Source organism: Cupriavidus sp. 01L415 (assembly GCF_056400065.1).
In genome coordinates this window covers 173015-286863 of sequence record NZ_JBFTSP010000002.1, presented here as the reverse complement: position 1 = coordinate 286863, position 113849 = coordinate 173015, and the positions used below count along the sequence as shown (strand labels likewise).

The 113849-nt window shown below is 65.1% G+C and carries 105 protein-coding genes and 1 tRNA gene (2 of these 106 running past the window's edge); 20 read left to right on the top strand and 86 right to left on the bottom strand.

Going from position 1 to position 113849, the window contains the following annotated elements; all coding sequences use genetic code 11:
* The 7 genes from AC1DOX_RS06595 to AC1DOX_RS06565 all read right to left on the bottom strand — a co-directional run.
* Positions 1-919, bottom strand: partial view of a DmpA family aminopeptidase gene (locus tag AC1DOX_RS06595; RefSeq protein WP_441614913.1) — the 5' portion only. 137 nt of this gene lie to the left of the window's left edge; 919 of the gene's 1056 nt are visible here — the first part of the coding sequence; the start codon lies at positions 917-919; its stop codon lies beyond the left edge, outside the window.
* Between the two features lie 7 nt (positions 920-926).
* The gene (gene gsiD / locus AC1DOX_RS06590) at positions 927-1835 is read right to left on the bottom strand and encodes a glutathione ABC transporter permease GsiD (protein ID WP_092134038.1); all 909 of its coding nucleotides are present in this window, start codon (positions 1833-1835) and stop codon (positions 927-929) included.
* A gap of 9 nt (positions 1836-1844) precedes the next feature.
* Positions 1845-2765, bottom strand: a complete 921-nt coding sequence (gene gsiC, locus AC1DOX_RS06585) for a glutathione ABC transporter permease GsiC (RefSeq protein WP_092134040.1) — start codon at positions 2763-2765, stop codon at positions 1845-1847.
* 270 nt (positions 2766-3035) lie between these two features.
* Positions 3036-4586 carry a glutathione ABC transporter substrate-binding protein GsiB gene (gene gsiB / locus AC1DOX_RS06580; protein WP_441614916.1) on the bottom strand — a complete coding sequence of 517 codons (1551 nt, stop codon included), beginning with the start codon at positions 4584-4586 and terminating at the stop codon, positions 3036-3038.
* A gap of 46 nt (positions 4587-4632) precedes the next feature.
* A complete protein-coding gene (locus AC1DOX_RS06575; RefSeq protein WP_441614918.1) occupies positions 4633-6525 on the bottom strand; it encodes a dipeptide ABC transporter ATP-binding protein in 1893 nt (630 codons plus the stop codon).
* Positions 6526-6602: 77 nt separating this feature from the next.
* On the bottom strand, positions 6603-7571 hold the full coding sequence (locus AC1DOX_RS06570; RefSeq protein WP_441614920.1) for an isoaspartyl peptidase/L-asparaginase family protein: 969 nt from the start codon (positions 7569-7571) through the stop codon (positions 6603-6605).
* Between the two features lie 14 nt (positions 7572-7585).
* Positions 7586-8554: a MurR/RpiR family transcriptional regulator gene (locus AC1DOX_RS06565; protein ID WP_441614922.1), complete on the bottom strand. Its 969-nt coding sequence runs from the start codon at positions 8552-8554 to the stop codon at positions 7586-7588.
* 266 nt (positions 8555-8820) lie between these two features.
* Here AC1DOX_RS06565 and AC1DOX_RS06560 point away from each other — a divergent pair, with 266 nt between their 5' ends.
* The gene (locus tag AC1DOX_RS06560; protein WP_441614924.1) at positions 8821-10764 is read left to right on the top strand and encodes an ATP-binding cassette domain-containing protein; all 1944 of its coding nucleotides are present in this window, start codon (positions 8821-8823) and stop codon (positions 10762-10764) included.
* Positions 10765-10856: 92 nt separating this feature from the next.
* On the opposite strand, the gene AC1DOX_RS06555 is transcribed toward AC1DOX_RS06560, so the two are convergent.
* From AC1DOX_RS06555 to alr, 6 genes are all read right to left on the bottom strand, one after another.
* Positions 10857-11342, bottom strand: coding sequence for a disulfide bond formation protein B (locus AC1DOX_RS06555; protein ID WP_092134050.1), 486 nt, complete (start codon positions 11340-11342; stop codon positions 10857-10859).
* A gap of 211 nt (positions 11343-11553) precedes the next feature.
* The gene (gene oxlT / locus AC1DOX_RS06550) at positions 11554-12840 is read right to left on the bottom strand and encodes an oxalate/formate MFS antiporter (RefSeq protein ID WP_441614926.1); all 1287 of its coding nucleotides are present in this window, start codon (positions 12838-12840) and stop codon (positions 11554-11556) included.
* An 87-nt stretch (positions 12841-12927) separates the two neighbouring features.
* Positions 12928-14496: a gamma-glutamyltransferase family protein gene (locus tag AC1DOX_RS06545; RefSeq protein WP_441615059.1), complete on the bottom strand. Its 1569-nt coding sequence runs from the start codon at positions 14494-14496 to the stop codon at positions 12928-12930.
* Between the two features lie 287 nt (positions 14497-14783).
* A complete protein-coding gene (locus tag AC1DOX_RS06540) occupies positions 14784-15593 on the bottom strand; it encodes a GntR family transcriptional regulator (protein ID WP_441614928.1) in 810 nt (269 codons plus the stop codon).
* A gap of 36 nt (positions 15594-15629) precedes the next feature.
* On the bottom strand, positions 15630-16997 hold the full coding sequence (radA, locus tag AC1DOX_RS06535; protein WP_441614930.1) for a DNA repair protein RadA: 1368 nt from the start codon (positions 16995-16997) through the stop codon (positions 15630-15632).
* A gap of 39 nt (positions 16998-17036) precedes the next feature.
* Positions 17037-18146 carry an alanine racemase gene (alr, locus tag AC1DOX_RS06530; protein WP_441614932.1) on the bottom strand — a complete coding sequence of 370 codons (1110 nt, stop codon included), beginning with the start codon at positions 18144-18146 and terminating at the stop codon, positions 17037-17039.
* A gap of 464 nt (positions 18147-18610) precedes the next feature.
* Here alr and lplT point away from each other — a divergent pair, with 464 nt between their 5' ends.
* On the top strand, positions 18611-19930 hold the full coding sequence (gene lplT, locus AC1DOX_RS06525) for a lysophospholipid transporter LplT (RefSeq protein ID WP_092135364.1): 1320 nt from the start codon (positions 18611-18613) through the stop codon (positions 19928-19930).
* A gap of 163 nt (positions 19931-20093) precedes the next feature.
* Here the strand turns inward: lplT and AC1DOX_RS06520 are convergent, their stop codons facing one another.
* From AC1DOX_RS06520 to tsaB, 4 genes are read right to left on the bottom strand one after another with little or no spacing between them, the layout of a single operon-like run.
* Positions 20094-21206, bottom strand: a complete 1113-nt coding sequence (locus AC1DOX_RS06520; RefSeq protein WP_477101233.1) for a DUF1853 family protein — start codon at positions 21204-21206, stop codon at positions 20094-20096.
* Entirely contained in the window at positions 21187-22152 is a 966-nt protein-coding gene (locus tag AC1DOX_RS06515; RefSeq protein WP_477101234.1) for a uracil-DNA glycosylase, read from the bottom strand. Before AC1DOX_RS06515 ends, AC1DOX_RS06520 begins: the two co-directional genes overlap by 20 nt.
* Positions 22149-22634: a ribosomal protein S18-alanine N-acetyltransferase gene (gene rimI / locus AC1DOX_RS06510; protein ID WP_092135365.1), complete on the bottom strand. Its 486-nt coding sequence runs from the start codon at positions 22632-22634 to the stop codon at positions 22149-22151. The genes AC1DOX_RS06515 and rimI overlap by 4 nt, the downstream gene beginning before the upstream one ends.
* A gap of 53 nt (positions 22635-22687) precedes the next feature.
* On the bottom strand, positions 22688-23452 hold the full coding sequence (tsaB, locus tag AC1DOX_RS06505; RefSeq protein ID WP_092134064.1) for a tRNA (adenosine(37)-N6)-threonylcarbamoyltransferase complex dimerization subunit type 1 TsaB: 765 nt from the start codon (positions 23450-23452) through the stop codon (positions 22688-22690).
* Positions 23453-23620: 168 nt separating this feature from the next.
* Here tsaB and AC1DOX_RS06500 point away from each other — a divergent pair, with 168 nt between their 5' ends.
* Positions 23621-23890 (top strand): acyl-CoA-binding protein, encoded by a 270-nt coding sequence (locus AC1DOX_RS06500; RefSeq protein WP_092134066.1) that lies wholly within the window; start codon positions 23621-23623, stop codon positions 23888-23890.
* Positions 23891-23959: 69 nt separating this feature from the next.
* Here the strand turns inward: AC1DOX_RS06500 and AC1DOX_RS06495 are convergent, their stop codons facing one another.
* Positions 23960-25429, bottom strand: a complete 1470-nt coding sequence (locus tag AC1DOX_RS06495) for a DHA2 family efflux MFS transporter permease subunit (protein WP_441615064.1) — start codon at positions 25427-25429, stop codon at positions 23960-23962.
* A gap of 113 nt (positions 25430-25542) precedes the next feature.
* Positions 25543-26013, bottom strand: coding sequence for an SRPBCC family protein (locus AC1DOX_RS06490; protein ID WP_441614937.1), 471 nt, complete (start codon positions 26011-26013; stop codon positions 25543-25545).
* 97 nt (positions 26014-26110) lie between these two features.
* Here AC1DOX_RS06490 and AC1DOX_RS06485 point away from each other — a divergent pair, with 97 nt between their 5' ends.
* Complete coding sequence (locus AC1DOX_RS06485) at positions 26111-26839, top strand: SGNH/GDSL hydrolase family protein (RefSeq protein WP_441614939.1); 729 nt, start codon at positions 26111-26113, stop codon at positions 26837-26839.
* 116 nt (positions 26840-26955) lie between these two features.
* Entirely contained in the window at positions 26956-27366 is a 411-nt protein-coding gene (locus tag AC1DOX_RS06480) for a VOC family protein (RefSeq protein ID WP_441614941.1), read from the top strand.
* A 102-nt stretch (positions 27367-27468) separates the two neighbouring features.
* Here the strand turns inward: AC1DOX_RS06480 and aceB are convergent, their stop codons facing one another.
* Both aceB and AC1DOX_RS06470 read right to left on the bottom strand, forming a co-directional pair.
* Positions 27469-29055 (bottom strand): malate synthase A, encoded by a 1587-nt coding sequence (aceB, locus tag AC1DOX_RS06475; protein ID WP_092134076.1) that lies wholly within the window; start codon positions 29053-29055, stop codon positions 27469-27471.
* A 49-nt stretch (positions 29056-29104) separates the two neighbouring features.
* The gene (locus AC1DOX_RS06470) at positions 29105-29806 is read right to left on the bottom strand and encodes a haloacid dehalogenase type II (RefSeq protein ID WP_441614944.1); all 702 of its coding nucleotides are present in this window, start codon (positions 29804-29806) and stop codon (positions 29105-29107) included.
* 156 nt (positions 29807-29962) lie between these two features.
* Between AC1DOX_RS06470 and AC1DOX_RS06465 the strand changes: the two genes are divergently transcribed.
* Both AC1DOX_RS06465 and AC1DOX_RS06460 read left to right on the top strand, forming a co-directional pair.
* Complete coding sequence (locus AC1DOX_RS06465; protein WP_441614946.1) at positions 29963-30919, top strand: LysR family transcriptional regulator; 957 nt, start codon at positions 29963-29965, stop codon at positions 30917-30919.
* 136 nt (positions 30920-31055) lie between these two features.
* Positions 31056-31490 carry a universal stress protein gene (locus AC1DOX_RS06460; RefSeq protein ID WP_092134082.1) on the top strand — a complete coding sequence of 145 codons (435 nt, stop codon included), beginning with the start codon at positions 31056-31058 and terminating at the stop codon, positions 31488-31490.
* Between the two features lie 132 nt (positions 31491-31622).
* Here the strand turns inward: AC1DOX_RS06460 and aceA are convergent, their stop codons facing one another.
* The 34 genes from aceA to AC1DOX_RS06290 form a co-directional block, all read right to left on the bottom strand.
* Entirely contained in the window at positions 31623-32918 is a 1296-nt protein-coding gene (gene aceA / locus AC1DOX_RS06455; RefSeq protein WP_092134084.1) for an isocitrate lyase, read from the bottom strand.
* A gap of 604 nt (positions 32919-33522) precedes the next feature.
* Positions 33523-33948, bottom strand: a complete 426-nt coding sequence (locus AC1DOX_RS06450; RefSeq protein WP_441614949.1) for a gamma-glutamylcyclotransferase family protein — start codon at positions 33946-33948, stop codon at positions 33523-33525.
* A 3-nt stretch (positions 33949-33951) separates the two neighbouring features.
* Positions 33952-34452 carry a ribonuclease E activity regulator RraA gene (gene rraA / locus AC1DOX_RS06445; RefSeq protein ID WP_441614951.1) on the bottom strand — a complete coding sequence of 167 codons (501 nt, stop codon included), beginning with the start codon at positions 34450-34452 and terminating at the stop codon, positions 33952-33954.
* An 88-nt stretch (positions 34453-34540) separates the two neighbouring features.
* Positions 34541-35365 carry a LytR/AlgR family response regulator transcription factor gene (locus AC1DOX_RS06440; RefSeq protein WP_092134090.1) on the bottom strand — a complete coding sequence of 275 codons (825 nt, stop codon included), beginning with the start codon at positions 35363-35365 and terminating at the stop codon, positions 34541-34543.
* A gap of 184 nt (positions 35366-35549) precedes the next feature.
* Positions 35550-36713 carry a sensor histidine kinase gene (locus AC1DOX_RS06435; RefSeq protein WP_441614953.1) on the bottom strand — a complete coding sequence of 388 codons (1164 nt, stop codon included), beginning with the start codon at positions 36711-36713 and terminating at the stop codon, positions 35550-35552.
* A gap of 407 nt (positions 36714-37120) precedes the next feature.
* Positions 37121-38068: a CysB family HTH-type transcriptional regulator gene (locus tag AC1DOX_RS06430; RefSeq protein ID WP_092134094.1), complete on the bottom strand. Its 948-nt coding sequence runs from the start codon at positions 38066-38068 to the stop codon at positions 37121-37123.
* On the bottom strand, positions 38065-39183 hold the full coding sequence (locus AC1DOX_RS06425; protein ID WP_441614956.1) for a sulfate/molybdate ABC transporter ATP-binding protein: 1119 nt from the start codon (positions 39181-39183) through the stop codon (positions 38065-38067). Before AC1DOX_RS06425 ends, AC1DOX_RS06430 begins: the two co-directional genes overlap by 4 nt.
* Positions 39180-40100: a sulfate ABC transporter permease subunit CysW gene (gene cysW, locus AC1DOX_RS06420; protein WP_441614958.1), complete on the bottom strand. Its 921-nt coding sequence runs from the start codon at positions 40098-40100 to the stop codon at positions 39180-39182. The genes AC1DOX_RS06425 and cysW overlap by 4 nt, the downstream gene beginning before the upstream one ends.
* A 1-nt stretch (position 40101) precedes the next feature.
* The gene (gene cysT, locus AC1DOX_RS06415) at positions 40102-41052 is read right to left on the bottom strand and encodes a sulfate ABC transporter permease subunit CysT (RefSeq protein ID WP_092134101.1); all 951 of its coding nucleotides are present in this window, start codon (positions 41050-41052) and stop codon (positions 40102-40104) included.
* Between the two features lie 152 nt (positions 41053-41204).
* Positions 41205-41885, bottom strand: coding sequence for an RBBP9/YdeN family alpha/beta hydrolase (locus AC1DOX_RS06410; protein WP_441614960.1), 681 nt, complete (start codon positions 41883-41885; stop codon positions 41205-41207).
* Entirely contained in the window at positions 41882-42754 is an 873-nt protein-coding gene (locus AC1DOX_RS06405) for an EAL domain-containing protein (protein WP_441614962.1), read from the bottom strand. The genes AC1DOX_RS06410 and AC1DOX_RS06405 overlap by 4 nt, the downstream gene beginning before the upstream one ends.
* Positions 42755-42806: 52 nt before the next feature.
* Complete coding sequence (locus tag AC1DOX_RS06400) at positions 42807-43022, bottom strand: TOBE domain-containing protein (RefSeq protein ID WP_092134105.1); 216 nt, start codon at positions 43020-43022, stop codon at positions 42807-42809.
* A gap of 90 nt (positions 43023-43112) precedes the next feature.
* Positions 43113-44087, bottom strand: a complete 975-nt coding sequence (locus AC1DOX_RS06395; protein WP_441614964.1) for an ATP-binding cassette domain-containing protein — start codon at positions 44085-44087, stop codon at positions 43113-43115.
* 17 nt (positions 44088-44104) lie between these two features.
* Positions 44105-44932: an aliphatic sulfonate ABC transporter permease SsuC gene (ssuC, locus tag AC1DOX_RS06390; protein WP_441614966.1), complete on the bottom strand. Its 828-nt coding sequence runs from the start codon at positions 44930-44932 to the stop codon at positions 44105-44107.
* Between the two features lie 15 nt (positions 44933-44947).
* A complete protein-coding gene (ssuD, locus tag AC1DOX_RS06385; protein WP_441615066.1) occupies positions 44948-46111 on the bottom strand; it encodes an FMNH2-dependent alkanesulfonate monooxygenase in 1164 nt (387 codons plus the stop codon).
* A 32-nt stretch (positions 46112-46143) separates the two neighbouring features.
* Entirely contained in the window at positions 46144-47274 is a 1131-nt protein-coding gene (locus AC1DOX_RS06380) for a sulfonate ABC transporter substrate-binding protein (protein ID WP_441614968.1), read from the bottom strand.
* A gap of 274 nt (positions 47275-47548) precedes the next feature.
* Complete coding sequence (locus AC1DOX_RS06375) at positions 47549-48556, bottom strand: sulfate ABC transporter substrate-binding protein (protein ID WP_092134113.1); 1008 nt, start codon at positions 48554-48556, stop codon at positions 47549-47551.
* 655 nt (positions 48557-49211) lie between these two features.
* On the bottom strand, positions 49212-51800 hold the full coding sequence (gene clpB, locus AC1DOX_RS06370) for an ATP-dependent chaperone ClpB (protein WP_441614971.1): 2589 nt from the start codon (positions 51798-51800) through the stop codon (positions 49212-49214).
* A 235-nt stretch (positions 51801-52035) separates the two neighbouring features.
* Entirely contained in the window at positions 52036-52947 is a 912-nt protein-coding gene (locus AC1DOX_RS06365; protein ID WP_441614973.1) for a MaoC/PaaZ C-terminal domain-containing protein, read from the bottom strand.
* Positions 52947-55091 carry a 3-hydroxybutyrate oligomer hydrolase family protein gene (locus AC1DOX_RS06360; RefSeq protein ID WP_441614975.1) on the bottom strand — a complete coding sequence of 715 codons (2145 nt, stop codon included), beginning with the start codon at positions 55089-55091 and terminating at the stop codon, positions 52947-52949. Before AC1DOX_RS06360 ends, AC1DOX_RS06365 begins: the two co-directional genes overlap by 1 nt.
* Positions 55092-55198: 107 nt before the next feature.
* On the bottom strand, positions 55199-56752 hold the full coding sequence (locus AC1DOX_RS06355) for an acyl-CoA synthetase (RefSeq protein ID WP_441614977.1): 1554 nt from the start codon (positions 56750-56752) through the stop codon (positions 55199-55201).
* A gap of 19 nt (positions 56753-56771) precedes the next feature.
* Positions 56772-57830 carry a branched-chain amino acid ABC transporter permease gene (locus AC1DOX_RS06350; protein ID WP_441614979.1) on the bottom strand — a complete coding sequence of 353 codons (1059 nt, stop codon included), beginning with the start codon at positions 57828-57830 and terminating at the stop codon, positions 56772-56774.
* A 19-nt stretch (positions 57831-57849) separates the two neighbouring features.
* The gene (locus tag AC1DOX_RS06345) at positions 57850-58911 is read right to left on the bottom strand and encodes a branched-chain amino acid ABC transporter permease (protein WP_441614981.1); all 1062 of its coding nucleotides are present in this window, start codon (positions 58909-58911) and stop codon (positions 57850-57852) included.
* A 9-nt stretch (positions 58912-58920) separates the two neighbouring features.
* Entirely contained in the window at positions 58921-59691 is a 771-nt protein-coding gene (locus AC1DOX_RS06340) for an ABC transporter ATP-binding protein (protein ID WP_477101237.1), read from the bottom strand.
* A complete protein-coding gene (locus AC1DOX_RS06335; protein WP_441614985.1) occupies positions 59684-60463 on the bottom strand; it encodes an ABC transporter ATP-binding protein in 780 nt (259 codons plus the stop codon). Before AC1DOX_RS06335 ends, AC1DOX_RS06340 begins: the two co-directional genes overlap by 8 nt.
* A gap of 13 nt (positions 60464-60476) precedes the next feature.
* Positions 60477-61664, bottom strand: a complete 1188-nt coding sequence (locus AC1DOX_RS06330) for a substrate-binding domain-containing protein (RefSeq protein ID WP_441614987.1) — start codon at positions 61662-61664, stop codon at positions 60477-60479.
* Positions 61665-61733: 69 nt separating this feature from the next.
* Positions 61734-62348, bottom strand: coding sequence for a TetR/AcrR family transcriptional regulator (locus AC1DOX_RS06325; protein WP_441614989.1), 615 nt, complete (start codon positions 62346-62348; stop codon positions 61734-61736).
* A gap of 112 nt (positions 62349-62460) precedes the next feature.
* Entirely contained in the window at positions 62461-62841 is a 381-nt protein-coding gene (crcB, locus tag AC1DOX_RS06320) for a fluoride efflux transporter CrcB (protein ID WP_441614991.1), read from the bottom strand.
* A gap of 16 nt (positions 62842-62857) precedes the next feature.
* Complete coding sequence (moaE, locus tag AC1DOX_RS06315; protein ID WP_441614993.1) at positions 62858-63334, bottom strand: molybdopterin synthase catalytic subunit MoaE; 477 nt, start codon at positions 63332-63334, stop codon at positions 62858-62860.
* 1 nt (position 63335) lies between these two features.
* Entirely contained in the window at positions 63336-63593 is a 258-nt protein-coding gene (moaD, locus tag AC1DOX_RS06310) for a molybdopterin converting factor subunit 1 (protein WP_441614995.1), read from the bottom strand.
* Positions 63594-63619: 26 nt separating this feature from the next.
* Positions 63620-64861 (bottom strand): molybdopterin molybdotransferase MoeA, encoded by a 1242-nt coding sequence (locus AC1DOX_RS06305; RefSeq protein WP_441614997.1) that lies wholly within the window; start codon positions 64859-64861, stop codon positions 63620-63622.
* Between the two features lie 160 nt (positions 64862-65021).
* Entirely contained in the window at positions 65022-66467 is a 1446-nt protein-coding gene (thrC, locus tag AC1DOX_RS06300; RefSeq protein WP_441614999.1) for a threonine synthase, read from the bottom strand.
* Positions 66468-66479: 12 nt separating this feature from the next.
* The gene (locus AC1DOX_RS06295; protein WP_441615001.1) at positions 66480-67790 is read right to left on the bottom strand and encodes a homoserine dehydrogenase; all 1311 of its coding nucleotides are present in this window, start codon (positions 67788-67790) and stop codon (positions 66480-66482) included.
* Between the two features lie 52 nt (positions 67791-67842).
* Positions 67843-69072, bottom strand: a complete 1230-nt coding sequence (locus tag AC1DOX_RS06290) for a pyridoxal phosphate-dependent aminotransferase (RefSeq protein ID WP_441615003.1) — start codon at positions 69070-69072, stop codon at positions 67843-67845.
* A 302-nt stretch (positions 69073-69374) separates the two neighbouring features.
* Between AC1DOX_RS06290 and AC1DOX_RS06285 the strand changes: the two genes are divergently transcribed.
* The 5 genes from AC1DOX_RS06285 (at position 69375) to AC1DOX_RS06265 (ending at position 73917) form a co-directional block, all read left to right on the top strand.
* On the top strand, positions 69375-69758 hold the full coding sequence (locus AC1DOX_RS06285; protein WP_441615005.1) for an Mth938-like domain-containing protein: 384 nt from the start codon (positions 69375-69377) through the stop codon (positions 69756-69758).
* Positions 69759-69920: 162 nt separating this feature from the next.
* Entirely contained in the window at positions 69921-70382 is a 462-nt protein-coding gene (locus tag AC1DOX_RS06280) for a peroxiredoxin (protein ID WP_092134145.1), read from the top strand.
* A gap of 418 nt (positions 70383-70800) precedes the next feature.
* Positions 70801-72498 (top strand): PhoH family protein, encoded by a 1698-nt coding sequence (locus tag AC1DOX_RS06275; RefSeq protein WP_441615008.1) that lies wholly within the window; start codon positions 70801-70803, stop codon positions 72496-72498.
* 175 nt (positions 72499-72673) lie between these two features.
* Complete coding sequence (locus AC1DOX_RS06270) at positions 72674-73153, top strand: hypothetical protein (protein WP_441615010.1); 480 nt, start codon at positions 72674-72676, stop codon at positions 73151-73153.
* A 56-nt stretch (positions 73154-73209) separates the two neighbouring features.
* The gene (locus tag AC1DOX_RS06265; RefSeq protein ID WP_441615012.1) at positions 73210-73917 is read left to right on the top strand and encodes a C40 family peptidase; all 708 of its coding nucleotides are present in this window, start codon (positions 73210-73212) and stop codon (positions 73915-73917) included.
* Between the two features lie 44 nt (positions 73918-73961).
* On the opposite strand, the gene AC1DOX_RS06260 is transcribed toward AC1DOX_RS06265, so the two are convergent.
* The 8 genes from AC1DOX_RS06260 to AC1DOX_RS06225 all read right to left on the bottom strand — a co-directional run bounded on the left by AC1DOX_RS06260 (position 73962) and on the right by AC1DOX_RS06225 (position 80009).
* Positions 73962-74969, bottom strand: coding sequence for an inorganic phosphate transporter (locus AC1DOX_RS06260; RefSeq protein ID WP_441615014.1), 1008 nt, complete (start codon positions 74967-74969; stop codon positions 73962-73964).
* A 12-nt stretch (positions 74970-74981) separates the two neighbouring features.
* Positions 74982-75608 (bottom strand): DUF47 domain-containing protein, encoded by a 627-nt coding sequence (locus tag AC1DOX_RS06255; RefSeq protein WP_092134153.1) that lies wholly within the window; start codon positions 75606-75608, stop codon positions 74982-74984.
* A 216-nt stretch (positions 75609-75824) separates the two neighbouring features.
* On the bottom strand, positions 75825-77216 hold the full coding sequence (locus AC1DOX_RS06250; protein ID WP_092134155.1) for a replicative DNA helicase: 1392 nt from the start codon (positions 77214-77216) through the stop codon (positions 75825-75827).
* Between the two features lie 121 nt (positions 77217-77337).
* Entirely contained in the window at positions 77338-77790 is a 453-nt protein-coding gene (rplI, locus tag AC1DOX_RS06245) for a 50S ribosomal protein L9 (protein ID WP_092134157.1), read from the bottom strand.
* Positions 77791-77820: 30 nt separating this feature from the next.
* A complete protein-coding gene (gene rpsR, locus AC1DOX_RS06240; protein WP_006163606.1) occupies positions 77821-78099 on the bottom strand; it encodes a 30S ribosomal protein S18 in 279 nt (92 codons plus the stop codon).
* Positions 78100-78102: 3 nt separating this feature from the next.
* Positions 78103-78402: a primosomal replication protein N gene (priB, locus tag AC1DOX_RS06235; RefSeq protein WP_092134158.1), complete on the bottom strand. Its 300-nt coding sequence runs from the start codon at positions 78400-78402 to the stop codon at positions 78103-78105.
* Positions 78403-78491: 89 nt separating this feature from the next.
* Positions 78492-78866: a 30S ribosomal protein S6 gene (gene rpsF, locus AC1DOX_RS06230; RefSeq protein WP_019448365.1), complete on the bottom strand. Its 375-nt coding sequence runs from the start codon at positions 78864-78866 to the stop codon at positions 78492-78494.
* 141 nt (positions 78867-79007) lie between these two features.
* The gene (locus AC1DOX_RS06225; protein WP_441615017.1) at positions 79008-80009 is read right to left on the bottom strand and encodes an asparaginase; all 1002 of its coding nucleotides are present in this window, start codon (positions 80007-80009) and stop codon (positions 79008-79010) included.
* 216 nt (positions 80010-80225) lie between these two features.
* Here AC1DOX_RS06225 and lexA point away from each other — a divergent pair, with 216 nt between their 5' ends.
* Entirely contained in the window at positions 80226-80882 is a 657-nt protein-coding gene (lexA, locus tag AC1DOX_RS06220; RefSeq protein WP_092134162.1) for a transcriptional repressor LexA, read from the top strand.
* A 694-nt stretch (positions 80883-81576) separates the two neighbouring features.
* On the opposite strand, the gene AC1DOX_RS06215 is transcribed toward lexA, so the two are convergent.
* The 4 genes from AC1DOX_RS06215 to AC1DOX_RS06200 all read right to left on the bottom strand — a co-directional run bounded on the left by AC1DOX_RS06215 (position 81577) and on the right by AC1DOX_RS06200 (position 84734).
* Positions 81577-81652: transfer RNA gene (locus AC1DOX_RS06215), tRNA-His, on the bottom strand.
* Between the two features lie 109 nt (positions 81653-81761).
* Positions 81762-82022, bottom strand: coding sequence for a hypothetical protein (locus AC1DOX_RS06210; protein ID WP_092134163.1), 261 nt, complete (start codon positions 82020-82022; stop codon positions 81762-81764).
* Positions 82023-82960: 938 nt separating this feature from the next.
* On the bottom strand, positions 82961-83989 hold the full coding sequence (dusA, locus tag AC1DOX_RS06205; RefSeq protein ID WP_441615022.1) for a tRNA dihydrouridine(20/20a) synthase DusA: 1029 nt from the start codon (positions 83987-83989) through the stop codon (positions 82961-82963).
* 397 nt (positions 83990-84386) lie between these two features.
* Positions 84387-84734, bottom strand: coding sequence for a hypothetical protein (locus AC1DOX_RS06200; RefSeq protein ID WP_441615024.1), 348 nt, complete (start codon positions 84732-84734; stop codon positions 84387-84389).
* 81 nt (positions 84735-84815) lie between these two features.
* Here AC1DOX_RS06200 and AC1DOX_RS06195 point away from each other — a divergent pair, with 81 nt between their 5' ends.
* Positions 84816-85106 carry a hypothetical protein gene (locus tag AC1DOX_RS06195; protein ID WP_441615026.1) on the top strand — a complete coding sequence of 97 codons (291 nt, stop codon included), beginning with the start codon at positions 84816-84818 and terminating at the stop codon, positions 85104-85106.
* 92 nt (positions 85107-85198) lie between these two features.
* On the opposite strand, the gene AC1DOX_RS06190 is transcribed toward AC1DOX_RS06195, so the two are convergent.
* From AC1DOX_RS06190 to AC1DOX_RS06180, 3 genes are all read right to left on the bottom strand, one after another.
* Complete coding sequence (locus AC1DOX_RS06190; RefSeq protein WP_441615028.1) at positions 85199-85759, bottom strand: NADPH-dependent FMN reductase; 561 nt, start codon at positions 85757-85759, stop codon at positions 85199-85201.
* A 181-nt stretch (positions 85760-85940) separates the two neighbouring features.
* On the bottom strand, positions 85941-87023 hold the full coding sequence (locus tag AC1DOX_RS06185; protein WP_441615030.1) for an enoyl-CoA hydratase/isomerase family protein: 1083 nt from the start codon (positions 87021-87023) through the stop codon (positions 85941-85943).
* Positions 87024-87137: 114 nt separating this feature from the next.
* On the bottom strand, positions 87138-88706 hold the full coding sequence (locus AC1DOX_RS06180) for a methyl-accepting chemotaxis protein (RefSeq protein ID WP_441615032.1): 1569 nt from the start codon (positions 88704-88706) through the stop codon (positions 87138-87140).
* A gap of 229 nt (positions 88707-88935) precedes the next feature.
* Between AC1DOX_RS06180 and AC1DOX_RS06175 the strand changes: the two genes are divergently transcribed.
* Positions 88936-89856 (top strand): sterol desaturase family protein, encoded by a 921-nt coding sequence (locus AC1DOX_RS06175; RefSeq protein WP_441615034.1) that lies wholly within the window; start codon positions 88936-88938, stop codon positions 89854-89856.
* Positions 89857-89940: 84 nt separating this feature from the next.
* Here the strand turns inward: AC1DOX_RS06175 and typA are convergent, their stop codons facing one another.
* Positions 89941-91761 carry a translational GTPase TypA gene (typA, locus tag AC1DOX_RS06170; RefSeq protein ID WP_092134174.1) on the bottom strand — a complete coding sequence of 607 codons (1821 nt, stop codon included), beginning with the start codon at positions 91759-91761 and terminating at the stop codon, positions 89941-89943.
* A gap of 192 nt (positions 91762-91953) precedes the next feature.
* On the opposite strand from typA, the gene AC1DOX_RS06165 reads away from it, so the two are divergent.
* The 4 genes from AC1DOX_RS06165 (at position 91954) to AC1DOX_RS06150 (ending at position 97013) form a co-directional block, all read left to right on the top strand.
* A complete protein-coding gene (locus AC1DOX_RS06165; protein WP_441615068.1) occupies positions 91954-92460 on the top strand; it encodes a MarR family winged helix-turn-helix transcriptional regulator in 507 nt (168 codons plus the stop codon).
* A gap of 93 nt (positions 92461-92553) precedes the next feature.
* Positions 92554-94053 carry an AdeC/AdeK/OprM family multidrug efflux complex outer membrane factor gene (locus AC1DOX_RS06160; protein ID WP_441615037.1) on the top strand — a complete coding sequence of 500 codons (1500 nt, stop codon included), beginning with the start codon at positions 92554-92556 and terminating at the stop codon, positions 94051-94053.
* A 71-nt stretch (positions 94054-94124) separates the two neighbouring features.
* Positions 94125-95387, top strand: a complete 1263-nt coding sequence (locus AC1DOX_RS06155; protein ID WP_441615039.1) for an HlyD family secretion protein — start codon at positions 94125-94127, stop codon at positions 95385-95387.
* Positions 95388-95405: 18 nt separating this feature from the next.
* Positions 95406-97013 carry a DHA2 family efflux MFS transporter permease subunit gene (locus AC1DOX_RS06150; RefSeq protein ID WP_441615041.1) on the top strand — a complete coding sequence of 536 codons (1608 nt, stop codon included), beginning with the start codon at positions 95406-95408 and terminating at the stop codon, positions 97011-97013.
* A 175-nt stretch (positions 97014-97188) separates the two neighbouring features.
* On the opposite strand, the gene truB is transcribed toward AC1DOX_RS06150, so the two are convergent.
* From truB to AC1DOX_RS06110, 8 genes are all read right to left on the bottom strand, one after another.
* On the bottom strand, positions 97189-98139 hold the full coding sequence (gene truB, locus AC1DOX_RS06145; RefSeq protein ID WP_441615043.1) for a tRNA pseudouridine(55) synthase TruB: 951 nt from the start codon (positions 98137-98139) through the stop codon (positions 97189-97191).
* 62 nt (positions 98140-98201) lie between these two features.
* Entirely contained in the window at positions 98202-98573 is a 372-nt protein-coding gene (rbfA, locus tag AC1DOX_RS06140) for a 30S ribosome-binding factor RbfA (protein ID WP_092134183.1), read from the bottom strand.
* Positions 98574-98635: 62 nt separating this feature from the next.
* Complete coding sequence (infB, locus tag AC1DOX_RS06135; RefSeq protein ID WP_477101239.1) at positions 98636-101530, bottom strand: translation initiation factor IF-2; 2895 nt, start codon at positions 101528-101530, stop codon at positions 98636-98638.
* An 82-nt stretch (positions 101531-101612) separates the two neighbouring features.
* A complete protein-coding gene (gene nusA / locus AC1DOX_RS06130; protein WP_092134187.1) occupies positions 101613-103088 on the bottom strand; it encodes a transcription termination factor NusA in 1476 nt (491 codons plus the stop codon).
* Complete coding sequence (rimP, locus tag AC1DOX_RS06125; protein WP_092134189.1) at positions 103085-103573, bottom strand: ribosome maturation factor RimP; 489 nt, start codon at positions 103571-103573, stop codon at positions 103085-103087. Before rimP ends, nusA begins: the two co-directional genes overlap by 4 nt.
* 307 nt (positions 103574-103880) lie before the next feature.
* On the bottom strand, positions 103881-105833 hold the full coding sequence (rluB, locus tag AC1DOX_RS06120; protein WP_477101240.1) for a 23S rRNA pseudouridine(2605) synthase RluB: 1953 nt from the start codon (positions 105831-105833) through the stop codon (positions 103881-103883).
* A gap of 28 nt (positions 105834-105861) precedes the next feature.
* Positions 105862-106872: an SMC-Scp complex subunit ScpB gene (gene scpB, locus AC1DOX_RS06115; RefSeq protein ID WP_441621704.1), complete on the bottom strand. Its 1011-nt coding sequence runs from the start codon at positions 106870-106872 to the stop codon at positions 105862-105864.
* Between the two features lie 601 nt (positions 106873-107473).
* Positions 107474-108235: a sulfite exporter TauE/SafE family protein gene (locus AC1DOX_RS06110; RefSeq protein WP_441621702.1), complete on the bottom strand. Its 762-nt coding sequence runs from the start codon at positions 108233-108235 to the stop codon at positions 107474-107476.
* 82 nt (positions 108236-108317) lie between these two features.
* Between AC1DOX_RS06110 and fnr the strand changes: the two genes are divergently transcribed.
* Complete coding sequence (gene fnr, locus AC1DOX_RS06105; protein ID WP_441621700.1) at positions 108318-109043, top strand: fumarate/nitrate reduction transcriptional regulator Fnr; 726 nt, start codon at positions 108318-108320, stop codon at positions 109041-109043.
* A 69-nt stretch (positions 109044-109112) separates the two neighbouring features.
* Here the strand turns inward: fnr and AC1DOX_RS06100 are convergent, their stop codons facing one another.
* The 7 genes in view from AC1DOX_RS06100 to ccoN are tightly spaced (at most 55 nt apart) and all read right to left on the bottom strand, a layout consistent with a single transcriptional unit that may run on beyond the window.
* Positions 109113-109358 carry a hypothetical protein gene (locus AC1DOX_RS06100; RefSeq protein ID WP_092134197.1) on the bottom strand — a complete coding sequence of 82 codons (246 nt, stop codon included), beginning with the start codon at positions 109356-109358 and terminating at the stop codon, positions 109113-109115.
* Entirely contained in the window at positions 109355-109585 is a 231-nt protein-coding gene (locus tag AC1DOX_RS06095; protein WP_092134199.1) for a hypothetical protein, read from the bottom strand. Before AC1DOX_RS06095 ends, AC1DOX_RS06100 begins: the two co-directional genes overlap by 4 nt.
* A 28-nt stretch (positions 109586-109613) precedes the next feature.
* On the bottom strand, positions 109614-111140 hold the full coding sequence (gene ccoG, locus AC1DOX_RS06090; RefSeq protein ID WP_441621697.1) for a cytochrome c oxidase accessory protein CcoG: 1527 nt from the start codon (positions 111138-111140) through the stop codon (positions 109614-109616).
* Between the two features lie 55 nt (positions 111141-111195).
* On the bottom strand, positions 111196-112110 hold the full coding sequence (gene ccoP, locus AC1DOX_RS06085; protein WP_441621695.1) for a cytochrome-c oxidase, cbb3-type subunit III: 915 nt from the start codon (positions 112108-112110) through the stop codon (positions 111196-111198).
* Complete coding sequence (locus AC1DOX_RS06080; RefSeq protein ID WP_441621693.1) at positions 112107-112277, bottom strand: cbb3-type cytochrome oxidase subunit 3; 171 nt, start codon at positions 112275-112277, stop codon at positions 112107-112109. Before AC1DOX_RS06080 ends, ccoP begins: the two co-directional genes overlap by 4 nt.
* Before the next feature lie 4 nt (positions 112278-112281).
* Entirely contained in the window at positions 112282-112986 is a 705-nt protein-coding gene (gene ccoO, locus AC1DOX_RS06075) for a cytochrome-c oxidase, cbb3-type subunit II (RefSeq protein WP_441621691.1), read from the bottom strand.
* Positions 112987-113004: 18 nt separating this feature from the next.
* Positions 113005-113849, bottom strand: partial view of a cytochrome-c oxidase, cbb3-type subunit I gene (ccoN, locus tag AC1DOX_RS06070; RefSeq protein ID WP_441621689.1) — the 3' portion only. It continues 604 nt past the right edge of the window; 845 of the gene's 1449 nt are visible here — the last part of the coding sequence; its start codon lies off the right edge, out of view — the gene reads right to left on this strand; it ends in the stop codon at positions 113005-113007.

Below are 113849 nucleotides of genomic sequence, written 5' to 3'. Positions count from 1 at the left end.
CGAGGCGGGATTCATGGACCATCGGGATGGCAGGCATGGGCACATCGGCCAGGTGCGGCACCGTATACGCCGTGGAAAATGCCAGCGCGATGTCGCCGGAGCCATGGCCGAACACGGAACCGGTACGCGCCAGCCCGGCCCCGGCGCGGAGCGAGAGCCGGCGCAGTTGACGGCTATCGAGCGGAGCGTCGGTGGCGACGATCATGATGATCGAGCCCTTCTCCGGCGTGGCGTCCTGTTTCAGCCGCGCCGCCAGCTTCGCGCCGAGCTGCTGGCCCGCAAGGATCAGCGACTCCGGCGTGCCGAAATTCGACAACACCAGCGCGCCGACCGTATAGCCGCCGGCCACGCGCGATGCCGTGCCGATGCCACCTTTCAGTCCGAACGACGACATGCCGCGCCCGGCACCGACCGCGCCTCGCGCCACGTCGACGCCACTGGCGGCCAGCGCGGCGGCATAGTGCGCCTCCTGCACCGCCATGGCCTGGATGTCATTCAGGAAGCCATCGTTGCACTCGAACACCAGCGGATTGACGGTCGGCCAGCGCCTGCCGATCTCCGGGTTGGCGGCGATCGCCTCGCGAATCTGCGCCTGGGCGACGGCGCCGACCGAGAACGTATTGGTCAGCGCGATGGGCGTTTCCATCACGCCGAGTTCGTCGACCTGCACCAGCCCGATGCTCTTGCCAAAACCATTCAGCACCGTGGCGGCGGCCGGCACCTTGTCCGTGTAGACGTTGCCGGCATGGGGCCGGATCACGGTCACGCCGGTCTGGCACGCGCCGTCGGCCAGCGTGCAGTGGCCGACGGTCACACCCGGCACGTCGGTGATGGCGTTGCGCGGGCCGGCCGGCAGGTCGCCGACATGCGGCGCGGGCGGGATACGAGCGCCAGACACAGCGGGATCGATGGAGGTCATGCGTGTATCAGCGGCGATCGATCTTGGGGTCCAGCGCGTCGCGCAGCCCGTCGCCGAGCAGATTGAACGCCAGCACTGTCAGGAAGATCGCCAGGCTCGGGAAGATGGCCACGTGCGGCGCAGTGACCATGTCGGCGCGGGCCTCGTTGAGCATCGCGCCCCATTCCGGCGTGGGCGGCTGGGCGCCAAGGCCCAGGAAGGACAGGCCGGCGGCCGTGATGATCGAGGTGCCAATCCGCATCGAGAAATACACGACGATCGACGACACGGTGCCCGGCAGGATGTGCCGCATCAGGATGGTCCAGTCCGACGCACCGATGCTCTTGGCGGCCTCCACGTAGGTCAGGCGCTTGAGCATCAGCGTATTGCCGCGCACCAGCCGCGCGAACGCCGGAATGCTGAAGATGGCCACGGCGAAGATCACGTTGGTCATGCCGTTGCCCAGGATCGCCACGATGCCGATGGCCAGCAGGATGCCGGGGAACGCGAACAGCACGTCGGAGAGACGGGTCACGACGCGGTCCCACCAGCCTTCGTAGTAGCCGGCCAGCAGGCCCAGCACCGTGCCGATGATGGCGCCGATGATCACCGAGAAGAAGCCCGCGGCCAGCGAGATCCGCGTGCCGGCCAGGATGCGGCTGAAGATGTCGCGGCCCAGCGAATCCACGCCCATCCAGTGGGCGGCGGACGGACCCGCGTTCAGCGCGTCGTAGTCGAAGAAGTTCTCGGGGTCGTACGGCACGATATGCGGTGCCAGGATGGCGATCACCACGAGCAGCAGCACAAAGGCGCCGGCGGCCAGCGCCAGATGCTGCTTGCGGAACTTGCGCCAGAACTCGCTCCAGGGCGTGCGGACGGCCTCGGGGGCGGCGGCGGTTGCGGCCTCGGGGGCGGCGGGCGTGGAAAGCTCAGTCATGCCGGCCTCTTATTTGTAGCGGATGGTGGGATTGATCACGGTGTAGAGCATGTCCACGACCAGGTTGATCAGGATGAATTCGAGCGAGAACAGCAGCACCTCGGCCTGGATCACGGGGTAGTCGCGCATTTCCACGGCGTCCACCAGCAGGCGGCCCAGGCCGGGCCAGTTGAACACCTTTTCCACGAGGATCGAGCCGCCCAGCAGGAAGCCGAACTGCAGGCCCATCATCGTCACCACGGGAATCATGGCGTTGCGCAGCGTGTGCTTGGCCACGACGACCGTCTCACGCACGCCTTTGGCGCGGGCCGTGCGGACAAAATCCTCCTGCAGCACCTCGATGAACGATGCGCGTGTGAAACGCGCCATGACGGCGGCCACGGCGGCGCCCAGCGTCAGCGAGGGCAGGATGTAGTGCTTCCAGCTATCGGCGCCAATCGACGGCAGCCAGCCCAGCTGGACCGAGAAGACTTCCATCAGCAGCATGCCGAGCGCAAAGGCCGGGAACGAGATACCGGACACGGCCAGCGTCATGCCCACGCGATCCGGCCACTTGTTGCGCCACACGGCCGAACAGATGCCGATGGTCATGCCAAAGATCACGGCCCAGACCATCGACGCCAGGGTCAGGTACAGCGTCGGATAGAACCGCTCGCCGATTTCCTCGGCAACCGGCCGCTTGGTGCGTAGCGACGTGCCGAATTCGCCGCGAACGGCATTGGTGAAGAAGCGCACGAACTGCTCGTGCATCGGCCGATCCAGGCCCAGGTCCTTGCGGACCAGTTCCACCGTGGCCGTGTCGGCCTCCGGGCCGGCAGCCAGCCGTGCGGGATCGCCAGGCAGCATATGGACGAACAGGAACACCAGCACCGCCACGAGCAGCAGTGTGGGGATCACGCCCAGAAATCGTTTGATGAAGTAATTCAGCATCTGGCACCAGAAATTAAGACCGTTGGCCACCCGCCCATGCCCCCGCATACCGAGCGGGCGGCCATCACGGTTTACCGCGTACAGCTTTTTATAGGACTACTAACCGCGACTTCAGAACATCCACTTCAACTGCAACTGCAACTGCAACTACACCTGCACCCGCAGGTACCGCTACCACTTCACTGAAACACCCCGTCTCAGTTCGGTGCCGGCGACATCGGGTATCGGGGCTGCCTCGATATCCATGGCAGCCCCGACGTCCCGCATGCCTTATTGCTTGATGTCGATCTCGTCGAAGTTGAACGAGCCGTCAGGCATCACGTAGGCACCGGTCAGGCGCTTGGCGCGCGCATACAGCACCTTTTCCGTGACCAGGAAGGCCCACGGTGCGTCCTTCCAGATACGTTCCTGGGCATCCTTGTACAGCTTGGCCTTCTCGGCGCGGTCCGTCGTGCGCAGGGCCCCGGCGATGTCCGCGTCCACCTGGTCGTTCTTGTAGTAGGCCGTGTTCAGCAGCTTCGGCGGCATCGATTCCGACGCCAGCAGCGGACGCAGCGCCCAGTCCGATTCACCGGTCGACGACGACCAGCCCACGTAGTACAGGCGCACGCCGGCGTCTTCCGGCTTCTGCACGGACTCCACGCGCTCCACGCGCTGGCCGGCTTCCAGCGCCTGCACCTGGGCCTTGATGCCCACTTGCTGCAGCTGTTGCTGGACGAACTGGATCACCTTCTGCGCGGTGGTGTGGTTGTAGGCCGACCACAGCGTGGTCTCGAAACCGTTCGGATAGCCGGCTTCCTTCAGCAGCTCGCGTGCCTTGGCCGGGTCATACGGCCACGGGCCCAGCTTCTCGGCAAAGTCCACGCCCGGCGGCACCACGCCCTGCGCCGGCACGGCGTAGCCGGCAAACGCCACCTTGGCCAGCGCGTCCTTGTTGATCGCGTAGTTGATGGCCTGGCGTACCTTCGGGTCGTTGAACGGCTTGACCATCGTGTTGAACGACACGTAGCGCTGGATGATCGACGGCGAGTCGATCAGGTCCACCTTCGGGCTGGCCTTCAGGACCGCGGCCTGCTCGAACGGAATGCTGAACGCGAAGTCCGCCTCGCCCGTCTGCATCACGGCCGAACGGGTGTTGTTGTCCACCACGGGCTTCCAGGTGATCGTGTCGATCTTCGGATAGCCGGTCTTCCAGTAGCCCGCAAACTTCTTGCCCTTCAGGTAGTCGGTCTGCTTCCACTCGACGAATTCGAACGGGCCCGTGCCCACCGGGTGGAACGCGATCTCCTTGCCGTACTTCTTCAGCGCGGTCGGGCTGATCATCACAGCCGACGGGTGGGCCAGCACGTTGATGAACGGCGAGAACTGTTCCTTCAGCGTGATCTTCACCGTGTTCGGGTCCACCACGTCGGTCTTGGCCACGCGGTTGAACAGCGTGTAGCGCTTGAGCTTGTTGGCCGGATCGATCACGCGGTCGAGGTTGGCCTTGACGGCCGACGCGTCGAACGTGGTGCCGTCGTGGAACTTGACACCCTTCTTCAGCTTGATGGTGTAGACCAGGCCATCCTTGCTGACGTCATAGCTTTCGGCCAGCACGTTGACCAGCTTCAGGTCCTTGTCGAAGCCGAACAGGCCCTGGTAGAACGACTTGGTGGCTGCCTGGGACAGCGTGTCGTTCGCATCGTACGGGTCCAGCGTGGTGAACGTGGAATACACGGCCATCACCGCATCCTTGGCGGCAAAGGCGGGCGTGGCAGCCAGCGTACCAATGGCGCCCACTGCGGCGGCACCGGCCAACAGGCGGAAGGAAACCTTAGACATCTCTTCTTCTCCTCTGAGGGAAATACAAGACTTCAGTACAACAGGATCAATAGGCGCCGCCGACGGCGTGCCGGGCTACAAAATGACCGTGCGCGCCGCTGCCGGCCACGGCGACCAGCGGCTGCACCACCGGTTCGTCGCCAACCGCGCGGATCGGGCTGGGAATCTCGTCGGACAACGGTTCGCGCTTCATGTGACGGCGCGCCGGGTCGGCGATGGGCACCGCGGACATCAGCTTCTTCGTGTACGGGTGCTGCGGGTTTTCAAAGATGGCGCGGCGCGGGCCGATCTCGACGATCTGGCCCAGGTACATCACCGCCACGCGGTGGCTCACGCGCTCCACCACGGCCATGTCGTGCGAGATGAACAGGAACGCCACGCCCAGTTCGCGCTGCAGGTCCAGCATCAGGTTGACGATCTGGGCCTGGATGGAAACGTCTAGCGCGGACACCGACTCGTCGGCCACCACCACCTTGGGGTTCAGGGCCAGGGCGCGCGCGATGCAGACGCGCTGGCGCTGGCCACCCGAGAATTCATGCGGGTAGCGCGCGGCGTGGGCGGGCGTCAGGCCCACCTTCTCCAGCAGCCACGCCACACGGGCTTCCGCTTCCTTGCCGCTGGCCACCTTGTGCACCAGCAGCGGTTCCATGATCGAGTAACCGACCGGCACGCGCGGGTCCAGCGACGCGAACGGGTCCTGGAAGATGAACTGGATATTGCGGCGCAGGGCCTGCAGCGCCGGGCCGTGCATCTGGCTGATGTTCTGGCCGGCGAATTCGATCGTGCCGCTCTGGGCATCGACCAGCCGCAGCAGCGACCGGCCCGTGGTGGATTTTCCGCAGCCCGATTCGCCGACCAGCGCCAGCGTCTCGCCCGGGTAGAGGTCGAAGCTGACCTGCTCCACGGCGTGCACGCGGCGCGTGACGCGACCGAACAGCCCGCCGGGAACGTCGAAGCGCGTGACCAGGTCGCGCACGCGCAGGATCGGCTCGACGCCTGCCGCGACGGTGTCCTGCGGCGTCTCGGCGACGGGCGCCGCCAGGTCGCTGACCTGCACCAGCGGGAACTTGGCCGGCAGGTCCGTGCCCGACATCGCGCCCAGCTTTGGCACGGCGGAAAGCAGCGCGCGCGTGTAAGGGTGGGCCGGCGCGTGGAACACCTCGTCGGAGGTGCCCTCCTCCACTTTCTCGCCGCGGTACATCACCAGCACGCGGTCGGCCACCTCGGCCACCACACCCATGTCATGGGTGATGAAGACCACGCCCATGTCCATCTCGGACTGCAGGTTGCGGATCAGTTGCAGGATTTCGGCCTGGATGGTGACATCCAGCGCCGTGGTCGGTTCGTCGGCGATCAGCAGCGCCGGCTTGCACGACAGCGCCATGGCGATCATCACGCGCTGGCGCATGCCGCCGGACAACTGGTGCGGAAAACGGTCCAGCACGCGGCGCGCCTCGGGAATGCGCACGAGTTCCAGCATGCGCAAGGCCTCGGCACGCGCGGCGGCATTGCTCTTGCCCTGGTGCAGGCGGATCGACTCCGCGATCTGCTCGCCCACCGGGAACACCGGATTCAGCGAGGTCATCGGCTCCTGGAAGATCATCGCCACGTCCGCGCCGCGCACCGTGCGCAGCGTCGAGTCGGGGGATCGCGCCAGGTCCAGCACCTCGCCGCTGCGCCGGCGCAGCAGCATGCTGCCGCTGGCGATCTTGCCGCCGCCGTGTTCCACCAGGCGCATCAGCGCCAGCGATGTCACGGACTTGCCCGACCCCGATTCGCCGACGACGGCGAGCGTTTCGCCGCGATCCACGTGGAAGGACAGGTTGCGCACGGCCTCGACGGTGCGCTCCGACGTAGCAAAGCGGACGGTCAGGTTGTTGACCGCGACCACGCGTTCTGGCGGCAATACGATGCCTTGTTGAGTTGAGCTAGTTGCCATGCGGCCCCCGGTTTCCTGCTGAATACGGTTTGATGCTGTGGTGTCTCGTGTCTCTTCGACTGATGTCGCGCTCGCGCTCAGCCGTAGATCAGGACGCTGACGGGTTCGCCGACCCGTGCCACGCCGCGGTACATCCCTTCTGTGTTGAACGGCAGCGTGACGTTGCCGTCGCGGTCCACGGCGATCAGGCCGCCCCGGCCGCCGATGGCGGGCAGCTTTTCCATGACCACGCGGCGCGCGGCCTCCTCCAGCGACAGGCCGGCGTAGCGAATCTGCGCCGCCACGTCGTGCGCGGCCACGGTGCGGATAAACATCTCGCCGGTGCCGGTGGCGGAGACGGCGGCCACATCGTCGGCATAGCACCCGGCGCCCACCACGGGCGTGTCGCCCACACGGCCGACCTGCTTGTTGGTCACGCCACCCGTCGACGTGGCAGCCGCCAGGTTGCCGTTGGCATCGCACGCCACGGCGCCCACGGTGCCGAACTTGCGATCCGGATCGATCGGCTCCTCCTGCCTGGCCTTTGCGGCCAGCGCGGCGGCATCGTGATCGAGCAGCGCCATGCCGGCCGATGCGCGGGCCCGCTCCCACTGCTCGTGGCGCGCCTGCGTGAAGTAGTAGTCGGGCGTGACCAGTTCCAGCCCCTGCGCTTCGGCAAAGGCCTCGGCGCCTTCGGCGGCAAACAGCACATGCTCGCTGCGCTCCAGCACGGCGCGTGCGGCCAGCACCGGATTGCGCAGGCGCTTGACGCACGCCACGGCGCCCGCGTTCAGCGTGGCGCCATCCATCACGGCGGCGTCCAGTTCATAGGTGCCGGCGTGCGTCAGCACGGCGCCCTTGCCCGCGTTGAACAGCGGGCAGTCTTCCAGCAGGCGCACGGCCTCGGTCACGGCATCCAGCGCACTGCCGCCTTCGGCCAGCACGCGTTGGCCGGCCAGCAGCACATGTTCCAGGGCGGCGATGTATTCGCGCTCGCGGTTGGCATCCATGGCCGCACGGGTAATCGTGCCGGCGCCGCCGTGGATCGCAATGACAGCTTGGGTCATATCGGACTTCAACTTCACTCGGAGGATTTGGGGGCGGCCTGGCGCTGCGCGCGCGGCCGGGATCGGGTACTGGCCGCGCCATTTTTTGCGGGCAGCGGCGCCGCCTGGCTGTCACGCGCACCGGGCGCGCCGTACAGCCATGGCAGCAGGAATTCGGTCATCTCGGCCGCCGCCTTCACGGAACGGGCCGAGCGGTAGGCCACGGCCCCGCACAGCGCTTCGATCAGCGCCAGCACGGTGGCATCGGAATTGGCGGACAGCCGGTTGCGCGCGTTGGCATACAGCGCGATATCGGCCAGCGGCGCCAGCGGCGAGGTCGGGCCATCGGTCAGCGCCAGCAGGCGTCCGCCGTGCGCCTTGACGCGCTGGGCCAGCAGCATGGTGTCCGTCACGTAACGCGGGAACGCGATGGCAATCACCAGGTCTTGCGGCTGCAGCTTGAACAGCTGGCGCGCCGAGTGGGAGGCACCGCCGGCATTGGACACCGACGTCACCATGCGGCAATGCATTTCCAGCCCGTGTTGCAACAGGCCGGCCAGGAAACCGCTGGCGCCGAAGCCCATCACGTAGACGCGCTCGGCTTCCAGGATCGCCGCCACGGCGCGTTCGCAGGCGTCGGCATCCAGCGCGCGGCGCGTGGCTTCCAGGTTGCGGGCGCCGTCTTCCAGCGCGGCGGCAAACACCTCGGACACGGTCGTCGGCCGCGCCAGTTCGTCGCGCAGGCGCTCCACCGGGGCCAGCGTGGCCTCGAAGCCGCGCACCAGCTCGGCACGGAATTGCGGATAGCCCTCGAAGCCGAGCGCGCGCGCAAACCGGTTGGCGGTGGCGACCGATACGTCCACGGCGGCGGCGAACTCGTCGATGCGCATCGTGGCCGCGCGAAACAGGTTGTCCAGCACGTACTGCGCCATGCGCTGGTGCGCGGGCGTCAGCGTGGGCAGGCTGCGGGCGATGCGTTCGGAAATCGACTGGCCGTCGGGCATGTCAGAGGTTTGGGTTCGATTTGGGGACCCCCGCACCACACTGGAATTCAGCGCCTGATGAAAAGGCACTTTCCCGGTGCGCGGGTCGATGTAAATAAATTTACACGCAAATCATGTACCAGGAGAACTTGGAAGTGCTCGATTACGGGTAATCCCTCAATACATGGGGCCGGACATAGGCGCGGAGTCGGGGTCCCGGGCCAGCCGCGCTACAATGCCGGCCTGCCCGCCTCCGGGCGCGTCCCAGCCTTCTCCGCACTTCCCTCGTGATCCGAATCGACCAGCTTGTCCTCCAGCGCGGCACCAAGGTGCTGTTCGACCACACCAGCGTGACGCTCAACCCGGGCGAGCGCGTGGGCCTTGTCGGCGCCAACGGCAGCGGCAAGTCCACGCTGTTTTCCATGCTGCGCGGCGATCTGCACCCGGACGGCGGCGATGTCTTCGTGCCCGCGCAATGGCGCATCGCGCACGTCGCGCAGGAAACGCCCGCGGTCGACCGCACGGCCGTGGACTACGTGATCGACGGCGACGCGCGCCTGCGCGAGATCGAGGCGCGCATCGCCGCGACCCAGGCCAGCGGCGACGGCACCGCCGAGGGCGAGGCCCATGCGGCCTTTGCCGATGCCGACGGCTACACCGCGCCGGCCCGGGCCGAGGCGCTGCTGCTGGGCCTGGGCTTCACGCTGCCGCAGGTGTCGCAGCCGGTGGCGTCGTTTTCGGGCGGCTGGCGCATGCGCCTGAACCTGGCGCAGGCGCTGATGTGCCCGTCCGACCTGCTGCTGCTCGACGAACCGACCAACCACCTGGACCTGGACGCCATCGTCTGGCTGGAAGACTGGCTGGCCCGCTACCCGGGCACGCTGGTGATGATTTCCCACGACCGCGAATTCCTGGACGCGATCTGCAACGTCACGGTGCATATCGAGAACCAGCAGTTGCGCCGCTACGGCGGCAACTACACGCAGTTCGAGACGCTGCGGCTCCAGCAGATGGCCCTGCAGGCATCGGCCTATGTCCGCCAGCAGAAGGAAATCGCCCATCTGGAATCGTTCATCAACCGCTTCAAGGCCAAGGCGACCAAGGCGCGCCAGGCGCAGAGCCGCGTCAAGGCGCTGGAGAAAATGGAGCGGCTGGCCCCGGTGCACGTGGCGGCCGGCTTCGCGTTCGAGTTCCGCGAGCCCGATTCCGCGCCGAACCCGATGATGGTGCTCGATGGCGTGGACTGCGGCTACGCCGAGGCCGATCCGCCCGTCACGATCCTGCACAACCTGACGCTGTCGATCCAGAACGGCCAGCGCATCGGCCTGCTGGGCGCCAACGGTCAGGGCAAGTCGACGCTGGTCAAGACGCTGGCCGGCACGCAGGCGCCCATGACGGGCACGCTGCGGCTGGGCAAGGGTCTGGTCATCGGCTACTTTGCCCAGCACCAGCTGGAAACGCTGCGCGACCACGACTCCCCGCTCCAGCATCTGGCGCGGCTGGCGCCGGATACGCGCGAGCAGGAACTGCGCGACTTCCTCGGCAGCTTCAATTTCCGTGGCGACATGGCCACCGCATCCATCGAGCCGTTCTCGGGCGGCGAAAAAGCCCGGCTGGCCCTTGCACTGATCGTCTGGCAGAAGCCCAACTTCCTGCTGCTCGACGAACCGACCAACCACCTGGACCTGGACACGCGCGAGGCGCTGACGATGGCGCTGGCCCAGTTCGAAGGCACGCTGATCCTGGTGTCCCACGACCGGCACCTGCTGCGTGCCACGTCGGACCAGTTCATGCTGGTGGCCGACGGCACGATCTGCCCGTTCGATGGCGACCTCGACGACTACCGCGACTGGCTGCTGCAACAGGCGGCCGCCAAGCGCAACGCGGCCACGGCGGCGCATGCCTCGGAGGCGGCCGGCATCGCGGGCGACGCGAGCGCGGCGGTCAACCGCAAGGACCAGCGCCGCGCCGAGGCGGACGAACGCCAGCGGCTGTCCGTCCTGCGCAAGCCGTTGACAAAGGAAATCGAGAAGATCGAAAAGCGCATGGCGGCGCTGCAGGCCGACAAGGAGGCGATCGACGCCTTCATGGCCGATGAGTCGAGCTATGCCGAAGCCAACAAGGCAAAGCTGATGGAGATGCTCAAGCGCCAGGGCGAGGTGACCGGGGAGCTGGGTCAGCTGGAAGAACGCTGGCTGGAGCTTCAGGAACAGATCGAACAGATTGCCTGAGGTAGTGCCGACCGCCGGTCGTCATGACCGGCCACGCCCCGCAAGCATGAAAAAGCCGACGCATGCGTCGGCTTTTTCGTGGGCAACTGTTCTTAGCGGTAGTGCTTTTCGCGGCGGATCAGCCCGACCGCCAGCGTCAGCGTCAGGATCACCAGCCAGATCAGCGACCACGCCGGGATCGACAGGCCCAACAGCGGCGGCAGCGGCGCCGTGCACAGGCCATCCGAATAGAACACCTGCGGCAGCAGCTTGGCCGTGGGCAGCGCGTTGACCCAGTTCTCGAGCGGGTCGATGCCGCACGATGCCTTGGGGTTCAACAGCAGCGACACATGGTAGCCAGCCACGGCGATGCCGGCCACGCCGGACAGCATGCCCAGTCCCTGCCACAGCGTGCGGGTGTTCTGGGCGATGGCCGCCAGCAGCGAGAAGATGCCGATGCCGACGAAGGCAAAGCGCTGCATGATGCAGAGCGGGCATGGCTGGTAGCCCTCCACATACTGCATGTAGAGCGCGGCGCCAAGCATCGCGAACGACACAATGGCGATCAGCAGGAAGTAAGCACGGGAATTGGCTTGCATAGGCGTCGATGACAAATATAGGTCACGGCGAACCATGACGGTGTGGCAGCGCCGCCCGCCCTGTCGGGCCGGCGTGCTGCCTTCGACGCGAATTATTACCGATTTTCCCTCTGCGCATGATCGCGCCCGCGCAAACCGTCACGGTGCCGGCTGTGGCCGATTGCCGCAGGCGCCGCCATCAGGAAATCAGGCGCTCCGGAGGCCGGGGTTTTCAGGCCGCGGCCGGCGTCGCCAGATAGCGGCGGCGCCACGGCTTGAGCACCGCGATGGCCAGCAGCGCGGTCAGGATATCGAGCGTGATCGCCACGCCGAACACCGGCATCCAGCTACCCAGTCGCTCGTGCATCAGCGCCGCCAGCGGGCCGCCGAAGATCGAGCCGATGCCCTGCGAGATATAGAGCCAGCCGTAGTTGGTGGTGGCGAACTTCGTCCCGAACGTGTCGGTCAGCGTCGACGGGAACAGCGAGAAGATTTCCCCCCAGCCCAGGAACACCACGCCGGACAACAGCACGAACAGCACCGCGTTCTCGCGCGTCAGCAGCCACAGCGTCATCGCCAAGGCCTCCAGCGCGAAGGCGAAGCACATCGTGTTCTCGCGACCCCAGCGATCCGAGACCCAGCCGAACAGCGGGCGCGTCAGGCCGTTGGTCAGCCGATCGATGGTCAGCGCCAGCGGCAGCGCGGCCATGCCGAACACGACGGCGTTGGACACGCCGAAATCCTTGGCGAAGGCCGCCATCTGCGACGTCACCATCAGGCCGGAGGTCGACATCATCGTCATCATCGCGAACAGCAGCCAGAACAGCGGGGTCCGGAGCATCTTGCGCGTCGGCACGTCGACGACCGTGGAGGGGGTAAAGGACGGCCGCAGCGGCAGTTGCTCGCCGGCAGCCGGCGCGCGCAGGCCCTGCGACGCCAGGAAGCCAATCACCGCGAACACCAGGCCGAACTGCCACAGCGTGGTTTCCAGCCCCTTGCCGGCCAGTGCGGCCGCGATCGGGAACGTGGTGACGATGGCGCCCATGCCGTAGCCGGCCGCCACCATGCCGACGGCAAACCCGCGGCGATCCGGGAACCATCGCACCATCTGGCCGACCACCCCGACGTAGACGATCCCGGTGCCCAGCCCGCCGATGACGCCGTAGGTCAGGTACAGCATGCCCACGCTCTGGACCGATGCGGCCAGCACCCACGACAGGCCCGCCATCACCGTGCCCGCCGCGATCAGCCGGCGCGGGCCAAAGCGCTCGATCAGCGCGCCCTGGAACGGCGAGAAGAACGTCTGCAACACGATCAGCAGCGAGAACGTGATCTGCAATTCCGACAGTGGCACGCCCAGCTTGGCCGACAGCGGTTTCGTGAACAGCGTCCACACATACTGCGGACTGGAAATCGCCATCATGCACACGATGCCCAGCAACAGCTGCAGCCAGCGCGTGCGCGCCAGCGGCATGGCCTGCGGCACGCCAAGGGCCGCATTATCAGCAACGGTACGCATCGAACCACTCCTTGAGACACACTTCGAGAGAGACACGCGGCCGGTGGCGGCCACGCGTTGTTGGAATACCTCGCTACTACGTCGCCACTACCAGGCCGCCACCGCGCCGTCGCTGCGCGGGTCGCTGCCGCCCTGGTAGAGCCCGTTCGTCTGCAGCACGATGGCGCCCGCGTGGCCCATCGTTTCGTCGTAGGGGCGCAGGATCTCCACCTCGTGGCCCAGCGTGCACAACGCGTCCTGCGTGGCGCCGGGAAAGCGCGATTCGAGCTTGAGCGTGTCGCTGGTCTGGCCCCAGGTGCGGCCCAGCAGCCAGCGCGGCGCGTCGATGGCGGCCTGCGGGTTCATGCCGAAATGGACGATCCGCGAGAACACCGCGCTCTGCGACTGCGGCTGGCCATCGCCGCCCATGTTTCCGTAGACCAGCGTGCGGCCGTCGGCCAGGCGCGCCATGGCCGGATTGAGCGTGTGGAACGGCTTGCGGCCCGGCATCAGCGGGTTGCGCGCGCCCGCATCCAGCGAAAAACTGCAGCCACGGTTTTGCCAGTTGACGCCCGAGCCGGGCAGCACGATGCCGCTGCCAAACTCGTGATAGATGCTCTGGATGAAGCTCACCGCCACGCCGTTGCCGTCCACCGCGCCCATCCAGACGGTATCGGCCGGGCCCATGCCCTCTCCCCACGGCAGCACGCCATTGGGCCGGATACGCGCGGCCGCCGCATCGAGCCACGGCGGCGCGAGCAGGTCCTGCGGATCGATCTCCATATGGGCCGGGTCCGTGATATGGCGGTCGCGCACGCGGAACGCCTGCTTGGTGGCTTCCACGCAGGCGTGGACGAAGTCCGGCCCCAGCGGGTCCATGCCACGTTCGAGGAGGCGGTCGAGCTGGCCGAGGATCAGCAGCGACACCAGTCCCTGCGTGGGCGGCGGCATGTTGTAGACCGTGCCGCGTGAATGGGCCAGCGTCAGGGGTGGCTTCCATGGGGCGCGATGCGACTGGAGGTCCGCCAGCGCAATCGGACTGCCGGCGTTGCCCAGTTCGCGCGCGAGGATGCGGGCCAGATCGCCCTCGTAGAAATCGCCGAGTCCCGCGCGAGCCATCTGCTCGAGCGTCGCCGCCAGACGCGGATGACGGAAGCGGCTGCCCGGCGCCGGTGCCTTGCCGTCGACCAGGAAGGTCTCGGCAAACCCGGCGATGCCGGCAAGTTCATCGGCCTTGGCGGCCACGCAGGCGGACTGGCTGTCCGTGACCGGCACGCCGATACGCGCGTAGTCGATGGCATCGGCCAGCAGGCGCGACAGCGGCATGCGCCCGCCGAGCGCGTCGCGGGACCAGTCCAGCGCGGCCTTCCATCCCGATACCGTGCCGGCCACGGTATTGGCCGCCATGCCACCGCGTGTGGGGATCGCCGACAAGCCGGCCTCCCGGTAGCGCGCGATGGTCGCCGCGCCGGCGGCAGCCCCGCAGGCATCCAGCGCACGCGGCGCCTCGCCCGGGCGGGCAATCAGCCAGAAGCTGTCGCCGCCCAGGCTGTTCATATGGGGGTAGACCACCGCGATGGTGGCGGCCGCCGCAACCATCGCCTCGACGGCATTGCCGCCCTCGCGCAAGACGGCCAGTGCGCTCTGCGATGCCAGCGCGTGCGGTGCCACGGCCATGCCCCGGCTGCCACGAATCGGATTCAGATGAAGGCTCACACGACCTCTGTGATTTATGTATACATAAAATTTCCTGGAGAACCTTCGCAATAGGCGTGCCACGACGCCGCCCCACGGAGGGATGGCATGGGGCGATACGGAGGAAAAGTAGGAGCAACCCGCCGGCAAACCCGCGTCGGTGCGCGGCTGGCGGGAAATCGAAGAGGAACGATCAGGAGTGCCGGATCATGGGCGCCGGCTGCGCCGGGGGAGACGCGACCCGCGGCGACCCGTGGCTGAACCCGTGTTCAGCCGAAGCGCCTGCGCCGCCGGGGTGCGCTGGTCACGGCCGGTCGCACAAGGCTGGTGCGGGCCTGCTCCAGGCGTTCCATCGTCAGCCGGCTGACTTCGGCGCGGCCATCCTCGATGTGGGTCGAGAGCAAGGCCACCGCGCGGGGGCCGTCGCACGCGTCCAGCGCATCGAGAATCGCGGCATGCTCGTCATAGGTGAGCGAGATCCGCTCGCCATAGGCAAAGTCGAGCCGGCGGATGATGCGGATGCGGTCCGTCACCTGCTGGTGAACCGCTGCCGACTCCGGGTTGCCGGCGGCATGCACGATGGCAAGGTGGAACGCCTCGTCGAGGCGCGCCACGTGATGGCCATCGGTCAGTCGTTCCGCGACGGGCACGCGCCAGATCGCGTCGAGCCGGGCCACCAGTCCCGCGCGGTCAAGATGCGGCGCGGCCGGCTGCTGGCACAGCCGCGTCACCGCATGGGTTTCCAGCAGCGTACGGAGTTCGTAGAGGGCTTCGAAGCGCGCCAGGTCCAGCGGCACGACTTCCCAGCCGTTGCGGTAGTAGCCGCGCACGAGACCATCGGCCTGCAGGCGCAGCAGCGCCTCGCGCACGGGCGTGCGGGAAATGCCGAGCCGCTCGGCCACGTCGTTTTCGGTAAAGCGGTCACCGGGCAACAGGCGGAACGCGAAGATGTCGTCGCGCAACGTCCGGTAGGCCGCCTGCGAGCGCGAAGCCCGCGAGGATGTGCCTTCACCCGTGCCCTCACCCGAGCCCTCGCCCGCGCCATCTTCGGGCTCCGTGGTTGCCGTGGCCGCCGTCATTGCCGTTATTTGCCTGTGTTGGCCCGTTGTACGGGGTCAGTCCAGATGCCGCACGCGGTCGATAGCGTGCTCGAGGCGGTCCACCGCGATGACTTCCAGCCCGTCGATCCGCTGCTTGGGCGCGTTGGCTTTCGGGATCACCGCCACCGTGAAGCCGAGCTTGGCGGCCTCCTTCAGACGCTCCTGACCGCGCGGGCTCGGCCGGATCTCGCCAGCCAGCCCCACTTCGCCAAAAACCACCAGCCCGCGAGGCAGCGGCTTGTTGCGCATCGACGAATGAATCGACAGCAGCACGGCAAGGTCGGCCGCAGGCTCCGTGATCTTGACCCCGCCCACGGCGTTCAGGAATACGTCCTGGTCGAAGCACGCGATGCCCGCATGCCGGTGCAGCACGGCCAGCAGCATCGCCAGCCGGTTCTGCTCCAGGCCCACGGCCAACCGGCGCGGGTTGGGCACGTTGGCGGTATCGACCAGCGCCTGCACCTCCACCAGCAGCGGCCGCGTGCCTTCCTGCGTCACCAGCACGCAGGAGCCGGCCACCATCTCGTCGTGCTGGGACAGGAACAACGCCGACGGATTGCTGATGCCGCGCAGGCCGCGCTCGGTCATCGCAAACACGCCCAACTCGTTGACCGCGCCAAAACGGTTCTTGAACGCGCGGATCAGCCGGTGCGACGAATGGGTGTCGCCCTCGAAGTACAGCACCGTATCGACGATATGCTCCAGCACGCGCGGGCCGGCCAGGCTGCCTTCCTTGGTGACGTGGCCGACCAGGATGATCGTGATGCCGGTGCTCTTGGCCACGCGGGTCAGCTGCGCCGCGCATTCGCGCACCTGCGCCACCGATCCCGGCGCGGAGGTCAGCGCTTCCGAGTACAGCGTCTGGATCGAGTCGATCACCGCGACCTCGGGTTTTTCCGCCTCCAACGTGGCCTGGATCTTCTCCAGCTGAATCTCGGGCAGCAGGCCCAGCGACGGGCTTTCCACGCCCAGCCGCTGTGCGCGCAGCGCGATCTGCGCCGCCGACTCCTCGCCGCTGACATAGAGCACGCGGCGCGTGCCGGCCAGGTTGGCCAGCGTCTGCAACAGCAGCGTGGACTTGCCGATGCCGGGATCGCCCCCGATCAGCACCACCCCGCCGGCCACCAGGCCGCCGCCCAACACGCGGTCGAATTCGTCGATCTCCGTGGAAAAGCGCGGCACGTCGGCGGCATCGATCTCGGACAGCTTGCGCACCACGGCGGAGGACGCCAGTGGCTGGAATCGCCGCGCGGCCGATGACCCGGAATCCGCCACGGTTTCCACCAGCGTGTTCCAGGCATTGCATTGCGGGCACTGGCCCGCCCAGCGCGGTGCCGTGCCGCCGCATTCGGTGCACGTATAGACAGTCTTGGTCTTGGCCAAACCCAGTTCCTTTTTCTTGTGAGGGCGCCGGGTCCGGCGTCAGGCCGCGTCGTCGGCCGTGGTCAGCGTGGCCACCGAGGTCGGCACACGGGGCGCCAGCGCGCACATCAGCTCGTAGCCCACCGTGCCGCTGGCCTCTGCGACGTCGTCGATCGGCAGGCCGTGGCCCCACAGCGTGACCGGCGTGCCGACCTTCGCCTTCGGGCAGGGAGTCAGGTCCACGCAGATCATGTCCATCGACACCCGGCCGACAAGCGACGTGCGCACGCCGTCGACCAGCACCGGGGCGCGCTTGTCGCCCCAGCCCGCCGCATGGCGCGGGTAACCGTCGGCGTAGCCGCAGGCCACGACGCCGATGCGCATGGCGCGGTCCGCCGTGAACATCGAGCCATAGCCGACGGTATCGCCAGGCTGCAGGTCCTGGACGGCGATCAGTTCACTGTGCAGGGACATGGCCGGTTGCAGGCCGGTTTCGGCGATATCCGCCGACAGGCCCGTCGGCGAGCCGCCATAGAGGATCACGCCCGGACGCACCCAGGCGCGATGGGCCTGCGGGTGCCAGAGCACGGCAGCCGAATTGGACAGGCTGGCCTCCCCCGGCAGGTTGGCGGTGGCGGCGTCGAAGGCCTCGATCTGGTGGGCGATGCCGCGCGGGCTGTCGGCATCGGAGAAATGCGTCATATGGACAATGCTGCCCACGCAGGACATCGTGCGGGCGCGCTCCCAGGCGGTGCGGTAGTTGTCCGGCCGGAAGCCCAGCCGATTCATGCCGGTGTTCAGCTTGAGCTGGATCGCCAGCGGCCCCCTGGGGCGGGCCTGCTCCAGCATGCGAAGCTGCTCCTCGCAATGAATCGCCGTGGTGAGTCGATATTGTTCCAGCAGGGGAATATCCTGTGCCTGGAAGAATCCTTCCAGAAGCAGGATGGGGCCCTGCCAGCCCAGGTCGCGCAGCAGCACGGCCTCGTTGAGGTCCAGCAGGCCGAAGCCATCGGCGGCACGCAGGCCGGCAAAGGCGCGGCGGATGCCGTGCCCGTAGGCGTTGGCCTTGACCACCGCCCAGACGCGGGCGTCCGGCGCGTGGCGGCGCACCACATCGAGGTTGTTGGCCAGCGCGGGCTGGTGGATAACGGCGTGAATCGGTCTGGGCATGGTGTGGCTTCTTGGGGGACTGCCGATCCGGTCTTGCACCGGATCAGGGAAAGCCCGGTCGGCAGCCCGCGAAAATTGGGCGTTGATGCTGCAAACACTGTGCCGGGGCCGGCACGTGAGCGGTGGCCGGCAGCCCGCGCGCAGCAGCATCGCGCAGATGATATTTGAACACATCCGGGTACGGGTTCCGGGAATCCCCCGGGACGCAGACTGTCGAACAGCCCGTCCGCCGGTGTGCTGAAATGTCGCTGTTTCGTGATATAAAGCCGGACGCTCCGGCCATGTTTTAAAAGTGAAGCAATATGTCAATGACGGTCAGGCAAGCCGAAAGGCGCGCGAAAGTCGCGCAACCGCCCCACTTTGACAAGGCCGTCGCGCCAGGTTCCCTGCAAGCCGCGATGCTGCCGGCCGGCGCGCCCCTGCCCGCCGTGTCGGGCGTCCGCGATGGAGACAAAGTCGACAGTATGAAGAAGGGTTTCTATACCATCATGGCCGCGCAGTTTTTTTCGTCGCTGGCCGACAATGCGCTGCTCATCGCAGCCATCGCCCTTCTTACCGAGTTGCATTCCCCGCAGTGGATGACGCCGCTGCTCAAGCTGTTCTTCGTGCTGTCCTACGTGGTGCTGGCGGCCTTCGTGGGCGCCTTTGCGGACTCGATGCCCAAGGGCAAGGTCATGCTGATCACCAACGCCATCAAGATCGTTGGCTGCGCCATCATGATGTTCGGGCTGCACCCGCTGCTGGCCTACGGCGTGGTGGGATTTGGCGCGGCGGCCTATTCGCCGGCCAAGTACGGCATCCTGACCGAACTGCTGCCACCCGAGAAACTGGTGATGGCCAACGGGTGGATCGAAGGCCTCACCGTCGGCTCGATCATCCTGGGCACGGTGGTCGGCGGCGCACTGATCTCCGTGCACATCTCCGAGATCCTGCTGCGCTTCGACATCCCCTACGTCGACACCGGCATCAACACCCCGGCCGAGGCCGCGATGGTCGTGATCATGATTTGCTACGTGATCGCTTCCGTCTTCAACCTGTTCATCCCGGACACCGGCGCACGCTATCCCCAGCAGGAAAAGAACCCCATCAAGCTGATTGCCGAATTCGGCGACTGCTTCATTGCCCTGTGGCGCGACAAGCTGGGCCAGATCTCGCTGGCCGTGACCACCCTCTTCTGGGGCGTCGGCGCCACCCTGCAGTTCATCGTGCTGAAGTGGGCGGAAAAATCACTTGGCCTGAACCTCTCCCAGGGCGCGCTGTTGCAAGCCGTGGTGGCCGTGGGCGTGGCCGTCGGGGCGATCATGGCCGCCGCCCGGATTCCGCTGCGCCGCTCGTTGTCCGTGCTGCCGTTCGGGGTGGCGATGGGCGTGACCGTGATGCTCATGGCGTTCTATACCAAGGACGCCATGCCTGCCGTGACGCTGGATCTGCTGGGCATGCACATGCCGCTGTACATGGCCATCGCCTATGTGTTCCTGATGATCGTGGGCGCCATGTCAGGCTACTTCGTGGTGCCGATGAACGCCCTGCTCCAGCACCGTGGGCATGTGCTGCTTTCCGCCGGCCATTCGATCGCCGTGCAGAACTTCAACGAGAACGTGTCGGTGTTGCTGATGCTGTGCCTGTACGCCCTGCTGATCAAGCTGAATGCGCCGATCGGTTTCGTGATTGTCGCGCTGGGGCTGTTCATCGCCGTCACGATGCTGCTGGTGATGCGCCTGCACAAGCACAATGTGAAGATGTACAACTCGCTGGCCATGATCGGCGAGGACAAGCACCACTGAGGGATGCCGGCGGCGGCCGGCCACGGGCCACGCTGCCTTCTGGAGCACCTTCTGGAGCAAATCGGATTGCAGCGGACCACACCGGACCGCACCGTCCAAGGCAAAGGCCACCCTCGGGTGGCCTTTCTGCTTTCTATCTTTCCGTATTCGGAATCCGGGACGTTCAGGGCACCCGCGCCCGCTCTCTCGCGCGGTCTTCCCACCCCTGCGGCACCACGAAGCCGCGTGAGCGTTCCTGCCAGATGCCGGGATATGCGGGCCCGGCCGGCTCGAGTTCGCACAGCATAACCGGGGCCTCGCGGCGCCAGCTATGGGCCTGGTGCGGATCGGCAAAACGCTGCGCCAGGGTGGCCTGCAGCGATTCCGCGGTCTCGGTGTCGGCCTCCGCAACGCGCGCCCCGGACAGCCAGTTGGCGCGCGGCAGGCGGCACCAGCGCACGGCACCCGGATCGGCCAGATGCGCGCTGCGCGCCGCCCAGTCATCGAGCGTCGACCACCAGCCATGCAGGTGGTCGGGGGCGATGCCCAGCGTGTCCAGGCCTGCCGGCAACCGGCCATCGCGATAGAACAGCCAGCCCAGCAGGTAGACCTCGCTGCGATCGATCACGTGGCCCAGCACGGCGCGCGCCTCGTCCGTGCGGCCAAGCGGAAGCTGCCGGCGCACGATGTGCTCGAGCTTGTCGCCCAGCCGGTCCACGAGGTTCGGTCCGACGAAGGCGCGCCGGTCGGGGGCGCCAGACTGCTCGCTTTGGGGATCGACCATCAGGTAGAACTTGGCGGCCATCTCCCAGTGGACAATCTGTCCCTTGGCCGGGTCGCGCCAAATCACGTCGAGTTCGCCCAGGGTCTGGATGCCGTGGCCGTTCGCCCGCCGGATCGGGACATTGGCGGCCAGCAGCTCGATCCCCTCCGCCCGTTGCAGGGCAAAGTGCAGCAGCCGCTCGGCATGGCGGCCCAGCCGCAGGCTGCGGCTGCCGGTGGGGTCGGGGTGGCCGCTCAGTTCGGCGATGGTTTCGGGCAGCGAGGCGGGATCGGCCGTCTCCAGCCAACGCTGCCATGCCGCGCGCGTGCCGGCCGGCCACTGCGCCAGCCCGGCGGCGGTGCCATATTCATCGGGAAGGCGGGACAACAGCGGCGGGGACAGCGAGCACCACGCGAGGTCGCGCGCGCGTTGCGAGGCGGCGCGGCACCACGGCGCCGCCTGCCCGTCGGCGCCGGTCAGGACCGGCCCGCCCGGACGGATGGCTTGCGCGGGGTCAGGCTTGAGCTCCCGCACGGTCGTGTACCTCGCGCGCCAGGCAAAGGTCTTCCCAGGCGCGTGCCTTGTCGGTCAGCGTTCGCAGCAGGTAGGCCGGGTGGTAGGTCACCACCACCGGGATACCCTCGTACGCATGGACGGTCCCGCGCAGCTTGCCGATCGGCGTGGTCGACCGCAGTAGCGACTGCGCGGCGAAACGCCCGAGCACCACGATCACCTTCGGTTTGATCAGCGCGATCTGCTGGCGCAGGTAGGGTTCGCACTGCGCCACCTCGTCCGGCTCGGGATTGCGATTGCCAGGTGGCCGGCACTTGAGAACATTGGCGATGAAGACGTTGCGCCCGCGCGCCAGCCCCAGCGCGCCGAGCATGTTGTCCAGCAGCTTGCCAGCCTGGCCGACGAACGGCTCGCCCTGCAGGTCTTCGTTCTCGCCCGGCGCCTCGCCGACGAGCATCCACTCGGCTTGCGCATCGCCAACGCCAAAGACCGTTTGGGTGCGCGTCGTGCAGAGGCCGCAGGCCGTGCATCCGGCGACGCTCGATTCCAGCGCCGGCCAGTCCATCGCGGCAATGGCGGCGTGGCGGGCGTCCTGATCCGGATGCGGCGCCTTGCGTAGCGGCGATGTTACGGATGGCGAATCGGATGGCGGTTGGGAAACCTCGCGTGACGCCGGCCGGGCTTCCTGCTCCACAGGCGCAAATGCCTCGACCATGGCGACCGCATCCGCTGCCTCCGCTGCCTCCGCCAGAGAGTCAGCATCGAAGGTTTCAGCCGTCTCGACCAACCCGGCCACCTTGACCGCCCCGACGGGCGCGTGGAGAGTCGCCTGCGCCATCGCCCCCAACTGCGCTTCGGCAGCGGCAACGTCGACCGCTTCCGGCACCCCGGCTGGGTCCGGCATGCGGCGCGGCACCCATTCGGTCGGGATCCCGAGCACTTCCAGGAACTGGCTGCGGCGGTTCATGCGGACTCCTTGTCAGCTGGCCATGCGCGGCGCAGCACCAGCGCATCCTCTCGCCCGTTGGCGGGCCCCGGATAGTAACCCTTGCGGCGGCCGATCTCGATGAAACCCGCCTGCTGATACAGCACCAGCGCGCCGATATTGGACGGACGGACTTCCAGCAGCATCGTGTTCAGGTTGTGGTCATGCGCGGTGGCCAGCGCGATGGCCAGCAACAGCCGGCCGTGGCCCTGCCGTTGCCGGCGCGGATCCACGGTGATATTGAGCAGGTGCATTTCGTCGACCACCGGCATCAGGACGGCGTAGCCGACCAGATCGTTCGCGGGGTCGCGCAGCGTCAGCCCAAAGTGGCCGGCCTTGAGCGAATTCTCAAAATTGCCGCGCGTCCACGGATGGCTGTAGGCACGATGTTCGATCTCGGCCACGGCGTGCAGGTCCAGCGCGCTCATGCGGCCAAGCGTCCAGCGGTCCGGGAGCGCAGGCATCGCCGGCACCTCTGGCCAGGGGCGATCGTCCGGAAAGATCTCCGGTGCGGCGCTCACGCCGGGCCTCCTCCGCTAGCCAGCGCGGCAGCCTTTGCCGCGGCGATGGCTTCGCGTTCGACGATGGTCTGCGCAACCTTGTCGCGCACGTAGATCGGCATGGCGTGTGCGGCATCGATGGCCTCGCCACGCGACAGCGCGCGCAGGCCGATCGCGACGAGCGCACGCGCGTCCGGCATGGCATCGGGCATCACGCGGCTGGCTTGCGCCGCGACGGACAGGCGGTCGCCGAACACCGTGGCCGCGTTGCCGGCCAGCCAGAAATCCCCCTCGGGACGCGCCACGGATTCGGGCGCGCTCACCTGCATCGGGCCTTCCATCACCCATTCGCCGGCCGCCGGGTCCCGACGGAACGTGGCGACGTAGGCCTCGTCCATGCGCGCGTCGAGCGCGACCAGCACGCGTGTGCCCGCGGGCAGCGGCGGCTCGCCGGAGGCGGCGCTTTCGGCACAGGCCATCAGCACATTGACGGGAATCACGGGCAGGCTGGCGCCGAAGGCCAGCCCCTGCGCCACGCCACACGCGGTGCGCAGGCCGGTAAACGACCCCGGGCCCGCACCGAATGCGATGGCGGCACAATCCGCCAGGCGGATGCCGGCCTCGGCCAGCACTTCGGCGACGGCCGGCAGCACGCGCGCCGACGAGCGCGCGCCAGTATGTTCATGACGGGAGAAACACTCGACGGCGCCGTGATCGGCGGCGCGCCCGAGTGCGACGGAACACCACTCTGTGGAGGTCTCGACAGCAAGAATCCAGGACATGGCGCGATTGTATCCGGTGGCGGGGCAAAGCTGAATTGGTGGCGCTGCCCGGAGCGACCCCGTCTGGCGGCTTCGACCGAAGGCTTCTTCGGTTTTTTCCGGCGCAAACGGGCAATGCCGGCGGCTATCATCGCCACCTGACTTGCCCTTTGCCACACTGGAGACACCATGAGCGACCTGCAGGCCCGTTTCGACCAGGCCCAACTCGACGTCAAGACTTTGTCCGAGCGCCCCAACAACATGACCCTGCTGCGTCTGTACGCGCTGTACAAGCAGGGTGCCGAGGGCGATGCCCACGGCGACAAGCCGGGCATGACCGATTTTGTCGGCCGCTACAAGTTCGAGGCCTGGGAAGCACTCAAGGGCACCAGCCAGGACGAGGCCAAACAGAAGTACATCGAGCTCGTCGGCGAGCTGCTTGCGGGCACCGCCAGCTAGGCAGCACCCGTCACGAAGCCCCATCCGCCCCGCCCGCCCAATCCACCCGGCCGCCGGCCAGCCGCGAGGTCAAGCCTCCGGCGCCGGCTTCGGGCGGATCCGCCAGGCCGCGAGGATCGCGGTGGCAATCACCACACCCACCGCCAGGAACGTCTCGTCGAACGCGTGAATCCGCGCCGCCTGCGCGGCGGCGTCGCCACCCTGCCCCAACACCGTGCCGTGCTCCGCCAGCCGCCATTGCAGCCCGACGCCGGCGAGGCTGACACCAATCGCCCCGCCCAGCTGACGCAGGAAATTGATGCAGCTTGAGCCCTGCGCGATCAGCGAGAAATCCACGCCACGCATCGACCCAAGCGTCAGCGATGGCAGGATGCACCCCAACCCGATCCGCCCAATCACCGCGTACAGCACCAGCAGCAGATACGGCGTGCCCGCCGATCCCGTCGCCATCAGCAGGAACGAGGCGGCCAGCAAGGCCAGTCCGAACGAGACCTGGCGGTGCGGCAGGATGCGATCGGTCAGGCGGCCCGCCACGGCGATCGTCAGCGCCAGCACGATCCCGGCCGGCATCAGCACGATGCCGGCGCGCGACGGCGTATAGGCCAGCGCCATCTGCATGTAGACCGGCAGCAGGTACGTGGAGCCAAACAATCCCGCGCCATAGATGAAGGCAACGATCGCCCCGGCGGAGAACTGCCGGTAGCTGTATAGCCGCATGTTCATCAGCGGGTGCGGCGCGCGCAGTTGCCAGACAACGAATCCCGCCAGCACCGCCACGCCAAACCCGGCCAGCGCCAGCCCGGCCGGCACGCTGTTGCGCATCTCGACGAGTCCGTTGAGCAGGCTGACCGTTGCCACGCCGGCCAGCATCAGGCCGCGCCAGTCCAGCGGCTTGCGCTCGCCCATCATCGCCGAATCCACGGCCATGAAACGGCGCGCCATCCACAGGCCGATCAGCGTCAGCGGCACCACCACGAAGAAGATCGACCGCCAGCCGAAGGTCTCCACCAGGAAGCCGCCGAGGCTGGGCCCGATGGCCGGCGCCAACACCACCCCGAACCCGAACAGCGACAGCGCCTTGCCCTGCTCGTGCTCCTCGAACACGCGCAGGATGAAGATACTGGGCAGGGGCTGCATGATGCCCGCGGCCACGCCCTCGGCCACGCGCATCGCCAGCATCACGCCGAAGGTCGGCGAGAACCCGCCGAACAGCCCGCCGCCGCCCAGCAGCACCAGCGCGCCGACAAAGGTCCGGCGCAGTCCGTAGCGGTTGAGCAGCCACGGCGTCAGCAGCATCGACAACGTCATGGCGATCATGAAGCTGGCCGCGACCCATTGCGCGCGCTCCTGGCCCAGGCTGAAATGCCGGCTGAGGTCCGGAATCGCCACGTTGACGATGGTGGACGACACGATGGACGACATCGTGCCAAGCATCAGCGCGACTAGGATCAGCCAGCGCAGGCGGTCGCCGTAACGCGCGCGCAGCTCGGCGCGGGTGGGACCTCGCGGTGTCGCGGGAGTCCCGGGCCCCGCCGCCACCGCGTTCACAGGTGCCGCCGCGGCGTCAGGCGCATCCCCGGCCGCGTGGCTGGCGCTGTCTCCTCCGTTGGCATCCCCGCCGCCGATACGTGCCGGCGCAGTGGATTCGCGGCTCACCCCAGCCGTCCGGTATGTGCGATTTCCCGGATCTTCCGCACCGTATCGAGGTCGGCCTCGTGATAGGCGGACTTGACGATCTCCGCGTAGCGGTCGTCCCCGCTGTCATCCACGGACGGCATCGTGGTCTCGTAGATAAAACGCACCAGCAGCGCCACGGGCGTGGGCGTCTCGATGATCATCGACAGCGTGCCGCCAGCATGTTCGTGCGTGGCGGCCGTTTCATAGCGCACCGCGCGGCGCGGCTCGAAGACCACGCGATCCCGCACGTTGGCCGGCCCGAAATGGAGCACACGCTCGACCCAGCCATCGCCCCGGTTGACGATCTCCGCGCTGTCCAGCCCCAAAACGAACAGCTCGGGCGATTCGGCGCGCAGCACCAGCCCCTGCCAGAGTTGCTCCGGCGTGAGGGGCTCCAGTGCGGGGTTGCCTGGGTCATTGATTTCCACCAGGTGTTCGAAACGCAACTTGAATCTCCAGTCTCGTAAATATCCGTATTATGGGGGCTCGCACGCGCGACGCGCTGGCCCCGCCGGGCTTTTTCAGATAGCTCTCATACTCGCCATGCAGCCGATCGATGACCCTGTGCAGGTGCTGGTCTACGCCGATTCCTTGTCGTGGGGCATCGTCCCCGGGACACGCCGGCGACTCCCCTTCCCCACACGCTGGCCGGGCCGCCTCGAGCACCGCCTGAATGCCGCCCGCGGCGCCCCTGCCAATGCTGGCCGGCCGCCGGTACGGATCCTGGAGGACTGCCTGAACGGCCGCCGCACGGTCTGGGACGATCCCTTCAAACCCGGCCGGCGCGGGCTGGATGGACTGGCGCAGCGTATCGAGATGCATTCGCCGCTGGCACTGGTGATCCTGATGCTGGGCAGCAACGATTTCCAGTCGATGCATCCGCATAACGCCTGGCATGCGGCGCAGGGCATCGCCACGCTGGTGCAGGCGATCCGCGCCGCGCCCATCGAGCCCGGGATGCCGGTGCCGCAGGTGCTCGTGGTGACGCCGCCCCCGATCCGCGTGGTCAGCGGCCCGGATGTCGATCCGCGCATGGCGCCGAAGTTTGCGGGTGGCGCGGACAAGTGCGTGGGACTGGAAGCCGCCTATGCCGAGGTCTGCAACACCCTGGGCTGCGCGCGGTTCGATGCCGGCACGGTGATCCGCTCGAGCGACGTCGACGGCGTGCACCTCGACGCCAAGGCCCATCTGGCACTGGGCGACGCGCTGGCGCCGGTGGTCGCCAGCCTGCTGGCAGAGGCAGGCACAACAGGCGCATCGCATCACTCCTGACAGCTCTTGTCAGGAGCCCCGGCGCACAATGCCTGCCCGGTGTTTCAGTTGCGTCAGGAGCCGTCAGGAGCGGCGGCCTCGCCTGTCCCTCACCGGACAACGCTCAGGAGGCTCGCATGGAGTTGCTGATCAATATCGACGTCGATGATCTCGAACACGGCATCGGCTTCTACGAAGCAGGACTTGGACTACAGCTGGGCCGCCGGCTGTTTGACGGCACGGTGGCGGAAATGCATGGCGCCTGCGCGCCGATCTACCTGCTGGCCAAGGCGCCCGGCACGGTGGCCACGGCCCGGGCTGACGCGCGGCGTGACTATGCCCGGCACTGGACGCCGGTGCACCTGGATTTCGTCGTCGAGAACCTGGAAGCGGCGATCGACCGGGCGATGCGGGCCGGCGCCGAGATCGAGGACTGGCCGCAGGACTTCGACTGGGGGCGCCAGGCCAGGCTGTCCGATCCCTTTGGCCACGGGCTTTGCTTTATCGAATGGAAGGGAGAAGGCTACGGCGCGGCAATGCGACCCTAGGACCCGCGCCCCATTCCGGCAGCTTGCACAAACAAAAACCCCATGGCGCAAACCATGGGGTTTTCTCGTTGGCGACGGGCACCGGAAGGTGCCCGGTCAGCCTCAGACTTCCTCGTACAGCGGCAGCGTCAGGAATTCGGCGAAATCTTCCGACGTCGACATCTGCTCGAAGATCTGCGCGGCGCGGTCGTAGGTGCTGGTGTCGCCACCGACCTCTGCCTTCACCTTGGCCAGCTCTTCCGGAATCAGCGCGCGCACCAGCTCGGCGGTCACCTTGCGGCCGTCTTCCAGCTTGCCCTTCGGCGAGCGGATCCACTGCCACACCTGCGAGCGCGAGATTTCGGCGGTCGCGGCATCTTCCATCAGGTTGTGGATCGGCACGCAACCGTTACCGGCCAGCCAGGCGCCCAGGTAATGGATGCCCACGTTGATGTTCATGCGCAGGCCGTGCTCGGTGATCGGTGCTTCCGGCTTGAAGTCCAGCAGATCGGCACCCTTCACGCTGACGTCCGGACGTTGCTTCTCGAACTGGTTGGGCTTGTCGCCCAGCACCGCCACGAATTCCTTCATGGCCGGCTCGACCAGACCCGGGTGGGCCACCCAGCCGCCGTCGTAGCCGTCGGTGGCGTCGCGACGCTTGTCGCTGATGATGCCTTCCATGGCGATGGCGTTCTTCTCCGGATCGTTCTTGATCGGGATCAGCGCGCTCATGCCGCCAATCGCGGGCGCGCCGCGCTTGTGGCAGGTCTTCAGCAGCAGCAGCGCGTACGAGCGCATGAACGGCGCCGTCATGGTGACCTTGGCGCGGTCGGCCAGGCAGAAATTCTTGTCGACCTTGAACTTCTTGATGCACGAGAAGATGTAGTCCCAGCGGCCGGCGTTCAGGCCCGCGCTGTGGTCACGCAGTTCGTACAGGATTTCTTCCATTTCGAACGCGGCCAGGATCGTCTCGATCAGCACCGTGGCCTTGATCGTGCCTTGCGGCAGGCCCACTTCCTTCTGCGCCATCACGAAGACGTCGTTCCACAGGCGCGCTTCCAGATGGCTTTCCATCTTCGGCAGGTAGAAGAACGGGCCAGCGCCACGGGCGATCTGTTCCTTGGCGTTATGGATCAGGAACAGCGCGAAGTCGAAGATGCCGCCCGAGATGCGCTTGCCGTCGATCGTGACGTGCTTCTCGTCCAGGTGCCAGCCGCGCGGACGCACCTGCAGCGTGGCGATCTTGTCGTTGAGCTTGTAGACCTTGCCCTTGGATTCCAGCGTCAGCGTGCGGCGCACGGCGGCCTTCAGGTTCACCTGACCCTGCATCTGGTTGTGCCAGTTCGGGGTGTTGGAGTCCTCGAAGTCCGTCATGTAGCTGTCAGCGCCCGAGTTGAAGGCGTTGATCACCATCTTGGCCTCGACCGGGCCGGTGATTTCCACGCGACGGCATTCCAGCGCCTTGGGCACCGGGGCCACCTTCCAGTCGCCTTCGCGGACGGATTTGGTTTCCGGCAGGAAATCGGGGATTTCGCCGGCATCCAGACGCTTGGCGCGTTCCACGCGCGCGGCCAGCAGTTCCTGGCGGCGCGGCTCGAAGGCGCGGTGCAGCTTGTCGACCAGGGCCAGGGCTTCCGGCGTGAGGATGTCTTCGTAAGCCGGCAGGATTTCGCCGGTAATCTTCATGCCCGCGGGCAGCGTGATAGCCATCAGTCTTCTCCTGTGTATGCGATGGTGTGTTGAGGGATGGCCTGGCTCGTCAGACGGCTACGCCGGAGGCGGCAACGAAAGCAAGCAGGTCGTTCATGTCGTGCCCGGTGCCGGTGGGCGCCACGTCCAGGCGCTCCGCCGGATGGCCGGCACGGTTGATCCAGAAAGTGGTGTAGCCATACCAGGTGGCGCCGCACGCGTCCCAGCCGTTGGAGGACACGAACAGGATGTCGCCCGCGGGCAGGTCGAAGGCCTGCGGCCCCAGCGCATAGGCGGCCGGCGCGGTCTTGTACTGGCGCACCGCATCGACGGACAGCACGTGGTCGAACAACCCGTGCATGCCGGCGCTCTTGACCGAGATATCCAGCATCTCCGGGTTGCCGTTCGACAGGATGCCCAACGGCAGCCCCGCGCGGCGCAGGCGCTTGATCGCCCCGAGGTTCTCCGGAAACGCGGACAGGCACGCGTACTCCTTGAGCAGCTGCGCTTCCGTGGTGTCGTCCAGGCTGAGCGCCAGCCGGTCCGCCGCGTAGCGCAGCGCGTCCACGGTCAGCGCCCAGAACGGCTTGTAGCGCGAGCCGTCCGGCGCGGCCATCGTGCGCAACCGCGTGTAGTCGATCTGGCGTTCGCGCCACAGCAGCGCGAGCGCTTCGCCCTTGCCCGGGAATAGCTGTTCCGCGCGCGCCGTCACTGAATAGACGTCGAACAGCGTGCCATAGGCATCGAAGACGACTGCGCGAATCTTGTTCATGGAAGGACTGAATGGGCTTGTACACCGTTGAATGCATCGGATTGTAGTCAGTCGTTGCAGTGCGGCAAAGCCGCGGTCAGTCACTTGATCTTTTACTTTTGCCCCACTAATCTTGCCCAACCAGACTAGGACTCATGTACCAACCGGCGAACATTCGTGGATCATTTCAAGCAATTGGAGACATTTGTATCGGTTGCATCACGTGGCAGCCTGTCTGCCGCGGCGGCCGCCGAAGGTGTGGCGCCTGCGATCATCGGGCGCCGCATTGATGCGCTGGAAGAACGACTCGGCGTGAAACTGCTGGTGCGCACCACGCGCAAGATCAGTCTCACGTTCGAGGGTTCCGCCTTCCTCGAAGATTGCCAGCGCATCCTCAACGACCTCCACAACGCCGAGGCCAGTGTGTCCGCCGGCGGCGTCAAGGCCAGCGGGCACCTTCGCATCACCGCGCCAGCCGGCTTTGGCCGCAAGCACGTGGCACCCGTGGTGCCGCTGTTCATCGAGTCCCATCCCGACGTCACCCTTACCCTCGATCTCTCCGACCGCGTCGTCGACCTCGTCAACGAGGGCTTCGACTGCGCGATCCGCCTGGGCGACCTGCCCGATTCCAGCCTGGTCTCCATCCGCCTGGCGGAAAACCGCCGCGTGGTAGTGGCGTCACCGGAATACCTCGCACGGGCCGGCACGCCGAAGCTGCCGGAAGACCTAGCGCGCCACAACTGCCTGGCCTTCGGCGCCAGCGCCAACGTCCAGCGCGGCTGGGTGTTCCAGCAGGACGGCCGCCCCGTCACCGTCAAGGTCGGTGGCACCATGGAATGCACCGACGGCGCCGTGCTCCATGCCTGGTGCCTGCAAGGCCACGGCCTGGCGTGGCGATCCTGGTGGGAGGTCGGCCAGGAAATCGCGAGCGGCCGACTGGTGACCGTGCTCGATGACTTCCAGGCGCCGCCCATCGGCATCCACGCCGTGTTTCCGCAACGCAAGCACCTGCCACTGCGCGTGCGACTGTTCATCGATCACCTGAAGAACACCTACGGCAACCCCGCCTACTGGCGCCGCGCCGAACAGGCCCCGACGAGCGCGGCGGCCGAGGCTTCCGCCGCCGTGGCGTAATCCCACCCGACAAAGTTCCGTGGTCCACCGCACGCGTTGATATTTCGCAATGACGGACACTGCACCCTGACTACAATCAATTCAGACAGGCGCTCTCTCCGGCCTGCCCCCGTCCACTCGTGAAAGGAGGTCCGGTATGTTCAAACACATCCTGCTGCCCACTGACGGTTCGGAGCTGTCCAAGAAAGCCATCGACGGTGGACTGGAACTGGCAAAGGTGATCAACGCACGCGTTACCGCCTACGTCTGTCTGGAGGAATATCCGTACACGCCCTTCAGCGAGATCGTCGTGGAGGCCCCGCAGGCCTTCAAGGACCGCATCGAGAACCAGGCGCGGCTCTATCTGAAGGAGATCGAGAACGCCGCCGTGGCGGCCGGACTGCCGTTCGATGCCGACATGACCACGTTCGCCGTGCCCTACCTCGGCATCATCGACGCCGCCGAGCGGCATGGATGCGACGTCATCTTCATGGCGTCCCACGGCCGGCGCGGCCTGTCCGGCCTGCTGCTTGGCAGCGAGACCCAGAAGGTGCTCACGCATACGGATATTCCCGTCATCGTCTATCGCTAGACATTCCTCGTTTCACGCCCCCGGCAGCATCTCTCCCAGTAAAAAACCGCGCCGTGTTCTGAAGAGAATACGGCGCGGCGCCTAAGGGGCAGCGCGTCATGGTCACGCGCTGCCAGATATGTACCCGGAGAGTCAGGCCACTTTCTTGTCGAAGAACTGCTCGTCTTCGGTCGAGCCCTTCAGCGCGGTCGTCGACGACTGGCCACCTTCGATGGTCTGCGTCACGGCGTCGAAGTAACCCGTGCCGACTTCGCGCTGGTGCTTGACGGCGGTGAAGCCCTTTTCGGCAGCGGCGAACTCGTTTTCCTGCAGTTCCACGAATGCGCTCATCTGGTTGCGGGCGTAGCCATAGGCCAGGTTGAACATCGAGTAGTTCAGCGAGTGGAAGCCGGCCAGCGTGATGAACTGGAACTTGTAGCCCATCGCGCCCAGTTCCTTCTGGAACTTGGCGATCGTGGCGTCGTCCAGGTTCTTCTTCCAGTTGAACGACGGCGAGCAGTTATAGGCCAGCATCTTGCCCGGGAACTTGGCGTGCACGGCTTCGGCGAACTTCTTCGCGAATTCCAGATCCGGCTTGCCGGTTTCGCACCACACCAGGTCTGCCACTTCCGCGTAGGCCAGCGCGCGGGCGATCGACTGCTCGATACCCGGCTTGGTGCGGTAGAAGCCTTCCACCGTGCGCTCGCCGGTCAGGAACGGCTGGTCGCGCTCATCCACGTCCGAGGTCAGCAGGTCGGCGGCTTCGGCGTCCGTACGGGCGATCACCAGGGTCGGCACGCCCGACACGTCGGCAGCCAGGCGGGCGGCGGTCAGCTTGGCCACCGCTTCACGCGTCGGCACCAGCACCTTGCCACCCATGTGGCCGCACTTCTTCACGGAGGCCAGCTGGTCTTCGAAGTGAACGCCGGCGGCGCCCGCATCGATCATGGACTTCATCAGCTCGAACGCGTTCAGCACGCCGCCGAAACCGGCTTCGGCATCGGCCACGATCGGTGCGAAGAAATCGGTGTCGCCCTTGCCTTCGCTCCACTGGATCTGGTCAGCGCGCTGGAACGTGTTGTTGATGCGCTTGACCACCATCGGCACCGAGTTGGCCGGGTACAGCGACTGGTCCGGGTACATTTCGCCGGCCAGGTTGGCATCGCCGGCGACTTGCCAGCCCGACAGGTAGATGGCCTTCAGGCCGGCCTTGACCTGTTGCATGGCCTGGTTGCCGGTCAGGGCGCCCAGCGTGTTGACGAACGGCTCGGTGTTCAACAGATGCCACAGCTTTTCAGCACCGCGGCGAGCAATCGTATGCTCGATCTGGATGGAACCGCGCAGGCGCACCACGTCTTCGGCGGTGTAGTGACGGTCGACACCCTTCCAGCGCGGGTTGGTATCCCAGTCCTTTTGGAGGGCATCGATTTGTTGTTGGCGCGAAGTCATGTTCACTCTCCTGGTAGCAATTGGCGATTGGCTTTGAAATTTGTGACACCGCCCTTTCGGGGACCGCGGCGCTGTGTTTCCGGCGTCTCAGGTCATGTGTCTTATATAAGAGTGTAGGGAACTGTCCCGCGTCGCAACAAGCAACGAATGCCATCCTGGCTGAGTTTTTTATTCTTTACAAATCAATATGTTGCCGAAAAAATTTCACGATGCGGCACGTGATCTTTCATCATGAGAAATGGCCGTTGTGCCACGCACCCATGCATTTTTGCGGATCAAAACGACTTTCCGCATCGTGAAATTTTGGCCGCCTCCGACGCTACACGCACCGCATCGCGGCGATTGGCGGCTGGGGCACCTACCGGATGGTCGACGAATTCGCGGGCCATTGTCGCCTTCGGCCGCGGAGCGGGGAGCGACATCGGCGAGCCTCGGGCAAAACCAAAGCTTCCGGTGCCTTTCGGGCGACTTTGGAAACGGTGTACGGGAAATGGTTGAGGCGCCGCGTGGCTGCCACACCGCGCGAGCGAACGTCGCGCTGCGGATCTCGCCGCCGCGATTCACGCGGCGGCGTTTGAAACAGGATCAGACGGGGTAGAACAGATCAGGCCGGCGTCCGGGCGGACGACTGACGCGCTTGCCGATAGGCAACCCAGTCGCCGCCGTCAATGCGCTGCAGTCCGGCGACGGCCGCATCGGCCACCGGGTAAAGCAGGCAGTCGACCAGCGCGCCGTTGCAGGTGACCGCCCGGGTCTCCCGCACGAACAACGTCGCCTGACCCGGATAGACCTCCTCGATCTCGTCGAGCACGGGCAGCAAGGCATCGGGGATGTCATAGATATCCCCGATCACGTCCCCCGCCCCGGCGTCGAGCACCAGTCCCGGATAGGTCCCGAAGTCGTAGAGCCGGCCGGCAATCGTCCCCGTGCCCACAAGCGTCGGCGCGGCGATACCGTGGCGCGCGGCGGCGTGGTTGAGATCGTTCACCTCACCGGCGCGCAGTGTGCCGTAGACAAATACGCGTGGCATCGCTCAGGCCTCTGGCAACTTGTCGTCGGACACCAGCACGCCGTCTGCGTCGGCATAGATCCAGTTGCCCGGCCGCACCACGGCGCCCGGCATCAGCACCGACACGTCCTGCTGGCCGATGTTGCGCTTCTGGCTTTTCTGCGGATGCACGCCGAGCGCGCGGATGCCCACGTCGCAGGCATTCAGTTCTTCCGAATCGCGCACGCAGCCGTTGACGACGATGCCGGCCCATCCGTTCTTCTCGGCCAGCTCGCCCAGCAGGCCGCCAACCAGCGCGCACCGCATCGAGCCTCCGCCGTCGACCACCAGCACGCGGCCCTGCCCCGGCGACTCCAGCACGGTGCGCACCAGCGAGTTGTCTTCGAACACCTTGAGCGTGGCGGCCGGGCCGGCGAATGCGACGCGCTTGCCGAAGTGGCGGAACCCCGGCGTCAGCACGCGCAGGGAACCGTCGGCCAGGCACGGTTCGTTGGCGTCGCACAGATCGGTAGTGACGGGCTTCATGGGATGGCTCCTCAAGATGGATCAGACGATGGAAACGAGGCAGCCATCTTAGAGGAAAACCACCGGTTCGCAATGCCGGCGGGGACGTCTACATCTGCTTGAACAGATGCGCATACTGGCGCGCCACCGGCAGCGATTCCGGCCGGTTGCGCAGCCGCAGGGACAGCCTTCCCAGCGACTGATTGACCGCGCTGGCCACGCAGTCGATGTTGACCACCGTGCCACGGTGGATCTGCCAGAAACGATCGGGGTCCAGTTGCTGCGTCAGTTCGCGCAGACTGGTGCGGATCAGCGCTTCGCCGCTGGTGGACACCACGTTGACGTACTTGTCCGTGGCCTCCAGATAGACCACCTCGTCCACCGGGATGATCCGCACTTCCTGGCCCACCAGCGCCTTGATGAAGCGCAGGTACTGCCCGGCAGCACGGGCAGGCTGCTGATGCTCCAGTGCCTCCAGACGGTTCAGCAACTGGGCGAGGCGGTCGGTGTCGAGCATCGAGCCGATGCCCGGCTCGGCACCCTCCTCCGTCGTGGCCGCCTTTGCTTCCATGCGTGCCTTGAGCCGGCCGACGGTCGCTTCCAGACGTTCGTGCTGCACGGGCTTGAGCACGTAGTCGACCGCCGCCCGCTCGAAGGCCTCCAGCGCGAACTGGTCATACGCCGTGACAAAGACCACCAGCGGCGGGTTGTCGAGCTCGATGAGTTCGCGGGCCACATCCATGCCGCTCATGCCCGGCATGCGGATGTCGAGGAAGGCCACATCGGGCTGGTGCGTGCGTGCCGCCTCCAGCGCGGCCACGCCGTCGTGCACCACGGCCACGATCTCGGCCTCCGGCCAGAGACTGGTCAGTTCGGATTCCAGCACGCGGGCAAGCAGGAGCTCGTCGTCAGCGATCAAGAGGGTCGGAGACATGGGGGCGACTATCAGGGGCGTCGGTCGGAAGGTTATCGGATTCAGGTTGCGGGCCTTATCCGCGGGCCTCGCTGCGGACCTCAGGTGCGCGCTTCGGGTCAGGCGGTCAGACGAGCGATGCACGGGGCCTACATTTCAGGCACTCGATTCAGGCACTCGATCCGGCCACACGATCCAGTGGCCATCAGCCGCGTGAAATCGCCGGCGTGACCGCGGCAGGCGTCTGCCGCGACACTTCGGGCACCGGCCGCGCCGGCGCGATGGTCGGATCGTTCGGGCGCACCAGCGGCAGCGTCAGCCGGACCACCACGCCGCGCGGCGTGTTCTCTTCCATCTGCATCGTCGCCGCCGCGCCAAAGATCCGCGCCAGCCGCTCGCGCACGTGGGTCAGGCCCAGGCCCGAGCCCTTGCTGTTGCCCTGGCAGAAGCCCACGCCGGAATCGGTGATGCTGACCTGCAGCGTGTTCTCGCCGAGCTCGCGCGCGGACAGGATGATCTTGCCGCCGCGCATGCACGGCTCGATGCCATGCGTCACCGCGTTTTCCACCAGCGGCTGGATCAGCATCGGCGGAATCTCGGCCTCCGCCAGCGCGGGCGGCAGGTCGATTTCGTATTCAAGCCGCGCGCCAAACCGCATGCCCTGGATTTCCAGGTAGCTGCGCAGCAACTCGAACTCCTGCTTCAGCGTGCAGTGCTCCGCACGGGTGTGGGACAGCGACATGCGCAGGAAGCCGATCAGCCGTTGCAGCAGTTTCCGGGCGGCACGCGGGTCGGTGGCGATCAGGCCATCGAGGTTGGCCAGCGAGTTGAACAGGAAGTGCGGCTCGATCTGGGCCTGCAAGGCCATCAACTGGGCGCGGACCAGTTGCTTCTCGGCTTCTTCCCGCTGCAGCGCATCCAGCGCGGCCTGGCGCTCGAGGTAGGCCAGCTTTTCCCGCGACCAGTAGAAGTAGATCATGCTGGCCGACGCGAGCATGCCGACGATCAGGCACATGCGCAGCATGTCGCCGGTCTCGGCCTGCGACTTCACCGGCAAGTTCAACAGTTCCCGGGTGCACCAGCTGCCCACTACCACGCCCAGCGGTACGGCCACCACGGCCAGGCACATGAATGGCCAGCGGCGCGGGCGATCGTTCCACCAGATCAGCACGCGCGGCACATCGATCAGGAACCAGATGGAGAGGCCGATGAGCTGGCTGTAGAGGAAGTTCTGGCCCAGCGATCCGCCGGTCTGGAATCCGTAGTTGAGACTGACCGCGATGACCGTGTTCATGCAGAGCACGAACAGAAGGTCACGGCCAAGAATATTGATCCGCGACGGGATCGCGGTAGAGAGGCAGCGCTTCATGGGCGGACCGGTTGCGTCTGCACGGCACGGGCGCGCGCCGGCTGGATCAGCAATGCGGGGACAATCCAACCCCTTCCAATACGGTGTAGCCGCATGGTTTCTCCCTCCTCGTGGTCTTGCCTTCGTCCGCGTGCACATCTGTGATGCACTGCAGCATACGCGTCGCCGGAACGCTCGAACGCACTCGCCGACTGCGTGAAGGGGACTTTACGCCGGACGCGCGGAGGAAGGAAGCGCTGTGCGACGAAATGACGGCACACGGCGCGAGAGGTGCGGCAGGCGGACCGGAGCGCGGACTGTCCACATCGACCCGCGCCCGGACCGAACGGTCGTTTGAGGCACGGCCCGAGCCGCCGCTTTAGCCACCGCCCGAGCCAAAACCCGGGCGGCCGCCCGCGTGGCGCCGGTCAGGCGGCCAGCGCCTGCCGGCTGGCGGCGTCGACCAGCGCCGACGACACCGTGTCGCGCGACAGATGCGGCGCGAACATATTGATGAACGCGTGGGCATAGCCGCGCAGGTAGGCCCCGCGACGCACCGCCACGCTGGTCGTGTTGGGCTCGAACAGGTGGTCGGCGGAGATCCGCACCAGCCCCGCGTCCTTGCGCGCATCATAGGCCATCGAGGCGATGATCCCCACGCCCAGCTCCAGCTCGGCATAGGTCTTGATCACGTCGGCGTCCATGGCCGTCAGCACGATCTCGGGCTGGAGCCCTGCTTCGGCAAACGCACCATCGATCTTGCGGCGGCCGGTGAAGCCGGCGTCGTAGGTAATGATCGGGAAGTTGGCCAGGTCTTCCAGCGTCGGCTCGGGCAGCCGCGTCAGCGGATGATCGGGCGAGACCACCAGCACATGCTGCCAGCTATAGGCCTCGAACGAGGTCAGCCCAGCCTCGCTGGCCACGGCCTCGGTCGCGATGCCGATGTCGGCCTGCCCGGTCAGCAGCAACTCCACGATATGAGCCGGCGACGCCTCTTGCAGCGCAAGCGTCACATGCGGATATTCGCGGCGGAAGCTCTGCACCACCTTCGGCAAGGCGTAGCGCGCCTGGGTGTGGGTGGTGGCCACGGTCAGCCGGCCGGTGTGGCGGCCCGCGAACTCGTCTCCCGCCTGGCGCAGGTTCTCGGCCTCCAGCAGCAGGCGTTCGACGATGCGCACGATCTCGCGGCCGGGCTCCGTCAGGCCAGTCAGGCGCTTGCCATAGCGCTCGAAGATCTCGACGCCGAGTTCCTCTTCCAGTTCGCGGATCTGGCGCGAGACACCCGGCTGCGACGTATAGAGGGCGTTGGCGACTTCCGTCAGGTTGAACTGGCGGCGCACCGCCTCGCGAATGGATCTCAGTTGCTGGAAGTTCATCGTGCCGGTCCTTGTGATTTTGCGGCGGGCGCGCCGTTTGTACGTCCGGGGGTGAAGACGCGCAGCTGCCGCGGGCGCACCGCCAGCAGTTCGCCCTCGCGGAAACCCGCATGGCGGAAGCGCTCGAGCGGCAACGCCACCTCGATCACGTCCTGGTTGTCCTCGCGTTCCAGTTCCAGCTGGGCGACGGGGCCCAGCGTCAGCGCGCGGCGCAGCGTCACGGCGATGCCGTCGGTGCCCGGGGCGTAGCGCTCCAGGTCCAGGTCGTGCGGGCGGACGTAGGCCACCGCGTCGCCGGCGGTCTCGTGGCCGCTGCCCACCACGGGCAGCACCGCCTCGCCCGTGTGCAGCAGGCCGCCGCTGTCACCCACCTCCAGCCTGCCGTGGAATAGGTTGACGTTGCCGAGGAAGCCGAACACGAACGGTGTGGCCGGATGGTTGTAAACCGCCTCCGGCGTGCCGAACTGCTCCACGGTGCCGTGGTTCATCAGCACGACCTGATCGGCCACTTCCAGCGCTTCTTCCTGGTCGTGCGTCACGAAGACGCTGGTCACGTGCAGCTCATCGTGCAGACGGCGCAGCCAGCGCCGCAGTTCCTTGCGGACCTTGGCGTCCAGCGCGCCGAACGGCTCGTCGAGCAGCAGCACACGCGGCTCGACGGCCAGCGCACGGGCCAGCGCGATCCGCTGCCGCTGGCCGCCCGAGAGCTGCGTCGGATAGCGGTCGGCCAGCCAGTCCAGCTGCACCAGCTCCAGCAGCGACTTCACCTTCTCGCGAATCTTCGCCTCGGAGGGACGCTCGGCGCGCGGCTTCACCCGCAGGCCGAAGGCTACGTTCTCGAACACGCTCATGTGCTTGAACAGCGCGTAGTGCTGGAACACGAAGCCCACGTTGCGCTGGCGCACGTGCTGCGCCGACGCATCCTGCCCGCCCAGCACTACCTGGCCCGCATCGGCGCGCTCCAGTCCGGCGATGATGCGCAGCAGCGTGGTCTTGCCGCAGCCCGAGGGCCCCAGCAGCGCGGTGAGCTCGCCTTCGTCGAAATCCAGCGAGACGTTGTCCAGCGCCACGAAGTCGCCAAAGCGCTTCTCTACGTTCCTGACCTGAATGCTCATGATGGCTGCCCTTGCAGTGTTGCCGTGGGCCGCTCGATGGCGCCCTCGTCGTGTTCCTTGCCGGCGCGAATCTCCACCAGCGTCTTGATGCCCAGCGTGACCAGTGCCAGCAGCGTCAGCAGGGACGCCACCGCGAACGCGGCCGCGAAGTTGTACTCGTTGTAGAGAATCTCGACGTGCAGCGGCATCGTGTTGGTCAGGCCACGGATGTGGCCCGAGACCACCGACACCGCGCCGAACTCGCCCATCGCCCGCGCGTTGCACAGGATCACCCCGTACAACAGGCCCCAGCGGATGTTTGGCAGCGTGATGTGACGGAACGTCTGCCACCCCGAGGCGCCCAGCACGATGGCGGCCTCTTCCTCCTCGCTGCCCTGCGCCTGCATCAGCGGGATCAGCTCGCGCGCCACGAAGGGAAACGTCACGAAAATGGTGGCCAGCACGATGCCGGGCACCGCGAACATGATCTTGATGTCGTGCGCTTCCAGCCACGGGCCGAACCAGCCCTGCGCACCGAACATCAGCACATAGATCAGCCCCGAGATCACCGGTGAAACGGAGAACGGCAGGTCGATCAGCGTAATCAGCAGGTTCTTGCCGCGGAAGTCGAATTTGGCGATCGCCCAGGCGGCCGCCACGCCGAACACCACGTTCAGCGGCACGGAAATCGCCGCCACGGTCAGCGTCAGCTGGATCGCCGACACGGCGTCCGGCTCCGTCAGTGCGGCCAGGTAGGTGTCGACGCCCTTCCTCAGCGCCTCATAAAAGACCGAGGCCAGCGGGATGAACAAGAACAACCCCAGGAACACCACCGCGATGGCAATCAGCGTATAGCGGACCCACGGCGATTCGCCGGTGGCGTCGTACGGAGAGGGGGACGCCTGGCGGGCGCCCAGTCTGGATACTGCACCGGCCATGTCAGTTCACCTCCGCGTTGCCGTCGGGCAGCGCCGCCGCGCGGACACCAGTCTGGTGGCGGCGCGTCCAGGCCTGCAGCAGGTTGATCAGCAGCAGCAGTGCGAACGAGATCACCAGCATCACCACGGCCACGGCGGTGGCGCCGGCGTAGTCATACTGCTCCAGCTTCGAATAGATCATCAGCGGGGCGATCTCGGAGACCATCGGCATGTTGCCGGAGATGAAGACCACCGACCCGTACTCGCCCGTGCCCCGTGCGAACGACAAGGCAAAGCCCGTCAGCAGCGCCGGCAGGATGGCCGGCAGGATCACGCGCCAGAACGTTTGCAGGCGGCTCGCGCCCAGGCTGGCGGCCGCTTCCTCCAGTTCGCGCTCCACGTCTTCCAGCACCGGCTGCACCGTGCGCACGACGAACGGCAAGCCGATAAAGGTCAATGCCACCACGATGCCCAGCGGGGTGAAGGCCACCTTGATGCCGTGTGGCTCCAGGTATTTGCCGATCCAGCCGTTGCCCGCGTACAGCGCCGTCAGCGCGATGCCGGCCACCGCCGTCGGTAGCGCAAACGGCAGGTCGACCAGCGCATCGATCAGGCGCTTGCCCGGAAAGCGGTAGCGCACGAGCACCCAGGCGACGACCAGGCCAAATACGGTATTGATGATGGCCGCCACCAGCGACGCGCCGAAACTCAGCTCGAGCGACGCCACCACGCGCGGGTTCGTGACGGTGCTCCAGAACGCCGCCCACGTCATCGTGAACGTCTTCAGAAACGTGGCCGACAGCGGAATCAGTACGATCAGCGTCAGGTAGAAGATCGTGAAGCCGAGCGACAGGCCAAAGCCCGGCAGCACGGTGAATCGCTGACTGGCGGTGCCGTTGGGTCGGCGCACCGTGTCTGGCGCGCGCGGCGCCGAGGGCGGCGGCGCATCCGCCAGGGAAAGGGAGGGAGGCATGTCGTCTCGTCTGATAAGGGCCGGGGCCGGCTGGCTCGCCGTGCCCGGGGGCGTTCTTATGAAGCCGGCGCATAAGGCACCGGCCTACGAGACAAATTTTGCAGATGCGCCCTTATAAACAGAACGAATCTTTCCGTATGTCTTTAGACGGTTTAGATATAAGGAACGGCCGAGGTGACCACGGCAGAGGCTTCCCAGGTGTCAGATCCATCACCTGAGGCCGACACCTGGCCTGCGGAATCGATCCGCTGCAGCAATGTGTCGAGCAAGGCGAGACCTTCAGGCCACTCGCCGAGACCGGAATCGGCATTGATATGACCTAGCGTGCCCGCATCGACCAGTTCGCTGCCCCATAGCGTGCCCCAGCTGAACGCCGTGCGCTGATGCATCCACGGATCGTCCTGACTGGAGACGAGAATCGTCGGAAACGGCAGCCGCCAGGTAGGCAGCAGCGCCCCCACGCCAAATTTGTCCGGATCGGCGGGAGCCACCAGCAGCGCTCCCGCGATGCCGACCGGATCCAGCGAGGCCTGCCGGAGCGTGGCCAAGCAGCCAAAGCTGTGGGCAACCAACACCGCGCCGCGCGATGCCACGCGCTGCGCGCGCGAGACGCCTTCCGAGATGCGCTCCGCCCACAGATGCAGGCTTGGGCGTCCCCAGTCATGCTGTTCGATGCGCTGCCAGTCCGGATGCCGCGCCTCCCAGCGGCTCTGCCAGTGCGCCGGGCCGCTGCCGTGCAGGCCTGGCGCGGTCAGGATCTGCAACCCACGCGGCACGGACAGCCGTGGCGCGGCGTGGGTCTCGGTCGAAAAAGACAGAATGGTCGCGGTCATGCGGGCTCCCTGGGCGTCGTCGCCGGTGCGTACGCGTGCAGGTGGCGCGCCGGCACCGGACCGCCGGCCACGCCGACGCCCTGCCCCAGCACAATCCCCGCGTTCTGCAAGCGCTCGACGGCCACGTCGTCCTGTAGCCTGCGGCCAATCAGCGTCACGCCGGCGCCTTCCGCACTGGCGCGCAGGCCGGCCAGCTGGCGGTCGGTCCAGGTGCGGCGCATATCCAGCTTGAGCCAGTCCGGCAGTGCGTGCGCCATCAACGCACCGGCTTCGGCCGGATCGGAGGCCTGCAGGCTCACGGCAAACCCGTTGCGCCGGTAGTTGCCCACCACATGCAGCAACAGCGGCAGGTCGTCATTGGCACTGGCCGGCACCTGGATCACGAAACGATCGATCGGCAGCCCGAGCGATTCCAGCGCGCGCCGGAACGCGGCGCCGTGATCATCGGCCACGGCGGCCAGCAGCCGGTTGTGCACGTTAAGCACCAGCTTGTGCGTGCCCGCCGCCGAGAAGTAATTGATGGCGTGCACCAGGCGCGACAGGCGGTCCAGCGACACCAGTGCCGCGTCGTCGGCAGCCATCGCAAATAGCTTCCACGCCGCCAGCCCCATGCCGTCCTCGGCATAGGTGCGGATGGTTCCTTCATAGGCCACCACTTCGCGCTCCGCCAGGGTCACGAGTGGCTCGAACGCACTGGTCAGCGAACAGTTGAAGTACTGCCCCTGCACCTGCCCATGCGCATCGCGCCACAGCTCGCGGCCGGGCACAGGTTCACGGGGCAGGGATTCCAGGTAATGTTCCAGCGCTGCCGAAGTGGCCAGGCTGGTGGCCGTCCGGGCCGGTGCATGGTGGGACGTCGAGGTGGTCATGGGTGCGTGCGTATCAGGGTCGTCAGGCCCGCCGAGGCGGGCCGGGCGAGATTCAAAGCTTGGCGAGCGACACTTCCGTCGCCTTCACCAGCGCCACGACCTCGCTGCCGGGCTTGAGTCCGAGGTCCTTGATGGAGCGTGTGGTAATGACCGAGGTGACGATGCCGGCCGGCGTCTCCACATCCACTTCGGAAACCACCGGGCCTTCGATGATTGCGGCAACCTTGCCGCGAAACTGGTTACGAACGTTGATCGCCTGAATGCTCATGATAGAAGCTCCTTTGCAGAGGGTGAATGAAGATTCCGTAATGTCGATGTGCGGTGGTGTAAGCATCGCGTCATCGGGGTGAAACGCGTTTCAGACTGCCCAGGCCACCTGCTCGACCGTGCGCCCGCGCGACCAGTCCGCGGTGGTGGTGGTCTCTCGCCACGCTTCGGGCACATCGCGCACATCAGACAGGTCCGATAGACCGGCCTCATTGGCGGCGTCGATGGCATCGGCCCTGTCCGGCGCGGACGCGTGTCGCATCACTCGCCGCAGCACCGCTTCCTCCAGCTGCGCGAACGCCGCGTCGCCACGCTGACGCGGCCGCGCCAGTGCCACGGGCTGGTCGAGCGTGATGCGGCCGTCCTCGATCAACACCACGCGGTCGGCCAGTGCAATCGCCTCCGACACGTCATGCGTCACCAGCAGCGCGGTGAATCCGAGCCGCCGCCACAGCGATTCGATCAGCCCTTGCATCTCGATGCGCGTCAGTGCGTCCAGTGCGCCGAGCGGTTCGTCGAGCAGCAACAGACGCGGGTGATGCACCAGCGCGCGGGCCAGGGCCACGCGTTGCCGCTGGCCGCCGGAAAGCCGCGCCGGCCATTCGCCCGCACGTTCGGCCAGGCCGACCTGCGCCAGCACCGCCGCCGCATCGTCGCGTCGCGCACGCGGCAGCCCCAACGCCACGTTGTCCAGCACGCGCTTCCACGGCAGCAGGCGCGAGTCCTGGAACATCACGCGGATGTCTTCCTGCAAGGTGCGGCCGGGCTGGCTGTCGAGCGTGACGGCGCCGCCGTCGGTGTCTTCGAGCCCCGCGACCAGTCGCAGCAGCGTGCTCTTGCCGCAGCCGCTACGGCCCACGATCGCCACGAACTCGCCCGGCGCGGCGGCAAGCTCGATGCCGTGCAGGACCTCGCGGCCGTTGTAGCGCTTGACCACCTGCTCCACGCGCAGCGCCAGCCCGCCCGTGGGGTGCGTCGGCCGTGCGGCGGGGCGCGATGGTGCGCGCGCGGCGAGGCCGGCTTCGAGGTAGGCCAGCGCGGCCTGTTCCACCGGATGGGTGTGCATGGTGTTCTCCGTGTTCATCATGAGGCCTGGTAGCCCGGGTGCCAGCGCAGCCAGAACCGCTCCAGCGCGCGCGACAGCACATCGGCCAGCTTGCCCAGCAGCGCATAGAGCAGGATGCCCACGAGCACCACGTCGGTTTGCAGGAACTCGCGCGCGTTCATCGTCATGTAGCCGATGCCGGACTGCGCCGAGATGGTCTCGGCCACGATAAGGATCACCCACATTAGCCCCAGCGAAAACCGCACGCCCACCAGGATATTGGGCAGCGCACCGGGCAGGATGACCTCGCGATACAGGCGCCAGCCGGACAGGCCATAGCTGCGCGCCATCTCCACGAGGCCCGGGTCCACGGCACGGATGCCGTGATAGGTATTCAGGTAGACCGGGAAGAACACGCCCAGCGCCACGAGGAACAACTTGGCGGTCTCGTCGATGCCGAACCACAGGATCACCAGCGGAATCAAGGCCAGCGTGGGGATGTTGCGGACCATCTGCAGCGTGCTGTCTAGCAGCGTGGCGGCGGTGCGGAACGTGCCGGTCAACAGGCCCAGCACGAGGCCGAGCCCGCCGCCCACGGCCAGCCCGACCACGGCGCGCCATGTGCTGACCCAGACGTGCCGCCACAGCTCGCCGGAGGCAGCCAGCGTCCACGCGGCCTCCACGACGGCCAGCGGCGCCGGCAGGACGCGGTTCGACAGCCAGCCCAGTTGCGAGGCAGCCTGCCAGACCACGATCAGCAGCACCGGCACGATCCACGGCGATACCACGCTGGCGATGCGTCGCCAGTCGATCCGGCGCGGCGCGGCGGCAACGGGCGGGCTGGCGTGGTGAATGGGAGCGGACATGCTGCGGCCCTCCCCTTAGCTCTGCGACGCGCGCGGCACGATGCCGGTCGCCATGACTTCGCCAAACGGGCCGGACAGCACCTGCCCCGGCAGCTTGTCTCGCACGGCGCGCGGCAGCAGCGGGAAGACCAGTTCGGCAAATCGATAGGCCTCCTCCAGGTGCGGGTAGCCGGACAGCACGAAGGTGTCGATGCCCAGCGCCGCGTATTCCTCGATGCGTGCGGCCACGGTCTTCGGGTCGCCGACCAGCGCCGTGCCCGCGCCGCCGCGCACCAGGCCCACGCCAGCCCACAGGTTCGGGCTAATTTCCAGCGCCTCGCGCGTTCGCCTTGCGCCGCCGGCATGCAGTGCCGCCATGCGGCGTTGCCCTTCCGAGTCCATCTTGGCGAAGACGGCCTGCGCACGCGCCACGGTCTCGTCGTCCAGGCGGCTGATCAGGTCTTCCGCCGCAGCCCAGGCTGCCGTATCGGTTTCGCGCACGATCACATGCAGGCGGATGCCGAACTTCACCGTGCGCCCATGCTTCGCGGCCCGGGCACGCACGTCGGCCAGCTTCTTGGCGACGTCGGCAGGCGGCTCACCCCATGTCAGATAGGTATCGACCTGTTCGCCGGCCAGGTCGTGCGCGGCTTCCGACGATCCGCCGAAATACACCGGCGGGTGCGGTCGCTGCACGGGCGGGTACAGCACGCGGGCGCCCTTCACGGTCAGATGCTTGCCGCTGAAATTGATCTCGCCGCTGTCGTGGCTGGCCGCCAGCACGTCGCGCCAGATGCGGATGAACTCCGCCGACGCCTCGTAGCGCGCGGCGTGATCGAGGAACAGCCCGTCGCCCTCCAGCTCGGCCACATCGCCGCCGGTGACGAGGTTGACCAGCAGCCGGCCACCGGACACGCGGTCGAACGTGGCCGCCATGCGCGCGGCGAGCGTCGGCGTCATCAGTCCCGGACGCACGGCCACGAGGAACTTGAGATTGCGCGTGACCGCCGCCAGCGCCGATGCGGCGACCCACGGGTCTTCGCACGAGCGGCCGGTGGGAATCAGCACGCCCTCATAGCCGAGCGTGTCGGCGGCGACGGCCACCTGCCTGAGATAGTCGAAGCTGACCTCGCGCGCGCCCTCGGATGTGCCAAGGTAGCGGCTGTCGCCGTGGGTGGGAATGAACCAGAAGACTTGCATGTCGTGTGCCTTGTTGCCGGAGGTGTTGGGGGTCAGCGCCGGGCCTGCTCTGACGCTGCGGGCGATCCCGTCGACGAGATTGACGCGGGCGACGTGGGCGACGCGGGCGGCACCCACGCGGCATCGGCCACCCGGATCGGCTTGGGAATCAGGCGGAGCGTCTGGAAGGCGTCGGCGATACGCTGCTGTTCGGCCAGCACGTCAGCCGTCACGGGCTTCGCGCCGTAGGAGAAGCGCGACACGGCCAGTTCCAGCACGGCCGCATCGAGGCCGGTTTCGCGCGTCAGCACCGCGGTGGTCTCCTTCGGATTCTTCTCCGCCCACGCGCCCAGTAGCGCGAGTTCGTCGAGGATCGTCGTCACGATGTCTGGCCGGGCCTGCGCGTAGGGGCGCGAGGCCAGATAGAACTGATGGTTGCTGACCACGTTCTTGCCGTCGGTGGTGCGGCCATCGGCCAGCACGCGCGCGCCCAGTTGCTTTTCGGCGGCCGCCAGGAACGGGTCCCAGATCACCCACGCGTCCACGGCGCCGCGCTCGAAGGCGGCACGCGCATCGGCGGGCGGCAGATACACGGGTTGAATCTCGCTATAGGCCACGCCGACGCGCTCGAGCTGGCGCACCAGCAGGTAGTGCACGTTGGAACCCTTGTTCAGCGCCACGCGCTTGCCGCGCAGGTCCGCGACGGTTTTCAGGCCGGAGCCCTTCGGCACGACGATCGCCTCGGCGGTCGGCGCGGGCGGTTCATTGCCGATGTAGGCCAGTTGCGCGCCGGCAGCCTGCGCAAAGATCGGCGGGGCCTCGCCCACGGTGCCGAAATCGATCGCGCCCACGTTCAGCCCTTCCAGCAATTGCGGGCCCGCCGGGAATTCGGTCCATTTGACGGTGATGCCCTGCGACGCCAGGCGCTTTTCCAGCGTGCCACGCGCCTTGAGCAGCGTCAGCGTGCCGTACTTCTGGTAGCCGATGCGCAGCAGCTTGGGATGGACGGTCTGCGATTGCGCCTGCACTGGCGTGGCCAGCAGGCCATAGGCCAGTCCGGTGGCGATCACCAGTGCGCCGAGCAGCAGGCGGCGGCGCAGCGATGTCGTGGCAGGCAGCTTGTCGGCACGGTGGCCGGTATCGGGTGGGGTCAGTGCGGACGGGGTCAGCGTGGGCGATGTCATGCGAGATTCCTTGAATGCGGTCCGGGAGAAGAATCGGGTTCGGCGGGCAACACGGGGCCCTGCCGGCGGCGCGGTGCATGTCAGTGCATCGTGGCGCGGCAAGAAGCGTCAGCGGGTTACCGGGGAGCGCGTCGCGGTCAGGCGCGGCGGCGCAAGGGATTCAGGTCAGGCGGGACATCGCCGGCAGGCAATGCGAAACAGGATGGCGGACATCGAGGGCTCCCTTCATCAGGTGGGCGGGGGCGCCGCGCGTGGCAACACCCCCGCGCCGGATTTACTTCTTGCCCGGCTGGTAGACCTGGTCGAACGATCCGCCATCGGCAAAGTGGGTCTTCTGGGCTTTCTGCCAGCCGCCGAATGCTTCATCGATCGTGAACAGCTTCACCTTCGGGAAGCTGGCCGCGTACTTGGCGGCAATCTTCTCGGAAATCGGACGGTAGTAGTTCTTGGCCGCGATTTCCTGGCCTTCATCGGTGTACAGGAACTGCAGGTAGGCTTCGGCCGCCTTGCGGGTGCCCTTCTTGTCCACGACCTTGTCGACCACGGCCACGGGCGGCTCGGCCAGGATCGAGATCGACGGCGCGACGATGTCGAACTTGTCCGGACCCAGTTCCTTGACGGCCAGGATGGCCTCGTTTTCCCAGGCGATCAGCACGTCGCCAAGACCGCGCTCAACGAATGTGGTGGTGGCGCCGCGCGCGCCGGAATCCAGCACAGGCACGTTCTTGAGCAGCGCGCCGACGAATTCCTTGGCGCGGGCCTCGTTGCCGCCCGGCTGGCGCAGCGCGTAGCCCCACGCGGCCAGGTAGTTCCAGCGCGCGCCGCCCGAGGTCTTGGGGTTCGGGGTGATGACCTGCACGCCCGGCTTGACCAGGTCGTTCCAATCCTTGATGTGTTTGGGGTTGCCCTTGCGCACCAGGAACACGATGGTCGAGGTGTACGGCGAGGCGTTGTGCGGCAGGCGCTTCTGCCAGTCGGGCTTGAGCAGGCCTTTCTCCGCGATGGCATCGATGTCGTAGCCGAGCGCCAGCGTGACCACGTCGGCGTCCAGTCCGTCGATCACCGAACGGGCCTGCTTGCCGGAGCCGCCATGGGACTGGCGGATCGTCACGGCGTCGCCGCCCTGGGCCTTCCAGGCCTTGGCAAAGGCGGCGTTCACGTCGACGTACAGTTCACGCGTCGGATCGTAGGACACGTTCAGCAGGTTGGTATTGGCCGAGGCGGTCTGGGCGGCGCCGAGTGCGGCAAGTACGGCGAGGCCGATGGCCAGCTTGCGAATCATCTTGTCTTGCTCCCGTCAGGTGTCGTGAAATGTGCGCGGCTTTCTGTGGCGGGCCGCGGTGTTGGCCGGCCCCGCGCAGAGGCAGGGCTTCTGTCAGGCTTAGAGACTACCGACGGGGGTATCTGAACGGAACGAATGGTTTCGCCGATCCAAGCACGAAATTTGCATAAGATCGGACGGGAATATGCACATTCCCGCTGGCCGGGTCATATCGGCAGGCTGGCAGACGTGCATTTTGGGGACGGGGCGGGGAAATATGGCGCGGGCCGAGGGTCCGACTGGCGCCAAGGGGCCGAAGAGTCGGGGCCCATAACGGGGGCCCATAACGCCGAGCCCAAAAGAAAAAACCCGCGGCACTGGAGAAGTGTCGCGGGTCAAGTTTCCATCCGGAAACGGGTAGACAAGTCATGAAGAGCGCCCCCGCATCTCCATGACGTTTTGGATATTAGCCAGTGACCCCCGCCTCCGGATTGACCCATATCAACCGGCGCAGAACGGGTGACACTTCGGTACAAAGTCGGGCGATAACCCCGGGCTTGGGGCTGCGCCCAAGCGTATCAGGCGTGGCTTTGATGGCGCGGAACCCCGCAAAAAAACCCCGGAGGGCATCCGCCCTGCGGGGGTGTTTCAAACGGCCGGTACCGGTTTCTGGACTTCAGTGCGTCGCGCCGCCAAATGTGAACTCGCCGTCCACGTAGTCCACCGGCACCACGTCCTTCGCCGCAAACCTGCCCTCCAGGATGGCCTTGGCCACCGGATTCTCGATCTGCTGCTGGATCGCGCGCTTCAGCGGCCGTGCGCCGAACACCGGGTCGTAGCCCGCGCTGGCGATCTTCTCCAGCGCGCGATCCGTAACTTCCAGCGTCATGTCCATGCGCGCCAGGCGCGACTGCAGACGTTGCAGCTGGATGCGCGCGATGGACTCGATATGCTTCTGGTCCAGCGCGTGGAACACCACCACCTCGTCGATCCGGTTCAGGAACTCCGGCCGGAAATGCGTGCGCACTTCCTGCCAGACCGCACCCTTCACCACGTCCTGCGGTTCGCCGGCCATCGACTGGATCAGGTGCGAGCCCAGGTTGGACGTCATCACGATCACCGTGTTCTTGAAGTCCACCGTGCGGCCCTGCCCGTCCGTCAGGCGGCCATCGTCCAGCACCTGCAGCAGCACGTTGAAGACATCCGGGTGCGCCTTCTCGACTTCATCCAGCAGGATCACGGAATACGGCTTGCGACGCACCGCCTCGGTCAGGTAGCCGCCTTCCTCATAGCCCACGTAGCCCGGGGGCGCGCCGATCAGCCGGCTGACGCTGTGCTTCTCCATGAACTCGCTCATGTCGATCCGGATCAGATGGTCCGCCGAATCGAACAGGAACTCGGCCAGGGCCTTGGTCAGCTCGGTCTTGCCGACGCCGGTCGGCCCCAGGAACAGGAACGATCCGTACGGCCGGTTCTCGTCCGACAGGCCGGCACGCGAGCGGCGGATGGCGTCGGACACCAGCCGCACGGCCTCGTCCTGGCCCACCACGCGTGCATGCAGGCGGTCTTCCATCTTCAGCAGCTTCTCGCGCTCGCCCTGCATCATCTTGGCGACGGGGATACCCGTGGCACGGCTTACCACCTCGGCAATTTCCTCGGCGCCCACCTGCGTGCGCAGCAGCCTGTTGGGCTGCTTCTGCTCGCTGGACTCCGCCTTGGTGGCAGCCTGCATCTTGCCTTCCAGCTCCGGCAGCTTGCCGTACTGGAGCTCCGCCACCTTGTCGAGCTTGCCCTCGCGCTGCAGGCGCGTGATCTCGACCTTGATCTTCTCGATCTCTTCCTTCAGCGCCGCCGCGCCCTGGGCGGCGCCCTTCTCCGCGCGCCAGATCTCGTCGAGGTCCGCATACTCCTTCTCCAGTCGGACGATTTCCTGCTCGATCAGCTCCAGCCGCTTGCGCGACGCCTCGTCGCTTTCCTTCTTCACGGCCTCCCGCTCGATCTTGAGCTGGATCGTGCGGCGCTCGAGCTTGTCCATCGCCTCCGGCTTGGAGTCGATTTCCATCTTGATGCGCGCCGCGGCTTCGTCGATCAGGTCGATGGCCTTGTCCGGCAGGAATCGATCCGTGATGTACCGGTGCGACAGTTCCGCCGCCGCGACGATGGCCGGGTCGGTGATCTCCACGCCGTGGTGCAGTTCGTACTTTTCCTGCAGGCCGCGCAGGATGGCGATGGTGGCCTCCACGGTCGGCTCGTCCACCAGCACCTTCTGGAAGCGGCGTTCCAGCGCGGCATCCTTCTCGATGTACTTGCGATATTCGTTGAGCGTCGTCGCGCCGATGCAGTGCAGCTCGCCGCGCGCCAGCGCCGGCTTGAGCATGTTGCCGGCGTCGATCGCGCCCTCGGCCTTGCCCGCGCCCACCATTGTGTGGATTTCGTCGATGAAGACGATGGTCTGGCCCTCGTCCTTCGCCACGTCATTCAGCACGGCCTTCAGGCGTTCCTCGAATTCGCCGCGATACTTGGCGCCCGCCAGCAGGCCGGCCATGTCCAGCACCAGCACGCGCTTGTTCTTCAGGCTCTCCGGCACTTCGCCGTTGACGATGCGCTGCGCCAGGCCCTCGACGATGGCGGTCTTGCCCACGCCGGGTTCGCCGATCAGGACCGGGTTGTTCTTGGTGCGGCGCTGCAGGATCTGGATCGCACGACGGATCTCGTCGTCACGGCCGATCACGGGGTCGAGCTTGCCCGCGCGGGCGCGCTCGGTCAGGTCCACGGTGTACTTCTTGAGCGCCTCGCGCTGCGATTCGGCATCGGCGCTGTTGACGTTGTCGCCACCGCGTACGGCGGTGATGGCGGCCTCGAGCGACTTGCGCGACAGGCCGCTCTCGCGGGCGATACGACCCGCCTCGCCCTTGTCGTCGGCCACGGCGAGCAGGAACAGCTCGCTGGCGATGAACTGGTCGCCGCGCTTGATCGCTTCCTTCTCCGTGGCGTTCAGCAGGTTGTTCAGGTCGCGGCCGACCTGGACCTCGTTGGTGCCTTGCACCTGCGGCAGCCGCTTGATCGCGGCGTCCAGCGCGGTTTGCAGCCCGCTGACGTTGACGCCGGCGCGCGACAGCAGCGTCCTGGCCGCGCCGTCGTCCTGGGCCAGCAAGGCGCGCAGCAGATGCTGGGATTCGATGTACTGGTTGTCGTTGCCCAGCGCCAGGCTTTGCGCATCAGCCAGCGCTTCCTGGAACCGGGTGGTGAATTTATCAAGTCGCATTAGGAGCCCTCTCTCTCGGAAAGTGTGTCCTGCTGCGGGGCGCGGCGGTCAGGTCGGCTGACCGCGCGCAAATGCCCTGCCGGACACGTTACTCCCGAAAGATAGGGCTTTGTCTTGCCATTTCAAGGCACGAATGTTGCGGTGCGTGAGCCGGCGGGTGGAGATCGCCGCGCCGGACGAAACGTGCCTGAAACCGCACCCGGCGGGATGGTCGGCCGGAAGCCGGCCCGGCGCCTCAGGCGGCGCGGACGACAGCCTTGTCTTCGAGGTTGCGTACCAGCACGAGCGCCTCGCCGTGCACCACCACGCGGCCGTCGCCGCCGGTGACGACGGTGGCCAGGTTGACCAGGTCCTTGTCCGCCCGCAGCCGGACGATGCGAACGGCAGCCGTCAGCGGCTCGCCCAGCCGGGCCGGCGAGCACAGCCGCAGCGACTGTTTCATCCAGCCGGTGCCGCGCCCCGGCAGCTGGGTGCCGAGCAGGTCCGAGAACATGCCCGCGAGCAGCGGCAAGGGCACGATGGCGCCCTCGAAGCCCCGGTTGCGCGCGAACACCGGGTCCGTGTAGTAGTCGTTCTCGTCATCGGTCAGTGAGACGTAATCGTCGATATCGGCCGCGCCGAAAGTCCGCGCGGCCGCCGCTTCCTGCCCAAGGCTCAGGTGATACAGGGAAATTTCCCCGCCATCGGCGCCGTGCCCGGCCGTGGCCGGCACCGGACGCGGCTGGTCGGCCAGCATGCCGGCGTCGGCATCCACCAGCAGGCGGGCCTCGCCGTGGGCCGTGACGTACTCGGAAGACTCGGTGAATCGTTCCCGCCCGCGCTGCACGCACCGGATCGCCGCATCCAGCGCGATCTGGTGCGGCCCCGGTGCGTCCAGCATGCCCAGCGTCGCCGCCACGCCGTCACCGACATAGGTCGGGCGCGGGAACATCAGCGTCTGCGCCACGGGCAGCACGGGGCGCGGATGGCTGCGTTGCATCTGCGCGCACAGCAGCGCGTAGAGAAACATGCCATGCGCGACCGTGGCGCCGAAGTGCGTGGTGCGGGCGAAATCCGGATCGCAATGAATCGGGTTGTCGTCGCGCGAGAGTGCGGCAAAGCGGTCGAAATCCGCCTGGACCAGCACGCGCGGGCGGGAAGCGTTCATCAGTTGGGCACCTCCACGGTTGAGCCGTTGACCAGGATCATATCGCCCACGAGCGGGGTTGCGGTGATGGCCGGCACGTTGGACGGCAGGATCTGCGGCGCCGGCGACGCCGTGCCACCCCGCTTGACGGTCCGCACCACCTGCGACGGCGGCAGCGGCGTGTTGTTGCGCAGGTTGGCGTAGACCGCATCCAGCGCCCGGTTCACGTACACGTGCAGCGGAATGAAGTTGTTGGCATAGCCCGGCAGCACGTCGATGAACGCGTCAAAGTGCTGGCCATTTTCCACCTCGATATACGACAGCTTGCTGGCGCTGCCCTCCGTCACCTTGTTGAAGCCCAGGTACGGACGCGAGGTGTGGTTGACCGGCAGCAGGCCATCGCTGCGGCCATGCACGATCATCGCGGGCTTGCCGCGCAGGTTGCCGTTGCGCAGCGTCTGCGAGATGCCGGTCTGCAGCGCCAGTGCCTGGGCCGAGGTGCCGGTCAGCAGGTCCCGCAGGCACAACGCGCCCGGCGTGTTGGCTTCCTGCACGTTGGTGCCCGCCGTGATCGACACAAAGTCGCGCGTCGGACCGCCCACGGCGCTCTCGTTGATCAACGTCACGCCGCCGCCCGGCGGCACGCCATTGCCGGTGGAGAACATCACGTTCAGCGTGGCCGGGGCAATCGTCAGCGGCACGATGCCCCCGCCGATTGCCGCATAGCTGTAGCCGCAGAGCTTGTCGGTCACGCTGGCGCGCGCGTACGCATTGGCGTAGGTCGCCGAGATCGCACTGGCCACTTCCAGCGACGACAGCGAGGCATGCAGCACGTCCGATTCCGGCTCCCAGCCGGCCAGATGCAGCTTCGCCAGCGCATCGGCGGACTGCGCCGCGATGTTTCCCCCCGTCACCTTGCCGGCCGAGGCCAGCGCGGCGCAACGGTTGCCGCCTTGTGGCGCCACCCCCGCCGCGAACGGCACCGGTAGCGTCACCTGGCTCGCGCACAGCGACAGCAGGTTGGCCGTCGTGGTGTAGTCGTACAGATGCTTGCCCGACGCGGCCACCTGCACGCCGCCGCGCTTGACCGTGATGCCGGCGGTCGGCGGCAGGTTCACATTGGGTTCGCCCACGGCCACGCCGTCGATCAGGCCGGTGGTGTCCTGCTCCGCGGCGGCGATGGCCGCGCCGCCGCCGTTGGAGACGGCCGAGGCAATCACCAGGATCTTGTCCTTGGTGAGCGATGCCTGCCGGGTGCCGTTGATGCTGGTCGCGCCGAACTTGTCATTGATCGCAAAGATCGCAAACTCGATGGCCTGCAAGGTGTTCTGGCCCCAGTTGGCCTCCGGGTTTTGCTTCGAGTGCGCGTGCTTGAACGCCAGCCGGTGCGGATTGGCCGTCGTGAAATCCGCCAGCGACATCGTGCCCGGCTGCGCGGCGAACTGCGCCAGCTTGCCGGCGGCGCTCCGCGTCTGGCGCGTGCCGTCGATCAGCGGCACGGTATCGGTATCGAGGTCGTGCGGCGCGGCCCCGGTGCCCTTGTCCGTATAGGCCACCGCGCAGCCGTGCTTGAGCCCCCATTCGCCCACGGCGATGCCGCCATAGACGCCGCGGGATCCCGACGACGTCGCCGAGATCAGGCACGGATTGGCCGGATCGAACGAATTCGGGATCTGCGCCATCAGCGTGACGTTCTGCTGGCCGGAGCCATCGTCGGCAAACGCCAGGTATTCCGTGCCCGCGATCTTGCCCTGCCCGGTTGTCACATTGCCCTGCGCGTCCACGTTGGGGCCGTAGAGCGTGCCGTAGCCGCCCAGCGGATTGGTGTCGACGATCGCGCGGTAGTTGTTGTAGATCGCGTAGCGGCGCAGCTCCGCCGCCGTGGGTGCGGCCGGATTGGCCGGCACCGGCGCGGTGGCGCTGCCGATGCCGTCCTTGCCCAGACCGGCGGTCAGCAGGTCGTCAGACGTGCCGTCGTAGTTCTGGATCTTGACGGTGCCGACCACGAATGCCGGGCTCTTGTTCGGGTTCGAGCCGTTGTCGTTGTTGCTGTTGTTGTCGTCGCTGCCGCCGCAAGCCGCGGCGAGCAGGGCCGCGGCCGCGGCGGCAATGACGGTGCGGCGCCGATGGCGCCTGGGAACCTGCGGGGTGTGACGGGGTTGCATGACATGTCTCCTGTGGGTACCGCAACAACCATGGATTGCTGATAACGGGATGAGACAAACGAACTGCAACTGCGAACTGCCGAAGGGAAATCGGGATGCTTAGTGCGCTACCGCGTGCCGGCCTGCGCGCGCAGCTTGTGCTTTTCGACCTTGCCGGATGGTGTGCGGGGCAGCGCCGGCAGGAACCGCACGTGGCGCGGCACCTTGTAGCCGGCCAGGTGGGCGCGGCAATGCGCGATGACGGCGTCGGCATCCAGCGTCATGCCGGGGCGGACCACCACCAGCGCCATGCCCACTTCGCCCCAGCGCACGTCCGCCATGCCGATCACGGCAACCTCCGACACCGCCGGCAGCTGGAACAACACGTTTTCCACCTCGGCCGGATAGACGTTCTCGCCGCCGGAGATGTACATGTCCTTGGCGCGGTCGACGATGTAGTAGTCGCCCTCCTCGTCCATGTACGCGATATCGCCCGAATACAGCCAGCCATCGCGGATGGCCGCGGCGGTGGCCTCGGGCAGGTTCCAGTACCCCGGCGTCACGCCCGGGCCCTTGATCAGCAGCTCCCCGCGTTCACCGGGGCCCACGTCGCGCCCCAGCGGATCGACGATGCGCGTGAGCATCGACCCGACCGGCTTGCCGATGGTGCCGATCTTGCGGCGCGCGGTGGCCTCGTCGGTCACGAACACGGTGGGGCCGGTCTCGGTCATGCCGAAGCCGAAGCAGATGGTCACGCCCTTGGCCAGGTACATCTCCAGCAGCGGACGCGGCACCGGCGATCCGCCGGCCGCCATGTTGCGGATGCCCGAGAAATCGGTCTGGCCGAAGCCCGGATGCTGGCTCAGGAACAGGTAGATCGCCGGAACCGCGAAGAACATCGTCACGCGGTCTTCCGGGGCCGCGCGGCTGTCGAGCTGGCGCAGCGTCTGGCCGGCGTCGAACTGGTGCAGGATATGGACCGTGCCGCCCGCGTGCAGCACCGGGTTGGCATACAGGTTCAGCCCGCCCGTATGGAAGAACGGCAGTACCGACAGGAAGACGTCGTCGCGGCTCAGGCGGTTGGCCAGCATCGCGTTGACGGCGTTGCAATAGACCATGCCATAGGTCTGGATCACGCCCTTTGGCCGGCCCGTGGTGCCGGACGTGTACAGCAGGTGCCAGACCTCGTGCTCGTCGCGGCACGGCATTTCCATCGCGCGGCCGGAGGAGGCGGCGAGCACCGCCTCGTACTCGGTCCAGCCGGTCGGCACGTCGGCGGACTCATCATCGGCCAGGTGCAGCACGGCCTTCAGCGGCACGGTGGCCTGGAGCTCGGCGGCCACGCACAGGAAGCCATCGCCGGCGACCAGCACGTCCGGCGTGCAGTCCTCGAGGATCGGCACCAGTTCCGCAACCGGCAGCCGCCAGTTCAGGCAGACCATGACCATGGCGGCCTTGGCGCAGCCGTACAGCATCTCGAGGTAATCGGAACTGTTGTGGGCCAGCACGGCCACGCGCGCCCCGGACCGGAGCCGCAGGCGGCCCGAGAGGTATTCGGCGAAGCGGCTCGCGCGCTCGTCGAACTGACGCCAGGTCACGCGGCGGCCACTCTCCACGTCCACCAGCGCCACTTTGTCCGGATGTCGCCGGGCGTTCTTGTGCAGCCAGTCGATCACATACATGGCGCGCGTCCTCCCCTCGTCAGGCGGCGCGTCCGCGCAGGCGGCCCACCACGCCCTGCGGGAAATAGTAAACGCTCAGCACGAACAGCAGGCCCAGCCAGAGCAACCAGCGGTCCGGGTGCAGCAAGCCGGACACCAGCGGCGCCGCCGCCGTGGCCTCGCTGGCCAGCGTCATCACGTCCTGCAGGTAGGTCTGCGCCAGCAGGAACAACACCGTGCCGATCACGGAACCGTACAGCGTGCCCATGCCGCCGATCACGACGATCAGCAGGATGTCCACCATGATCTCGAACGACAGCGAGGTGTCCGGCCCGTTGTAGCGCAGCCAGAGCGCCATCAGCACGCCGGCCGCCGTGGCGAACAGTGCCGACAGCACCGTGGAGACCGTCCGGTAGACGACGGTGCGGTAGCCGATGGCCTCCGCCCGGAAATCATTCTCGCGGATGGCCTGCAGCACGCGGCCAAACGGAGAATTGACGATGCGCAACAGCGTCAGGAACAGGGCCACGGCGCAGAGGAACACCAGGTAGTAGGTCACCAGCTTGCCGTTTAGCGCCACGCCGAACCACTCGGCATCGCCCAGGCTGAAGCCGGGCGTCAGCACCTCGGGCACCTTGAAGGTCAGGCCGTCTTCGCCGCCGGTCCAGTCGGAGAGCTGCGAGACCAGCGTGGCGAATGCGGTGGCCACGGCCAGCGTGATCATCGCGAAGAAGATCGCCCGCACGCGCAGCGAGAACAACCCCACCAGGAACGCCAGCAAGGCGGAAACCGCCAGCGCGCAGAGCGTGCCGACGGCCAGCGCGCCCCAGCCGGGCGTCATGTTCGACATCGCGATGGCCACGCCATAGCCGCCAATGCCGAAGAACATGGTATGCGCGAACGACACGATGCCCGTGTAGCCCAGCAGCAGGTCGTAGCTGGCCACCAGCACCACGAAGATGCAGATCTTGGCGGCCATGTTCAGCGCGCGGGCGCCGGGGAATGCAAACGGCGCGCAGGCCAGCGCCAGCAGGACGATGAGCAACAGCATGGTCAGTACGCGGCTGCGCGGCAAGTCGCCGGAAAGGAGTCGGATCATGACGTGGGCATCCTTCCGTTCAGCGCCGTGCCACCGGGTAGAGGCCCTGCGGCCGCCACAGCAGGATCAGCATCATCAGGCCGATGTTGGAGAAGAGCGCCACCTTGGGCGCCAGGAAGCCGGTGTAGTTGGCCATCAGTCCCACCAGCAACGCGCCGACGAAGCAGCCCGTGGTGGAGCCCAGTCCACCGATGATGATGACGATGAAGATCAGCACGTTGACCTGCGCGCCGATGGCCGCCGTGATGTTCTGCTGGTACAGGCCCCAGAGCACCCCGCCCAGGCCGGCCAGCGCGGCGCCCGCCATGAACACGCCGATGAACAGACGGCGGATACGGTAGCCGAGCGATTCGACCATCTCGCGGTTTTCCACACCGGCGCGAATCAGCAAGCCAAGGCGCGTGCGGTTGAGCACCAGCAGCATGGCGACGAAGACCACGAGGCCGATCACCACGGCGATCAGGCGGTATTTCTCGATGGCGGCATCGCCCAGCAGCACGGCGCCGCGGAACGTCGCGGGCGTTTGCAGCGCGATGGTCTCCGGGCCCCAGATCGCCTTGATCAGCTGCTCGGCGATGATCATCCCGCCCATCGTGATCAGGATCTGTTTCAGGTGCTGGCCATAGACCGGGCGGATGAGCACGCGCTCGAAGAACAGGCCGACGGCGCCGGCGGCCACCATCGCGGCGACGATGGCCAGCGCGAAGACGGCGAGGTTCAGCATCAGGCTCGGCGCTTCCACCCACGCGCCAAGCGGCAGGAGCACGGAGGCGGCCACGTAGGCGCCCAGCGCGATGAACGCGCCGTGGCCGAAATTCAGCACATCCATCAGGCCGAACACGAGCGTCAGGCCAGAGGACACCACGAAGATGATCATGCCCATCGCCAGGCCGGCAATCGTCAGCGTGAACCATGTGGACGGACTGCCGACCAGCGGCAGCGCGGCGAGCGCCAGCACGGGCGCCAGCGCCAGCGGGGTCCAGTCGAGGCGGACCCTGGGGAGGTCGGCCGGGGTGGCGGCCGTGGCGGTGGCTGGGGTATTGGCCGGCGAGGCGTCGGAGGCGGTGGTCGTTGTCGTCATGGTCCCTCCCTACTGATGCGCCGCCAGCGACAGGCCCAGCAACCGCTGCTGCAGCGCCTCGTCCGCGGCCAGGGCCGCCATCGGGCCCGCGTGCATCGTGCGGCCGTCGTCCATCACGACAACGGTATCGCCCACCGCGCGCGCCATCTGGAAGTTCTGCTCCACCAACAGGATCGATACATCGGTCTGCTTGAGCTCGCGGAAGACGGCGATCATGTTCTGGATGATGGCCGGCGCCAGGCCCTTGGTCGGCTCGTCGACGATCAGCAGCTTGCGCGGCTCGATGATCGCGCGCGCCACCGACAGCATCTGCTTCTGCCCGCCGGACAGCACGCCCGCGCGCTGGTGCCAGAACACCTTCAGCGCCGGGAACATGCGGAACACCCAGTCCAGCCGTTGCGCATCGATGGCGCCGCTGCGCGCGGCCAGCCGCATGTTCTCCTCCACGGTCAGGTCGGCAAACACGCTCATGTTCTCCGGCACGTATGCGATGCCCGCCTGCGCGATGGCCGGCGTGTCCCGGCGCGTGATGTCGGCACCGTCGAACTCGATCTTCCCCGCGCTGGCCCGCCACAGGCCCATGATCGTGCGCAGCGTGGTGGTCTTGCCCGCGCCGTTGCGGCCCAGCAGCATCGTGACGCCGCCGCGCGGCACCTCCAGGTTCACGCCATGCAGGATGTGATACGGGCCGATGTGCGTCTGGACATCGGCGAGTTTCAGGATCGACGGAGTCGGCGGGATCTGCGCCGGCGTGGTGTCGGCCATCGGGGTGTCAGCCATCGACGACCTCCGCTTCCGGCTGCGCCACGCCGAGGTAGGCCTGCTGCACGATTGGCGAGGCGATCACCTCGGCCGGATCGCCGTCGGCCATCAGCGTGCCGTTGTGCAGGACGATGATCCGGTCGGCCAGCGACCGCACCACATCCATCTTGTGTTCCACCAGCAGCACGGTCTTGCTCCGGTCACGCCGGATTTCCTGGATCAGATTCAGGATCACCGGCACTTCGTCCACGCTCATGCCGGCCGTCGGTTCGTCGAACATGAAGACGCGCGGTTGCAGGGCCAGCAGGATGCCCACCTCCAGCTTGCGCTGGTCGCCATGCGGCAGCGCGGCCACGGGCTGGTGGCGCTTGTCGGCCAGCGCTACGCGCGCGAGGCACTCCTCGGCCTCGCGCTGCACGGCGCCGTGGCTGGACCACATCGAAAACAGGTCGATGCCGCGCTGGCGGCGCGCCTGCACGGCCAGCCGCACGTTTTCCAGCACGGACAGGTTCGGGAACAGGCTGGTCAGCTGGAACGCCCGGCCGATGCCGCGACGGGTCTTGTGGGAAACCGGCAGCCGCGTGACATCCTGGCCGTCCAGCAGGATGGTGCCCGACGTCGGTGGCAACTGGCCGGAAATCAGGTTGAAGAAGGTGGTCTTGCCCGCACCATTCGGGCCGACGATGCATGTCAGCTCGCCCGGCCGGAAAACGCACGACACCGCGTTGACGGCCACATGGCCGCCAAAGCGGATCGTCAGATTGCGGGTTTCGAGCGCCACGTCCGTCACGGCGGCACTCCTGTCAGCGCTTGTTGCGGATCGGCACGTTCATTTCCTCCGGCTTGATCTCGCGGACCAGCTCGGGCACGCCCCATGCAAAGGCCGGATCGACCTTGATCTTGAAGTGATACATCGACTGCAGGGCCTGGTGGTCTTCCTTGCGGAAGGTCATCTTGCCCTTGGGCGTATCGAACGACATGCCTTCCATCGCGGCGATCAGCTTGTCGGAGCCGGTGTCGCCGCTGGTCTTCTTCAGCGCCTCCACCACCGCGATGCCGGACGCCATGCCACCGGCGGTAAAGAAGTCCGGCGGCGCCTTGTACTTGCTGTAGTGGTTGGCCACCAGCCACTCATTGGCCTTGTTCTTCGGAATGCCGAAGTAGTAGTACGTGGCGCCCTCCATGCCCGGGAAATTCTTGTAGCTGGCCATGGCCGGCAGGATGTTCCCCCCGGTGGCGATCTCGATGCCGTAGCGCTTCGGATCCAGATCGGCAATCTTGAACGGGTTGCCCGCCCCGGCCCAGATGATGAAGATCACCTTGCGCCCCGGCTTGTCCTTGAGCGCATCGAACAGTCGCTGCGCCCCCGCAGTGAAGTCCGTGGTGTTGGTCGGCAGGTATTCCTCGTGGACGATCTTCGCGTTCTTCAGCGCGCCCTTGAACGCCTTGACGCCATCGCGCCCGAACGCGTAGTCCTGTGCCAGCGTGGCGATCGTCACGCCGGGCTTGTCCAGCGCCACCGCATTGGCGATGGCGTCCTGCGACGAATTGCGGCCGGTGCGGAAGATGTAGCGGTTCCATTTGTCGCCGGTGATGGAATCGGCCACGGCGGGTTCCACCAGCAGCACCTTCTTGTATTCCTCGGCAACCGGCAGCATCGCCAGCGCGGTGCCTGAGGACGTCGGGCCAACCGCGATATCGGCGCGGTCGTCGCTATAGGCCGCCGCCAGCTGGGCCTTGGCCACATCCGGCTTGCCCTGCGTGTCCTTTTCGATCACCACGAGCTTGTTGCCGTTGACGGTCATCGTGCCATTGGTGGCGTAGTCCAGCCCCATCAGCAGCCCGATCTGCGTCTGCTTGGCATAGGCTTCCAGCGCGCCGGTCTTGTCGTAGACGTGGGCGATGCGGATGTCCTTGGCCAGTGCGCCGGTGGCTGCCGATGCGGCGGCCACCGCCAGGCCGATCGCGCAGGCGCTTTGCGTGAATGTCATCGGGTGTCTCCTCTCTTTATGTTGTTTTGCTTTTGTATGGGGGTCCGGAGGACGGGGTTGCGGCGCTGGCTACCGCCCCGCCAACCCGTGTGTGATCAGGTCGAACGCCGAATCCACCACTTTTTCCATCGACGCCGGCCGCTTCCACAACGCGTACCGCATGCCCAGGAAATTGCTGATGCCGATCAGGCACCAGGCGCGCACCTCGGCATCGCCCGGTACGATCTCCCCGGCCTCCTCCGCCTTGGTCAGGCGGCGGCTGTAGAGATCGGCAAATACCTGGAAGTAGCCGATATAGAGCGATTCATCCACGGAGTACGAATCGAGCACGATCCGGTACAGGTTCTTGTGCCGCGCCACGAAGGTCAGGAACGCCCGCAGGCCCAGGCGCTCGGCCTCGATCTGGGTGGCGGCCGGCGCCACGTGCTTGCGCACGTGCGCGCGCACCAGTTCCAGCATGTGCTGGACCAGCGCGCGGAACAGTTCTTCCTTGTCCTTGAAATACAGGTAGAAGGTGCCCATGGCCACCTGCGCCTCCTGCGTGATCTCGGAGATCGAGGCGGCGTGATAGCCCTTTTCGCCGAAGACCTTCTCGGCGGCGCGCAGCAGCGCCTCCCGGGTCTTCTGGCCGCGGGCAGTCTTGGGCGGGGTCAGGCTGGCAATCGCAGTTCCGGACGGGGGCATCGGCTCGGGGCCCTTTCTAGAAACATGACAAGTGATTCATGTTTCATCCTATAAAGGGCCGGACGGCGCTGTCAATTGGTGACTTACCCGTACCTCGCGCGTGCGATGAGGATCAGGAGAGGACCCGGTATGTCCAGATGCCGAGGGCGGTGAGCACCAGCGACCCGCCCAGGTGCAGCGCTATGTGGGCCACCGCCCAGCGGTAGTCGCCGGCCAGCAGGTTGCCGATGACCTCGCTCGAGAAGGTCGAAAACGTGGTCAGACCGCCCAGGAAGCCAGTCACGGCCAGCAACCGCCACTCCTGTGGCAGCGCGGCGTGCGTGTCGAAGAAGGCCACCGCGAGGCCAATCAGGTAGCCCCCGACCAGGTTGGATGCCAGCGTGCCGTAGGGCAGCGCCGGATTGGCGGCATTCCAGAGCACCGAAAATCCCCAGCGCAGCCACGCGCCCACGGCGGCGCCCACGCCGACCGCGACAAAGCCCAGCGGACCCATTCAGTCGTCCTTGTTGTTATTTTTCGTCTGCGTTAAATGATTCGATGCCCCAGCGCCGCAGCGCCGCATCGTCCGAGACGCGCGCATCGACCCAGCGGGCGCCCTCGGGCGTGGCCTCCTTCTTCCAGAACGGGGCCTCGGACTTCAGGTAGTCCATGATGAATTCGCAAGCGGCAAAGGCGTCACCGCGATGGGCGGATGACACCACCACCAGCACGATCTGGTCCAGCGGCTGCAGCAGGCCGACGCGGTGCACAATCGTCACGCCGAGCAGCGGCCAGCGCTCGCGCGCGGCGGCCTCGATCCGGGCGAGCGCCTTTTCGGTCATGCCGGGATAGTGCTCCAGCTCCATCGTGCTGACGCTGCTGCCGCCGCTGACATCGCGCACCGTGCCGACAAAGCTGGCGACCGCGCCCACGGCGGGATTGCTGGCGCGCAGCGCGGCCACTTCCGCGCCCAGGTCAAAGTCCTCGTGCTGTACGCGCGCGGCCATCTCAGCCTCCGGTCACGGGCGGGAAGAACGCCACCTCGCAGCCATCGGCAAGCGGGGTGTCGGCACGGGCCACGGCGTGGTCCACGGCCATGCGCAGCGCGCGGCCCTCGGCCAGCGCCTCGGCCCAGCCGCCGCCACGGGTACGCAGCCAGCCGCGCAGGTCACCCACCGTACGGACGTCGGCAGGGACCTCGGCACGTTCGGCGCCCTGCCCTACCTGCTCGCGTACGCTTGCGAAATATCGAAGTTCGAGTTGCATGATGATGTCGCCTGCCTCGCCGGCACTCAGGCCAGCAGGCCGTCAAACGAAATGAACTGGACGATGTCGCCGCGCCGGATCGCCTGGTTCGGAGGATTGTCGATCAGCCCGTCGCCCCAGACCGTGGACGTCAGCACGCCGGAGCTCTGGTTCGGGAACAGATCCAGCCCGCCCGCATCGTTGATGCGCGCACGCAGGAATTCGTTGCGGCGGTCACCCGTCGGCAGGTCGAAATCGGCCCGCAGCGGCAGGCGGCGCGGCGTGACGTCCGCCACGCCCTGCAGGCGCAGCAGGAATGGCCGCACGAACAGCAGGAACGTCACGAAACTGGACACCGGATTGCCGGGCAGGCCCAGGAAGAAGGCCGGCGCCGCCGCGCCGTTGGCGACTTGCCCGAAGGCCAGCGGCTTGCCCGGCTTGATCGCGATCTGCCACAGGTCAAGCCGCCCTTCGGCGGTGACCGCCGGGCGGATGTGGTCTTCCTCGCCCACCGACACGCCGCCTGACGTGATGATGAGGTCGTTGCCTTCCGCCGCGCGACGCAGCGTGTCGCGCGTGGCGTCCAGGGTGTCCGGCACGATGCCGAAGTCGCTCACCTCGCAGCCGAGGTTTTCCAGCAGGCCGCGCAACGTGAAACGGTTGGAGTTGTAGATGGCGCCCGGCTTGAGCGGTTCGCCGGGCATGGCGAGTTCGTCGCCGGTAAAGAACACAGCCACCCGCACCCGGCGGATCACGTCGAGCTTCGCCTGCCCCACGGATGCCGCCAGCCCCAGCGCCTGCGGCGTGAGCCGCGTGCCGGCGGGCAGGATCTCGCTGCCGGCCTCGATATCCTCGCCGGCGCGGCGAATCCATTCGCCCGATGCCGGCACGTGGTTGACGACCACGGCATCCCCGTCCGCCACGCACTGCTCCTGCATGACCACGGCATCGGCGCCGGGAGGAATCAGCCCGCCCGTGAAGATGCGTGCGGCAGTGCCGGCGGCCAGCGCGCTGCCCACGTGGCCAGCCGGAATCCGCTGCGTCACCGGCAGGCGCGTACCGGGCGCGGGCACGTCGGCGGCGCGCATGACGTAGCCGTCCATCGACGTGTTGTCGGCGGGCGGCACGCGCAGCGAACTGGTCACCGGCGCAGCCAGCACACGGCCGTTGGCTTGCAGCGTGTCGACGGTCTCGGTCTGGGCAATGGGGCGAACCCCGGCCATCAGGGCCTCGAGGGCCTGGGCCATGGTCAGCATCGGGGGACGGTTGGGCGCGGCAGCTTGGGTCATGTGATCGTGGCTGGTAACAGGTTGGCCCCATGAAAAACAGCCCCCGGCGGAACGCCTGGGGGCCGTGGCAGCGGGCCCGGCAAACCCGATTGTAGCGAGTTGGCGCCGGACCGGCGGGCAGAAGCGCCGGGCGACCGTGCCCGGCATGACAGGCCCCTGATTACAGGCCCGTGTGACGGGCAATGTACGCCTTGACCGTGTCGGCACTGGCCGGCATGACCTCGAAGCGCTGCGGCAGCTTTTCGATGCCGTCGAACGCGGCCGGACGCTCGGGCTCGTGGCCCAGCGCCTCGCGAATCGTGTCGGCGAACTTGGCCGGCAGTGCCGTTTCCAGCACGACCATCGGCACGCCCGCGGACAGGTGCTCGCGCGCCACCTTCACGCCATCGGCGGTATGGGTGTCGATCGTCACGCCATAGCGCTGGTTGACGTCGCGGATCGTGGCCAGGCGGTCGTCATGCGTGCTGCGGCCGGAGACAAAGCCGAACTGGCGGATGCGGTCGAATTCCGGCGTGCCGGCCAGGTCGAAGCCGCCCTGGCCATCCACGTCGCGGAACAACGCCGCCAGCTTGCCGGCATCCTGGCCCAGCAGATCGAACACGAAGCGCTCGAAGTTGGACGCCTTGGAGATGTCCATGCTCGGGCTCGACGTGTGGTACGTCTGCGCCGACGTGCGCACGCGGTACGTGCCGGTGCGGAAGAACTCGTCGAGCACGTCGTTCTCGTTGGTGGCCACCACCAGCTTGTCGATCGGCAGGCCCATCATGCGCGCGATGTGGCCGGCGCAGACGTTGCCGAAGTTGCCGGACGGCACGCAGAACGACACCTTCTGGCCGGGGCCATCGGTCGCCAGCAGCCAGCCCTTGAAGTAGTACACCACCTGGGCCACCACGCGCGCCCAATTGATCGAATTGACCGTGCCGATGCGCTGGCGAGCCTTGAACGCGTGATCGTTGGAGACGGCCTTGACGATATCCTGCGCGTCGTCGAATACGCCTTCGATGGCGATGTTGAAGATGTTCGGGTCCTGCAGGCTGAACATCTGCGCGGTCTGGAACGCGCTCATCTTGCGATGCGGGCTCAGCATAAACACGCGGATGCCTTCCTTGCCGCGCATCGCATATTCGGCGGCGCTGCCGGTGTCGCCCGAGGTGGCACCCAGGATGTTGAGCTTCAGCCCGGCCCGCTTCAACGCGTACTCGAACAGGTTGCCCAGCAACTGCATCGCCATGTCCTTGAAGGCCAGCGTCGGGCCGTTGGACAGGCCCAGCAGTTGCAGCTTCGTGCCCCCCTCTTCGCCCAGCGTGCGCAGCGGCGTGATGTCGGCGGTGTTGTCGCCCGTGCGCGCGTTGCAGTACACATCGGCCGTGTAGGTCTTGCGCGTCAGCGCGCGCAGGTCCTCGGCGGGAATGTCGTCGCAGAAGCGAGACAGGATCTCGAACGCGAGGTCCGCGTACGGCAGCTTGCGCCAGGCCTCCAGTTCCTCTGCCGTGATTTGCGGGTACTGCTTCGGCAGGTACAGGCCGCCGTCCGGCGCTAGGCCGCCCAGCAGGATCTCGGAGAACGATTGCGGCACGTCATGGCCGCGCGTCGACTGGTATTTCATGGATACGGCGTCTTAGTTCAGTTCTTCCATGCGCAGGCGCGTCACGGCGGACAACACGGTCGACAGCGATTCGATGCTGCGGATGGCGGCGTTGACATGCTTTTCGCGGGTCAGGTGCGTCAGGATGATGATGTCGGTCTGCGGCTCGCCTTCGCGCGATTCCTTCTGCAGCATCGCGTCGATGCTGATGCCGGCTTCGGCCAGGATGCGGGTGATCTCGGCAAGCACGCCGGTCTCGTCGGACACGCGCATGCGCAGGTAGTACGAGCTCGTGACTTCCTCGATCGGCAGCACCGGCACGCTCGACAGTTCGTCCGGCTGGAACGCCAGGTGCGGCACGCGGTGATTCGGGTCCGCGGTGTGCAGGCGGGTCACGTCGACCAGGTCGGCGATCACGGCCGAGGCGGTGGGCTCGGCGCCCGCGCCCTTGCCGTAGTACAGCGTGGCGCCCACGGCATCGGCCTGCACGAGCACGGCGTTCATCGCGCCTTCCACGTTGGCGATCAGGCGCGAGGCCGGCACCAGCGTCGGATGCACGCGCAGTTCCACGCCCTCTTCCCGGCGGCGCGTGATGCCCAGCAGCTTGATGCGATAGCCCAGTTCCTCGGCATACTTGATGTCGATCGCGGACAGGTGCGTGATGCCTTCCACGTGCGCACGGTCGAACTGCACCGGCATGCCGAAGGCGATGGCGCTCATCAGCGTAACCTTGTGCGCGGCGTCGATACCCTCGATGTCAAACGTCGGGTCGGCTTCGGCATAGCCCAGTTGCTGGGCTTCCTTCAACACGGTGTCGAAATCCAGACCCTTGTCACGCATCTCCGACAGGATGAAGTTCGTCGTGCCGTTGATGATGCCGGCGATCCACTGGATGCGGTTGGCGGTCAGGCCCTCGCGCAGCGCCTTGATGATGGGGATGCCCCCGGCCACGGCCGCTTCGAAGGCGACGATCACGCCCTTCTTGCGCGCGGCTTCGAAGATCTCGTTGCCGTGCAGGGCCAGCAGCGCCTTGTTGGCGGTGACCACGTGCTTGCCGTTTTCGATCGCCTTGAGCACGAGCTCGCGGGCGATGCCGTAGCCGCCGATCAGCTCCACGACAATGTCGATGTCCGGACGCGTCACCACCTCGTTCGCATCGCTGACCACATCCACGGTGCCACCGGTCAGCTCGCGGGCGCGCTCGGTGTTGAGGTCGGCGACCACCGCAATCTCAATGCCGCGGCCTGCACGACGACGAATTTCTTCCTGATTGCGCTTGAGCACGTTGAACGTGCCGCTACCGACGGTACCGATGCCGAGAAGGCCGACTTTGATGGGATTCATGGACGTCTGACTCTGGGTTGCTTGATGCGGGAAATGGGGGCGCCCCGGCGGCCTAGGCCGTGCCGTGACGTTTGCGATAGGTTTCCAGGAAGCGGCCCACGCGGCCAATCGCCTCGCGCAGGTCTTCCTCGTGCGGCAGGAACACGATCCGGAAGTGGTCCGGCGCGCCCCAGTTGAAGCCGGTGCCCTGCACCAGCAGCACCTTCGATTCCTGCAGCAGTTCGTAGATGAATTCCTGGTCGTCCTGGATGGGATACATCGACAGGTCGAGCTTGGGGAACAGGTACAGCGCCGCCTTGGGCTTGACGCAGCTGACGCCGGGGATCTTCGTGATCAGCTCGTAGGCCAGGTCGCGCTGGCGACGCAGGCGGCCACCTTCGCCCACGAGGTCGTTGATGCTCTGGTAGCCGCCCAGCGCGGTCTGGATGGCCCACTGGCCCGGCACGTTGGCGCACAGGCGCATCGAGGACAGCATGTTCAGGCCCTCGATATAGTCCTGCGCCGGACGCTTGTCGCCCGACACCACCATCCAGCCGGCGCGGTAGCCGCACGAGCGGTAATTCTTGGACAGTCCGTTGAAGGTCACCGTCAGCACGTCGGTGGACAGCGAACCGATCGACGTGTGCGTGTGGCCGTCGTACAGCACCTTGTCGTAGATCTCGTCGGCAAAGATGATCAGGCCGTGCTCGCGCGCAATGACGACGATCTCTTCCAGCAGCGCATCCGAATACAGCGCCCCGGTGGGGTTGTTCGGATTGATGATGACGATGGCCTTGGTGTTCGGCGTGATCTTGCGGCGGATGTCTTCGAGGTCCGGCATCCATTCGTTGGCCTCGTCACAGACATAGTGCACCGGGGTGCCGCCGGAGAGGCTCACGGCGGCCGTCCACAGCGGATAGTCCGGGGCCGGCACCAGCACCTCGTCGCCACCGTTGAGCAGCGCGTTCATCGCCATCACGATCAGCTCGGACGCGCCGTTGCCGACGTAGATGTCATCCAGCCCCACGCCCTGGATCTTCTTTTCCTGGGTGTAGTGCATGATCGCCTTGCGCGCGGCGAAAATGCCCTTGGAGTCCGAGTAGCCTGCCGAGTTGGGCAGGTTGCGCATCATGTCCTGCTGGATCTCTTCCGGGGCGTCGAAGCCGAACACGGCCAGATTGCCGATGTTCAGCTTGATGATCTTGTGCCCTTCCTCTTCCATCTGCTTGGCCTTTTCCAGCACCGGGCCGCGGATGTCATAGCAAACGTTCTGAAGCTTGTTGGATTTCTGGATGGGTTTCACGATGCGAATGTCAGGGCAGGCTGGCCAGTCTGGCGTGGCAGCGGTCTTGGGAATCTTCTGGAATGTCCTGGGCGTCAGGCGGCGCGTCCGCTGCAATGCAACGCGAACGTGGCAGACAGGGAGGCAAAAGCTATAATTTATCGGATTATGACAGACTTCGGCATGGATTCTTGCATTGCAGCGACCGATTCGGACGGCGCGCGCACGATCCTGCCACCAACCCGTCGCCAGCCCCCGCTGCGGCCCCTCCCGCAGCCGGGATGGCACGCATCGCCCGGCCCGGCGGCACAGAGGTCCCTCCCTTGAGACTCCACGCCGACAAGCCCCAGAATCTGAATACCGTGACCTCCTATGGTCCGGGCTATATCGAAATCAACCTGGTCCGCCACGACCAGTCCGTCCTGGTCATGCCGGAGGGCGAGATCGAGCCGTGGCCCGTCAGCCGCTTTGAAGACCTGGAACCGGCCCACTTCGAGGCGCTGCTGGAAAAAGGCCCCGAAGTCGTGCTGCTGGGCACCGGCGACCGCCTGCGCTTCCCGCACCCCCGCCTGACCGCCGCGCTCTCCCGCCGTCACATCGGCGTGGACGCCATGGACTTGCAGGCCGCATGCCGCACCTACAATATCCTGATGGCCGAAGGCCGCAAGGTGGCCGCGGTGCTGCTGGTGGAGCCCACCGCCGGCTGAACCCCGCCTGCCGAACATATCGTCCGGAAATTTGCCAAGTTGAGCCGGCGCCACGCTTGAAGTCCTGCGGACTGCCCCAATCTGCACCCGCCATGGCACAAGCCCAGTGCAAAAAGGGCCGCCGTCACCGATGATGCACCGCCATCCAGGAGAGCCACCAGCATGACCGTCAGTCTCAACAAGGCCGTCCCCGACTTCCAGGCCCCCGCTACCGGCGGGGACTTCCGGCTTGCCACCCAGCATGGCAAGACCGTGGTGCTGTACTTCTACCCGAAGGACAATACGCCGGGCTGCACCACCGAGGCCATGAACTTCCGCGACGAATACGCGGCCTTCGAGAAGGCCGGCGCCGCGGTGTTTGGCATCTCGCGTGACAGCATGAAGTCGCACGAGAACTTCAAGGCCAAGCTGGAGCTGCCATTCGAACTGATTTCCGATGGCGACGAGGCCATCTGCAATCTGTTCGATGTCATCAAGATGAAAAAGATGTATGGCAAGGAGGTCCGCGGGATCGAGCGCAGCACATTCATCCTCGACAGCAAGGGCATCCTTCGGCACGAGATGCGCGGCATCAAGGTACCGAACCACGTCGACGAGGTGCTGGAGATCGTCAAGGGGATGTAGTCCGGCCGGCCGCCGGTGCAGTGACGATACAGAGACGCAACACCGGCTCGATCGTCTGTCCGGCAACCAATTGCCAAACGGAAATCGTTCGGATACATTGGGCCGTAATGCGTTCAGATCCCAGTTGCCACGCTGCTGCACCGTACCGGCCCAGGCGCCTCAGTCCCCGGGCTGGTAGCGGACCTGCCGCGTCCCGGGTCTGCGAAAGAGCCGCCACACCTGTACACCAGGCATGGCGGCTTTTTTGTTTGTGCGCTCCCGCTTCACCCGCTTCCTGTCGTACCCGTGTTGTCAGCTTGTCCGCACCGGTCGCCGCGCGCATGCCCGTCGGCCCCGGTCGCCATCGTTCCGTCGTGGTTGCGGAGCGAGGCACGGACGTTTTCGCCCCCCGTTCGTCCCACTGAAAGGAAAGCCAAGCATGCCGCTGCCTACCATGCCCGCCAAGCCTGCCCAACTGCTGGACCCGAGCGAATTCGCCCCGGTCACACTGCCCAAGGCCAATGCCGCGCAGGGTAAGAAACCTGTGCCGGTCCTCGAGCGTGTGGCATTGCTCGAGACCGGCGACACCCAGACGCCCGCCACCCGCGCGCGCGCAGGCAGCTCAACCCGGGCCAAGACCACCGACGCCCCGGCCCCCGCTACCACGCCGGCCGCCTCTCCGTCCGTCAGCCTGGTCAGGCCGGCCGCCGGCCCGACCCGCCGTGCCCGCAAGACCGAAGGCCCGAGCAAGCTGTTCGTGCTCGACACCAACGTGCTGATGCACGATCCGAGCTCGTTGTTCCGCTTCGAAGAGCATGACATCTATCTGCCGATGATGACGCTCGAGGAACTGGACAACCACAAGAAGGGCATGAGCGAAGTCGCGCGCAATGCCCGCATGGTCAGCCGCACGCTGGATTCCCTGGTGGGCGGCACCGACGGCGTGCTCGACGAAGGCCTGCCGCTGGCCAAGCTGGGTAACCGCGACGCACAGGGCAAGCTGTTCTTCCAGACCCGCCTGAACGACATCAAGCTGCCCGAGGGCCTGCCCCAGGGCAAGGCCGACAACCAGATCCTGGGCGTGGTGAGCGCCCTGCAGCAGCAGTACCCGGAGCGCCAGGTCGTGCTGGTGTCGAAAGACATCAACATGCGCATCAAGGCCCGTGCGCTGGGCCTGCCCGCGGAAGACTATTTCAACGACCAGGTCCTGGAAGACAAGGACCTGCTCTACGCAGGCGTGATGCAGCTGCCCAACGACTTCTGGGCCAAGCACGGCAAGGGCGTGGAAAGCTGGCAGGATCCGAAGTCCGGCGCGATGTTCTATCGCCTGACTGGCCCGCTGGTGCCGTCGTTCCTGGTCAACCAGTTCGTCTACCTGGAGCCGATGGATGGCAGCCTGCCGCTCTACGCGCAGGTCAAGGAGATCAACGGCAAGACGGCTCTGCTGCAGACGCTGAAGGACTACACCCACAACAAGAACAATGTGTGGAGTGTGGTGGCGCGCAACCGCGAGCAGAACTTCGCGTTGAACCTGCTGATGAGCCCGGACATCGATTTCGTCACCCTGCTCGGCCAGGCGGGTACCGGCAAGACGCTGCTGGCTCTGGCATCCGGCCTGGAACAGGTGCTGGACCAGAAGCTCTACAACGAGATCATCGTCACCCGCGCCACGGTGCCGGTCGGCGAGGACATCGGCTTCCTGCCCGGTACGGAGGAAGAGAAGATGCAGCCGTGGATGGGCGCGTTCGACGATAACCTCGAGGTACTGCAGAAGAGCGACGACAGTGCCGGCGAATGGGGTCGCGCGGCGACGCAGGAACTGATCCGCTCGCGCATCAAGGTCAAGAGCATGAACTTCATGCGCGGACGAACCTTCGTGAACAAGTTCGTGATCATTGACGAAGCACAGAACCTGACGCCGAAGCAGATGAAAACGCTGGTCACGCGAGCCGGCCCCGGCACCAAGATCGTCTGCCTGGGCAATATCGCGCAGATCGACACGCCTTACCTGACCGAGGGCTCGTCGGGCCTGACCTACGTGGTGGACCGGTTCAAGGGCTGGAGCCACAGCGGCCATGTCACGCTGGCCCGTGGCGAACGCTCCCGACTGGCCGACCACGCCGCCGACGTTCTTTGATGTCGCCCGCCCTTCGGGGCGGGTCTTCGTCTCCCTTTTATCCTGGCACGCACCCCGGCAAACGGGCGTGCGCTCGCCGCATGCCGTCCGTCTGGCGCGTCAGGCGTTTGCTGACAGCCAACGCAATGCGGTACGGCTATGATGCCTGGATGTTCATGCCGATACGGAGGCGTCGATGAACAAGCAACAGCCATTCAACTATTATCTGTCCGGCAGTCGGACCCTGTTTTCGCGCAATGCCCGCCCGGCACGGCGACGCCGCATGCTCGTGGCCACGCTGATCTGCGCCACGGTGGTCATCGCCGCAGCCTGGCGCCCGGCGCGCGCCGCCGACGAGATGGTGATCCGTACCATGGGCCCCGTCAGCTATGTCTGTGGCGGTGTAGCCGAGGACGAGCGCGCCAGCCTGGCGGAGCAGGAGAAGAACTTCAACATGGGCATACTCTTTACGCAGGGTGCCAATGGCGAATACCTGTCCGAAGTTGACGTAAAACTGACCATGGACGGCCAAACTGTGGCCAGTTTCAAGACAGGCGGCCCTCGCTGCCTTATACGTGCGCCCGAAGGCAGCTACAATATCGAGGCCACTTACAAGGGTCAGCCCAAGTCCATCAAGATCAACACCGGCACACGCAACGCGCAGCTTCGCTGGTGAACGTTCCGATCCAATGAGGACGGACGCATGGCCCGGCAACCCGAACGACAAGAAGGATGCCGCAGCGCCCGCTCCATTGCCACTGCCCGTCAACACTGACGGGCCACACTGACGACTGCCCGCAGGCTGCATCCGGGCGGTCTTCCCGTTTTTCTCCGATTGCGTCGATCGTCGTGTGCACGGCTGCCTTGCTGCTGGCCGCGTGTGCGGGCTCGCCGCCGGCTCGCCAGACATCGACGCTGCCGCGTACCCCGGGCAAGCCAATGATCGACCCGAGTGCCGGGCTGGAAGAGATCTCGATCCAGGCAATGTCGCTGGTCGGCACGCCCTATCGCTACGGCGGCAATACGCCGGACTCTGGTTTCGATTGCAGCGGCCTGGTTCGCTACGTCGTGCAGCGTGCGGCCAACGTGAATTTGCCGCGCACTACCGAGCAGATGGGGCAGCGCGGCAACGCGCTGGACCGCAGCGACGTCGCCTCAGGCGATCTAGTATTTTTCAACACCACCGGGCGCGCCAATTCGCATGTCGGCATCTATGTCGGCCAAAACCGCTTTGTCCATGCGCCGGCCACGGGCGGAACTGTGCGGCTGGAGGACATGGGCAAGTCCTACTGGGCAACACGCTACAGCGGCGCGCGCCGCGTGGTGACAGCGACCAACCTGCCGATGAGCCCGGCCCCACCTCCCGCACCCGTCATGCCGGTACCCGTCACTCCGGCTCCGGTCGACGACGACCCGATCGCAGCGTTCGCGAACCAATAAAAAAGCCAGGCACGAAGCCTGGCTTTTTTGCATTGCGATACCGATCAGAGGATTTGCCGCCCGATCCACCATGCGATGGCGGCCATGAAGGCTGACGCCGGAATCGTCAGCACCCAGGCCCAGACGATGTTGCCCGCCACGCCCCAGCGCACGGCCGACATCTTCTGCGCCGAACCCACGCCGACGATCGCACCGGTAATGGTGTGCGTGGTCGACACCGGAACACCCAATGCCGACGCAATGAACAGCGTCATCGCGCCCCCCGTTTCCGCGCAGAATCCCCCCACGGGCTTCAGCTTGGTGATCTTCTGGCCCATCGTCCGCACGATGCGCCAGCCGCCAAACAGCGTGCCCATGCCGATCGCCACATAGCAGCTGACGATCACCCACACCGGCGGCTCTCCGCCGCTCGCCACGTGGCCGCTGGCAATCAGCAGCATCCAGATGATGCCGATGGTCTTCTGCGCGTCATTGCCGCCGTGGCCCAGGCTGTACAGCGAAGCCGAAACGAGCTGCAGGCGGCGGAACCAGCGATCCACGCGCGACGGCGGCGTACGGAAGAACGTCCAGCCGACGATCACCATCATCAGCGAACCGAGAATGAAACCCAGCAGCGGCGAGATCAGGATGAAGGCAACGGTCTTGATCAGGCCGTTGCCCACCAGTGCACCGGTGCCGGCCTTGGCCACGGCGGCGCCCACCAGGCCACCAATCAGTGCGTGCGACGACGACGACGGGATGCCGTAGAACCAGGTGATGACGTTCCAGACAATCGCCCCGACCAGCGCGCCGAAGATGACGTAGTGGTCAACGATATGGACATCGATGGTGCCGGTGCCGACGGTGGCGGCCACTTTCAGGTGAAAGATGAAGATGGCGATCACGTTGCACATGGCGGCCATCGCCACCGCGTGGTGCGGCTTGAGCACGCCCGTGGACACCACCGTGGCAATCGAATTGGCCGCGTCGTGGAAGCCGTTCATGAAATCGAACAGCAACGCGAGCGCGACCAACAGGCCGATCACCCACAAGCTCATTTGAATGGTCTGCATGCAGTGCGCGCCTCAGGCGTTTTCCAGGACGATGCCTTCGATGATGTTGGCCACGTCCTCGCACTTGTCGGTAATGGTCTCGAGCTGCTCGTAGATCGCCTTCAGCTTGATCAGGCGCTTGACGTCCGTTTCCTCGCGGAACAGCTTGGACATTGCCGAGCGCATCACGCGGTCGGCCTCGGACTCGAGCTGGTCGATCTGCTGGGCGGTCTTCAGGATGGTGCTGGCGTTGCTCATGTCTTCCAGCAGCGCCACGGCGATCTTGACCTGGTCGCAGCACTGCACGCAGATCGTGGCCAGGCGGCGGGCCTCATCGGTCAGGCTGGTCACGTCGTACAGCGAGATCGTCTCGGCCACGTCTTCCATCAGGTCCAGGATGTCATCCATGGTCGTGATGAGCTTGTGGATCTCGTCGCGGTCCAGGGGCGTGATGAAAGTCTTGTGCAGCAGGTCGATCGTGTCGTGCGTGATGCGATCGGCCTTCTTTTCCGTGGCCTGCACCCGGCGGGCGTGGGCCTCGGCGTTGGGCAGGTCGTTGACGAGGGCTTCCAGCTCATGGGCGGCGGTAACGGCGCAGTCCGCGTGCTGGTTGAAATATTCGAAGAACTTGCCCTCGGTGGGCATGAATCGGCCGAACATGAATGTCCTTGTGGAGCACGGATCGCGCGCTCGGTTGTGTTGCAGGATGGTGCAGGTGCAGATTGCATGACAGCCGCTCCAGGCGGCTGTCATCAAAGCGCAATATTTTACAGGGTTGTTCCCCGCTCTGCCCCGTAAATTGTGGCAAACCCCCGCGACTTGCCGGGATACCACACTTGCCGGCGCGGGCCGCCACCGGCCACGGGCGAGTACGGCTCAGGTGTCGTTGTCGAAGAAGGCGGGACCGCCGCTGAAGTTGTCAAACTTCGTGAACTGACCCAGGAATGTCAGGCGAACGGTGCCGATCGGGCCGTTACGCTGCTTGCCGATAATGATTTCCGCCGTACCCTTGTCCTGGGAATCAGGGTTGTAGACCTCGTCCCGGTAAATGAACAGGATCACGTCGGCATCCTGTTCGATAGCGCCGGATTCGCGCAAATCGGACATTACGGGACGCTTGTTGGGGCGCTGCTCCAGACTTCGGTTCAACTGCGACAGCGCGATGACAGGACAGTTGAGTTCCTTGGCCAGGCCCTTCAGTGAACGCGAGATTTCGGAGATTTCGGTGGCCCGGTTCTCACCGCCACCGGAGCCCGACATCAGCTGCAGGTAGTCGATGATAATCAGGCCGAGCTGGCCACATTGCCGCGCAAGGCGGCGCGAACGCGCACGCAACTCCATTGGGTTCAGCGCCGGCGTCTCGTCGATGAATAACTGGGCATCGTTCATGCGCTGGATGGAGTGCGTCAGGCGCGGCCAATCCTCGTCCAGCAGACGACCGGTCCGCAGCCGATGCTGGTCCAGCCGGCCCACGGAGCCGAGCATACGCATGGCCAGCTGCACGCCCGCCATTTCCATGGAGAACACCGCTACGGGCAGGCCCTGCTCCACCGCCACGTGCTCGCCAATGTTTAGCGAGAACGCCGTCTTACCCATGGAGGGGCGGCCTGCCACGATGACCAAGTCGCCCGGCTGCATGCCGCTGGTCATGCGGTCCAGGTCAATGAAGCCTGTCGGCACACCCGTCACGTCGCTGCTGTTGTCGCGGTGGTACAGCTCGTCGATCCGCTCCACCACCTGCGTCAGCAGCGGCTGGATTTCCTGGAAACCCTTCTGGCCGCGCGAACCCTCTTCGGCAATCGCGAACACCTTGGATTCGGCTTCGTCGAGCAACTCGCGGACCTCGCGGCCCTTGGGCGCAAACGCTGCCGAGGCGATGTCATCCGCCACGGTCACGAGTTTGCGCAGTACCGAGCGCTCACGCACGATCTCCGCATAGCGGCGGATATTGGCCGCGCTAGGCGTGTTCTGCGCCAGCGAATTCAGGTACGCCAGGCCGCCCACCTCCTCGGCCTTGCCGGCGACCTGCAGCATCTCGTAGACCGTGATCACGTCCGCCGGTTTGGTGGCGGAGATCAGGCGGGCGATACTCTGGAAGATCAACCTGTGATCAAAGCGGTAGAAGTCCGCTTCGGAGAGGAAGTCGGCAATACGGTCCCAGGCGGCATTGTCCAGCAGCAGGCCACCGAGTACCGATTGCTCGGCCTCGATGGAGTGCGGGGGAACCTTGAGACTGTCTAGTTGGGGATCGGCGGCAGGCGCGTTCATGGGGGGGAATTATAGCGGCGGTGGACGCCGCGCAAACAAAAAAGGCAGGAGCGCAGCTCCTGCCTTTCTGTGCGTCGAATGCCGCCGACCCGGAGATCGGCGTATCGATGCGGCGTACGACTTAGACGTGCTCGCCCAGGACGGACACGGTCACGTCCACCACCACGTCGGTGTGCAGCGCGACGCTGACCGGGTGGTCGCCAACGACCTTCAGCGGGCCGTTCGGCAGACGCACTTGCGCCTTTTCCACCTTGAAGCCTTGGGTGCCCAGGGCTTCGGCGATGTCGGCATTGGTCACCGAACCGAACAGACGACCGTCCACACCCGACTTCTGGGTGATCTGGACGGTCAGGCCGTTCAGCTTCTCGCCTTCGCCTTGCGCGGCGGCCAGCTTCTCGGCGGCGGCCTTTTCCAGCTCGGCGCGCTTCACTTCGAATTCGGCGATCGCGGTTTGGGTGGCGCGGCGGGCCTTCTTGGTCGGGATCAGGAAGTTACGTGCGTAACCGTCCTTCACGCGAACGATGTCACCCAGGCTACCCAGGTTGATGACTTTTTCCAGCAGAATGACTTGCATCGTGTATTTCTCCTTGCGGTCCTGGGACTATCAGTTCTTGTGCAGGTCGGTGTACGGCATCAGCGCCAGGAAGCGGGCGCGCTTGATAGCCGTATCCAGCTGACGCTGATAGTGAGCCTTGGTACCGGTCAGGCGGGCCGGCGTGATCTTGCCGTTGTCGCCGATGAAGTCCTTCAGGGTGTCCAGATCCTTGTAGTCGATCTGTTCCACACCAGCCACGGTGAAGCGGCAGAAGCGCTTGCGCTTGAACAGCGGATTCTGTTGCTGGAAGCGCTTCTTGTTCTTGTTGTCACGTTTGACGAATGCCATGATTCAATCCTTTACGAATGCTTTACATCCAGTGATGTGAAAGACCAGAGTCTTGCTGTTGCGGTGCTTGCGGGCCAGGAATCCTTCGCAGTCGAGCAACGTGCCGAGCGGTAACCGCTCAAGCCGCTGACCGACGGGGCCGATCCCCATGGCCGCAATGGCAAATTCCACCTGCCGGGGCGTTTCCGCCTCCAGCGTCTCGCCGGCATGCTGCAAGATGCAGTTGACGACGGGCACGCCGGCCGGGGTGTAGCGCAGCGCATCGCGTTCGACGAGGGTGGCGGCTAGCCGGAGCTGGTTCACCGCGAATTTCCCTGGATCTCGCTTGCCTGTTCGCTGTCTTGCCTGCCGTGATCAGGGTTACCTGCCACGACCTGCACCGCAGTCCGCACTCAGGCGGCCTGGCCTTCCGTGGTCGTTTGCGCGGCCTTGCGGGCTTCTTCGCGCTGCACTTCCTTCATCATCGGCGAAGGAGCGGTTTCAGCCTTCTTGGTCTGAACGATCAGGTGACGCAGCACGGCATCGTTGAACTTGAAGGCGTGCTCGAGTTCAGCCAGGGTTTCCTTGCCGCATTCGATGTTCAGGCAAACGTAGTGAGCCTTGGCCAGCTTCTGGATCATGTAGGCCATCTGACGGCGGCCCCAGTCTTCCACGCGGTGAACCTGGCCGTTTTGCGACGTGACGAGCTGCTTGTAACGCTCGATCATCGCCGGCACTTGTTCGCTCTGGTCCGGATGGACGATGAATACGATTTCGTAATGACGCATTGACGCTCCTTTTGGGATGAGCCACCCGGGCGTCACAGTCCGGTGTGGCAAGGTTGGATAGCCTGCGAGTATAGCCCGACTATTGACAACCACGCAAGCCAGGCTCTCGGCCTACCCCACTGGCACACCAGCGGGAATCCATCAGTATTGTCTGAAAATCGCCTGCAAGCGGGCGACATCCGTGCCAAGCGACGGCTCGCCGGCCAGCGCCAGCAGCAAAAGCACCCGCGCCTTGAATGGATTGAGGTCCGCGGCAGAGGCAAACAGGCCCGCCTCCAGACGACTTTGCGTAGGAATCGCCACATGACCGGCACCGGTCCGGGAGCTCCTCACAACAGCCACGCCGGCGCTGGCGGCATCCGCTAGCGCCACCGACAGGGTTTCATGGACGGACCCGTTCCCCGCTGCAGCCACCACCAAACCCTTGACGCCCGCCCCCACCATCGCATCGATAGCCACCCTGCCCGGCTGCGCATAACTGGCAATAATCTCAACGAGCGGCCAGCGCGTTGGCACCGCCAACGGCGACGCACCCAGGAACTGCGGTACACGAACGAACCGGACGAAGTCATCCTGCACGAACCCCAGTGGTCCCGCGACAGGCGACACAAAGGCGTTCACGGCCGAAGTATGGGCCTTGGTGACATCGCGCGCCGCATGGATCTCCTGATTGAGCACGACCAGCACGCCTTTTCCGCGCGCACTGGGGCTGGCGGCCACGCGCACCGCATCGAGCAAATTCAAAGGGCCATCGGCGGATAGCGAAGTCGACGGGCGCATGGCAGCGGTCATTACCACTGGCACGGGACATGTCTGCGTCAAATGCAGGAACATGGCCGTTTCCTCCAGCGTATCGGTACCGTGCGTGATGACGATGCCAGCCACATCCGGCTGCGCCGACCAGTGCGTCACGCGCCGGGCAAGCGTCGCCCACAGGCCGAACGACATGTCCTTGCTATCCACCTGCGCCACTTGCTCGGCTTCGATGCGCGCGACATCTGCCAGCGCGGGCACGGCCTGGACCAGCGCGGAGACGGGAACGGTAGCAGCCTGATACTGCGCACTGCTGGCTGGGTTGCCGGAAGAACCGGCGATGGTGCCGCCGGTAGCGAGCACAACAATGCGGGGCGGGGATGCGGACATATATAGAGGGACGTCGGATCGGATCAGTCGATGCGCGCCGATTGTAACTGCCGCGCCGCCTGCGCTGACCCATGACAAACCCGCGGCAAAGACGTGGCGAAACCGCGATGTCGAGTCCCCGCCTCTCAAATTGTGCTTGCACTTCACTCGATACTGTATAAAATCACAGCATACTGTTTAAACATACAGTGCTTCGGCACGAGAGACCGGCGACCCATGGCGACCCTGACACCCCGGCAGCAGCAGATCTTCGACCTGATTCGCAACGCGATCCGAAGCACCGGCTTTCCCCCCACGCGCGCCGAGATCGCCGCCGAATTCGGCTTCTCCTCGCCTAATTCGGCGGAGGAGCATCTGCGTGCGCTGGCACGCAAGGGCGTGATCGAACTCACACCTGGCGCGTCGCGCGGCATCCGTCTCAAGGTAGCCCGTAGCGATTCAGAATTATCGGACCAGTTTTCGCTGCCGATGGCCGGCGTACTGCAATTGACGCTACCGCTGGTGGGCCGTGTTGCTGCCGGCAGCCCGATACTGGCTGCAGAGCATATCGATCGCCAATACCACGTGGACGCGTCCGTGTTTGACGAGCGCCCCGATTACTTGCTGCGCGTGCGCGGCCTGAGCATGCGCGACGCAGGCATCCTGGATGGCGACCTGTTGGCGGTGAAGAAAGCCAGCGAAGCACCGAATGGCAAAATCGTCGTGGCGCGGCTTGGTGACGACGTCACCGTCAAACGCTTGAAAAAACGGGGCGACACCATCGAATTGATCGCCGAGAACCCTGATTTTGCCAACATCGTGGTGCAGGCCGGCCGCGAGGAATTTTCCCTGGAAGGCATTGCCGTGGGGCTGATCCGCTCTTCAGGCTTCTGACTTCCCAGACTCCGGCAGGCGTCCGCCTGTCCTAGTCACCCGCTTTGCTTTGCCAACGCCGCCCCGTTCTTTTCGAACGACGGGCGCGGACCCCTGCTGTCGCAAATCACGAGGTGTTGCCATGCTGCCAGTCAACCACATTGCTTCCCGGCGCCCGGTCAAACCGGTGCCGTTCCGGCAAACCAAGGGCGTTCGCGTCTACCAGGGCGCACAGCGTCGTACGATGGTCGGCAGCATGGCAGCCATCTGCCGAATGCTCGAGCTAGCCGATTCCCCCGCGAAGCTAGCCGTCTGAGCCAGCGCCTACCGCCTCTCGACGGCACTTCAAAAACGCTGCAGTCGTGCACTCTTCACGCCCTTGCAAGAAGCGCAGTTGTGCGCTCATAAGGTGTAAATAGGTACTCTTCAGATCTGGAGGGAGGCTGCTCAAGCTCATTTGCGCGCTATCGAATCACTGGCGCACACGTGCCGCAGCGCAGGACCGGACTTGTTGCCCCGCGAGTGCCGGTTTTTTTTCGCCCAGATGCATGGCCGCGCAACTTTGAATCGGGAGCCAATGCGTTGACCACGTTCGAGATCAGGATCGCCGTGATGCATGCGAGCGCAAGGCATGCGGCGCTATTTGGCCGATGCGCGGAACATGGAGCAGAAAGCAAAACAGCGCATCCGAAGATGCGCTGTTTCAGGAATTTTTTGGGGTGGCTGATGGGACTCGAACCCACGACGACAGGAATCACAATCCKGKACTCTACCAACTGAGCTACAGCCACCGTAGAGATTTTTGCCAACCGGCGGGGCCGATCAACGAAAAACAAGATTCTACAAGGCTTTTGGGGGGATGGCTAGTATCCCGCACAAAAAAATCTGAAGTTTCCTGCATCATCGCTTGCCCTGCCACTTCGCTTCCAGCAGCACCGCCTCCTTGATCGCAGCGACAGTCGCTGCTTCTGTGGGAAACAGCCCGAGCAAGCGCTTGGATTTTCCGTTCAGAACTTCGCGCTGCAACGCCTTGCCCGCTTCGATGGACGTGCCAGGATGCCAGCAATATCGCGCTGTCCACTTGCCATCCTGCAGCCGTTCAGCCACCCAGATCAGACGGAAGTCTTCAAAGACCTCGCCGAACTGTTCTTCCGCTTCCATTTCCTACACCTCCAGGGCTTGCTTCCGTTCCCCTTTGCGACGGCCATGTTCTTCCCTGAAACTGCGCTACTGCTGACCGGCCAGCCCAATTGCTTTTTATTCCCCACTGGAACCCATACACGAACTGGGTTCACGCCCACATGCCGACTGTAGCGGCATGGCGGCGATCGTAGCATGACGTTGACGCCGCATGACAGTCGCCGCAGGCCGCCTCCAAGTCAGCGTGGAACAGCCCGAAAGAATGACTACCCGTGAAACGCCAACAAGCGGCAATTTCATGGCGATGGCAGGTAGTCCCCACCAATGCAGGGTTCAACGCCTGAGCCGTGATGTTAGATACTCTTCCAAGAGGGACATTGACCCCCCTCGACATTCCCGTCAGGCGACCTTGGATACAAGTGTCGCCTGCTTTTTTTCGTCTGCAGGGTTTTAATTTTTGACACCGCAGATCGCCTGAAATAGTTCGCAACTTCTGCGATCCATTATTTCGGCGCAAGAGATGGGGAATACTCGCGGTACCGGAATGCAGGATACCTACCTCAAAAGCGCAAAAAAAAGAGCCCGCCAAAGCGGACTCTTAAATTAGCGATCTCAATGCCCTGAAGGCCATCTCAATGTAGGTGCCTTTTGCACGACGCACTATCCGGGCAAACCCAAATCTCGCCCGGATCGGATCATCGGCACAATGAAAAAAACAGCCCGCACAAGGCGGGCTGAATAATCAGTTGAAGAAAGCCCTGTATTCGAGGGCAGGCACAGTGTAAGAACTTGCATCGCTTTAAGCGACTTAGGGGAATCCCTTTACTGGTGCGGGTTTCCGGCAGTCAGGCTGCCGGATAAGCCGCAGCGGTGTCGTTTGCGCCCATGAGGCATAGAGCGACCGTTCGTTTTTAGAGTTTTCCCTCGAATCCCAGGCCAAGTTCCCAGCATTAAGGAACTCAGGCGGCCTCCAACAACCCAGGGCGTAGATGTCCACGCGCCTCCTCGAACAACGTGGCAACGTCCGCACGCGTGCGCACACCATGCATGCGACGTGCATCTGACAGCACACGTCGCCACCCTCGCCCGCCATGTACGCCACGATGCAGTCCAAGCATATGACGCGTCGCGGCGCCCATATAGCCGCCCCGCTCCACCAGCGCACCGATATATTCCTGCATAGCTAGTTCCGCTTCTTGGCGCGTCGGCACCGGCGACTTTGTGCCATAGAAGCGAGTATCCATTTCCGCCAGGAAATACGGCTGGTGATAAGCCTCGCGACCGATCATCACACCATCCACATGTTCGAGATGTTGCGCAATTTCCTCATACGTGACGATGCCCCCGTTAATCAGAATCTCCAGTTGTGGAAATTCGTCTTTCAACTGATAGGCGACCTCATATCGCAGAGGTGGAATTTCGCGATTCTCCTTCGGACTCAGCCCTTTCAGAATCGCATTACGTGCATGAACGATAAACGTCGTGCAACCTGCATCGGAAATGGTGCCAACAAAATCCCGCACGAAATCGTAGTGCTCAATCGTATCGATGCCGATGCGGTGCTTGACCGTCACCGGGATGGACACGGCGTCGCGCATTGCCTTCACACAGTCCGCCACCAACGCCGGTTCCGCCATCAGGCAGGCGCCAAAGGCACCACGCTGCACTCGCTCGGACGGGCAACCGCAATTCAGATTGATTTCCTTGTAGCCCCACTTCTCGCCCAGTTTCGCGGCCTGCGCCAGGTCCGCGGGTTCACTGCCCCCCAGTTGCAAGGCCACCGGCTGCTCCGCCGGATCAAAATCCAGATGCCTTGCCACGTCGCCATGCAGCAGCGCCCCGGTCGTCACCATCTCGGTATAGAGCCAGGTGTGACGGCTCAGAGCGCGGTGAAACATGCGGCAGTGGCGATCAGTCCAGTCCATCATCGGGGCTACGGAAATCCGCCGAGCGTTGATAGCACTGGTTTTTTCTTGCAAATCAGTCATTTCTGAGCGAACCGGTCGGAACCGATTCTTGCCTCGCATTCATAAAATTTACCCTCGTTCTTGCTGCGAGTTTGCTACGAGCGAGGGTCAGAAAGTGGCTCCCACCATCGAAGTCGGCGAAAAGTGGCGCACATAGATGCGCCGCAAAGTCGATCCTGCTGTCAGCAACTCTCGACAGGAAGGCCGAAGCGGAGTGCTGGATTCAGACGGTCAAAAGCCCTTGCGGAACGGGGGATTCGCCGGTGATCGGAGGCCGGCCGAGTTTACCATTTGCAAGCCAATCGAGCGGTATGGGGAGGAAGTCGGGAAACTCCGGCCAATCGGCAGGGGCAACGACGGCCCTCTCGCGATGCGGACCCTGCCCCGCCGCTTGCCGAGCCTCCGCCAGGGGCCCACCTTAACTGGACGAGCCATTGCCCAAACGCGCGTGCCTTGCCGTAACGGATTTCACATCGTCTGTCGGATGCGACTCGGTAGACCGCTTTGTCGTCACTGAGGCCTCCTTGAGAACCATCACGAGCTGATGCTTTCGACGCTCAAGCGCCTGCAGCGCCAACGATAAGTTGTCCAGGTCCCGCGCGGCAAGAAATGAGTCTCCGCCTTCCATATCCAGGCGCGCAACCAATGCGGCCTGCGTCTGGAGGTTTGCGCGCATCTCCTTGATGTATCGATCCAAGACGGCCACATCCGCGAAAAGACTGACCCCCATCACGCGCTCCAGTAACACCGACCTCAACAGGTCCACGTATCGGAAGCCTAGTCATTTCGACCGATTTCCGATGTAGGACGGAGCCGGATTGCCGTGTGGTCGGAGAGGATAAAGTCTATGGGCATATCACTGGCACGGCTGACGGCGACTGGCCATCCGCGCCACGTCCATCATGTAGATCACAGCATTGACGATCACCGGGTACCGCTCAGCCACTGCGCGATGAAGGTCGGGCGCCCTGGGAATAAAAAACAGCGCCCGCAGGCGCCGTTCTCTGGCTCGTTTGGCAGGATTGCCTACATGCCGGGTTCAGTGCATGAACAGCCAAATCAGAATCAGCACAAAGGCCGGTACGCCGAGAAGCCACGCGAGGATGTACGGCATGATGTCCCTCCTAACTATCTGTAATGGGCTTGAGTCCACTATAGAAAGGGGGACCTCCCAGCGATGTCGGGCCCGTCCCGCTTTACGCTGTAGGACGGGACTGACTTCCGAATCGCTTATCCCGCTGCGTTCTTTTCGATCCAAGTCGCGAACGTCGCCAGGAATTTGCTCAGGAACCCGCGCGTGGACTCATTGGCAATGCTGCCTTGCTCGTCGAACAGCTTGTCGACACCGCTGATGTAGGCCTCCGGCTGTTGCAGCACCGGGATATTCAGGAACACCAGCGATTGGCGCAAATGGTGATTGGCGCCAAATCCGCCGACATTGCCTGGCGATGCGCTGATCACGCCGCCCGGCTTGCCATCCCAGGCGCTCTGACCATATGGACGCGAGCCGACGTCGATCGCGTTCTTGAGCCCGGCCGGCACGGAGCGGTTGTATTCGGGTGTCACGAACAGTACGGCATCGGCGCGACGGATGCGGTCGCGAAATGCTACCCACTCCGCTGGCGGACTGGCGTCGTCATCCTGGTTATACAGGGGCAACTGCCGGATCTCGACGATATCGAGCTTCAGCTGCGGTGGCGCGAGCGCGGCAAGAGCCTTGGCCAGCTTCAGGTTCAGGGATTCCTTGCGGAGGCTTCCCACCAGCACGGCGACATCACGAGGATTGCTCATCACGGTTCCTTTCACTGTTCACGGTTGAAGTAGAAGTGAAGCGGAGGCCGACCGGACCGCAAGCGATCAGGACACGAGACGCTGCGTCAGGGCCGATCCAGCCGTCACTCTACTCGACCCGGATGGCCCCTGCTCAAGGATGTCGACGACAAGGTCTCAACTACAAGGTATCGACAAAAAGTTATCGACCCAGGCCGGCCAGCGGATGATCCTCGCGCCGCCACGGGCTGTCGAAGAACGCCCTCACCCGCGCGGCGCTAACTTCGTCCAGGCGCGGCGCACTCCACCGGGGCTTGTGATCCTTGTCGATGGCCAGCGCGCGAATGCCTTCGATGCCATCCCCATTGCGGAACACGTCGTGCATCATGTCCAGTTCCATCCGCAACTCATCCTCGAGCGACATGGTGCGCGCACGACGAATCTGCTCAAGCGTCACGCAAAGCATCAGTGGCGAGCGACTGCGCAAGGCGGCCGCCGTCTGCGCAGCCCAGTCGCCCTCAGCATCGCTCACCGCCACCAGAATGTCTTGCACCGTGAGCGCCGCAAAGGCGGCATCGATCTGGCCCGACAGACGCGCCAACTGGCCCTCGCGCGGCACGCAGGCTGCCACGTGCTGCCGCGTGAAACCTTCTATGTGTTCAAGCACCGCATCGCCGCTGCCGAATGCATTGGCTTGCAGCGACGCCACCACTTCGGCCAGCACATTCGCCGGCAAGTAGGCATCGGCGAGCTTTGCGTACAGCGCGTCGGCTGCACCAATCACGACACCGGTCAGGCCCAGGTATTCACCCAGGCGGCCGGGCGTGCGCGCCAGGAACCAGCCTCCTCCCACATCGGGAAACAAGCCGATATTGGTCTCCGGCATCGCCATCTTCGTGCGATCCGTGACGATGCGCAGCCTGGCGCCCTGCGAGATGCCCATCCCACCGCCCATCACCACGCCATCCATCAGCGCAATGTAGGGCTTTGCGTAACGGTGGATCCGATAGTTGAGCGCATACTCCTCGACGAAGAACTGGTCGAGCAGCGGGTCTTTCGCGTGATAGGCCTGATGGAACCACCGGATGTCACCGCCCGCGCAGAAAGCCTTGCCGCCCGCACCGGCCACGACCACCGCCTGCACGGCAGGGTCGGCTTCCCAGCGCTCCAGCGCTTCCGTGATCGCGCGAATCATGTCCAGCGACAGCGCGTTGAGCGCCTGCGGGCGGGTCAGCGTCAGGTATGCCACGCCACCCTGTACCTGGGTTGCTACAAAATCCGTCATGTCTGTCTACTCCGTTCTTGTTGCCAGCGATTTTACGCCAGCCGCAACGCGGATCTGCCATGCCAGGGCACATTGCGGGCGCCTTTCAGAATCGGCTCATCCAATGCCGGCGGCCTACGCCAGGCGGAACGCGGCCATGAGCCCCGTGAACCGCTGGGCCTGATCCTCCAGCGCAGAAGCCGCCGCGGCCGCCTCTTCCACCAGCGCCGCGTTCTGCTGCGTCATGCCGTCCATATGAGACACGGCCACATTCACCTGCTCGATGCCTCGCGACTGCTCATCGGACGCCGCGCTGATACCGCCAATGATGTCACTGACGCGGTGGACGGCATCGACGATGTCCTGCATCGACCGACCCGCGGCGCCCACGAGCGACGTCCCCTCGCGCACGTTTGATACCGACGCGCTGATCAGCGTGCGAATCTCCTTTGATGCCGCGGCACACCGCTGAGAAAGATCGCGCACGTCGCCGGCCACCACGGCAAACCCGCGGCCGTGCTCACCTGCGCGTGCCGCCTCCACCGCAGCGTTTAGCGCAAGGATGTTTGTCTGGAAGGCGATCTTCTCGATGACCTCGATGATGTCGACAATCTTGTTCGCGCCGGCGTCAATGGACTGCATCGTATCCACTACGCGGCATACCGCCTGACTACCACGTTCGGCCAGCGCTTTCGCGTTGGTGGCGAGGGTAGTCGCCTCCCGCGCACTGTCGGCATTGTGACGCACCGTACTGGTCAACTGCTCCATGCTCGATGCGGTCTCTTCCAGGGACGCCGCCTGCTGCTCCGTGCGTTGAGACAAGTTCGCGTTGCCGCTGGCGATCTGCTGGCTCGCCGCGGCAATGGAATCGGCCCCACCGCGGACCTCGCTCACCATGGCGACGAGGCGTGCCTGCATCCGACCCAGCATGCCCAGCATACGACTCGTCTCATTCCGTGCGCGTTCGTCCGCCGTCACGCCGGCCCCATTTGCATGCGATGCGCCGAGGTCGCCGTCGGCGATGCGTGCAAAACGCGCGATGGCAATGTCCAGCGGACGCACGATCGACACGCGCAGCCGCCATGCCACCACGGTGCTGAACACCAGGCCGACGACCAGCGCGCCGATCGAGAGCGTCAGCAGGTTGCCATAGCGATGCTGTGATGCTTCGTACACGGCCTTGGCACTGGCCACCTGCAGGCGGCCCAGTTCCGTGTTGACGGCCGTGAAGGCAATATCGAGCTTAGGAATAGTCTCCATGACCGCGGTCATCACCGTGTCGCGATGGCCCGCATGCAATGCCGCGATCATCGGCTCCACGCCCTGGCTGAACAGCGCCTTGCGCTTGGCGGAAACGTCCTCCGTGGCACGCGTCTGCGCCTCATTGCGCGGGATCTCCAGGTAGGACTGCCAGGCCGCATCCGACTGGCGCGCGAAGTCTTGCGCTGCAGCGGCCCGTGCCCTGGCGTCGGCCGGGTCGGTGGCAAACGCTGCCTGGTCCAGCAGCACGCGCACGAGCAACTGGTTGGAACGGGCTTCGGCCAGGTGCGTGGCGGCGGATAGCTGCTGCTGGTAGACCTGGCGCGTGGCATCGTTGCTGCGCGACATGCCCAGCCAGCCAATGCCGCCAACAATCAATAGCAGCAAGCTTGAAACAATCGTGAGGAGCCACAAACGGGCTCCAATCGTGGTGTTGTGCAACATGGGGGCTCTCCGTGACTTGAATACCGGCCACTCCTCCATGGCCGCCCAAGCATTCACGGCGTACCGCCTCGTTCCTTGACGTACCGGCGGTGATAGTCTGTCTTTCGTTTTTGTGATGCCACCAAACGCTCGCCGTCGCGTTGCGATGGACGTGAGTACCATCACGCACATGCACCCGTATGGAGGAAGCCCTCCATGCAAAATTACCGGAAATGTGCACACTGGCGCCATGACACCAAGCGCCCCTGCCGCCCCTGCCGTCGCCAGCGCCCCGACGGACGCCACTTTCGATCCCGGCCTGATCCTGCTGGCCTTCGCGCCGGTATTCCTGCTGACGATCGGCTGGGAAGCCTGGTACTGGTCGCGGCGGGACCGCTCGGTCTATAGCTGGCGCGACACGCTCTCGAACGCCACGCTCGCGCTGATGCATCAGGCGTCGGATGCGTTCTTCCTCTGGCTGATGATCCGCACGGTCTACAGCTGGTGCTATGCGCACGGCCTGCGCGCAGTGCCCGAGACGTGGTGGTCGTTCGCACTGCTGCTATTACTTCAGGACTTTCTCTACTACTGGTTCCACCGCGCGAGCCATCGCGTGCGGTGGCTATGGGCGTCGCACGTGGCACACCACTCATCGGAAGGCATGAATTTTTCGACGGCCTTCCGGCAGAGCCTGACCTATCCGGTTTCAGGAATGTGGCTGTTCTGGATTCCGCTGGCCTTCATCGGCTTCACACCAGACTGGGTGATCCTGGCCGTTGGCCTGAACCTGGCGTTCCAGTTCTTCGTCCACACACGTCTGGGGCACCGCTGGCCCGTTGTGGAGAAAGTTCTCAATACGCCGTCGGTACATCGCGTTCATCATGCGAAGAATCCGCAGTACATCGACCGCAACTATGCGGGCGTGCTGACGATCTGGGACAGGATGTTCGGCTCGTTCGTGCCGGAGGAGGCGCCGCCGCAATATGGCATCACGCGGCAGATCCGCACGCATAACCCGCTGACGCTTACCTTCCATGAATGGCGCGACATGTTTGCCGAGACCTGGCGCCATCGCGACGTTCGCTATCTCTGGAAACCACCCGAGTGGCGCAGCCCCAAGGCACCCGTGGAGACGGCCGACGACTTCATCATCGAATCGCCAAAATCGTGATATTCCATCGCCTGAACAACAGTTGTCCGGGCAACAAAAAACCGCGCTCGGGGGCGCGGTTTTTTGTTGGCGACAGACGCTCGATTACACGGCGTCGCGCGAGGCACGCTTGCGCTCGTGCTCCTTCAGGTGACGCTTGCGCAGACGGATGCTCTTCGGCGTGATTTCCACCAGTTCGTCGTCGGCGATAAATTCGACGGCGTACTCGAGCGACATCTGGATCGGCGGCACCAGACGCACGGCTTCATCGGTACCCGACGCGCGCACGTTGGTCAGCTGCTTGCCCTTGATCGGGTTCACGACCAGATCGTTGTCGCGGCTGTGGATGCCGATGATCATGCCTTCGTACAGCGCATCGCCCGGCTTCACGAACATACGGCCGCGGTCCTGCAGCTTCCACAGGGCGTAGGCCACGGCATCGCCATCGTCCTGCGAGATCAGCACGCCGTTGTGGCGATCGCCAAGACCACCTTCGCGCACCGGCGCGTAGTCGTCAAAGATATGGCTGATCAGGCCGGTACCACGCGTCAGCGTCAGGAACTCGCCCTGGAAGCCGATCAGGCCACGGGCCGGGATGCGGTACTCCAGGCGGGTACGGCCCTTGCCGTCCGACGCCATGTCGAGCAGTTCGCCCTTGCGGCGGCCCAGCTCTTCCATCACAGCGCCCTGGTGGCCGTCTTCGACGTCCACGGTCAGCAGCTCGTACGGCTCGTGCTTCACGCCGTCGATTTCCTTGAATACCACGCGCGGGCGCGACACAGCCAGCTCGTAGCCTTCACGGCGCATGTTTTCCAGCAGGATGGTCAGATGCAGTTCGCCGCGGCCCGACACTTCGAAAATCGTATCGTCACCGGTATCGGCCACGCGCAGTGCCACGTTGGACTTCAGCTCGCGATCCAGGCGCTCGCGCAGCTGGCGGCTGGTCACGAACTTGCCTTCGCGGCCGGCCAGCGGCGACGTGTTCACGCAGAAGTTCATCGTCAGCGTGGGCTCGTCCACCTTCAGCATCGGCAGCGCATCGAGGGCCTCCGGCGCACACACGGTGCAGCCGATGCCAAGATCTTCGATACCGTTGATCAGCACGATGTCGCCGGCTTCCGCCTCGGGCACGATCTCGCGCTCCAGGCCACGGAACTTCAGGACCTGGTTGATACGGCCCTTGATCGGGTTGCCTTCCGGACCAAACTTGACCACCACGTCCTGCAGCGGCTTGGCACGGCCACGCGAGATGCGGCCGACGCCGATCTTGCCGACGTAGCTCGAGTAGTCCAGCGAGATGATCTGCAGCTGCAGCGGACCATTCGGATCGTCGTTACGGACGGGTACCTTGTCCAGCACGGTTTCGAACAGCGGCTTCATGTCGCCGTCACGCACTTCCTCGGTCAGGCCGGCGTAGCCGTTCAGGCCCGAGGCGTAGATCACTGGGAAGTCCAGTTGCTCGTCGTTGGCACCCAGCTTGTCGAAGAGGTCGAAGGTCTGGTTGATCACCCAGTCCGGACGCGCGCCCGGACGGTCGATCTTGTTGATCACGACGATCGGCTTCAGGCCGAGTGCGAGTGCCTTGCGCGTCACGAAACGCGTCTGCGGCATCGGGCCTTCCACGGCATCCACCAGCAGCAGCACGCCGTCGACCATCGACAGCACGCGCTCCACTTCACCGCCGAAGTCGGCGTGGCCCGGGGTGTCCACGATGTTGATGTGGGTGCCGTTGTACTCCACGGCACAGTTCTTCGCGAGGATCGTGATCCCGCGTTCCTTTTCCAGGTCGTTCGAGTCCATCACCCGTTCGGCGATCTGTTGGTTATCGCGGAAGGTGCCTGCCTGGCGCAGGAGCTGGTCGACCAGGGTGGTCTTGCCATGATCGACGTGGGCGATGATGGCGATATTGCGGATGGCGCGGGTCATTACGGCGTCCCCTGAAAGCGGAGCGTTCAAAAAATTAACCCAACATTCTAGCATGTTGCAGCGCGGAACGCGCTGTCGCTCTTTAGCTTATATCCAGAAAGTCGTTTCGTTTTCCGCAATAACAAATTTCCGTTCTTGCCGACCCTTCGTCACATGCATATATTTGCCACAGCAAAGATTGCAATGACAAAGATGACGTCAACGACACCCGTCGATCCGTTCGACCCGGCAAACTACGAAATCGGCAAGAGCGTAGGCTACCTGCTGTCCCGCGCCAAGAACATGCTCTCGCAAGGCATCGACCAGGAAGTCAGCAGCCTGGACATCACCCATGCGCAGGCCAGTTGCCTGATGATGCTGGCCAAGGGCGAGGCCACCACCGTGACCGATCTCGGGCGAGGTCTCAATACCGACGCGGGCTCCGTAACCCGTCTGCTCAGCCGAATGGAAAAGCGTGGGCTGATCGTTCGCACTCGCCGCCACGATGACCGGCGGGTCGTGGACCTGTCGCTGACGCCCGAAGGCGAAGCCATCGTGGAGCGGCTGCCCGCCGTGTTCTGCAACGTGATGCGCCGGCACTTCGAGGGATTCCGCCCCGAGGAAATCGATACCCTGCGCGCGATGCTCTTGCGAGTCATCGACAACAACCGCTGCGCAAGCCAGGGGGACGACTGCTCGTCAGACCGCAACAGTGGATAGGGCAACCCGGTTTCCGATCAGGTATCTCCGGCACATTCGGCGCCGCCCAACGCCAATCAGAACAAAAGCGGCGCCCAAATCAGACAGAAACACATGAAACCCGATCTTTCCTCTGCCCCGCGCCGCGTCGGCATCCTGGCCCTGACGGTCATGGCGGCAGCCGTGCTGGCCGGTTGCGCGGCGCTCGGCAATTCGCATAGCACGCAGACGATGGCCGAGCCCGGCACGCTGGCATCGCCCCAGACCCTCACCGCGGATCACGGCCAGTGGCCGACGCAGGACTGGGTCGACCAGTTCCGCGACCCGCAATTGCGCGCGCTGGCCGACGAGGCCATCAAGGACAACCCCAACCTGCAGATTGCCCTGGCTCGCGTGGAAGCCTCGCGGGCGATCGCCGCCGCCACGCGGGCCTCCCTGTACCCTGGCGTGGATTTCGAAGGCAGCATCGTGCGCCAGCGCTTCTCGGAAACCGACCTGTTCGAGGGCACGCGGCTGGCCGGTTCCTGGCAGAACCAGTCGCGGCTGCAACTGGGCCTGTCGTGGGACCTCGACTTCTGGGGCAAGAACCGCGACGCGCTGGAAGCCGCACTATCCGATGACCGCGCGATGGAAGCCGAAAGCCAGGCAGCGCGCCTGATCCTGACCACGTCGATCGCTCGCGGCTACAACCGGCTGGCCGCGCTGTACGCGCAGCGCGACGTGGCCGAGCGCGCCATCGCCCAGCGCCGCGACCTGACCGACCTGTCGCGCCAGCGCCTGGCCGCCGGGCTCGACACGCAGGTGGAAACCACGCAGGCCCGCGGCACCGTAGCTGCCGCGCAAACCGACCTGCAGCGCGTGGACGAGGAAATCGCCCTCGCCCGCAATCAGCTTGCCGCGCTGCTGGGCAAGGGCCCCGACCGCGGCCTGCAGATCACGCGTCCGACGTTGCTGGCCAATGCGACGCCGCAACTGCCCGACGATCTGACCATCGGCCTGATCGGCCGCCGCCCGGACATCGTGGCGGCGCGCTGGCGCGTGGAAGCCTCATCGAAGGACATCAGCGTGGCCAAGAAGGAATTCCTGCCCGACGTCACGCTGACCGCCTTTGCGGGCGTGGCCTCGCTGGACCCGTCGAACCTGCTCATGGGCGTCAGCCGCACCTTCGGCTTCGGCCCCTCCGTACGACTGCCGATCTTCGAAGGTGGCCGCCTGCGCGCCAACCTGAAGGGCAAGTACGCGCAATACGACATCGCCGTGGCCAGCTACAACCAGACGCTGGTCGATGCGCTGCGTGAAACCGCCGACACGATCACCAGCATCCGCAGCGTCGACACGCAGATCAAGACACAGCGCGAAGCGCTGGACCTGGCCGAGCACGCCTACGCCTTGTCCACCACGCGCTACAAGGCGGGGCTGGGCACTCAACTGACGGTTCTGAATGCCGAAAGCAACGTGCTGCAGCAGCGCCGTCTGGCGACCGACCTGCAGGCACGCCGGCTGGACCTGCAGATGGGGCTGATGAAGGCCTTGGGCGGCGGCTATCAGGAAATCGACGCACACACGGATATGGGCAAAGGCGCGCCGATCCGGCCCGAGAGCGGCCAGGGCTGATCGCCCGGCATCGCACATCGCACGCACGACAGACCGCACCACAAGACGCAACGCATACGCAAGAGACCAACATGAGCAATAGCCAGCAAACGGCCGGTACCCCGAACCCCGCCCCTCCCGCAGACAACAACGGCAAGCGCAAGCGCCTGCTGATTTCCCTGACGGCCGCGCTCGTGGTGGCAGGTATCGGCTATGGACTGTACTGGGGCCTCTATGCCCGCCATTTCGAGAACACTGATGACGCATACGTCGCCGGCAACGTGGTCCAGGTCACACCGCTGGTGGGCGGTACGGTGGTATCGATCGCGGCCGACGACACGCAATTGGTGACCGCCGGGCAGCCATTGATCCAGCTGGATCGCGCCGACTCGCAGGTCGCCATGGAACAGGCCGAAGCCCAGCTGGCACAGGCCGTGCGAGAAGTCCGCACGCTTTATGTCAATAACGGCTCGCTGGCTGCCAACGTTTCGCTGCGCCAGGCCGATGTGGCCAAGGCGCGCGACGACCTGCGCCGCCGGCAAGCCATTGCAGGTTCGGGCGCCGTGTCGAACGAGGAGATCTCGCACGCACAGACGGCGCTCAAGGCGGCCGAATCGGCCTTGCTGGCCTCGCAGGAGCAATTGGCCTCGAACAAGGTGCTGACCGACCAGACGACTGTGGAGAAGCATCCGAATGTGCAACGCGCCGCCGCCAATCTGCGCTCGGCCTATCTGGCGTTCGCCCGCTCGACGATGCCGGCGCCGGTGACAGGCTACGTCGCCAAGCGCTCGGTGCAGGTGGGCCAGCGCGTGTCTCCCGGCACGCCGCTGATGGCCGTCGTGCCACTGGACCAGGTCTGGGTGGATGCAAACTTCAAGGAAGTCCAGATCACCCACATGCGCATTGGCCAGCCAGTCGAGCTGGAAGCCGATGTCTACGGGTCCAAGGTCAAGTACACGGGCCACGTGGTCGGCTTCTCGGCGGGTACTGGCGCCGCGTTCTCGCTGTTGCCGGCGCAGAATGCCACCGGCAACTGGATCAAGGTGGTGCAGCGCCTGCCGGTGCGTATCGCCTTGGATCCGCAGCAACTGAAGGAGCACCCGCTGCGCGTGGGCTTGTCGATGAACGTCACCGTCGACGTGCGCAAGGAAGAAGGCGCCGCGATGGTCAGCGCCACGGCCACCAAGCCTTTGCAGACCGACGTCTATGACAAGGTGGCGCAAGATGCCGACGACCTGATCGCCCGCGTCATCACCCTCAACAACGGCGGCCGCACTTCCAGCGCCCCGTCGGCGGCGCCTGCCGCAGCCCCGGGCGCGGCCCGGCCTGTTGCGGCCAAGCCCGCCAACACCTGATCGTCTGGCTGACCGCCCATGGCAACTTCCTCCCCCGCGGCGCCCAGTGCCAGCGCCGCCCCCGGCCACAAGCCGGCGCCGGCACGTCCGGTGGCCCACCCGCCGCTGACCGGCGGCAAGCTCGTGATCGGCACGATCGCGCTGTCACTGGCCACGTTCATGAACGTGCTGGACTCGTCCATCGCCAATGTGTCGATCCCCGCCATCTCCGGCGACCTTGGTGTATCGCCCAACCAGGGCACCTGGGTCATCACGTCGTTTGCCGTCGCCAACGCCATCTCCGTACCGCTGACGGGCTGGCTGACCACGCGCTTTGGCGCGGTGCGGCTGTTTATCCTGTCCATCCTGTTGTTCGTGCTTTCGTCCTGGCTGTGCGGCGTGGCGCCGAACCTGGAAACGCTACTGGCCGCGCGGATCCTGCAGGGCGCCGTGGCCGGACCGATGATCCCGCTGTCCCAGGCGCTGCTGCTAGCCAGTTATCCGCCGGCAAAGAGTTCGATGGCCCTGGCGCTATGGGGGATGACCACGCTGGTGGCGCCGATCATGGGTCCGCTGCTCGGCGGCTGGATCTCGGACAACATGACGTGGCCGTGGATCTTCTATATCAACATCCCGATTGGCCTGGCCACGGCGTATGCGACGTGGGCCATTTACCGTACTCGCGAAACGCCGACCAAGTTGCTGCCAATCGACCGGATCGGGCTGGCACTACTGGTGATCTGGGTCGGGTCGATGCAGCTGATGCTCGACAAAGGCAAGGAGCTGGACTGGTTCCACTCCAGCGTGATCGTGGCGCTCACCGTGATTGCCGTGGTGGGTTTCCTGTTCTTCCTGATCTGGGAGAGCTACGAAAAGCATCCGGTCGTCGATATCCACCTGTTCAAAGGCCGCAACTTCGCCGCCGGCGTCGTGGCGATCTCCGTGGCCTATGGGCTGTTCTTCGGCAATCTAGTGATCCTGCCGCTGTGGCTGCAGACCATCGTCGGCTACACGGCAACGGACGCCGGCATCATCACGGCGCCCGTGGGCATTTTCGCGATCATCCTGTCGCCCATCATCGGGCGGGTGCTGCCGAAGGTCGACGCACGCTGGGTGGCCACCGCTGCATTCATGACGTTTGGCGTGGTCAGCTTCATGCGTGCGGGCTTTACCACGGGCGTAGACACGCGCACGTTGCTCATCCCGACCCTGATCCAGGGGGCGGCCATGGCGATGTTCTTCATCCCACTGACGTCGATCATCCTGTCGGGCCAGCCGCCCGAGAAGATTCCGGCAGCATCAGGCTTGTCGAACTTCGTGCGTATCACGTTCGGTGCCATCGGCGCGTCGATCTCGACGACGATCTGGGAAAACCGCTCGGCCCTGCATCATGCGCAACTCATCGAGCAGATCAATCCGTATAGCCCGACCTATACGGAGCAGCTGAATCACCTGATGCAACTGGGCATGACCCAGGCGCAGGCCATCGGCCTGATCGAGCGCAATATCTCGCTGCAGGCATCGATGCTGGGCGCCAACGATATCTTCTGGATCTCGGGCGTGCTGTTCTTCGTACTGATCGTCTTTGTCTGGCTGACGAAGCGGGCCCGGGGCGGCGGTGGCGCCGATGCGGCAGGCGCGCACTGAGGTCTGCGTCGCCGTCGAGAAGCAGAAACAAGAAAGGGGCATCGGTTATATCCGATGCCCCTTTTTCGTCGCTCGATGGTTCTGTCGTTCTTCTGTCGCTCTTCTGTCGCTCTTCTGTCGCTCTTCTGTCGCTCTTCTGTCGTTCAGTAGCATCGTGGCGTTTTTCCCGTCACACTCAGAGCTTTACCAGCCGCTCGGGTCGCAGCGCGCCTTCGCGCATCCGGGCCACACCGAGCAACCGAGGTGGCGCATCGCCATAGACACGCGCCAACTCACCTTCCTCGATTTCCGTATCGGCAGGCAAGTCCCGTCGCGCAATCCGCTGGCCTTGCAGGAATCGGCCCATTGCCGCGTCATCGAGATGCACGGGCGGACAGCGCTGCAACAACGCATCGACAGGCGCCAGCATCGCAGGCCGCGCCTCGTCCGCCTGCTGGTCAATCTGCTCCAGCGTGACGGCACCCGCAAGCGTCAGGTCGCCCACAGCCGTTCGCCGCAGCGCCACCAGGTGTGCGCCACAGCCGAGTGCCTCGCCGATGTCTTCGGCCAGCGTCCGGATGTAGGTTCCCTTGCTGCAGGTCACGCGCATCGTGAACCCGGGCGAGGCGTCCTGCAGGGCGACATCCAGCAGTGTGAGCGCATGAATCGTTACCGTACGTGCGGCGCGTTCCACGGTTTGCCCTGCCCGCGCGTATTCGTAGAGCGGCCTGCCATCCTTCTTCAGCGCCGAATACATCGGCGGCACCTGTTCGATCACTCCGGTGAATCGTGCGATGGCCACATCGAGCGCCGCGCGATCGCATGTGACCGGACGCTCGGTGACGATTTCGCCTTCGGCGTCGCCCGTCGTCGTCGTGGCACCCAGCCGCACGGCGGCCTCGTAGGTCTTGTCAGCATCGAGCAGATCCTGCGAGAACTTGGTGGCTTCGCCAAAGCACAGCGGCAGCAGGCCGGTAGCCAGCGGGTCGAGCGTGCCCGTATGGCCCGCCTTGTTCGCACGCAGCAGGCGCTTGGCGCGCACTAGCGCATCGTTGGACGACAGGCCCAGTGGCTTGTCCAGCAGCAGCACGCCGTGCACGTCGCGGCGCGGCAGCCGGGGCGGACGGGTTGCGGGGGAATCGGTCATTGCAGCGGAGGGAAAGCGCGGCGCCGAGGCGTGCCCGGCGCGCGATCACGGCGGCGGCGGACTTACTCGTCGTCCTTGGCGCGCGTGGCGTTGGCTTCGTTGATCAGCTTCGACATCTCGATGGCGTGTTCGACCGAGGTGTCGTGGTGGAAGTGCAGCGTCGGCACGGTATGGATGTGCAGGCGCTTGAAAAGCAGCGAGTGCAGGTAGCCGGCCTTCTCTTTCAGGATGGCGGCGGCGACTTCGGGCTCGGCGCCCAGCACGGTGAAGTACACCTTGGCGTGCGCATAGTCCGGCGTCAGCGACACCGACTGGAGCGTCACCAGTCCGAGGCGCGGTTCGCGGATCTCGCGCTGGATCATCTCGGCCAGTTCCTTCTGGATCTGGTCTGACAGACGGAGGTTGCGGGAGGAGATATTGCCTTTCTTGGCCATTCAATACTGTCTAGTGCAGAAGTGAAAACGGCAGGCCGGAGCCTGCCGTTTTGCGTATCGCCTTACAGCGTACGCGCCACCTCGGTGATTTCGTACACCTCGAGCTGGTCGCCTTCCTGAACGTCGTTGAAGTTCTTGATCGACAGACCGCACTCGAAGCCTTGCTTGACTTCCTTGACGTCGTCCTTGAAACGCTTGAGCGAGTCGAGTTCGCCGTCGTGCACCACCACGTTGTTGCGCAGCACGCGCACCAGCGAGTTCCGCTTGACCAGGCCGTCGGTAACCATACAGCCAGCCACCGCACCGATCTTCGGCACGCGGAAGACCTGGCGGACTTCCACCTGACCGATCGTGGTCTCGCGCTTTTCCGGCGCCAGCATGCCGGACATCGCCGCCTTGATCTCGTCTACCGCATCGTAAATGATGTTGTAGTAGCGGATATCGATGCCATTGTGCTCGGCCAGCTTGCGCGCGCCGGCATCTGCCCGTACGTTGAAGCCGATGATGACCGCCTTCGAGGCCGTGGCCAGGTTGACGTCCGATTCCGAGATGCCACCCACGCCGCCATGCACGATCTGCACGCGCACTTCGGCGGTCGACAGCTTCTGCAGCGACTGCACCAGCGCTTCCTGCGAACCCTGGACGTCGGCCTTGACGATCAGCGGCAGTGTTGCCACTTCGCCCTCGCTCATCTGCTCCAGCATCGTTTCCAGCTTGGCGGCCTGTTGCTTGGCCAGCTTCACGTCACGGAACTTGCCCTGGCGGAACAACGCGATTTCGCGCGCCTTGCGCTCGTCCGGCAGCACCAGCACTTCCTCGCCAGCGGCGGGGACTTCCGACAGACCCTGGATTTCCACCGGGATCGACGGACCGGCTTCCTTCGCCGGCTTGCTGTTTTCGTCCAGCATGGCACGCACGCGACCATAGGCGCTGCCTGCCAGCACGACGTCGCCGCGCTTGAGCGTGCCGCTGGTCACCAGGATCGTGGCGATCGGGCCCTTGCCCTTGTCGAGCTGAGCTTCCACCACCAGGCCCTTGGCCGGCGCATTCACCGGAGCCTTCAGTTCCAGCACTTCGGCCTGCAGGGAAACCTGCTCCAGCAGTTCCTCGATACCGATACCCGTCTTGGCGGACACCGGCACGAACGGCGAATCGCCACCGTATTCTTCCGGCACCACCTGCTCGGCCACCAGCTCCTGCTTCACGCGGTCCGCGTTGGCTTCGGGCTTGTCGATCTTGTTGATCGCCACCACGATGGGCACGCCTGCAGCCTTGGCGTGCGCAATCGCTTCCTTGGTCTGCGGCATCACGCCGTCGTCAGCCGCAACCACCAGGATCACGATGTCGGTGGCCTTGGCACCACGGGCACGCATGGCCGTGAAGGCCTCGTGACCCGGGGTATCCAGGAAGGTAATCACGCCGCGATCGGTTTCCACATGGTAGGCGCCGATGTGCTGCGTAATGCCACCCGCCTCGCCCGCTGCAACCTTGGTGCGGCGGATGTAGTCGAGCAGCGAGGTCTTGCCGTGGTCGACGTGACCCATCACGGTCACTACCGGCGGACGCGGCAGCAGTTCGGCGTCGGTATGATCTTCGCCGTCCACCACCAACAGTGCTTCCGGATCGTCCAGCTTGGCGGCATACGCCTTGTGGCCCATTTCTTCCACCACGATCATGGCGGTTTCCTGGTCCAGCACCTGGTTGATCGTCACCATCTGGCCGAGCTTCATCATCTGCTTGATGACCTCGGACGCCTTCACGGCCATCTTGTGCGCCAGGTCGGCCACAGAGACGGTTTCCGGCACGTGCACTTCACGCACCACCGGTTCGGTCGGCGCCTGGAAGTTGCTGCGTGCGTCGTCGGCATGCTGCTTGCCACCGCGGCCACGCGGGCCACCGCGCCAGCCACCCACGCCGCCCGACGAATCGCCGCGCGTCTTCAGGCCGCTGCCCTTCTTGTTGCGCGAACCTTCGTCCTGCCACGTACCCGGCTTCGCAGCCTTGCCTGTCTTCTTGTCGACAGTGGTCGTAGTGGTCGTCGTGGTGGCGACCTTCTTCTCGTCTTTCTTCGCCTCGGTGGTCGCCCCGGCCGGCTTCACCGGCTTGTGCAGCGTCCCGGTCTGCTCAGCCTTCTTTTCCTCGGCCTTGCGCTCGGACGGTGCCTTCAGGACGCGGGCCGGCGCATTCAGCATCTGCTGGATGGCTCGGGCTTCGGCTTCGGCAGCCTCGCGGCGGCGGCGTGCCGCATCCTGCTCGAGACGCGCCTTGTCGGCGGCAGCCTTGGCGTCGTCGGCGTCCTTTTGCACCTGTACGCGTTCGGCGGCCAGGCGAGCCTTGTCGCCCTCGGCCTTGGTGCGGGAGGCTTCCTCGGCAGCTTCAGCCACGGCACGCGCGGCAACCGCCTCTTCCTCGGCCTTCTTGGCCAGCAAGTCGGCCTGGCGGCGCTGTTCGGCCTCCAGGGCCTCCTGCTTTGCGCGGCGCTCGGCTTCCTCGCGTTCGGCCGCTTCCTGGCGGGCCTTCAGCTCGGCTTCCTGGCGCGCCAGCGCTTCGGCTTCCTGGCGGCGTTGTTCTTCGTCGCGACGCGCCTCCTCGGCGGCGGCTTCCGCCGCTTCCGGAGTTTCCGCGCCATCGGCGTGCGTATCGGACACCGCTTCGTCGCGCTTGATCAGGACGCGCTTCTTGCGCACCTCGACCTGCACGGTACGGGTCTTGCCCGTGGAATCGGCCTGGCGGATTTCGGAAGTTTCGCGCTTGGTCAGCGTGATCTTCTTGCGTGCGCTGTCGTCGGCCTGGCCATGCGACCGCTTCAGGTAGTCGAGCAGCCTCGTCTTGTCCGATTCGGTGATGATGTCTTCAGGCGTCGCCTTGCCCACCCCAGCTGCCTGCAATTGTTCCAGCAGGGCAGCTGCGCTGCGGCTCAGTTCTGCGGCCAGTTGGGCAACTGTTGTGCTTGCCATTCAAACCCTTTCAATGCTCGGTTTCTACGTCGGGACAAATCGTATGCGGAAAGCGCGTCCGGGCCGGGCCCGGACGTGTCCCTCAGTTAAACCAATGTTCCCGTGCTTTCATGATCAGCGCCTTGGCTTCTTCCTCCGTCACGCCGGCCAGATCGACCAGTTCGTCCACGGCCAGTTCGGCCAGGTCGTCACGCGTGTGGATATTGCCTTCGGCCAGCTTGCCGATCAGCTCGGGGGTCAGGCCGTCGAGCGAGCGCAGGTCCTGCGACACCTCTTCCACCTTTTCTTCCCGGGCCAGTTCCATCGTCAGCAGCGCATCGCGTGCGCGGTTGCGCAGCTCGTTGACGGTGTCCTCATCGAACGCCTCGATTTCCATCATTTCACTGATAGGAACATAGGCGACTTCTTCCAGCGTGGAGAAACCCTCTTCGATGAGGATATCTGCCACTTCTTCGTCCACGTCCAGCTTGGCCATGAACAGCTTCCGTACCACTTCGCTTTCTTCGGCTTGCTTCTGCGCCGATTCTTCCTGCGTCATGATGTTGATCTGCCAGCCAGTCAGTTCCGACGCCAGGCGTACGTTCTGACCACTGCGACCAATGGCGACGGCGAGGTTTTCCTCGTCGACCACCACATCCATGCTGTGCTTTTCCTCGTCGACCACGATCGACTGCACCTGTGCCGGCGCCAGGGCGCCGATCACAAACTGCGCCGGATCTTCCGACCACAACACGATATCCACGGCTTCGCCGCCAATCTCGTTGCGCACGGCCGTCACGCGGGTACCGCGCACGCCTACGCAAGTGCCGATCGGGTCGATGCGCTTGTCATGCGCCACCACGGCGATCTTCGCGCGCACGCCTGGGTCACGGGCAGCCGCCTTGATCTCCAGCAGGCCCTGTTCCATTTCCGGCACTTCGTTCTCGAACAGCTTGATCAGGAACTCGGGCGCCGTACGCGACAGTTCGATCTGCGGGCCACGCGCGGCGCGGTCCACATTCAGGATATATGCACGCACACGGTCGCCGGTGCGCAGATTTTCCTTCGGAATGATCTGATCGCGGGCCAGCAACGCTTCCACGCGACCCGATTCCACGATCAGGCCCTTCTTGTCGGCGCGCTTGACCGTACCGGTCATGACCTTCTCGCCACGATCCAGGTAGTCGTTCAGGATCTGCTCACGCTCCGCGTCGCGAATGCGCTGCAGAATCACCTGCTTGGCAGCTTGCGCGCCAATACGGCCAAATTCAACCGATTCGATCTGCTCTTCGACGAATTCGTCCAGCTGGATCTCCGGTTCCTGCTCGCGGGCCTCGAACAGCAGAATTTGCTTGTCCGGCTCCTGCAGGCCTTGTTCGTCGGGGACGACAAGCCAGCGGCGGAACGTTTCGTGCTCACCGGATTCACGGTCGATCGCGACGCGGATATCCACGTCCTCCTCGAAACGCTTCTTGGTCGCCGAGGCGAGTGCCGCCTCGAGCGCACCGAATACCACATCCTTGTCGACGTTCTTTTCACGCGCAAGCGCATCGACGAGCAACAGAACTTCGCGGCTCATTGCTTGTTCCCTTTTCTTTGATTTCCCTTGAAGTCGATCACCGGCACGAGCCGTGCCTTGTCGACGTCGGATATGGCGAATTCCAGCAGCGCCGGGCCATCCTTGCCTTCGAATTCCAGGCCGATTTTCTCGGCATCGGCCTCGCCCACGGGTTCCCGGAGGATGCCGACAAAATTCTTCTGGCCATTGACAGGTAGACGCAGCGTGACCCTGACCTCGGCACCGGCAAAACGGACGTAGTCGGCCAGTTTCTTCAGCGGCCGATCCAGACCGGGCGACGACACCTCGAGGCGCTCATAGTCGACATTCTCGACGGTGAGCACGTGCGTAAGCTGGCGGCTTACTTTCTCGCAATCTTCAATGACGATGCCGGTTTCAGGCTGATCGATATAGACACGCAGAAGTCCGGCTGGGGCACGCTCAAGCTCAACCAACTCGTAGCCCATGCCGATAAGGGTGGTTTCGATCAAATCTGCCAGATGCACTGTAATCCCGAATAGTGGCGTTCAACACCATGGCAGACACCGGACAACGACAACGTTCTGAAACGAAAGAGCTGCCCTGCCTGCCTGTCACCCCCCTAACGGCCCGCACCGCAATGGTGCGAAACAAACGAGCGAACCAAAAAAAAATGGGCGCAATGCCCATCATTCGCCCATCCTTCGCCGAGGATGACACTTTTGAATAGACTTAGATTATACGCAGATTATGTCCAAAAGGCAAAAGCCAGTCGGGATCTGCGCCGGATCGGGGCTGCGCCGACATTTGCCGGCATCGCCCCAACCCTTGCAATCAGCGATGGCCTCCGTGACCGCCGCCATGATTGCCGCCTCGACCGCGCGGACGCCGGTTACCACCTGCGTTGCTACCAGCATTGCCGCCCGCATTGCCACCGGCCTTTGCCGCCTTCGGCATCACATTGCCGTTGACATCGCCACCGCCGCCGCGTCGCTGTTGACGCCCCTGGCCGCCTGCACCGCCCATGCCGCGAGCGCCACGTCCGCCACCGGCACCACCAGCACCACCAGCACCAGCACCACCTCGCATCCCACCTGCTCCGCCACCGCCGAACTTGGTGGTGTGTGAGGTCAGCGGTGCAGGTCCCGTGGGAATGTAGCCCATCGACGTCTGCATCGGATCCGGCTGACCGCGGCCGGCACCACTACCACCCCGCGCGCCGCCCTTCTCGAAGCGCGGCAAGCCGTCCATGCCCGTGTGCATCGGCATGCCAGCGATCGCCGCCTCGGTACGCTGCTTCCGGCCACCCACTTTCGTTGCACCCCTGGGGGCAGCCTGCTCACCCTTACCCGGCGCCTTCAGGCCAATGCTGGCCATCAGCGTGCGTACGTCCGTCGCTTCCATTTCCTGCCAACGGCCGCGCTTCAGGCCGCGCGGCAGCAGGAACTGACCATAGCGCGTACGGATCAGGCGCGACACCGTCAGGCCGACCGCCTCGAACATCCGTCGCACCTCGCGGTTGCGGCCCTCAGTCAGCGCCACGTGATACCACTGATTCACGCCTTCACCGCCACCATCTGCGATCCGCAGGAAGTTGGCTTCGCCATCATCGAGCTGAATGCCGTGCAACAAACGCTGGCGATCCGCCTCGGCCAGTTCGCCAAGCGTACGCACCGCATACTCGCGCTCCACGCCGTAGCGCGGGTGCATGAAACGGTTGGCGATATCGCCCGACGTCGTGAAAATCAGCAAACCCTCGGTATTGAAATCCAACCGGCCTACGGCCACCCACTTTCCGGTCTTGATTCGGGGCAGGTTGTCGAATACGGTCGGACGGCCTTCCGGATCAGACTGGCTGACGATTTCGCCGGCAGGCTTGTGGTACAGCAACACGCGCGGCGGCTTGGAAGACACCTTGCGATGAATCAGCTTGCCATTCACGCGAACCTGGTCGGTCGGCAGAATCCGCTGGCCGATGTGAGCCGGCAACCCGTTCACGGAGACGCGGCCCTGAAGAATCAGCTCCTCCATCTCGCGGCGCGATCCCAGCCCGCCCTCCGCCAGCACCTTATGCAGCTTGGGGGCATCGTCGTCGGCCGACAGCTCACGCACCGGCTTGACCTTGGTGCGCGGCAGAGCCATGTCTTCCTGGTCGAATTGCCCCGAAATCACAAAGCGGAACAGATCTTCGGCGCCCGCCGCGGGCTTGCCGGCAGCCTTGCCGGCGCCCTTGCCCATCGGCTTGTCGTCCTGGCGATTCTCGGGCTTCTCCATTCCCTTGCCGCCACCCGGCTGGCCCTTGCGCTGGCCCTGGACGCCCTTGTTGCGCCTGCCTTGCTGCTGACCCGCCGGCTTGATATCGCCATCGACCAGCGCGGCCTTGCGCTGAGGCTGCTGCCGCCGTTTGCGGGCGCCCTGCGCAGCGTGCGGCTGGGCCGGCTGTCCGTCGCCAGCAACTTCAGCCCCGCCTTCGGCACGAACTTCGCGTTCCACGGCAGGTGCCGGCTTGCGCTTGCCACGACCGCGCGGCTCACCGCGTGCAGCCTGGGACGCGCTGGCAGGCTGGGGAGTATCGCCACCTTCCGCCGGCACTGTGCCGTCGGTTTCGGCACGTCCCGACTCGCGGTCCTGGGCGCCTTGGCGGCGCGACGCAACGAGATTGCGCAGGCCACGACGAAGCCCCTTGCGGCGCGGCGCGCCATCAGCACCGTTGCCCGCGTCGGGGGCAGCGCCGGTATCGCCCGGCCCGTCCGGTTGGCGGACGTCTTGCTCAGCGGAATCAGACAAAGTATTCACTATTGATATTGCATGTTGTTCAGTTGGACACGCGCTCGTCGTCCTCGGTGGGATGCGGTACATTGCCGTCCCGGACTGAACCATCGTCGTCTTCTTGCATGGAAGACAAGGTGTCCACGTGGAAGCCGTTGGCTTGCGCCAGCGGCGCGTCGTCGTCTTGCTCGCCATCGGCGGGCAACTGCGCAACGCTGTTGTCGTTCTGGTTGTGTTCGTCGCTGGGGCCGCTGACGCCCATCGCCACCTGCGCCCCCTCTTCCGACCCAGTGAATTCAGCGGATTCGACTGACTCAGCGGATTCACTTGGCTCAGCCGGCTCGCCGGTGAGCGCCTCTGCGGATTCAGAGGCCATGCCGGCCTCGACCAGATCCGCCGCGCCCGCACCAGGCGCACCAGAACCCGGCGCAGCGCCCGTCAGCGCCTCGGCGAACGCTTCTTCGTCGCCAGTCTGCGGATTCGCCGTGGCGACTTCCTCGAAATCGATGGCCTGCTGATCCAGCAATGCAGCCTGGACCTGTGCCTGGGCATCCTCGAGCGGCGGCAGTTCATCGAGCGTTCGCAACCCCAGATCGTCGAGGAACGCCTTGGTCGTCGCATAGAGCGCCGGGCGGCCCGGCACATCACGGTGGCCAATGACCTCGATCCAGCTGCGATCCTCGAGCTTCTTGATGACGTCCGTACTCACCGTCACGCCGCGGATTTCCTCGATATCGCCTCGCGTCACCGGCTGGCGATAAGCAATAATGGCCAGCGTTTCCATCACGGCGCGAGAATACTTCGGCGGCTTCTCGGGATTCAGACGATCCAGGAACTCACGCATTTCGGGCCGGCTCTGGAAGCGCCAGCCGCTGGCCAGAGCCACCAGTTCCACGCCGCGCTGCTGCCAGTCCTGGCGCAGCTCTTCCAGGAGGACACGGATGGTATCGGCACCGACATCGTCGGCAAACAAGCGCCGCAGATCATTGACGCGCAAAGGTTCCTGCGCGCAGATCAGCGCGGTCTCGAGGACGATCTTCGCCTCTTGGGTATTCATGTGATTGCGTGCAGCCTGTCTTTGCACCTGCCCCAGGACGAATCCCTGAGCACTGGAGATTTCGGATACAGCGGTACGGATGCCACCGCCATCTCATCGCGCAGCCAACTCTCGCATGCTTACCGCATCGGAGCCGTGCACTTCGTTCATTGCATCGAGTTGCCGGGTCAGTCCGGCTGGAGATCGTCCGTTTCAGGCAGGCTTCGCCGGTCAACGGACCTCTTGCGTCGCGCCTTCTCCCTCTTGGGCGGACATTCGCCAGGACAACCAGATTGCCAAGGCGGCAAGAAAATAACGGATATTGGCCCGGACATGCTACGTCCTGAGCCAGCGCCACCGCTCCACAGCGCCGCCCGGCCTTTTGAACCAGATCTTTTGAACCGGATGAACTGTGGGGACGGGTCCGGCAATTCATGCCGCCGAGGACCCCAGGACTCGCACCCCAGATCAGGAGTGCCGCCCCGGCGACGCCACGAGCGTAATGCAGCGCAATACCGTGGTTCTCGCGATTGTATGGCATTTCCAGCCCGCCCCGCAACCCGCACCGAGCAGGCGCCATCAGTTCGTGGCGGATTTCACGAAGAGGTAGCCTCAGGTAGCCTCAGAGCACCATGCAGAATCCGATCTGATTCAGCGTATCCGGAAGCCAGAACGCCCGCGCAATACCGAGCAATCCAAAGGCCATTACGATCACCCCGGCAATCACCCTTACGGCGCGCCGGCGGGACAAGTGACGTAAATATCCCGACAACCCGGAGATAACTAGCAGATTCGGCAACGTACCCAGACCAAACGCGCCCATCACCAGCGCCCCTGATGCGGCGTTACCGGCCAGCAGCGCCAACGCGAGTGCCCCATAGACCATCCCGCATGGCACGATCCCCCACGCGAGCCCCATGCCGTAGCGACGCGCCAGCGGCCCGGGCCGTCGTCGCAAGCCCGCGGGCACGTGCGCGCCAATAACCCGGCAATGTCTTGTGATGTATTGCGCCCCACCTGTAGCAAGTTTCTCGACCCAGACAGCACGCGGCACCTTGCCACGCAACAACCAGAGCCCCGACAGCACCAGCAAGGCGCTTCCCAACGCATACAGCCATCGCTGCAGCGGCAGGTACTCCTGCTTCCACGCCGTTGCCCCCACCGCGCCCATCAGCGCGCCAAGCAGCATGTACGTCGTGAGACGTCCCGCGTGCATGACGAGCAGTTCGAAGACCCAACCACGCGGCGTTCGATGCACAACCGCAGGGACGCTTGCGAAGCCACGCTGTTCCGCCGCCATTGCAATGCCGCCACACATGGCAGCGCAATGCACGCCACCCAGCAAGGCCAGGGCAAAAACGCTAAAAAGCACACCAAATGGCAACTGTTCCTCGCTTCAGCGTCACATCACGCTGTAAAATGTATGAATCGCGCCCTCACCGCTTGCGCTTTACAACGAGCCTTAATTGCTTACTTCCATCCCCGTCACTGAAATGTCGCCCCGTTGCTCCACGTGTGCTATGGGCCAGATTTGCCTGCCCGTGGGGATGTCTCAGCAAGACCTCGCGAAAATAGACTCGCTTGTGCAGGAGCGTATTCGCGTACACAAAGGTGAGACGCTGTATCGCATGGGTGATCCGCTCAACGCTGTCTATGCCATTCGTTTCGGTACGCTGAAAACGCACGTCACGATGGAAGACGGACGATCCCAGATCACCGGGTTCCATCTGCCCGGCGAGGTTATTGGTCTGGACGGTCTCGGCGAGATGCAACACGCATCCGATGCCACCGCACTCGAAGATACCGAAGTCTGCGTGGTGCGCTTCGGCGACCTGCAGTCGTTATCGGGCCAACTGCCATCACTGCAACACCAGTTCCTGCGACTGATGAGCAAGGAAATCTCGCAGGACCAGGTCATGCTTCTCACGCTCGGTTCCATGCGGGCCGAAGAGCGGCTGGCGGCATTCCTCGTAAATCTGTCCGAACGCCTGTCAGCTCGAGGCTATTCGGCAAGCGAGTTCGTTCTGCGCATGAGCCGTGAGGAGATCGGCAGCTACCTGGGCCTCAAGCTCGAAACCGTCAGCCGCTTGTTCTCTCGTTTTGCGGAGGCCGGCCTGATCCAGATCCGCCAGCGTCACGTCAAACTCGTCGACATGGCAGGTATCAAGCAAGTCTACAGCCGCTCCTGCTAAGCCAATCCTATCGCAGACCAGAGGCCGCCTTCAGGGCGGCCTTTTTCGTGGTCCTCCAACTCGCTGCCGCTACTCCAGTTCGTCCGTGTCACTCAGCTTGGTCGGCATCGTGTACAACGTCAGTCCGCTCGACAACGCGCAAAACAGCCACGCCAGCAGAAACCCCACCGTATAGACCGCCAGGCGTGACACTTCTACGGGCTGCCCGAAAAAACTGAGATCACCGGGATCCACAACCGAGAAGACCATTGCCGTGGCCGCGCCGCCCACCAGGAACGCTGGCCATAGCACCCACATCAGCCAGCGCAATCTCATGGGCGTCCCCCAGTCGACGCTTCCGCACGGACGGCGGCAGGCACGCGTGGCCCATCGACTTTTTCGACTACCAGCCCGTGGCTCGCGGCCCCGCTGACGGGAGTATCCGCGTGCGTGCTCGCCAGCCAGATTGTCACACCGCAGCCGATCATCGCCAGCAACGGGCCGGACATCAGGAACCAAGGCCACGGCTCTTTCCACCAGGACTTGCTTTCTTTGGGTGTCATTCAGATCTCCTTGTCGACGATCACGACGTCACAGGTTCCGCGGCACGATGAAACTGGTGGATTGCCGGATATGCGCTCCCCCTTGCTCACCGCCCTCGCTGGTCACGGTGACGTCGATCTTGTGAGTGCCCTGCTTCGCGTCGTCAATCGGCACACGGATGCGAATCGGCAGCAGTCGGTTCGACGTGGGCGCCAGCGACTCCGCAGCGGTGTCGTACTCGACGGTCAGCCCCTTCAGGTCGGCGCTTTCAGCCTGCACACGAATGCGCATCGGCGCTTCCGTCGTGTTGATGATCTGCAGCCGGTACACATTTTCGATCCAGCGGCCCTCCACTTCACGACCAAGCGCACCTCGGTCCCGGATGATGTCCACCTTGAGCGGCGTGCGCATGGCCAACGATCCCACAAAGCCCGCCACCATCACCATCCAGATCAACGTGTAGATGATGGTCCGCGGCCGGAACAGTCTCTTGCGTGCATCAGTAATGGACAGCGACTTGCGCATGGCGTTTTCCGACGTATAGCGGATCAGTCCGCGCGGATACTCCATTTTGTCCATCACTTGGTTGCAGGCATCGATACATGCTCCGCAGCCGATGCACTCATACTGCAGACCATCGCGGATGTCGATGCCCGTCGGACACACCTGCACACAGATACTGCAGCCGACGCAATCACCAAGTCCCGCATCGTGTCGGTCCGTCTTGCGCGAACGGCTGCCGCGCGGCTCGCCACGACCCACGTCATAGGTGACGACGTAGGTATCGCGATCCACCATCACGCTTTGGAACCGCGCATAGGGGCACATGTACTTGCACACCTGTTCGCGCATGAATCCGGCGTTGCCCCAAGTGGCAAACGCATAGAACAGCATCCAGAACGCCTGCCAGGGGCCCAGCGTGAAGTTGAGAACCTCGCGTCCCAGTTCACGGATAGGTGCGAAGTAGCCGATGAACGTGAAGCCCGTCCACAAGGCAATCAGTATCCACAGTGTGTGCTTGGTAGCCTTGAGCCGGACCTTGCGCAGGCTCCATGGTTCGCCATCGAGCCGGATGCGTGCGATGCGGTCGCCTTCCACATGCCGCTCGATCCACATGAAGATTTCCGTGTAGACCGTTTGCGGGCACGCATAGCCGCAGAACAAACGCCCGGCAATGGCTGTGAAGAGAAACAGCGAAAGCGCTGAGATCACCAGCAGGACGGCGAGATAGATCACATCCTGAGGCCACATCACCAGGCCGAAGATATAGAACTTCCGGGCCCCGAGATCGAACAGCACAGCCTGCCGGCTATTCCACTGAAGCCACGGCGTACCGTAGTAGATCAGTTGCGTCAGGATGACCAGCCAGACCCGCCAACTGGAAAATGCGCCGGTCACGGAGCGCGGATAGATCTTGCGCCGCACCTCGTACAGCGTTTCATCGGAGGTCTCGCCAAGCTGTGGCTGAGGCGCCGGCCGCCAGGATGCACCACTTGCGGGCGTAGCGCTCCTGGACGGATTGGGCACGGAAGTGTCAAGCGAGGTTTTGGGTGGGGCGTTCGGGGGCGCGTTCATCGTTGTGCCCTCACGCCCCGGCGGACGACATGCCGTCCGGCACCGGGGCAGTTGATCATTGGCCGACCCCCCCGTTGTTCGACAGCCCCCAGACATAGGCTGTCAGCATGCGGATCCGCTCCGGCGTCAGGATTTCCTCATGTGCGGGCATGTGGCCGTTGTGGCCCTTGAGAATGGCATCAACGATCGAACCCTCCGAACTGCCATACAGCCAGACACCATCCGAGAGGTTCGGCGCGCCTAGCGCCTGGTTGCCCTTGCCACCGGATCCATGGCAAGCCACGCAGGTCGTCTTGAACGTGCTCTCGCCACGGGAGGCCCGGATCGGATCGTAGGACAGGCCAGATAGTGACCGCACGTATTGTGCGGTGTCGCCGGCCTGCTTGCCGTCGATCGCACCCGCGAACGGCGGCATCATGCCGTTGCGGCCCTTCGTGATCGATTGCTGGATCGTGTCGGGGTCGCCACCGTAGAGCCAATCGTTATCGGTCAGATTCGGAAAACCGCGACTGCCCCGTGCGTCAGACCCATGGCACTGCGCGCAGTAGTTCAGGAACAGACGCTGACCGATCTCGCGGGCGTCGGCATCGGCCGCCACCTGCTTGACATCCATCTTCAGGTAGCGGGCGTAGATCTCGTGCTGCGTCTTCTCCGCAGCCTGGCGATGTGCCGCCAGTTCGCCCTGTGTGGAAGAGCCCAGCACACCCGCATAGGATCCAAGTCCAGGGTAGAGGATCAGGTATGCCACGCTGAAGATACAAGCCAGCAGGAACATCCACATCCACCATCGTGGCAGCGGATTGTTGAGTTCGCGCAGGTCGCCGTCCCAGACGTGGCCTGTGTCATCCGCCGCACCGGCACTCTTGGTGATCTTGCGTTGGGAAAAAAGCAGCCACACGCACCAGACGATGCCGACGAGCGCGATGGCTGCGATGTAGTAACTCCAGAAATCGGAAAAAAAATCACTCATGACTGTGGGTTCCGGCTTGGATATATTGTTGTCTCGTCAGGCAAGGCAAATGGCAGCATGGCCGACTCCTGATTGGCGGCCTGTCGGCCAGTCGACCAGGCCCACCAGCAAATACCCAGGAAGGCAAGCATCGAGACGACGGTGGCTATGGCGGTAACGATAGCCATGGCGTCACTCCTTGGCCGGCGCTGCCGCACCCGCTGTAGGCGTTTCGGGCGCCACCGGCGCCACGGTGGCAGCTGAGTCGACACGCACATTGCGGCGGTTGATGCCGAGACCTTGCAGGTAAGCCACCATGGCATCCTCCTCGGTCTTGCCGACCAGTTCTTCTGGCGCGCGAGTGATCTCGTCGTCGGTGTAAGGCACACCAAGTCGTTGCAGTGCGCGCATCCTGGCCTGCACCGTGTCTGTCGGCAGCGCAGCCTTTTCCAGCCACGGGTATGACGGCATCACGGACTCCGGCACCACGTCACGCGGGTTGCGCAGGTGAATGCGCTGCCAGTCATCGGAGTAGCGCCCACCCACACGTGCCAGATCCGGGCCCGTACGCTTCGACCCCCAAAGGAACGGATGGTCGTACACCGACTCGCCCGCTGTGGAGAAATGACCATAGCGTTCCGTCTCCGCCTGCAGCGTACGTACCTGTTGCGAATGGCATCCGACGCAGCCCTCGCGAATATAGATATCGCGCCCCATCAATCGCAGCGGCGAATACGGCGTAATGCCCTGGTCAGGCTGAGTCGTAGAGTGCTGGAAGAACAGGGGAACAATCTGCACTAGGCCAGCAATGCTGACCACCAGGATGGTGGCGATGATCAGCCAGCCGACGTTCTTCTCGAGCGTTTCGTGAGTAAAGAATGATTGCTTTTGTGACATCGTTGGAATCCTCGGCGATCAGTGGGCGGAGGCCGGGAGATTGGCCGGAATCGGCGCATCCACTGCCGGCTTGCCGGCGATGGTGCGTGCCACGTTGTAGGCCATGACAAGCATGCCGGCCAGGAAGCACAGACCGCCCAGCAATCGAATCAGGTAGAACGGGTACTTGGCCTTGACTGCCTCCACGAAGGCATAGGTCAGCGTGCCGTCTGGCTGCGTGGCGCGCCACATCAGGCCTTCCATCACGCCCGCGATCCACATCGAGGCGATATAGAGCACCACGCCGATCGTCGCAATCCAGAAGTGCCACTCGATCAGTCGAATGCTGTGCATCTGCCTCTCGCCAAACAGGCGCGGAATCAGGTAGTAAAGCGATCCGATGGAGATCATCGCCACCCAACCCAACGCACCCGAGTGCACGTGCCCGATCGTCCAGTCCGTGTAGTGCGATAGCGCATTCACGGTCTTGATCGACATCATCGAGCCTTCGAACGTGGCCATGCCGTAGAACGACAGCGCCACCACCAGGAATTTCAGGATCGGGTCCGTGCGCAATTTGTGCCAGGCGCCAGACAGGGTCATGATCCCGTTGATCATGCCGCCCCACGACGGAGCGAGGAGGATCAGCGAGAACACCATGCCCAGAGACTGTGCCCAGTCCGGAAGCGCGGTGTATTGCAGGTGGTGGGGACCGGCCCACATGTAGGTAAAGTTGAGCGCCCAGAAGTGGACGATCGACAGCCGGTACGAGTAGATGGGACGCTCAGCCTGCTTCGGGATGAAGTAGTACATCATTCCAAGGAAGCTGGTGGTCAGGAAGAAGCCCACCGCGTTATGCCCGTACCACCACTGGATCATCGCGT

Excerpts from the sequence above, each read along its gene's own strand:
- lplT (WP_092135364.1), top strand. The coding sequence starts at position 18,611 with ATGAAGAAGGGTTTCTATACCATCATGGCCGCGCAGTTTTTTTCGTCG.
- AC1DOX_RS06380 (WP_441614968.1), bottom strand. The coding sequence starts at position 47,274 with ATGACATCGCCCACGCTGACCCCGTCCGCACTGACCCCACCCGATACC.
- aceB (WP_092134076.1), bottom strand. The coding sequence starts at position 29,055 with ATGGCTATCACGCTGCCCGCGGGCATGAAGATTACCGGCGAAATCCTG.
- AC1DOX_RS06565 (WP_441614922.1), bottom strand. The coding sequence starts at position 8,554 with ATGCCCGACGGCCAGTCGATTTCCGAACGCATCGCCCGCAGCCTGCCC.
- ssuD (WP_441615066.1), bottom strand. The coding sequence starts at position 46,111 with ATGCAAGTCTTCTGGTTCATTCCCACCCACGGCGACAGCCGCTACCTT.
- AC1DOX_RS06575 (WP_441614918.1), bottom strand. The coding sequence starts at position 6,525 with ATGGCAACTAGCTCAACTCAACAAGGCATCGTATTGCCGCCAGAACGC.
- rraA (WP_441614951.1), bottom strand. The coding sequence starts at position 34,452 with ATGAAGCCCGTCACTACCGATCTGTGCGACGCCAACGAACCGTGCCTG.
- clpB (WP_441614971.1), bottom strand. The coding sequence starts at position 51,800 with ATGCGACTTGATAAATTCACCACCCGGTTCCAGGAAGCGCTGGCTGAT.
- cysT (WP_092134101.1), bottom strand. The coding sequence starts at position 41,052 with ATGCCTCCCTCCCTTTCCCTGGCGGATGCGCCGCCGCCCTCGGCGCCG.
- AC1DOX_RS06080 (WP_441621693.1), bottom strand. The coding sequence starts at position 112,277 with ATGGCTATCGTTACCGCCATAGCCACCGTCGTCTCGATGCTTGCCTTC.
- rbfA (WP_092134183.1), bottom strand. The coding sequence starts at position 98,573 with ATGGCCAAGAAAGGCAATATCTCCTCCCGCAACCTCCGTCTGTCAGAC.
- AC1DOX_RS06345 (WP_441614981.1), bottom strand. The coding sequence starts at position 58,911 with ATGACGACAACGACCACCGCCTCCGACGCCTCGCCGGCCAATACCCCA.
- moaD (WP_441614995.1), bottom strand. The coding sequence starts at position 63,593 with ATGCAACTCGAACTTCGATATTTCGCAAGCGTACGCGAGCAGGTAGGG.
- AC1DOX_RS06515 (WP_477101234.1), bottom strand. The coding sequence starts at position 22,152 with ATGAACCGCCGCAGCCAGTTCCTGGAAGTGCTCGGGATCCCGACCGAA.
- cysW (WP_441614958.1), bottom strand. The coding sequence starts at position 40,100 with ATGGCCGGTGCAGTATCCAGACTGGGCGCCCGCCAGGCGTCCCCCTCT.
- dusA (WP_441615022.1), bottom strand. The coding sequence starts at position 83,989 with ATGACTGATTTGCAAGAAAAAACCAGTGCTATCAACGCTCGGCGGATT.
- AC1DOX_RS06260 (WP_441615014.1), bottom strand. The coding sequence starts at position 74,969 with ATGCAGACCATTCAAATGAGCTTGTGGGTGATCGGCCTGTTGGTCGCG.
- AC1DOX_RS06545 (WP_441615059.1), bottom strand. The coding sequence starts at position 14,496 with ATGGCCGTGGCACCGCACGCGCTGGCATCGCAGAGCGCACTGGCCGTC.
- alr (WP_441614932.1), bottom strand. The coding sequence starts at position 18,146 with ATGCCCAGACCGATTCACGCCGTTATCCACCAGCCCGCGCTGGCCAAC.
- gsiC (WP_092134040.1), bottom strand. The coding sequence starts at position 2,765 with ATGCTGAATTACTTCATCAAACGATTTCTGGGCGTGATCCCCACACTG.
- AC1DOX_RS06100 (WP_092134197.1), bottom strand. The coding sequence starts at position 109,358 with ATGAGATTGCGCTGGCTGATGTGGGTGCTATGGCCAGCGTTCCTGGTG.
- AC1DOX_RS06175 (WP_441615034.1), top strand. The coding sequence starts at position 88,936 with ATGACACCAAGCGCCCCTGCCGCCCCTGCCGTCGCCAGCGCCCCGACG.
- AC1DOX_RS06265 (WP_441615012.1), top strand. The coding sequence starts at position 73,210 with ATGCCGCAGCGCCCGCTCCATTGCCACTGCCCGTCAACACTGACGGGC.
- AC1DOX_RS06485 (WP_441614939.1), top strand. The coding sequence starts at position 26,111 with ATGCAGCCGATCGATGACCCTGTGCAGGTGCTGGTCTACGCCGATTCC.
- AC1DOX_RS06280 (WP_092134145.1), top strand. The coding sequence starts at position 69,921 with ATGACCGTCAGTCTCAACAAGGCCGTCCCCGACTTCCAGGCCCCCGCT.
- ssuC (WP_441614966.1), bottom strand. The coding sequence starts at position 44,932 with ATGTCCGCTCCCATTCACCACGCCAGCCCGCCCGTTGCCGCCGCGCCG.
- AC1DOX_RS06405 (WP_441614962.1), bottom strand. The coding sequence starts at position 42,754 with ATGACCACCTCGACGTCCCACCATGCACCGGCCCGGACGGCCACCAGC.
- ccoP (WP_441621695.1), bottom strand. The coding sequence starts at position 112,110 with ATGAGTGATTTTTTTTCCGATTTCTGGAGTTACTACATCGCAGCCATC.
- tsaB (WP_092134064.1), bottom strand. The coding sequence starts at position 23,452 with ATGTCCTGGATTCTTGCTGTCGAGACCTCCACAGAGTGGTGTTCCGTC.
- AC1DOX_RS06470 (WP_441614944.1), bottom strand. The coding sequence starts at position 29,806 with ATGAACAAGATTCGCGCAGTCGTCTTCGATGCCTATGGCACGCTGTTC.
- AC1DOX_RS06190 (WP_441615028.1), bottom strand. The coding sequence starts at position 85,759 with ATGAGCAATCCTCGTGATGTCGCCGTGCTGGTGGGAAGCCTCCGCAAG.
- infB (WP_477101239.1), bottom strand. The coding sequence starts at position 101,530 with ATGGCAAGCACAACAGTTGCCCAACTGGCCGCAGAACTGAGCCGCAGC.
- scpB (WP_441621704.1), bottom strand. The coding sequence starts at position 106,872 with ATGAATACCCAAGAGGCGAAGATCGTCCTCGAGACCGCGCTGATCTGC.
- typA (WP_092134174.1), bottom strand. The coding sequence starts at position 91,761 with ATGACCCGCGCCATCCGCAATATCGCCATCATCGCCCACGTCGATCAT.
- AC1DOX_RS06500 (WP_092134066.1), top strand. The coding sequence starts at position 23,621 with ATGAGCGACCTGCAGGCCCGTTTCGACCAGGCCCAACTCGACGTCAAG.
- AC1DOX_RS06210 (WP_092134163.1), bottom strand. The coding sequence starts at position 82,022 with ATGGAAGCGGAAGAACAGTTCGGCGAGGTCTTTGAAGACTTCCGTCTG.
- AC1DOX_RS06435 (WP_441614953.1), bottom strand. The coding sequence starts at position 36,713 with ATGAAGCGCTGCCTCTCTACCGCGATCCCGTCGCGGATCAATATTCTT.
- AC1DOX_RS06400 (WP_092134105.1), bottom strand. The coding sequence starts at position 43,022 with ATGAGCATTCAGGCGATCAACGTTCGTAACCAGTTTCGCGGCAAGGTT.
- AC1DOX_RS06570 (WP_441614920.1), bottom strand. The coding sequence starts at position 7,571 with ATGACCCAAGCTGTCATTGCGATCCACGGCGGCGCCGGCACGATTACC.
- gsiD (WP_092134038.1), bottom strand. The coding sequence starts at position 1,835 with ATGACTGAGCTTTCCACGCCCGCCGCCCCCGAGGCCGCAACCGCCGCC.
- rplI (WP_092134157.1), bottom strand. The coding sequence starts at position 77,790 with ATGCAAGTCATTCTGCTGGAAAAAGTCATCAACCTGGGTAGCCTGGGT.
- AC1DOX_RS06180 (WP_441615032.1), bottom strand. The coding sequence starts at position 88,706 with ATGTTGCACAACACCACGATTGGAGCCCGTTTGTGGCTCCTCACGATT.
- AC1DOX_RS06460 (WP_092134082.1), top strand. The coding sequence starts at position 31,056 with ATGTTCAAACACATCCTGCTGCCCACTGACGGTTCGGAGCTGTCCAAG.
- ccoG (WP_441621697.1), bottom strand. The coding sequence starts at position 111,140 with ATGAACGCGCCCCCGAACGCCCCACCCAAAACCTCGCTTGACACTTCC.
- rimI (WP_092135365.1), bottom strand. The coding sequence starts at position 22,634 with ATGCCTGCGCTCCCGGACCGCTGGACGCTTGGCCGCATGAGCGCGCTG.
- thrC (WP_441614999.1), bottom strand. The coding sequence starts at position 66,467 with ATGAAATACCAGTCGACGCGCGGCCATGACGTGCCGCAATCGTTCTCC.
- AC1DOX_RS06295 (WP_441615001.1), bottom strand. The coding sequence starts at position 67,790 with ATGAATCCCATCAAAGTCGGCCTTCTCGGCATCGGTACCGTCGGTAGC.
- oxlT (WP_441614926.1), bottom strand. The coding sequence starts at position 12,840 with ATGCGTACCGTTGCTGATAATGCGGCCCTTGGCGTGCCGCAGGCCATG.
- AC1DOX_RS06155 (WP_441615039.1), top strand. The coding sequence starts at position 94,125 with ATGAGCAATAGCCAGCAAACGGCCGGTACCCCGAACCCCGCCCCTCCC.
- AC1DOX_RS06255 (WP_092134153.1), bottom strand. The coding sequence starts at position 75,608 with ATGTTCGGCCGATTCATGCCCACCGAGGGCAAGTTCTTCGAATATTTC.
- AC1DOX_RS06225 (WP_441615017.1), bottom strand. The coding sequence starts at position 80,009 with ATGTCCGCATCCCCGCCCCGCATTGTTGTGCTCGCTACCGGCGGCACC.
- AC1DOX_RS06395 (WP_441614964.1), bottom strand. The coding sequence starts at position 44,087 with ATGCACACCCATCCGGTGGAACAGGCCGCGCTGGCCTACCTCGAAGCC.
- AC1DOX_RS06430 (WP_092134094.1), bottom strand. The coding sequence starts at position 38,068 with ATGAACTTCCAGCAACTGAGATCCATTCGCGAGGCGGTGCGCCGCCAG.
- AC1DOX_RS06365 (WP_441614973.1), bottom strand. The coding sequence starts at position 52,947 with ATGAACGCTTCCCGCCCGCGCGTGCTGGTCCAGGCGGATTTCGACCGC.
- rpsR (WP_006163606.1), bottom strand. The coding sequence starts at position 78,099 with ATGGCATTCGTCAAACGTGACAACAAGAACAAGAAGCGCTTCCAGCAA.
- AC1DOX_RS06160 (WP_441615037.1), top strand. The coding sequence starts at position 92,554 with ATGAAACCCGATCTTTCCTCTGCCCCGCGCCGCGTCGGCATCCTGGCC.
- AC1DOX_RS06555 (WP_092134050.1), bottom strand. The coding sequence starts at position 11,342 with ATGCAAGCCAATTCCCGTGCTTACTTCCTGCTGATCGCCATTGTGTCG.
- AC1DOX_RS06350 (WP_441614979.1), bottom strand. The coding sequence starts at position 57,830 with ATGATCCGACTCCTTTCCGGCGACTTGCCGCGCAGCCGCGTACTGACC.
- AC1DOX_RS06450 (WP_441614949.1), bottom strand. The coding sequence starts at position 33,948 with ATGCCACGCGTATTTGTCTACGGCACACTGCGCGCCGGTGAGGTGAAC.
- AC1DOX_RS06325 (WP_441614989.1), bottom strand. The coding sequence starts at position 62,348 with ATGCCCCCGTCCGGAACTGCGATTGCCAGCCTGACCCCGCCCAAGACT.
- AC1DOX_RS06270 (WP_441615010.1), top strand. The coding sequence starts at position 72,674 with ATGAACAAGCAACAGCCATTCAACTATTATCTGTCCGGCAGTCGGACC.
- crcB (WP_441614991.1), bottom strand. The coding sequence starts at position 62,841 with ATGGGTCCGCTGGGCTTTGTCGCGGTCGGCGTGGGCGCCGCCGTGGGC.
- AC1DOX_RS06340 (WP_477101237.1), bottom strand. The coding sequence starts at position 59,691 with ATGGCTGACACCCCGATGGCCGACACCACGCCGGCGCAGATCCCGCCG.
- AC1DOX_RS06375 (WP_092134113.1), bottom strand. The coding sequence starts at position 48,556 with ATGATTCGCAAGCTGGCCATCGGCCTCGCCGTACTTGCCGCACTCGGC.
- AC1DOX_RS06480 (WP_441614941.1), top strand. The coding sequence starts at position 26,956 with ATGGAGTTGCTGATCAATATCGACGTCGATGATCTCGAACACGGCATC.
- AC1DOX_RS06195 (WP_441615026.1), top strand. The coding sequence starts at position 84,816 with ATGGGCATATCACTGGCACGGCTGACGGCGACTGGCCATCCGCGCCAC.
- AC1DOX_RS06440 (WP_092134090.1), bottom strand. The coding sequence starts at position 35,365 with ATGTCTCCGACCCTCTTGATCGCTGACGACGAGCTCCTGCTTGCCCGC.
- gsiB (WP_441614916.1), bottom strand. The coding sequence starts at position 4,586 with ATGTCTAAGGTTTCCTTCCGCCTGTTGGCCGGTGCCGCCGCAGTGGGC.
- lexA (WP_092134162.1), top strand. The coding sequence starts at position 80,226 with ATGGCGACCCTGACACCCCGGCAGCAGCAGATCTTCGACCTGATTCGC.
- AC1DOX_RS06425 (WP_441614956.1), bottom strand. The coding sequence starts at position 39,183 with ATGAGCATTCAGGTCAGGAACGTAGAGAAGCGCTTTGGCGACTTCGTG.
- AC1DOX_RS06095 (WP_092134199.1), bottom strand. The coding sequence starts at position 109,585 with ATGACACCCAAAGAAAGCAAGTCCTGGTGGAAAGAGCCGTGGCCTTGG.
- rpsF (WP_019448365.1), bottom strand. The coding sequence starts at position 78,866 with ATGCGTCATTACGAAATCGTATTCATCGTCCATCCGGACCAGAGCGAA.
- AC1DOX_RS06250 (WP_092134155.1), bottom strand. The coding sequence starts at position 77,216 with ATGAACGCGCCTGCCGCCGATCCCCAACTAGACAGTCTCAAGGTTCCC.
- aceA (WP_092134084.1), bottom strand. The coding sequence starts at position 32,918 with ATGACTTCGCGCCAACAACAAATCGATGCCCTCCAAAAGGACTGGGAT.
- AC1DOX_RS06355 (WP_441614977.1), bottom strand. The coding sequence starts at position 56,752 with ATGTATGTGATCGACTGGCTGCACAAGAACGCCCGGCGACATCCGGAC.
- AC1DOX_RS06410 (WP_441614960.1), bottom strand. The coding sequence starts at position 41,885 with ATGACCGCGACCATTCTGTCTTTTTCGACCGAGACCCACGCCGCGCCA.
- nusA (WP_092134187.1), bottom strand. The coding sequence starts at position 103,088 with ATGAGCCGCGAAGTTCTGTTGCTCGTCGATGCGCTTGCGCGTGAAAAG.
- AC1DOX_RS06275 (WP_441615008.1), top strand. The coding sequence starts at position 70,801 with ATGCCGCTGCCTACCATGCCCGCCAAGCCTGCCCAACTGCTGGACCCG.
- AC1DOX_RS06185 (WP_441615030.1), bottom strand. The coding sequence starts at position 87,023 with ATGACGGATTTTGTAGCAACCCAGGTACAGGGTGGCGTGGCATACCTG.
- AC1DOX_RS06360 (WP_441614975.1), bottom strand. The coding sequence starts at position 55,091 with ATGCAACCCCGTCACACCCCGCAGGTTCCCAGGCGCCATCGGCGCCGC.
- AC1DOX_RS06540 (WP_441614928.1), bottom strand. The coding sequence starts at position 15,593 with ATGACGGCGGCCACGGCAACCACGGAGCCCGAAGATGGCGCGGGCGAG.
- truB (WP_441615043.1), bottom strand. The coding sequence starts at position 98,139 with ATGACCGATTCCCCCGCAACCCGTCCGCCCCGGCTGCCGCGCCGCGAC.
- AC1DOX_RS06165 (WP_441615068.1), top strand. The coding sequence starts at position 91,954 with ATGACGTCAACGACACCCGTCGATCCGTTCGACCCGGCAAACTACGAA.
- ccoO (WP_441621691.1), bottom strand. The coding sequence starts at position 112,986 with ATGTCACAAAAGCAATCATTCTTTACTCACGAAACGCTCGAGAAGAAC.
- AC1DOX_RS06150 (WP_441615041.1), top strand. The coding sequence starts at position 95,406 with ATGGCAACTTCCTCCCCCGCGGCGCCCAGTGCCAGCGCCGCCCCCGGC.
- moaE (WP_441614993.1), bottom strand. The coding sequence starts at position 63,334 with ATGGCCGCGCGCGTACAGCACGAGGACTTTGACCTGGGCGCGGAAGTG.
- AC1DOX_RS06330 (WP_441614987.1), bottom strand. The coding sequence starts at position 61,664 with ATGACATTCACGCAAAGCGCCTGCGCGATCGGCCTGGCGGTGGCCGCC.
- AC1DOX_RS06305 (WP_441614997.1), bottom strand. The coding sequence starts at position 64,861 with ATGACCCAAGCTGCCGCGCCCAACCGTCCCCCGATGCTGACCATGGCC.